This is a genomic window from Bradyrhizobium genosp. P, from assembly GCF_049949265.1.
Taxonomy (GTDB): domain Bacteria; phylum Pseudomonadota; class Alphaproteobacteria; order Rhizobiales; family Xanthobacteraceae; genus Bradyrhizobium.
On the sequence record NZ_CP188195.1, the window covers coordinates 4,810,870 to 4,921,883 of the forward strand.

Below are 111,014 nucleotides of genomic sequence, written 5' to 3' on the forward strand. Positions count from 1 at the left end.
AGAGCAGAACGAAGCGAACTATCTTGCAGCCGGTAGGCGCCTCGAGCGTCTGAGCGACAAGGACCTGTCGAGGAAGTGGATCGCCGTGCTGCGGCGCCTGTACGGCGAGGATCGCCGTCTTCGCAACGAGATAGACGATCTCAGCGCCGAGCTTGGGCTCCGGAAGCTCCGTATCGATCTACCCGAGGACGTGCGCGCGCTGCTGGCCGGCCGCGCGGGGAAGGTCGGCTGATGTCGCGCGATCTGATGGACGGCAAGGCAGCGGCCCGCCGACTGCACATCACCGAGGATCAACTGAGCGCATTGGTCCAAGACGGCGAGATCAGCTACATCAACGTCGGGCGTGGCAAGAAGCGCCCGCGCCGGCGGTACGCTGAAGAGGATATCGCCGAGTTTGAAGAACGGCGAAGGCAACGGGAGGCATCACCATGTCGGTCTACAAAGACAAGCGATCGCCGTTCTACCTCTTCGACTTCCAGCTCAGTGGTCGTCGGTTTCACGGCTCGACGAAATGCACGAACCGGAAAGACGCCGAGCGTTTCGAATCGGTAGAGCGCGACAAGGCCAAGGCGCTGGTTAAGGCGATGAAGCGCAGCAAGACGTCGCTTCTCCTCGACGATGTCGCGGGTCGCCTCTGGAATGACAGCGCCCAGCATGACGCCGAAGCGAAGGCGACAGAGACCAACCTGGCCCGCCTGATTGATTATTTCGGAGAGCAGAAGCCGCTCACCGAGATCGACCATAGCGAGGCCAAGAGGCTGGTTGCGTGGCGCCGCGGCCATCGCGTCTCCCGGCGCGGCAAGCGCACCCGAGAGCAGGAGGAGGCGCTGCCGCTGGTCTCCAACGCGACCGTGAACCGATCGACGACCAAGGTGCTGCAGCGGATATTCACATTCGCGAAGGCGGAGGGCGCGGCGTTCGAGAACGAACCGAAATGGGATGATTTGCTGCTGCCCGAACCTGAGGAGCGCGTCCGCGAGCTGCAGGACGACGAGGCTGTCGCGATCGACGCCGCGATGCGCGCCGACTACGAGCCGTTTTTCGCCTTCGTCAGGGCCTCCGGCATGCGGCTGCAGGAATGCGTCACGCTGCGCTGGTCGGAGGTGAACTTCGGCACCAGGCAGATCGTGCGGCTCGGCAAGGGCGGCCAGCGCGTCGTGTTCCCGATCACAGACAGCGTCCGCGAGATCCTGTTCGAGCTGCAGGGCCATCACGCCGAGTTCGTGTTCACGTACACCGCTCAATTCACCAGTAAGAAGCACGGCAGGGTGCGCGGCGGTCGATACCCGCTCACCCACAGCGGAACCAAGGCGGCCTGGCAGCGGATACGCGCCAATGCCGGCGTGACCGACTTCAGATTCCATGACTTCCGCCACGACTTCGGGACCAAGCTGCTGCGCGACAGCGGCAACCTGAAACTGGTACAGAAGGCGATGAATCACCGCAGCATCGAATCGACCATGCGATATGCGCACGTCCTCGACGAGGATGTGGCCGCCGCCGTCGAGCGCGTCGCGAAATCCCGGAGAAACTCCCGGGGGCCGGTGCGGAAGGTGAGCTAAGCCGTTGAGACTGCGCACGATATCAGAGCCGGCGTCAGGGCTTCCAGATGTCGTTCGCGGCGACGCTCGGGCTGGTCGCGCTGATCCAGATCGGGATGCCGAAGCTGATGGCGTCGCCGGATCATTCGGCGACCGCGCGCATCGCCATGTGGGGCGGTCGCGAGATCACGATGCTGGTCATGGCCTCGCTGGTGGCGGGGCTCGCGACCACGCCCTATTCCGCCTTCCATTTCCATCGCGTCACGCCTTACGGGCTGCTCGCCAATCTGGCGGCGATGCCGGTGGTGTCGGCGGTCGTGATGCCGGCGGGCTTGCTTGGGCTCCTGGCCATGCCGTTCGGCTTTGACGGCGTGTTCTGGTGGCTCATGGGCCTCGGCATCGACTGGATGATCGTGGTGACGCAGTGGGTCGCCGCGCTGCCGGGTGCGGTCGGCCGCATGGCGGCGTTCGGCACCGGGCCCATGATCCTGGCGAGCGTGGGGCTCGTCCTGCTCGGGCTGCTGCGTACCCCGCTGCGCTGGTCGGGCGCGGCCCTGCTTCTGGTCGCGACAATCTGGGCGGTAAGGGTGCCGCAGCCAGATGTCCTCATCTCCGCTGACGGCCGCAACGTCGCGGTGCGAGGCGGCGACGGGCGGCTGCATCTGATGCGGAGCGCCAAGGACGCCTTCCTCGTCAAGGAATGGCTCGCTGCGGATGCCGATGCGCGCACCGCCGCCGATCTCTCGCTGGCAGACGGCGTCTCCTGCGACGACAGCGGCTGTGTGACCGCGACGGGCGCCGGTGGCGGCTTCGTCGCGCTGGCGACGCGGCCCGAGGCGCTGGTGGATGATTGCGAGCGCGCCATGCTGATCGTGACCGCTCGGTCGACGCCACAGGACTGCGCGGCGTCCGTGATCGATTCCGAGCGGCTGCGGCGCCACGGTGCGCTGATGCTGCGCCGTGTCAGTGACGGCTTTGCCATCGACGCGGTCAAGCCTGGTGGCATCGACCGGCCGTGGTCGCCGGCGGTTTCCGGCGATACCGAGAGCGAAACGATGTTGCGGCTGCCCGGCGCGACGCGGCCTGCGGTCGATGCGACCCCGGCGGAGGCGGATGTTCAGGGCGACGATTAGGGGTGGTCGGGCGAGGGCGTCGCCGGAATTTCGAAGGCGCCGAGATGGTACTCGTCGGAGTCGGGGCCGGCGTCGGGCAACTTGACCAGGGTGAAGGCGGCTTCGGGAAATTGCTGCCAGACCTTGAGGTCGTCGGCGGTGACCGTGAGCCAGCCGAACCGGAACATGTACCGGCCCGGCTCCGTGACGCGTCCAGCCTTTTGCCAAGTGACCTTGTCGACCACCGCGCGTGTCCTTCTCAGCGCGAGATGATGCGCCAAGGCGCTGTTGGACGCAAATCCCCAATTGCGCCCCGGAACCCTAAGTCCGGGGTCGCTCGAAATTGCTTTGGTCACCCGCCGCGAGGCGGTTCATCCTGCGGCGCTGATGGTCTCAACCCAAAAATAGCGACGCAAATGCAGAGGGCCGCCGCTCCAAGACCTTGGGCTTCTGTTCGACGGTCGGCTGAACCGCCGGCAGCTGCAGCACGGTCACGCGCTGCCCTTCGCAGAGCTGCGTCACCAATATGCGATTGCCGTCGGGGAATTCGACCGCGTCATGATGGCGATCGGGAACGTCGGGCTCGACCTCGTTGAACACGCCGACGCGGTAGCCGATCGTCTTGGTCCAGATCCAGCGGCTATCGTAGCGGACGTTTTCAGCGAAGGCGAGCTCGGTGCCCGGACGCATGCAGACCGCGACGGCCGGATCATGCTCCGAGGCAAAGCCGCGGGTCGACGTGCCGCGGAAGGTCGTGGTGATCAGCGTCTCTCCGACAACGGCGGGACGCGATGCCACAGCGTGCAGACTATAGTCACACATCGGATGGCTCCTCATTTCGAGATAGCGACCCGTGCCTCCCCTTGAGGCGCAGGCCTCTACCAGAGTGGACGATAGCGAAACAGTCTTTTCCCGTTTCTGGGCGATTGTACGACTGGCCGCCCAGGAGCTCCGATCACAAACGCGCTACAGCGCGCGGGAGGTATCGGAGCGCGTCCAGAGAAGCAACGCGCTGCGCTATCCGCCAAGCAACTTGCCGATGTGTCGCTCGTTCCTCGACGCCGTCAGTATTTGCGATAGAGCCCGATCAGCTTGCCCTGGATCCGCACCCGGTTCGGCGGCAGGATGCGCACTTCATAGGCAGTGTTGGCCGGCTCGAGCGCGATCGAGGCGCCACGCCGGCGGAAGCGCTTGAGGGTGGCTTCCTCTTCGTCGATCAGCGCCACCACGATGTCGCCGGTGTCGGCGGTGTCGTTGCGCTGGATCAGCGCCATGTCGCCGTCGAGGATGCCGGCATCGACCATGGAGTCGCCGCGCACTTCCAGCGCGTAGTGTTCCCCGGAGCCGAGCATGTCGGGCGGCACACTGATGGTGTGGCTGCGGGTTTGCAGCGCCTCGATCGGCGTACCGGCCGCAATCCGGCCCATCACGGGGACGGCGACCGGGCGGTTGCCGTCATCCTCGGCGCCAATCGGTGCGCTCGAGCGCTTGCCGAGCGTGCCTTCGATGACGCTGGGCGTGAAGCCGCGCCGGCCATTGCCGCCGCCGGAGAGCTCGGGAAGCTTGATCACCTCGATGGCGCGGGCGCGGTTGGGCAGGCGGCGGATGAAGCCGCGCTCCTCGAGGGCGGTGATGAGGCGATGGATACCGGATTTCGAGCGCAGATCGAGCGCGTCCTTCATCTCGTCAAACGAGGGCGGCACGCCGGCCTCTTTCAGACGTTCGTTGATGAAACGCAGAAGTTCGTACTGTTTGCGCGTGAGCATCTCGAGCATTCCCCCGGTTGATAGCGTCGTTCGATTCCGAGACATCAGAAGAAAGCCAGGTCTCGGAAGCGCTAAACTCCGAGATGGACTCCCATTCATAGACACCAGTACTCGAAACAAATCATGAACGGACACTATATGTTCGATATGTGTTCCGCAACCACTTAATTTCAGGTGAACGTAGAGCTGAGCGTGGAGCTGAACGTAACAGCCGTTCCCGATGCGCGGTTCGCGCGCAGCGTCACTCCGGCATCGTCAGGATCTCGCACGGCGCGCCTGTAACGGCGGCCGGCGCGAACGGCGGACGGATCAGAAGTGCCCGTGCCGCAGCGAGATTTCCCAACAGCGAACTGTCCTGCTGCAGGACCGGCGTCGCGATCAGCGTGCCGTCGTCGCGCTCCTCGAGCCGCGCGCGCAGATAGTCCTCGCGCTGGTCGTTGGCGGCAAGATCGCGGCCGAGCACGGCGCTCTCGCGGACATGATGAATCACCTTGCGTCCGTTCAAAGCCCGAATCAGCGGCACCAGAAACAGGAAGGCGCAGACATAAGACGACACCGGATTGCCGGGCAGGCCCATCACCCGCATCGAACCCAACCGCCCGTGCATCATCGGCTTGCCGGGCCGCATCGCGATCCGCCAGAACGCCATGTCGACGCCCTCGGCCTCCAGCGACTGCTTGACGAGATCGTGGTCGCCGACCGAGGCGCCGCCGGTGGTGATGAGTATGTCGGCGTCCGCCTCGCGCGCCCGGCGGATTCCTGAGGTGGTCGACGCCACGGTGTCGGCGGCGATGCCGAGATCGACGGTCTCGGCGCCTTCGGCGCGCGCCAGCGCCCGCAGCGCATAACCGTTGGAATAGACGATCTGACCCGGGCCGGGGCGGGAACCCGGCATGACAAGCTCATCGCCGGTCGCCAGCACCGCGACCTTCGGACGGCGGCGGACGGCCAGTTCCGGATAGTTCATCGCGGCGGCGAGCGACAGCGCGCGGTCGGACAGAACGCTGCCGCCTGCCAGCATTACGTCGCCTTCGTGGAAATCCACCCCGGCGACGCGGATATGCCGACCTTTGGCGGCGGCCTCCGTCAGGGTGATGTGGTCGCCGTCAGCCTTGGTATCCTCCTGGATGATGATCGCGTCAGCGCCATCGGGGATCACGCCGCCGGTAAAAATCCGCACCGCTTCGCCGGCGCCGACTGTTCGCTCGAACGGCCGGCCGGCCGCGACCTCGCCGATCACCTTCAGCCGGGCCGAGAGATCAGCTGCGTCGGCTGCGCGCACCGCGTAACCGTCCATCGCCGACATCGGCTGCGGCGGCTGGGTGCGCCGCGCCGCGACGTCGCGTGCCAGCGTGCGGTGATAGGCGGTATCGAGCGCCACCATCTCCTCGGGCAGCGGCTCTGCGCTGGCGAGAATGGCGGAGAGGGCATCGGCAACCGGCATCAGTGCCACGGGCAGGACCTCCTAAATCCAAAGTGCCTAAATCCCAAATGCCTAAATCCCAAGTGCGGCGAGCGCCCTTGCCACGTCATCCGTCGATGTCACGTGGACGGCGTGAAGGCCGCGCGCCCGCGCACCTTCGATATTGGCGGCGGAGTCGTCGAAGAAAAGGATCCGCGACGCCGGCACGCCGATCGCTTTTACCACATGATCATAGGCTTCCGCGTCGGGTTTTCTGAAGCCGATGGTCGAGGACAGGAACACGGCGCGGAAATGGCCGAGCAGGTCGGCGTAAGCGACCGAGAAATGCGCGACATGGGCCGGGTTGGTATTAGAGAAAGCATAAAGCGGCATCCGCAGCGCCGCGCGCGCCAGCAGCGGCGCGATGCCCGGCATCTCGCCGGTGAAGATTGCGTTCCAGCCGTCGAGGAACTGCGCGTCGGTAAGGCTGATGCCGAGCGATTGGCGCAGGTTCGCAAAAAACGCCGCGTCGTCGATCCGGCCGATCTCATGATGCTTGAAACTGTCGTCGACGACGAAACGCGTCGTGAGGTCGGCCGGCGCGCAGCCAGCGTGTTGCGCCCAGTTCGCCATCACCCTGTCGAAGCTGATGTCGAGCACGACGCGGCCGATATCGAACAGCAGCACGTCGACGGAATTGGGGGAGAGGGAGGAGGTCATTGCGCGAACGGTTTACGAAAATTGCGGGCAGCCGGCAATGGATTCGATTTCACGATGTCGGTGTGATGTCGTTGACAATCTGGCCCAACGCCCCTGGTCCCGTCGTCCTGAGGAGCGGCGTAAGCCGCGTCTCGAAGGATCGACGGCCACCATTCCGGCCGTGCATCCTTCGAGGCTCGCTCCGCTCGTACCTCCAGCGACAAAGGCGGAGCCTTTGCGCGGGGATGACGGTGTTGGTCTGATTCAATTGCCAACAGCAAAAAAGGACGTGAGCCCGCATTCTCGCGACACGATTTGCCCGAGGTCTGCCCTTCGTTCCGCCCTCTCATTTAGTAGAGGGCGCAGGGAAAGCCGGGTGCCGATTGCACCCATGGGCCCGGTGCAACAAAAAGCACCGGGGTAGGACCACAGGTGTAACCGGAACAACCCGGCTTTCCCTGCGCGATGGGTTACGGCTTATACGTGCTCTCCCCGGTGAGACTGGGCTTGCTTGTCACCGCCGTCAGCAAGAGACGTCAGTCCCTCGCTGATGAGACACCTGCCACTAGGGCGTCAGGCCTGCACGACTTCGCCGTCCGCCATCTGCCACAACCGTCCATCGTGACATCGGCGTCCACCGCATCTCACCGCGCGTTCGTGACGATCGCGAGCGTCCCTCAATCGGGTGAGACGGACAAACCTATAGCATTGAATTGCTCTTCCGAAAACCAGAATATTTTCGTTGGGTAGGCTTGACAGATTTTGAGTGATTTGCCCGTCGGGTTAACTTGTCACACCCGGACGAGCGCAGGGAACCAAACCTGCGCTTTTTGACCCGGACGGACCGTGGCGTCCTCCGGAGCCCAAAGCGTTACGCTTGAGCCAGGGGACTGTTTCAAACACGATCAAAGACGTAGACAACCAAATGACAATTGCTCGAAACTGGAGCTCGAGGTGACGCCCGTGGTTTTCTGGTTAGCGAATGCGGTTGGGCTGGCGATCGCTTATCTCCTGGGTTCTATGCCCACGGGCTATCTGGCGGGGAGGCTGCTCAAGGGCATTGATATCCGCGCGCATGGCTCCAAATCCACGGGAGCAACGAATGTGTTGCGGACCCTGGGGAAATGGCCTGCGTTGGTGGTGCTCCTAGTCGATGTGTTGAAGGGGGCGGCGGCGATTGTCTTGGCCCGCTGGATTTATCCCTGGGTCTATACATGGCCGTCCGTTACGCCTCCGACTGCGCTTGATCTGCAAACCTGGGTGCCATGGGCGGTTTGCCTGGTCGGAGTTGCCGTGTTGTTGGGGCACAGCCGCTCGATCTGGCTGAATTTTACGGGCGGCAAATCCGCGGCGACGGGATTGGGCGTGTTGCTGGCGATGTCCTGGCCGGTGGGTCTGGGTGCCGCTGCGGTTTTCTGCGTTGTGCTGGCTATTTTCCGGATGGTCTCGCTTGGTTCGATCATCGCGGCGCTGACTGCGATCGCGCTCGTCTGCGTCCTGGAGCAACCGTTGCCCTATCAGTTGCTGGTGATTGCTGGTGGAATCTACGTGATCGTGCGCCACCGAGCCAACATTCAGCGGCTTCTGGCTGGGACGGAGCCACGCCTGGGGCAAAGCAACGCATAGGACGAATGAATTGGCCGGCGCGTGGCCGCAGGAGGCTCGTGCAGGCAAGGGGGCAAACCGGCGCTTTTGACCCCGTTGCGGATGCAGCCAGAAGCTCGATAAGCTTGGTTCGAGGAAGATTTTGTCGGCGCGCTTGAACATGAGACGGCATCACTTGGCTATTCGACCCGCTACCGAGGCGGACGCCGCGTCCATCGCTGAAATCCATGCCGCAAGTTGGCGCGACGCTTATGCAGACATTCTGGCACCGGAATTCCTGAACGGCCAGATCGAAATGGATCGGCTCGCTGTCTGGTTGGAGCGGCTCCGCGACAGTCCTCCAACCCAGCTGGTCAACGTCGCCTGCGATCCGACTGGCCACGCAGAGGCGTTTGTCTGCGGCTATTGCGATTTCGATCCTGTCTGGGGAAGTCTTGTGGACAATCTCCACGTTCGTCCTCAGGTTCGCGGTCTGGGGATAGGTGAAAAGCTTTTTCGAGGCGCCGCCGGCGAACTTTCGGCAAAAGCTTCCAGCTCCGGGCTGCATTTGTGGGTGTTCGAAGCAAATGTGGCGGGCCTTCGCTTCTACGAACGGCTAGGGGGCCGCGTGGTCGAAAGGGCTAGTTCCGAGATTCCGGCGGCTGGCGGAAAGACTGTCTTGCGGGTGCACTGGCCCAGCGTCGCGCAGAATGGCTGAATGCGATGTTTATCGGGCGATAAGCATCGAAAGACGTGATGCGAGCAGTTTTCCGATGAGTTTCATCGGGTACGTTCGATAGCTGGGTGCATCATTCGGAAGTTCTGTGTTGACGGGCCGGAATTTTGTCTGGGTCCGCATCTCGATGGGCGGGAGGTCGCCTTCAAAACGGGCGCGATACGTCGAGACCCAATGGCCGCGACTGAACTTCAGGAACATGCCCGAGTTGCAGCACGACGCGACGAACCGCTGGGTAGGCGAGCTGTCCTTGATTTTGTAGCCCACCAGCAGGTCCGCACCCGAGACGCAACCAAACCGGTCGTCACGGTAGCTCAGATAAGGTGTCCCGCCGTCAGCGTCGAGGACACGCGCTGCATTTGGCAGCCGCTCGATCTGCTGACCACCTTCCTGACAGTCGTCGCAGTAGCACACCACGCTCAGGATTGGCACGCCAACGGCCTGGCACCGAACGCGACCGCAAGCGCATGACGAGATTCTGATCGTCTGGTGTACTTTGGCCATCTGGTTCTCTGCCGCGCGGACCTTGTTGTCCCAGCCTGTTAAATCAACTGGACGTTGACGCCTAGCGTTGACGCCTGGGCGTTTTACCGCCATATACACGGCATGAACAAGCTTCGATCATTCGCATCGACCACCACGGCGACCGCTTACGGCGGATCGCCTCCTGGTTGCGCGCGCTAGAGACAAGCGTACTTCACCCAGAAAGGCCCGGCCGGCGACGGACGGGGCCTTTCTTGTTTCTGATGGTCCGCGTCCGCGCTTATTCCCCTCACAAGGAACATAGTCATGGACGATCTCGACCACAGAAATCTCGGCGTGCAACTCAAGCTCTGGCACCTTCAGGAGGATGCGCCGGGCATGGTGTTCTGGCATCCGCGCGGCTACGCGATCTACCGGGTGCTGGAGGATTATGTCCGGCGCAAGATGCGGCGAGCCGGCTATGCCGAGGTCCGGACGCCGCAATTGCTGCCGCAGGCGCTCTGGGAGCGCAGCGGCCACTGGGACAAGTTCGGCGAGCACATGTTCCGGGTCGACGACGACGAACAAGCGATGGCGCTGAAGCCGATGTCGTGCCCATGCCACGTGCAGATATTCAACAAGGGGCTGCGCTCGTGGCGGGAGCTTCCGATTCGCTATGCCGAGTTCGGCGCCTGCCATCGCAACGAGCCTTCCGGCTCGCTTCACGGCATCATGCGGACGCGCGCCTTCGAGCAGGACGACGCCCACGTGTTCTGCCGCGAGCAGGACGTGGAGGGCGAAGTCGCGCGCTTCATCGCCCTGCTGGGCGAGGTCTACCGGGACCTCGGTTTTCCCGACTACGAGGTACCGCTGGCCACGCGGCCGGCGGTGCGCGCCGGCGACGACGCGACCTGGGACTGGTCGGAGGCGAAGCTCGGCGATGCCGCGCGGCAATGCGGCCTCGTGCCTCGCATCAATCCCGGCGAGGGCGCGTTCTACGGCCTGAAGCTGGAATTCGCGCTGCGCGACCGGTTGGGACGATCCTGGCAGTGCGGCACGGTGCAGCTCGACGGCGTGCTGCCGCAGCGGCTCGAGGCGTCCTACATCGCGCCGGATGGCAGCCGCGCGAGGCCGCTGATGATTCACCACGCTATCTTCGGATCGCTCGGCCCCATGATCGCGATCCTGCTCGAGCGCCATAACGGCGTGCTTCCGTTCTGGCTGTCGCCGCACCAGGTTGCGGTCGCGCCGATCTCGAAAGAGCAGGCCGGATACGGCGCGGACGTGCTGGCGGCGTTCGAGGAGGGCGGCATCAGGGCCGTTGCCTATGACGGCGCCGATACGCTCTCGCGGCGCATCGTGGCGGCGCATGACATGGCGGTGCCGGTGATGGCTGTCGTAGGCCCGCGCGAAATGAGGGACGGCCGGGTGAGTTTGCGCGAGCGCGACGGCTCACAGATCGACGTGCCGCTTGCTGAGGCGGTGTTGCGCTTGCAGGCGAGGGCTCGGCCGGGGGCGCTTGCTGCTGACGTGCCGTAAAACGCGCTTCAGGCAAAGGTATCAACTGGCCGACTCCGAGTGGAACTCGTCGGCCGCCGATCGTCCCAGGATGTTGCGTCAGGGGGGCTCAAGCGAGTAACTTCGCGCGGTCGCTCTTTGGCGCGCTCTTGGGCCATGCACTCTTGGAGGCGGCGGATGATACACCCGAGGCGGGTGGCTGTGGCGGCCCTGTGCCGGGAACTCGCTGTGCCGGCTTTGGCCGCGCTGCTGGCGATGTCGGGTTCATTCGCGACCCACAGTCCCGTTGGCGCGGCGCCGACCACCGGCAATCTCACGCCGTATCTGGCGGCTAACGCCAAGCCTGCTGACGACAAGCCTGCTGACGCCAAGCCTGCTGACGACAAGCTTGCCGACGACAAGTCTGCCGACGATGTGAAGCCGATCCCGGTGGCTACTCCCGATGCCATCACAGCCAGCGGCCCCGTTGCCGCAGTCGCGCCACCGGCCGCTACCCCGGCGCCGACGACGACCGAGGCAGAACCGGTCAAAACCGCTGCTTTGACCGACCCGGCGGAGGCCGTGGTGCCGGAAACGCCGGCCAATCCGCGGGCCACGAGCAGCGATGAGAGCGAGCCGCCCCGCGATGTCAATCTGGCGCCGGACTCAACCGAAATCGTCGATGAGTGTTTTGTCCTCGATATCTGTGTCGACCGTTATTTGTGGACGCTTTACCAGCGCGCGCCCAAGGAAGACTCCGTCAGAGAAGACGTTCAGCGAGCTGTCACCGTCAGGAAAAAAGGCAAGTCGGTGACGGTCATGAGGACCGTTGGCATATCCGTCGACGAAGATTTTGCCTGGAAGGATGTCAAGGCCGCAGAGCACGCCGGCTTGCCCATGAGTGACTACGTCATTGGAGGCATGGATCGGGCGTTCAAGCTGAGGCTGTTTTACATGCTGCATGCCGCCGAGGCAGCAGGCCTGTCGCCCGGGATCACGAGCGCCTTCCGTGATGACTATCGTCAGTCAATTGCAAGCGGCCTGAAGGCAGCCAATGACAGATCCTTCCACGGCGGTAGTTTTCGCGGCGGGTATGGTCATGGACTGGCGGCTGACATCGTCAGCGTCAACGGCGCGACAAGGGCCGAGCGGTTGGCTTCCACGCAGGTGCTCTGGAAGTGGGTGGATGCGCGCGGCAAGGACTATGGAATCGGACGGCCCTATCTCGGCAGGGATCCACCGCATATGGGCCCAATCGATGGGGAGGAGTACGCCAAGCACCGTCTCGGGGTGAAGCCCAACGAGGTTGCGGCGACCGCAAGGTCCAAAGAAGAAACCGGTTCGGCTGGGAAGCGCAAGACAGCGAAGCACACGGCAGCGAAGCACACGAGAACCGCTGCATCATCGTGAATCGGTCTTCCGTCGACGACGACGCGGCTTCGCGTTCCGGCGCGCAGATACTCAGGCAGGCACCACACTCAGCCGGTCAACTCTGGAGAGCAGCAGCTTCAGGATCGGCGAATTGTTCGCCTTGTGGTAGGCGAGGACCAGGTCGAGTGTGGGCGCTTCTCCCTGCACCGGGCGGGTGGTGATCGTTTCAGGCAGATAGCGTCTCGTGTAGGCCGGCAGCAGCATGACGCCGCGCGTCGACGTGATCATCGAGATGGCGTGGACGACATTGTGCACTTCATGCTCCGGCTTGATGTCGATTCCGGTCCGGTTGAAATACTCCAGCACGACGCGGCGGACCGCGGGCGCGGATTTGGATGGCAGATAGAACGTCTCATTGACGATTTCTTGCGGCGCGATAGAGGTTTGCGCGGCAAGGCGATGATCGTTCGGAAACACAAACACCAGTGGGTCGGTCCGCACACGCTTTGACGCCAGGTCCGCCAGGTTCTCTTCCGGCCGCATGAAGGCCGCGTCGAGCTTGCGCCGCATCAGGGCCTTGGCGAGCACAGGCGAATAATCGCTCGACAGGCGGATGTCGATGCCGGGAAACGCCTCGCGCAGCACGCGGTTCACCTCGGGCAGCAGGTCGATTTCGGCGCCGGACAGGAATCCGAGAGCGAATACCGGCCGCGGCGGCTGTGCTGCGCGCAGCGCTGCTTCCTTCGCGGCCTCCGCCTGCAGCAGCGCCATTCGGGCATGATCCAGGAAAGCCTTGCCGGCAGCCGTCAGCTCAATGCCGTGCGCGCTGCGGCTGATCAGTTGGACGCCGACCTCCTGCTCGAGGTCGCGGATTTGCCGGCTGAGCGAGGGCTGGGACGTATGCAGCTTTTGCTCGGCAGCGACCGTTAAACTGCCTGCATCGGCGACGGCAACGAAGTAGCGGAGATGCCGAAGCTCCATCACAATCCCCCATGTCCCGCAGGCATGTCCCGCAGGCATGTCCCGCAGGCATGTCTCGCAGGCATGGGCCCAGCTTACAAAGTCTTTTCCAGGCCCACCAGCGCTCTCTATAGACAAGGGCGCCGACGCGAGGGTGCTGCCTGACAGGCAGAGCGAGCTCGAATTGATCCGCAAGGCTGCAAACGCCGTGCACGCGGCCTGAGGCCGCGCGTGTTGCCCCCCTGAAGGAGCCTGCACATGCGCAAAGGTGCCAGAGTATCGCTGCTGTTCGTTCTGCTGATCACGGGATTAGGCGGAGCGGCGGCGCAGTCCCCGAGCAATCAACCAAGGACAAGTGGCATGGAAACCGACCTTCCGAAAATCAAGCAAGCGCTGCTCGGAGACTGGGAGAGCATCGCGCCCGAGATCAGGCCGAGCAAGAACCCGGACGGCTCGCTCAAGCCGTTCTACCTCAAGCGCGCCTTCAAATATCTGCCGGGCGATCGCTTTGAGCTCGATGTCGTCAACTTCGCCGACCCTTACGGGGCCGTGCCGCTCGCGCGGATCAAGATCGGCGGCCACATGCTGTGGCAGGGGGCCCATCCGATCGCTGCGGGTGCGCAGAAGGTCGACTTCGTTGCCGACGAGTCCTACGAGGTGACGCCGATGGTGCAGGGATTTGCCGACATCCTCAACAAGGTCGCTTCGGCCGGATACGCGCCATGGGCGGTCAACGCCCCGCAGAGCATCTTCGGAAAGTCCTTCCTGCCGTTCGGTCTCAAGGAGGGGACGAACTTCATGGAGTACGATTTGGTCTATCTCCGGGGCGATCTGCTGTTCTGGGGCGCGCGTAATATCGACGGCCGCGGTTTTGACACCGAGCAGAACCGCCCGACCAACCTGCAGATCCCGCTGGTCCGGAAGTAATCCGGGATTCGAACTTTGGGTATGCCTGGCGATCGAATGCGTCGTTCGAGCAAGGGTGCGGCGGATGCAATTGGCGAAGACCGTTATCGACGTCGGACTATCGACGGATAATCTGGAGCCGATGCTGCGGTTCTGGCAGCAGGATGCCGGTCTCCGCTTCGATCACGTGCTGCCGGTTCGCCGCGGGCAGAAACAGCACAGGCACGATGCAAATGGTTCGGTCATCAAGCTCAATCATCACGCGGAGCAGCTCGCCGATGCAGCGCCGAGCGGCTACCGCGAGCTGATGGTGGCGAGGGAGGGCGTCGGACAACCGCGCGCGATGGCCGATCCTGATGGCAATCGTATCAGCCTGGTGCCCCCGGGGCATGACGGCATCATCCAGATCGCGGTCGTCATGGCGGTGCGGTCGCTGAGCGAACACCGCAGATTCTATGGCGAACTCCTCGGCTTCCCCGAACAGCCCTGGTCGGGCGGTGCGGCCTTTCGCCTTGGAGATAGTCTCGTTTTGCTCTCGGAGGACCGCACGGCGACCGTCGATCCCGTTCGTCAGGCCCGCGGCTGGCGCTACATCACCCTGCAGGTCGGCGATATCGATGCCGTGCATGACGAGCTGCGAAGCAAGGGCGTGCGTGAGGGCCTTGCACCGATCACGCTTGGCGACGTTGCCCGGATCTCGATGATCCTCGACCCCGACGGCAACTGGATCGAGCTGTCGCGCCGGGCGTCGATCGTCGGCAGTCTGTCCTGAACCGCGGAGTAGGGCGCAGGATCTTCCAACACCAAGCAAGCCATGACGAGGAAACACAGCCATGATCAAATCCAGCGATGACCGCCAGGTCCAGATCGTGCTGGACGCGTTCGATACGCTCTTCAACAAGCGCGACTACGCGTCCGCCGAACGCTTCTGGTCGCCGCGTTACATCCAGCACAGCGCGCATATCGCGCCCGGCCGTGACGGGCTGTTTGACCTGGTCAAGGGCTTGCCCGCGACGCTGCGCTACGAGAACCAGGTCGCGGCGGTGAGCGGTGATTTCGTCATCCTCCATGGCCGGTTCAGTGGTCACGGCCTGCCGGCGGCGTGGGTCGTCGCCGATATCGTGCGGATGGAAGACGGCGTGCTCGCGGAGCACTGGGACGTCATCCAGGACGAGGCCACGCAGCAGCAATCGCGCAGCGGCCTGCCGATGTTCGGTGACAAATTTCCGGCCTGATCGCGATCACCTCGTCGTCGGTTCGGATGGATGTGTGGACCTTCTGGAAGGAGCAGTAAAATGGCAGCAGCGACCTACAGGGCCTATCAAGCGTTGGGCGGGGGCAGGCTGGAGCTTGTCGATCGTCCGGTCGAGGCGCCGGCGGCGGGAATGGTTCGCGTTGCCGTCGAGGCGTGCGGGGTCTGCCACACCGACGTATTGACGGTGGAGGGTGGCTTTCCCGGCATGACGTATCCGCGAGTGCCCGGCCACGAGGCGGTCGGCCGCGTCGATGCGTTGGGCGCGGGCGTCACGCGATGGAAGCTCGGACAGCGCGTCGGCGTCGGCTTTCTCGCCGGGCGTTGCGGCGAATGTCCCTCTTGCCGGCGCGGCGACTTCGTCAATTGCGCCAATCAGGCGATCACGGGACTTCATCTCGACGGTGGTTATGCCGAGATGATGGTCGCCAGTCAGCACGCGCTCGTCGCGATCCCCGACGCGCTTCAGTCGGCCGACGCCGCCCCGCTGCAATGCGCCGGGGTGACCACCTTCAACGCGCTGCGCAAATCCGTGGCGAAGCCCGGCGACCTGGTTGCCGTGCAGGGCGTCGGCGGACTTGGTCATCTGGCGATCCAGTTCGCCGATCACATGGGCTTCCGCACCGTCGCGATCGCGCGGGGCGCGGACAAGAAGGAACTCGCGCTGTCGCTCGGCGCCGACCACTACATCGACAGCGCTGCGCGAATTGGGCGGCGCAAGCGCGATCGTCGCGACCGCGTCGAACCCGGCGACCTTTGGTGCGCTGCTGGGCGGCCTTGGGCCGAGGGGACAATTGATCATCGTTGGCGCCGGTCCCGAGCCGATGACGATCGGCGTGTCCGATCTGTTGTTCGGGGAGCACTCGATCGCGGGGCAGAACACCGGCACGCCGATCGAGATCGAGGACGCTCTCAACTTCAGCCTGCTGCAGAACATCCGCGCCAGGATCGAGCGGGTGCCCTTCGATAGAACGCCGGATGCCTACGCCAGGATGCTCGCGAACCAGGCGCGCTTCCGCATGGTCATCGAGATGGCTCCGTCGGCCTGATCGGCCGGCGAGGGCGCGATGCCTTACCCGCGCGAACGCGAAAATGAAATCAAACAGAACGAGGCGTGCCAAATGTCGAACGATACACATGAAACTGCACCGACCCAATTCGTTCAGGTGGGAGACATCCGGGTTGCATACCGGCGCTTTGGAAAGCGTGGAGCGCTTCCCCTCCTGTTGCTTAATTACTTCGCGGCAAACATGGACGACTGGGATCCCAGGATCACGAATGGCCTTGCCGCCATGCGCGACGTCATCATCTTTGACTATCCCGGTACCGGCCGTTCGACCGGCACCACGCCTTCGACGGTCGCCACGATGACGAAGGACCTCGTCGGTTTCTGCCGCGCGCTCGACTTGAACAACCTCGACATCCTTGGATTCTCGCTCGGTGGCATGATCGCGCAGCAACTGGCCTTTGAATTTCCAGATATGGTGAGGCGGATCGTTCTACTCGGCACGGGGCCGCGCGGCGGCGAAGGCATGACCTTCACCGAGCTGACGGTTGACGACCTGGACGATCCGGTCGCGTTGCTCATGAACGCGTTCTTCACGCCGAGCGACGCCAGCAAGTCGGCAGGGCACGCCTACCTCGAACGGCTGAAGCTACGCGCGACCGATCGAGACGGGCCGGTGCCCAGGGAAGCGGCTGTCGCCCAACTGCAATCCATCCGCGAATGGGGTGCAATCCCCTCTGAGAATCGCTTCGCCATGCTGGGCCAGATTCGTCAGCCAACCCTGATCGTGCACGGCAACAAGGACGTTGTCGTTATGCCGATCAACGCGTTTCTTCTCGCCCAGCACCTCCCCAATGTGCAACTGATCATGTACCCGGACGCCAGCCATGGGGCGCAGTCGCAACACGCAGATATCTTTCTCGAACACGCGCGACTGTTCCTGAACGCCTGAGCCGCCCCGACGTCTTGACGGTGTAGCGTCGCGGCGGATGCAGACAAACTCCGGTGAACCAATGGCCGATCACATCATCAATACCCAAGGTGCTGCCATCCGCGTCGCCGAGAGCGGGGCAGGAGAGCCCGCACTCGTTTTCCTGCATTATTGGGGCGGCTCATTGCGGACCTGGCGCGGCGTCATCGAGCGGCTCGGCGGCAAGCCGCGCTGCATCGCGCTCGATCAGCGCGGTTGGGGGGCGTCGTTTGCGACGGACGGACGATATGACCTTGCCGCGATGGCTGACGACGTCGAGGCCGTCGCCCGCCAATTGGGTCTCGACCACTATGTGCTGGTCGGCCACTCCATGGGCGGCAAGGTGGCACAAATCGTCGCCGGGCGCTGTCCAAAAGGCCTCGCGGGATTGGTGCTCATCGCGCCCGCGCCGCCGACGCCAATGCCGGTACCGGACGCCGTGCGCGTCGGCATGCTTCAGTCCTACGGTTCTCGCGAGGGCGTGCTGCTGGCGCTGGCCGTGCTCGCCGGCGAGGCACTGCCGGCCCAGTTCCGCGAGCAGGTCATCGAGGACACCCTGCGTGGCGCGCCCGAGGCCAAGCGCGCCTGGACCGAGCGCGGCATGATCGAGGACGTCACGGCGGGGCTCGACGCCATCAAGCTTCCCGTCATCGTGGTGGTCGGCGATCGCGATCAGGTCGAGCATGAGGCTACCCTGAAGGCGATCTTTGCCCGCTGTCTGCCGCAGGCCAGCTTTCGCGTGTTGCAAGGCGTCGGCCATCTGTCTCCGCTGGAAGCCCCGGACGCGCTCGCCGACGTCTGCAAGAGACTGCTTCAGGCACTTTGATCGAGTGATCGTCGACGTGCCGGGCGCGCCTGGCAGGAATCATCGCGGGCGCAGCAGTTGCCCGAGATCACGGATGTTGGGCACGGTATCGAGTGTGTAAACCGTCTCGATTAACCGTTCGGTCGTCTCAAGGCCCAGCACCGGCGAAATCAGATTTCGCGCCTTGTCGGTCACTTCAGCCCGTGTCATCGGATTTGCGACCGTCCCACGAACGTCGGTGACGCGTTCGGAAAGATGCGTGCCGTCGGTCAGGTCGACCTCGACGATGGTGACGCGCGCCGGCAGAAGTTTGGCAAGCTCGTCATCCCTGACAAGGTCCACCTTCGCGCGCTGCTGCAGCACAGCTTCGTCCTTCATCCTCGCTCTGTCGTGTGCCGCCTGGAACGACACGGTCCCGTCGAGCAGCATCACGGCCATCATGTGCTGCAGGCTGATGTCCGGATTGTCTCTGTTGTCCACGACCGCGGCGACCGAAGGCGCGACACGCACCGTCACGCGCTGGACCTGATCGGCGCTGAACGGGTGCTTGCTGCGGATCGCGGCGATCCCGTCGAGCGGCGCCTGGATCGGCGAGCCCACGCACCATTTCTTGATGTCGGTCAGGGCGATTTCGTAGCGTTCGCCGAGCTTGTCGGTGAGCTGCTCGGGCTTTGCCTTCGGCGCGTAGGCCTGGAAGAAATTGTCCGGGCCCGAGAACACGTCGTCGACGCCGGTCCAGCCCGATCGCACCAACAGCGCGGCGGTGACGCCGTTGCGCGCGGGCATGCCGGCGAAGACAAAGCCTTTCTCGATGTGGTCGACATCGCGCCGCCACACGATGTAGCCGGATGCTTGTTGCGCGGCATAGTCGAGCACCCAGCGCATCTGCTGGGCGTCGAGGCCGGCGGTGCAGGCGGCTGCGGCCGACGCGCCGAATGTTCCGGCGAGGCTGTGCGTGTCCATGACATTCTCATAGCTGAACTTGGCTCCGCCCATTGCCAGCACCACGCGCGTTCCGACGTCGTAGCCAAGTGTCACGGCGCGAAGGAAATGCTCCCCGGTGATGCCGAACCGTTCGCCCAGCGCCAGCGCCGCCGGAACCACCGAGCAGCCGGGATGCGAGCGCGACGCGTTGTGCGAATCGTCGGTCTCGTCGGCATGGGCCATCACGCCGTTGGCGAGCGCCGCATCGATCGGCGGCACCGTCAGCGTCGTGGCCGCGATCGTGACGTCGCCCTTGGCGGCAACGTCCCGGATATAGCGCTGCGCCGCGTCGCCCGGCGCCAGCCGCGATCCCGAGATCATCGCAGCCAGCGTATCGAGTACATGGTGCTGGGCTTGCTCGGCGACCTCAGTGGGAAGGCTGCGTTGCCGCGCTGCGCTCATGTAGTCGCTCAGCGCGGCCATCTGCGGCGCGGCGGCTTGGGCAAATGCGCGCGGAGGCGGCACGGCAAAGCCGATTGCGCCCGTCGTCAGCAATCCAAGGACGTCGCGTCGTTTCATTTCATGTCTCGATACCCGGAGTGAAGCACCATAGCGCGTAGGATGGGTGGAGCGTAGCGATACCCATCATTTGCAATCGGCGGCTGTGATGGGTTTCGCGACAGCTCAACCCATCCTACGCGCTTGGCGGCATTAGGTCGGAAGCGCGCTGATCTGCTGCATGAGCCCAAGCAGGTCAGGCTGTCCGCATTCTTCGATGATTTTTCCTTCAGACCATCGGTAGAAATTCACCGCCTGTACGGCGATCGACCGGCCCGTTGGCGGAACGCCAAAAAAATGTGCCGAGGTGTGTACCCCGCATTGTGAAGCGCGCGGCAATCCTGTCACCTTCGGCGATCGTTTCCTCCAGGGTCCACTGAATATCCGGAAAGCCGCCACGCATCATGGCGATGATCGCACGGTAGCCGTCCGGTCCCGGCTACGGATACTTGCCGTCAGCTTGATTGCACCAGAAAGCAGATCGCTGCATCAAGCGGGCGACGTTTGAAACGGCATTTTGCAAGTGGAGCGAAAAACGAAATAGCCTTTTCTATACATCGACTGTTTTTCCCCTAGGCTGAAGGCGTTGTTGATCAGGAGCTGCGCTTATGACGATTCCACTTTCTCTTTCACGACGTTCCGCGCTCGGTGCTTTTGCCGGAGGCCTGATTGCGGGCCGTGCACGCGCCGAAACCGGGCAGGGCGCGAATCTTGATCTTGGCGGCACCACGCTTCGCGTCGCCTATTACAAAGGCGGCTGGCGTCCGTTGCTGCAGGCGGCCTCCGAGGACAAGACGCCCTACAAGATCGAATGGAAGGAGCTCAACAATGGCGTGCTCCACATCGAGGCGCTGAGCGGCGACGCGCTTGATCTCGGATCGGGCAGTGAGATCCCTGCGATGTTTGCCGCGCGGCAGAATGCCAAGGTGCGCTTCATCGCGGTCACGCATGAAGATCTCAACATCCAGGTGACGGTGGCGGCAAAGGATGCGCCGATCCATTCGATCGCTGATCTCAAGGGCAGGCGCGTGGGCTATGTGCGCGCGACGACCGCGCACTATTTCCTCGCCAAGCAGCTCGAGGAGGCGGGCCTGTCATTCGGTGACATCGACGCCATCAACCTGACGCCGTCGGACGGCTATTCGGCGTTCGCCTCCGGCCAGCTCGATGCCTGGGCGATCTACGGTTACAACGGCCAGCTCGCCATCGCCAAGCAGGGCGCGCGCCTGCTCAAGACCGGCGTCGGCTATCTCTCGGGGAATTTTCCGATCTACGCCAATCCGAAGGCCATTGGTGACCCGCTGCGTCATGCGGCGCTGACCGACCTTCTGCTGCGGATCCAGCGCGCCTATGCGTTCGCCAACAAGAATTTCCCGAGCTATGCCACAGCCCAGGTGGCGGAAACCCATCTGCCGCTGCAGGACATCCTCGACCAGTTCGCGCGGCGCAGCACCGATTTCTCGCTCGCCGGTGTGACACCGGACGTGCCGGTGACCCATCAAGCCGTCGCCGATACCTTCCTCAAGCTCGGCGTCCTCGACGCCAGGGCCGAGGTCGGGAAATTCTGGAATACCAGCTTCAACGAAGCCATCGCCAAGGGCGCCGCCAAGCTGGCTACGCTTTAGCAGCGAGCCATTGGAGGATTTCATCTCTCCCGTTTGCAGCAGTTGCGGCGCGGGTTGCTGACGGCGAGGATCACGTCCTCATTGGCGCGCGACGTCGCCGACCGGCCATGACCGTCCGGACGCAACGCGTCCCTGAATGCCGAGGTTTCGGCATTTGCCGTGCGCAATGAGCCGGCGAACAGCAGCGTCGCGCTCAGCGCGGTCGCGAGCAGTTTCTCTTTCACCCGACGTCTCCATCTCTTCAGGCCGAATAGTCCTTGCTGATGGGACGCCGCCGGATGGCCCCGGGGTTCGTGGCCGGCCGGTTACAAATTGGACATTTGACGAGCTGGCCGCCGTTGCCTCAAACCTAATTGCCCGCCTGCACGATGGCCGGCCCCGGCCGGGGCGCGTCGGGGAACGTCTGCTCCCAGCCGCCGCCCAGCGCCTTGAACAGAGACACCAGGTTGAGCGAGACGTTGGTCGTGCTGGTGGCGTATTGCTGCTCGTTCTGCAGCAGGCTGCGCTCGGCATCGAGCACATTGAGGAAGTCGGTGACGCCGTCATTGTAGCGCGAGCGGGCAAGGTCCAGTGCCGCGCGTGTGTGATCGAGCTGCGCGCGCAGCCGTTCCCGGCGGGTCTGCTCGAGCCGGTGTGCCGCGATGGCATTGACCACCTCGTGCCAAGCCTGCAGCACGGTCTTGTGGTAGGTGATCGCCGCTTCGGCCTGCTGGGCTTCGCTGAGATCCAGCATGCTCTTGAGCCGCGCGCCGTCAAAGATCGGCAGGCTGACGCTGGGTCCGGCCTGGTATTGCAGCGACGACGCCTTGAACAGACTGTTGAACTCCAGCGCGTCCAGGCCGACCGTGCCGTTGAGCTGGAATTTTGGATAGAAGGCGGCAATGGCGACGCCGATACTGGCTGTCGCAGCATGAAGCTGATCTTCCGCAGCGCGGATGTCAGGCCGGCGGCGGGCCAATTCCGAGGGAATTCCGAGCGGAATGCGGGGCGGCGAGCGGGGGATCACGCGTCTGGGCGCCAGCTCGGCGTTGAGCGAGGTCGGTGGCAGGTCGAGCAGCAGGGCGATCGCGTTCAGGTACTCGATCTGCTGCTGCTGCAGGCTCGGAATCTGGGCGCGGATGCCCTCGACCTGAGCTGCGGCGTTCTCCGAATCCAGGCCCGAGCGGAGGCCCTTTTGCTGGAGTTGCTGCGCCAATTGCAGCACCTCGCGGTCAACCCGGAGATTGTTCTCGGCGATCCGGATCTGCTCCTGCACACCGCGAAGCTGGATGTAGTCACGCGCGAGCTCGGCCAGAACAGACACCAGCGCGTCGCGCCGGCGATCCTCGGCCTGATCGAGCTGCGCATCGGAGGATTCGATCTGCCGCCGCACGTGACCCCACAGGTCGAGCTCCCACGACATGTCGAGACCGACATTGTACTCGTTGATCGGCTGAAGGTTGAGCCCGCTGGAACTGGGCCCCAGCAACGGCCCGATCAGGCTGACGATGCCGTTCTGGCTGTACAATTCGCGCTGATATTTCGCATCGCCGTTGATGCTCGGGAACGCGGCAGAGGCGGTCGCGTTGCGCTGGTAGCGGCTCTCCGCGATCCTGATCGTGGCGGTACGGACATCGAGATTGGCTTCGGCAACCCGGCTCTCCAGACCGGTCAGAACGGGATCGCCGAACACCTTCCACCAGGTGGGATCGGTCGGCGCCGGCAGATGCGCGTCGGAAAACGCCGATCCGGCGAATGTCGCATGGTCGGGCAGGTGAGAATCCGGCTGCACGAAATCGGGACCGGCCGTGCAGCCGCCGAGCAAAGCGCCCGCGGCGGCGAGACAGAGCACGAGTTTTCGGTTCGGCCGCGACATCAGTGGCCACCTCCGGGTCTCATGCCCCCGGTCTTTGCCGACAGCAGGAAGCAGAACGGAACGATCACGAAAGCGACCACCGCGCAGTAAAAGAACACATCCGAGTAGGCCAGCACTGCAACCTGGGTTCGCATCACCTGATAGACGCGACCGACGGCGATGTCGTGCACGGACGCGCCGGCCCGTCCCAAAGACCTGAGCGTCTGTTCGTACTGCGCCACCAGTGTTTGATAGGGTTGATGGAAGGGCGTGGCCCACTCTGATAGATAGCTTTGATGGACCTGCGAACGTTCGGTGATCTGCGCCGTCGCCAGCGAAATCCCGATCGAGCCGAAGACGTTACGAAACATGGCGAACAGCGCGGAGCCATCGCCGTTGAGCTCCCGCGGCAGGGTAAGATAGGCCACCGTGCTGATCGGGACGAACAGGAACGCCAGCCCGCAGGTCTGGAAGGTACGCATCAGGACGAGCGTCTTGAAGTCGATCGTCGGAACGATCGTGCTCGAATAGAGCAGCGCAAGGCCCATGATCGTGAACCCGATTGCGATCACGTAGCGGGTCTGGACGACCGTCATCAGCCGGCCGACGATCGGGATCAGCAGAACCACCGCAATGCCTCCCGGCGACAGGATCAGGCCGGCCCATGTCGCCGTGTAACTCAGCACCGTCTGGGCAAGCTGCGGAATGATGACCGCGCTGGCGTAGAGGATTCCGCCCATGGCACCGATCATCATGCAGCCGCCGGCGAAGTTCCTGTCCTTGAAGACCGAGAGGTCGACGATCGGCTTCTTCGCGATCAGCAACCAGCCGATCGCGCCGGAAATCCCCAGGAAGGCGAGGAGGGCCATCAGCTGGATGAATCCGGACTGAAACCAGTCGGCGTCCTCGCCGCGGTCCATCATGATCTGCAGCGAGCCGAGGCCGAGGGTGATCAGGGAGAGCCCGATGTAGTCGATGCCGCGGCTCTTGCGGTTCTTCTCCCAGGGCGGATCCTCGACCATGATCGAGACGAGGAACGCTGCGACCATTCCGACGGGTATGTTGAGGAAGAATATCCAACGCCACGACGTCTGATCGGTGATGTAGCCGCCCAGGGTCGGGCCGAGGATCGGCGCGACCACGGTGGCAATCGCGGCCACACCGAAGGCGGCGCTGCGCTTGGCGGGCGGAAACGTATCGAGGATGATCGACTGCTGGTTCGGTTGTAGCCCGCCGCCGAAAAATCCCTGCATCAATCGGAAGATGATGATCTGGGTCAGGCTCTGCGCGATCCCGCAGAGGAACGAGCAGACCGTGAACATCACGATGCAGATGATGAAGTAGCGCTTGCGGCCGAGCAGATCGCCCAGCCAGCCGGAGATCGTCAGCACGATGCCGTTGGCAACCAGATAGGAGGTCAGGGCCCAGGTGGCCTCGTCGTTGCTCGAGGACAGGCTGCCGGCGATATGCGGGAGCGCGACGTTGACGATCGTGGTGTCGAGAATCTCCATGAAGGCGGCACTCGTCACCACGACCGCGATCAGCCACGGATTATAAGCGGGCTTCCAGTCGTCGTGGTGATCGACCGCCTCGCTCATCGAACCGCCACCGTCGGCTCGACCGAGATGCCGAGCGGGAGGGGGATGTTCGGATCGAGGCCCTTGTCGATCACGATCTTGACCGGCACGCGCTGCACGATCTTGATGAAATTGCCGGTGGCATTCTCAGGCGGGAACGCGGTGAACTTGGATCCGGAGCCGAGCTGGATGCTGTCCACGTGTCCCTCGAGCCTGAGGTTCGGATAGGCGTCGACCTTGATTGCGACGTGCTGTCCAGGACGCATGTCGGCGAGCTGGCTTTCCTTGAAATTCGCGGTGATCCAGACCTCGGGGGCGACGATGGAGAACACCTGCTGTCCTGGTGCTACGTAGGTGCCTTTTTCGACGTTGCGCTTCGTGATCCAGCCGTCCTGCGGTGCGACGACTGTCGCCCAGGAGAGATTCAGGTCGGCCTGATCCAGTCTCGCTTGCGCCTGTTCGACCTGGCCCTTGAGCTGGCCGACCTGTGCGTCAGTCTCGCCGATCCGCTGCGTCACCGGGGAATTCTGCGTCACCTGGGCGTCCGCGAGCGCAACCTGGGCCTCAGCCTGCTTCAGGGCGGCGTCTGCGGCGTCGACCTCTTGCTGCGATGTCGCGGGCTTTGGCAGGGCCTTCTGCCGTTCGAAATCGGCCTGTGCCTTTTCGCGCGACGCCTTGGCGTTCGCGAGTTGAGCCTGGGCTTGCTCGAGCTGGGCGGGGAAGTTCTTCTTGGCGATCTCGAGGCCGAACTGCTGGCCGCGATATTGCGCCTGCGCGGTTGCGAGCGCGCCCTCGGCCTGTTCCCGGTCGATCCGGTACTGCCGGGGGTCGATATGGATCAGCGCCTGTCCCTGCTTGACGAACTGGTTGTCGGTGACGTCGAGCGTCACAACGACGCCGGACACTTGTGGGGCAATCGTGATCGCGCGGCCGTCGGTATAGGCGTCGTCGGTGCTTTCGATGTTGCGGTTGGACAGCCAGTAATAGATGCCGCCGATCAGGAGCAGCACAAGAATGACGCCGCCGATGATAAACACGGTCGGGCGCCGCTTGGCCTTCGCCTCGTCGCCGGAATCCTTGCCATTGGATTCGTCCTGGTCCTTGGATTCGTCCTTTGGCGCGGCCTTCGCCGGTTCGGGCTCGGAGCGTGGCTCCTTGGCCGGCTGCTCCTTCGGAAGGGCCTCATCCTGCAACTGGTCTACGGTCATCGAACGCGACTCCCGATAGGCTGGAGGCAACAGATTTGTTCAACCCTCGGCCCAATGGATATGTTAACCGTACTGACTAGTTCGCATATGCACAACACCGGCCAAAAACAAGTCGGAGCCTGTGACATGGCTGCAGCAGTTCCATCTAGAAAAGTTCCACGCGGCGAACGGCGCAAGATGGAGTTAATCGACATCGCCGAGCGGATGTTCCTCGACCGGGGCTTCGCGGAGACCACGATGCAGATGATCGCGGAAGCCGCCGGCGCCTCGAAGGAAACGTTGTATCGGCATTTTTCCAGCAAGGAACTGCTGTTTGCCGGGATCGTCGATCGCAAGGCGCGTGAGCTGTCCGGCCCCGAATCCGCCCTGGCGCGCGGCGGCGCCCCCGAAACGGTGCTGTTCGATCTGGGTATCGGGCTATTGAGTATGGTGTTGCGGTCGCCGTCGTCGTCGCTGTTCAGGATCCTCGTTTCCGAGGCGCCGCGCACGCCGGAACTCGGCGATCTCTTCTATGAGAGAGGCCCTGCCCAGAACGCACGACGGCTCGCGGCCTATCTGGCCGCAGCGACCAGGCGCGGGGAATTGCGGTGCGCAGATCCGCAGCGCGCCGCACGCCTGTTCCTCGGAGCGGTGGTGTCGCACTATCATCTGCACTGCCTCGTCCAACCGAACTGGAAACGACCGGCAGAACGCGAGATCCGGGCCCATGTCCGATCCGCGGTGGCGATGTTTCTGGCGATGTACGGCAAATCGTGATGGCCGCGCCGCCATATCATAAGCCCCTGTCAGCGCGGCGGCGGCGCGTGTAGGTTTGCCTCAACAGAGATCGGCCCGGCCCATGCCGGGATCAGAACCGACTATGATGCGAGGAAGCCATGCTCCTGTTTTCGCCGATGACGATCCGCGGCGTCACGCTGAAGAACCGCATCGTGGTGCCCCCGATGCATCAGTATTCGGCGGTGAAGGGCTTTCCGACCGACTGGCATCTGATGAATGCCGGCAAGTTCGCCGCCGGCGGCGCCGGTCTTGTGATCGTCGAATCGACCAAGGTGGAGCGACGCGGCTGCGGGACGGTCGGCGATCTCGGCATCTGGGACGACGCTTTCGTAGCGCCGCTCGGCCGGCTCGTCAGCTTCATCAAACAGCAGAACGCGGTGGCCGGCATCCAGCTCGGCCATTCCGGCCGCAAGGCGCGCGCGAGCCGCCCGTGGGAGGGCGATCATCCGCTCGAGCGCACGCCCGAGATCGAGGATTGGGAGGCTTGGACGCCGGTAGCGCCAAGCGCGATTGCGCATAGCGAGCGCTGGCCGGTGCCGCGGGCGCTGGAGACGCATGAGGTGAAGGACCTCGTGCAGGCCTGGGGACAGGCGGCGCGGCGCGCCGACGAGGCCGGATTTGATGTGCTCGAATTGCACAGTGCCCACGGCTATCTCATGCACGAATTCCTCTCCGAGCGCGCCAACCAACGCGGCGACGAATATGGCGGCTCCGAATCAAACCGGATGCGCTTCCTCATCGAGGTGACGGAGGCGGTGCGGGCGCATTGGCCCGATCACAAGCCCTTGTTCGTGCGGCTGTCAGTCGAAGACAATGCCGGCTGGGGACCGGAACAGAGTGCGCGGCTGGCCAAGATCCTCAAGGGCAAGGGCGTCGACGTGATCGATTGCTCGTCAGGTGGTATCAGCGAGACGGCGCCGATTCTGGGCAAGGAGATCAAATACAGCTATCAGGTGCCGCTCTCGGAATATGTCAGGCAGCACGCCGATATCATGACCATGGCGGTCGGTCTGATCATCCACGGTGACCAGGCCGAGCAGATCCTGCTTGATAAACAAGCAGATTTGATCGCGGTTGGCCGGGAAATCCTCAATAACCCCAACTGGCCGATGGATGCCGCGCTAAAGCTTGGTGTAGAGGGCGCGTTCCGGAGCGTTCCGCCACAGTTTGGCTATTGGTTGGGCACACGGGCCAAGCGCGGGTTCGGGACCCGGCCGTCGACCTGGCAGAACGGGCTCGAGGAGCCCGAAAAGGAATTTAGATCATGATGTGACTGGACGAATCGCGTCCTGATCCCATCTCCTTGTTCGAGCTATGTTTCCGGAAGGGCGGGGCCCTGGTCCGGATCGTGCTTGGGGTAACTGTCCGTAATGGTCCGGTCAGGTAGTGGCCTTGATCCGACCAAAAAGCCGTTGTGTTGTGCCCCGTTGGGGTGAGGCGGTCGAATGTTGCGAAACATTGCCGGCCATAGCGAAAAAAAGGGATCGCGGATGATGCGCAAGAACGTTGGCTTTTTCCTCGGTACGGCAGCGGGTGTGTGTCTCACCCTCCTGGTGACCGCGCCTCAGGGGGGAATGCATCTTGTCGAGATCGCCAAGGCGGCGGCGCGCTCCGATAACACCTATTCGCAACTCAACCTGTTCGGCGAAGTGTTCGAGCGGGTCCGGACCGACTATGTCGAGAAGCCCGATGACTCCAAGCTGGTCGAGGGCGCGATCAACGGCATGATCTCCTCGCTCGATCCGCATTCTCGTTACATGAACGAGAAGGGTTGGGCTGACATGCAGGAGACCACGCATGGCGAGTTCGGCGGCCTCGGCATCGAGGTCACGATGGAGGACGGCTTCATCAAGGTCGTGGCGCCGATCGACGACACGCCGGCCTCGCGCGCCGGCATCATGTCCGGCGACGTGATCACGAACATCGACGACGAATCGATCCAGGGCATGACGCTGGACCAGGCCGTCAACAAGATGAAGGGCACGCCCAACAGTGCGATCCGGTTGAAGATCGTCCGCAAGGATGCCGACAAGCCGCTCGAGCTCACGCTCAACCGCGAGATCATCCGCGTCCGCCCGGTCAAGTTCCACGCTGAAGGCGGCGACATCGGCTATATCCGCATCACCTCCTTCAACGAGCAGACCACCGAGGGCCTGCAGAAGGCGATCGCCGAGATCCAGAAGGAGATCCCGCAGGGCAAGCTCGCAGGCTACGTGGTCGACCTCCGCAACAATCCGGGCGGACTGCTCGATCAGGCGGTCTCGGTGACCTCGACGCTGATGCAGCGCGGCGAGGTCGTCTCGACCCGCGGCCGCAATCCCGAGGAGACCCAGCGCTTCACCGCGCATGGCGGCGACATGACCAAGGGCAAGCCGCTCGTGGTGCTGATCAACGGCGGCTCGGCATCGGCCTCCGAGATCGTGGCCGGTGCGTTGCACGACCACAAGCGCGCTACCCTGATCGGCACCCGTTCGTTCGGCAAGGGATCCGTCCAGACCATCATTCCGCTCGGCACCGGCAATGGCGCGCTGGCGCTGACCACGGCGCGCTATTTCACGCCGTCGGGCCATTCGATCCAGGCCCTCGGCATCAAGCCCGACATCGAGGTGCTGCAAGACGTGCCTGACGAGTTCAAGACCCGCTCGGAGATCAAGGGCGAGGCCTCGATGCGCGGTCATCTCTCGGCCGAAGGTGCCGAGCAGACCGGCTCGCAGTCCTACGTTCCGCCGGACGAGAAGAACGACAAGGCGCTGACCGCGGCCTTCAATCAGCTCCGCGGCATCACGGTCAACGCCGACGCCAAGAACGCAGATGCCAAGAATGCCGACGCGAAGAACGCGGATGGCAAGGCGGCGGCGAAGCGGCCGGTGCCGAACTAGATTGGCGAACTAGATTGGAATGAAGTTTGGTAAAGCCGGTCCGTTCCGCGGACCGGCTTTATCTTTTCAGGCCGAGCGTGCGATCGGCTTGCGCTTGCGGGTGCGGGGGGGACCTGCCGCGAGTGGTCCCCGGCGGTGCGCGATCAGCAGCTGCCTGATATCGGCGGCCGGCTTCGGCGGACTGAACAGATAGCCCTGCATTTCCGAGCAGCCGAGCTCGCGCAGCAATTGCTGCTGCTGCGCGGTCTCCACGCCTTCCGCCGTCGTCGTCATGCGGCGCTCGGCGGCGATGTTGACGACCGCCTCCACGATGCCGGCCGATCCTTGCGGGTCGGCGATGTCGGTGACGAAGCAGCGGTCGATCTTGATCTTGTCGAACGGGAAGCGCTTCAGATAGCTCAGCGATGAATAGCCGGTGCCGAAATCGTCGAGCGCGATCCGCACGCCGATGGCGCGGAGCTGGTGCAGCACGGCCAGCGCCGCCTCGTCGTCGCGGATCAGTACCGCTTCCGTGATCTCGAGCTCGAGCCGGCCCGCGGGCAGTCCGGACGCGGCCAGCGCCGCGATCACCTTGAGCGCCAGCGTGCCGCTCCTGAACTGCACCGGCGAGACGTTGACCGCCAGCCTGATGTGATCGGGCCAGGTCACGGCTTCCTTGCAGGCCGTCGCCAGCACCCATTCGCCGAGCTGGTTGATCAGCCCGCTTTCCTCGGCGATCGGTATGAAATCGGCTGGCGAGATCATGCCGCGCTCGGGATGGCGCCAGCGCACCAGCGCCTCGCAGCCATTGATCTCGTTCGTCTGCAGGTCGAGGCAGGGCTGGTAGTACACTTCCAGCCCGGTGCCCGCTGCGATCGTCTGCCGCAGATCCATCTCGAGCCCGCGGCGCGCGCGGGCCTCGGCGTCCATCGCCGGGTCGAAGAAGCGCGAGGTGCGGCGGCCGGCCGACTTTGCCGCGTACATCGCCAGGTCGGCGTTCTTGAGGATCTGGTCGAGATCGGTGCCGTCCCTCGGCGCGAGCGCAATCCCGATGCTGGCGTCGGTCGTGACCTGGTGGCCGAGGCATTGATAGGGCGGCCGGATCGCCTCGTAGATGCGCCCGACGAGGTCGGTGACCTCCTCGGTGCCCTTCACGCCGGTCTGGACGATCGCAAACTCGTCGCCGCCGAGGCGGGCCACGAAATCCTCGTTCCGGATCACGCCGCTCAGGCTCCTGGCGACGGATTTCAGCAGCTCGTCGCCGACCATGTGGCCGAGCGAGTCGTTGACGCCCTTGAACTCGTCGATGTCGATGTAGAGCACCGCGAGCTGGCTGTCCGGCTCGACCTGCAGCAGCTCGCGCCTGATCTCCTCACGGAACAGCGTGCGGTTCGGCAGGTCGGTCAGCGCGTCGTAATGGGCGAGGTGGGTGATGCGCTCTTCGGCGCGGCGGCGCTCGGTGATGTCCTCATGGGTCGCGACCCAGCCGCCATCGGCGAGCGGCTCGTTGACGACCTGGATCGAGCGTCCGTCCGGTGTTGCGATCACCATCATGTTGCGCACGCCGACGTCGCGCAGCACGAGGTTGACGTAGCGCTCGACGTCGCCATTGAACGAGCCGGTCTGCCGGCGATGTGCGATCACGTCGTTGAAGCTGCAACCCGGCTTGATGACGTCGGCCGACAGCCCGTACATCTCGATATAACGCTTGTTGCAGATCACCAGCCGCCGCGACGCGTCGAACAGCAGGAGGCCCTGCGTCATGTTGTTGACCGCCGTATCGAGCCTGAGTTTCTCCAGCGTCAAACGCTGCTGCTGCGCCCAGTACTGCTGCAGCAGCTGGCGCACCACCAGGGTCAGCAGGCCGGCGATCGCAAGCACCGACAGGCCGGTCACCACGATGAGGATGCTGATCTGCTCGCGCCAGTTGGCGAGCGCCGCCGCCGTGGTCGATGTCGCCACGACGACGAGCGGGAACTTGGTGAGCGCGCGGGCCGATACCAGGCGATCCTCGCCGTCGATCGGGCTGGTCAGCCGCGCCGTGCTCTGGGGCAGCTCGAAAATCTGCTGCTGATTGGTTGGGCCGGTGCGGAAATTCTTTCCGATCAGGTCCTCGACATGGGGGTAGCGCGCCAGCAGCGTGCCGTCGCGATGATGCATCGAGATCGCGGCGCCTTCGCCGAGCGCCACCGTGGAGAAGAACTTCTCGAAGGTGGTGGGCTCGATGCCGCGACCGATCACGCCGAGGAACTCGCCATTCGGACCGGTGACCTTGCGGGCGATGACCGTGGTCCAGGCTCCGGTGACGCGGCTGAACACCGGCGCGACCAGCATGTCGGGCGAATAGGGGCTCGATTTGAAGATCTGGAAGTAGCTGCGATCGGCGATATTGGCGTGCGGCAGCGGCCACGCGCTCGAGCTGTTGATCAGCGTGCCATCCGCGTCGAACACGTTCAGGCCGCCGACATAGGACAGCGCGTCCATCTTGGACTTGAGCATGGCGTGGATGTCGGTGCCCGACATTAGCCGCTTGTAGTTCTCCGGCGTCGTGGCCCCCCGGTCGCGGGCGAATGCGATCAGGTCCTTCTGGACGACCTCGAGCTCCTCGAGCTGCTGGTCGAAATGCCGCGCGAGCAGCAGCACGGTGTTTTCCAGCTCGCGCTCGCTGTTGTGCAGGGCGCGCTCGCGGAAATTGCTGGCCATCAGGGTCGCGCCGATCGCGATCGCCGCCATCAACAGCGCGCCGCCGACGACAAGCCAGCGGATCGGGCCGCTGCGCAAGACCGACCTGATGTTGAACAAGGTGCTGCCGCTTGAATTCATCTGATACGACCGTTCCCAGGCATCTCATCCGGAAGTAGGTCTCTTGTACCTCCGGCCCGCGAAAGTCGTACCGAAACGAAATGGAGCCCCAGTTAGCAAGGCTGGTTAATGAAAGGTTATTGCAGGCGGCGAAAGTCCGCCGTCGAGCGCGAACGTCTTCCTCCGCTGTCGAACGACAGCGAAGATCACGGCAACGGCACTCGCAAAACCGATTCCGGCTCCGCCGGCTGTTTTAAGTTCGCACAGAATGTTCCTGACGGGGAACTGCAAGATTTGCCGCGTTGAAGTCTTCATGCGGCAAGGTTTACCCCGTCGCTGATCGGTGCAATCGATGGTTTACGATCTAAGCCTATGACCCCACTCAATGTCACCGACGGCACGCAAATTGCGAGTCGTCGCGCAGAGTTCATTCAGTCGCGTGGGTAAAACATGAAAAGATTGCTGCAGGACTTTTGCGCCGACGAAACCGCAGCCACCGCAATCGAATACGGGTTGATTGCAACCGGCATTGCCATCGCCATCATCACGGCGGTGAAGGGCGTGGGCACCAAGCTCTCGACCACCTTCAGTTCGATCAGCACCTCGCTGAAGTAACCGGGCTCGCCGGCGCAGGCGATCATTCGCCCGCGCGATAGTGCCCGGACTTGCCACCGATCTTCTCGATCAGATGGATGCCCTCAATGCGCACGCCGCGCTCGACGGCCTTGATCATGTCATAGATCGTCAGGCACGCGACGGTAACGGCGGTCAGCGCCTCCATCTCGACCCCGGTCGGCCCCGTCACCTTCACGGTGGCGCGGACGATGCAGCCCGGCAGCTTCGCGTCGGTCTCGATGTCGATTCCGACCTTGGTCAGCGCCAGCGGATGGCACAGCGGGATCAGCTCGGAGGTCCGCTTCGCCGCCATGATGCCGGCGATCCGCGCGGTCGCCAGCACGTCGCCCTTCTTGGCCTGACCTGACGTCACGAGCGCAAGCGTCGCCTTGCTCATCACGACGCGGCCTTCGGCGACCGCTGTCCGTTCGGTCGCTGATTTGGCCGAGACGTCGACCATCCGCGCCTCGCCCCTGGCATCGATATGGGTGAGGGCGGGGCTTGCCCCTGATGATTTGGCTTTGGACGACTTGGTCTTGGACGGTTTGCGCGCCATCGCGTCAGCGCGTGCCGGTCACGCGCGGCGTATCCGGCCGCGTCAGCAGCGTGCGCGTGGCGGCAGTGACGTCCTGCTGTCGCATCAGGCTTTCGCCGACCAGGAAGGTCGACATCCCGACGCGTTCGAGGCGGGCCAGGTCGTCCGCCGTGAAGATGCCGCTCTCGCCGACCATCAGGCGGTCGCGCGGGATCAGCGGCGCCAGCGCCTCGCTGGTGGCGAGCGTGGTTTCGAAGGTGCGGAGGTTGCGGTTGTTGACGCCGATCATCGGCGAGCGGAGTTTCAGGGCACGTTCCAGCTCGGTGCGGTCGTGGATCTCGATCAGCACGTCCATGTCATGTGCGATCGCGGCGTCCTCGATATCGACGGCCGCCGCATCGTCGAGCGCGGCCATGATGATAAGGATGCAGTCGGCGCCATGGGCGCGAGCCTCCACGACCTGGTAGGTGTCGAACAGGAAATCCTTGCGCAGCACCGGCAGATTGGTCGCCGCGCGCGCCGCGACCATGAAGTCAAGATGGCCCTGGAACGACGGCGCATCCGTCAGCACCGAGAGGCACGCCGCGCCGCCGGCCTGATAGGCCTTCGCAAGAGCTGGTGGATCGAAGTCGGCCCGGATCAGCCCCTTCGAGGGCGAGGCCTTCTTCACCTCGGCGATCAGCGCATAGTCGCCGCCCGCGTGCTTGTCTCTGATAGCGCGGACGAACCCGCGCGGGGCTGAAGCCGACTTCGCCTGCGCCTCGACCTCGGCGAGGGGGCGCGCGCGCTTGGCGGCGGCGATTTCCTCGCGCTTGTAGGTCTCGATCTTGTTCAGAATGTCGGACATCTGATCATGCCTAGCTATTGGAAACCGCGACAAGATGCTTGAGCCGCGCCGCCGCCGCGCCGCTGTCGAGCGACTGGGTGCCGATCGCGACGCCTTCCTTGAGGTCCTTGGCGCGGCCGGCCACGATCAGCGCGGCGGCGGCGTTCAACAGCGCGACGTCGCGATAGGCGCTCGGCTTGCCGTTGAGCACGCTTGCGAGCGCGATCGCATTGGCGTCGGCATCACCGCCCTTCAGGGCCTCGCCGCCGACGCGGCCGAGGCCGGCTTCATCTGGCGTCACCTCGAAGGTCCTGATCTCGCCGTTCTCGAGGCTTGCGACGAAGGTCGGGCCGGTGAGGGTGATCTCGTCGAGGCCATCAGAGCCGTGCACCACCCAGACCTTGTCGGCGCCGAGGTTCTTCAGGACCTGCGCGAGCGGCTGCACCCATTGCCGCGAGAACACGCCGACCATCTGCCGCTTGACGCCGGCCGGGTTCGACAGCGGACCGAGCAAATTGAAGATGGTGCGGGTGGCGAGTTCGACCCGGGTCGGGCCGACATTCTTCATCGCGGGATGGTGCGCGGGCGCGAACATGAAGCCGATGCCGGTCTCCGACACGCAACGTCCGACGCGCTCGGGCGTGAGGTCAAGCTTGACGCCGAGCGAGGCCAGCACGTCGGCTGAACCCGAACGCGACGACAGCGCGCGGTTGCCGTGCTTTGCGACGGGGACGCCGGCGCCGGCCACGATGAACGCGGCGCAGGTCGATACGTTGACCGAACCGGAGCCGTCGCCGCCGGTGCCGACGATATCGATGGCCTCCGCCGGCGCCTCGACCCGCAGCATCTTGCCGCGCATCGCCGCAACCGCGCCGGTGATCTCCTCGACGGTTTCGCCGCGCACGCGCAGCGCCATCAACAGCCCGCCCATCTGTGAGGGTGTGGCTTCGCCCGACATCATGCTGTCGAAGGCGGAGGCCGCCTCGTCACGTGTCAGCGTGGCGCCGGTTGCGACTTTTCCGATGATCGATTTCAGGTCGTCCATTCGCTGGCTCAGGTCTCTTGCTGGAGCATGATCTCCGCGCAAACGCGTTCCGCGTCTGTCGCGAGGAGAACCGGTGCCCCCGTTGCCGGATCATGCTCAATTATTCGCGCCTGTCACCTGTGCGAAGGCGGCCTCGTTGACGGTCACGCCGATATTGGACTCGATCTTCGCCACATATTGCGCGACCTGCTCGTCGCTCAACGAGCGCCGCACGGCTTCCTGAAGCTTCTTGACCGCATCGGAGGTAAAGTCGACCGGGGGCACCGTGACGTCGGTGACGCGGAACACGATCCATTCGCTGCCACCAGCGGCCGGCGTCTGGCCGTCGCTGTCCTTGGCGGTGCGGAACGCCGCGGTGACCACCGCTGCCGGCACACCGGGCAACGACGCGTCGCGCTGGAAGTTGGCGGCTGTCTCGACGTTGGCCCCAACAGCGGTCGCCTCGTCGGCAAGTTTGCCGCCGCTGTCGAGCTTCTGGACGATCTCGGTCGCCTTGGCGCGTAGCTTGGTGGAGATCTGGTCCTCGCGCCATTTCGCCTCGACCTGGGGACGGACCTCGTCGAGGCTGCGCTCGCGCGACGGCGTGATGGCGAGTACGTCGTACCAGACATAGCCGCCGTTGAACTGGATCGGGTCATTGTCGACGCCGACGTCGCTGTTGAAGGCCTGCGACACCACGTCGAGCTTGGGCGGGATGTTCGGCGCGAGCTCGCCGTTCGGCAGCCGGCCCGACCGATCGACGGCGTCGACCGTGACCGGCGTAAGGCCGAGCTTCTGGCCAGCCTCGACCACGCTGGCGCCCCCGCCGCGCTCGTCTTCCATCTTGTCGCGCAGCTCGCCGACCTTGGTGCGGGCGCGCTCGCTGGCGATCTGGTTCTTCACCTGGGTCGCGAAGCTTTCGTAGCTCGGCGTCACGCCGGGCTCGATCTTGCCGACCTTGACCAGCGCCACGCCGAAGCGTCCCTGCACCGGCTGGCTGACCTCGCCGGACGGCAGCGAGAACGCAGCATCGCCGACCGCCGGATCGAGGATCGCCGACTTTGTCACCAGGCCGAGATTGACGTCGGACAAATTGAGCTTGCGCTCCGTGGCGATGTCGTCGAACGAGGTCCCCGAGGTGATGCGGGTGCGCGCGGCTTGCGCCTCGTCGACGTTCGGGAACACGATCTGCGAGACCTCGCGCTTCTCCGGTGTGCTGAGCTGGTCGCGGTGCTGCTCGAAGACCTTCTTGGCGTCGTCGTCGGAGACGGTTTCCCATTTGCCGATTGCTTCGGGCGTGATCGCGACGAAGGCGATCTTGCGGTATTCGGGCGCGCGGAACTGAGCCTTGTGGTCCTCGAAATAGGCGGCGAGCACCTCGGGCGACGGCGCCTCGATGGTGCCCGCCTGGGTGGCATCGAGCTTGATGTAGTCGATCGAGCGCTGCTCGTTCTGGAAGCGCGTCAGCGCCTCGATCATCGATTTCGGCGGCTCGACCCCGGCCGAAATGGAGCTGGCGATCTGGCGCCGCAGGCCGACGCGGCGCTGCTCGGCAATGTAGCGCCCTTCGGTGTAGCCGAAGTTGCGGATCACCGACTGGAAGCGTTGCGGCTCGAACTGGCCGTTGAGGCCCTTGAAGTTCGGATCGTTATAGATCGTGTGCAGCACCTCTTCGTCGGACTGGTTGAGGCCCATGCGACGGGCTTCCTCGTCCATCGCGGCTTCGGCCAGCGTCTGCTGCAGCACCTGCCGGTCAAGCCCGAAGGCGCGCGCCTGGTCGGGGCTCAAGGGGCGGCCGAACTGGCGGCTGAGCTGCTGCAGGCGGTCGGTGTAGATCTGGCGGAACTGCTCGGCCGAAATCTCGGTGCCGCCGACCTTGGCGAGCGTCGACTGGCCAAAGCCCCTGAAGATATCGGCAATGCCCCAAACACCAAAACTGACGATCAAAACGCCCATCACCACGGCCATAATCGTCTTGCCGAGCCAGTTTGATGAGGCTTTCCGCATTCCTCGAAGCATGGGTCCAACTTATTTTACAGGAGGGAAACCGGGTCGTGCCCAAGATGGGAACTCAAGTCCCGCAGCAGGGCGTCACCGAATTGAAAATGCTTATAAAGTGGCGGAAGCGGCCCCGCAACTCGCCCGTGCAGACGGATGGGAGCGGTTAACCGCGCCAAAAGCGGCGATACGCTCTGGGCAAGAAGGACTGAGAAGCCACCGAGTGAGACAGCTGTTCGGTGAACATCGCGTGGCGCGATAAACCCACTCTCTGGAAGTCCAGGCCCGCCTCTGCTAGCGCATAAGAGCGCGCTTGACTGATGGGAACCCTGACATGACCGACGCCATCCGGCCACTGATCGCCGGCAATTGGAAGATGAATGGCCTGAAATCCTCTTTTGTTGAGTTCGAGGCGATGTTGGCGGGGGCCGCCGCCGTGGCCGGAAAGGCCGATCTGCTGGTCTGCCCACCGGCGACCCTGGTTGCGACTTTTGCCGACAAGGCGCGCGGCGGCAAGGTCGCGGTCGGGGCCCAGGATTGCCATCCCAAGGCATCGGGCGCCCACACCGGCGACCTCTCGGCGGAAATGTTTGCGGATCTGGGCGCCGTTGCCATCATTGTCGGCCATTCCGAGCGCCGCGCCGACCATGGCGAGACCGACGCGCTGGTCCGCCAGAAGGCGGAGGCGGTCTGGCGGGCGGGGCTGACCGCGATCGTCTGCATCGGCGAGACGCGCGAGCAGCGCGATGCCGGCAAGACCCTCCACATCTGCGGCACCCAGCTCAATGGCTCGCTGCCTGAGGGCGCGACCGCTGCCAATCTGGTGGTGGCCTATGAGCCGGTCTGGGCGATCGGCACCGGCCTTACTCCGACGCTGAAGGATGTCGAGGATGTTCATCGGTTTATCCGAGGTCAGCTCACCGATCGCTTCAAAGGCGAGGGCGACAAGATCCGGATCCTTTATGGCGGCTCGGTCAAGCCGTCGAATGCAGCCGAACTGATGGCGGTCGCCAATGTGAACGGTGCGCTCGTCGGGGGGGCCAGCCTGAAGGCCGTCGATTTTCTGGCGATCGCGGCGGGCTGTTAGCCGATCCGCTTCCAATAGATCATCGTGCCGGTGAGGCCGCCATGCGGCTTCAGCGCGTAATCCGGGATGATCCCTGAGAGCTGGAAACCCAGCCTTTCATAGAGTTTGGCGGCGCCGTCCTCGACGGCGGTGTCGAGCACCAGCAACGTGCGCCCGTGTTCGATCGCAAGCTGTTCGGCGGCCTGCATCAACGCAGTCGCCACGCCGCGATGGCGATGGGCCACACGCGTCATCATCTTGGCGATCTCAGCGCGATGCGGCTGGTTCGGCGGCAGGTTCAACAGCAACGTCACGGTGCCGATCAGATCATCGCCGTCGAGCGCGCCGAGCACCAATCGCTCGCCGCGAGCGGCCGCGCCGAGCGAATCCTTCCAGAACGTGCGGGCGTCATCCAGCGGCAGCGGATGCATGAAGCTCACGGAGCCGCCGCTGGCGACGGTCTCGACCAGCATTTCGCCGAGCGCCTTGCGAATCGGCGGCAGGTCTTGCAGCGGTTTGACGACGAAGGACGGCATCCATCAGCTCCGGGCCAGCGCGACGACATAAATGCAGGCGGTATTGGTCTCGTTGGCAAAGGTGGTCTCCACCGGAGGGCCGAAGCCGAGGCAATCGCCGGCCGCAAGCGCATGACGGCTGCCGCCTTCGGTGATGACGAGGCTGCCGCTCAATACCCAGACCAGCTGGCGGATATGGGCGTAGGACGAGGCGGGGAGGGTCACCCGCTGTTTCGGCGGCAGCTCGACCCGAACCAGTTCGACCGGGTGGTCGGGGCGGCTGAATACTTGTTTGCGCAAATAGCCCGTCTGGGGATCGCGCCAGACCGGCTGCTCGGCGGCGCGCGACAGCCGCTCACCCTGGCCCTCGGCGCGCAACATCAGGCCGGCGAGCGTGAGGTCGAAGGCACCGGCGAGCCGCACCAGCACGACGGCGGTGGGGCTGACCTCGGTGCGCTCGATCTTGCTGATCGTGGCCTTGGAGACGCCGGAACGTTCGGCAAGGTCCGCCAGCGACCAGCCCCTTCCGTCGCGTTCCAGCCTGATGCGCCGCGCCAGGCGTTGGCTCAAATCATCCACTAAAGTATCCATTTGTCTATTATAATAGAAATTGGAGGCCGCGATCAAGATCACGATCGGCACATGGTGGGCTCTCCGGCCGCCTCGCTTGCCATCCACGACACTGCAACTATCTCGGGGGTGACAATGCCCGGTCCAATCGTGTAACAGGGCGCGACTTCACGAAAACCCGCAAAGCCGATAGCGCCGTTTGTCTGGCCGCTTGGCAGCTTGTGACGGAAGGCTTGCGATGCAGACTGTCGTTATCGTTATTCACCTCATGATCGTCACCGTTCTGATCGGTTCCGTGCTGCTGCAGAAGTCCGAAGGCGGTGGCCTCGGCATGGGTGGCGGCGCCGGCTTCATGTCGAGCCGCGGTACCGCGAATCTGTTGACGCGGACGACCGCAGTGCTGGCAGCGGGCTTCTTCCTGACCAGCCTGTTCCTGAACTGGTACGCGGGCTACGACCGCAAGCCGAGTTCGATCATTGGCATCGGCGCGCCGTCGCAATCACAGCCGGCTAGCCCGGCCGCGCCGATGAGTGCGCCGACCTCGGGTGGCATCCTCGATTCGCTGAAGAAGGCCGACGAGCAGCAGCCTCCGCAGGCCCCGGGCGGCCCGCAGGCGCCACGGTCGCAATAAAGCAGGGTGGCCATGCAGGACGCAGCTCTGGCATCCTGCATTAGAAGTCCCCATTAGTGCTCTGAAATCGCTTTCAATTTAACGCCACCCACAGCCCGGCAAATTGTTTGCCGGGAGATGCCGATTCGTTTTGCGAATCGCGGCAGTCGGATTAAAGGTTGAGTCCCATGGCGCGGTATATCTTCATCACCGGCGGCGTGGTTTCTTCGCTCGGAAAGGGTCTGGCATCGGCGGCACTTGGCGCGCTGCTGCAGGCTCGCGGGTACAAGGTCCGCCTCCGCAAGCTCGACCCTTATCTCAACCTCGATCCCGGAACGATGTCGCCGTATCAGCACGGCGAAGTGTTCGTGACCGATGACGGTGCCGAGACCGATCTCGATCTCGGCCATTATGAGCGGTTCACCGGGCGGCCGGCCACCAAGGCCGACAACATCACGACCGGGCGCATCTACCAGGACATCATCACCAAGGAACGCCGCGGCGACTATCTCGGCGCCACCATCCAGGTGGTCCCGCACGTCACCAACGCGATCAAGGAATTCGTGCTTGATGGCAACGACGAGTACGATTTCGTGCTCGTCGAGATCGGCGGCACTGTCGGCGACATCGAGGGCTTGCCGTTCTTCGAGGCGATTCGCCAGCTCCAGACCGAATTGCCGCGCGATCACGCGGTCTACATTCACCTGACGCTGCTGCCGTACATTCCAAGTGCCGGTGAGCTCAAGACAAAGCCGACGCAGCACTCGGTGAAGGAGCTGCGCTCGATCGGCATCCAGCCGGACATCCTGCTCTGCCGCACCGACCGCGAGATTCCAAAGGAGGAGCGGCGCAAGCTCGGCCTGTTCTGCAACGTGCGCGAAAGCGCTGTGATCGAGGCGCGCGACGTCGACAACATCTATGCGGTCCCCGAGGCCTATCATGCCGCCGGCCTCGACGACGAAGTGCTGGCCGCGTTCGGCATTGCGCCCAAGATTCCGCCGGCGCTCTCGAGCTGGAACGTCATCAACGAGCGCGTCCGCAACCCGGAAGGCGCGGTGACGATCGCGATCGTCGGCAAGTACACCGGCATGAAGGACGCCTACAAGTCGCTGATCGAGGCGCTCTCGCATGGCGGCATTGCCAACAAGGTGAAGGTCAATCTCGACTGGATCGAGAGCGAGGTGTTCGAGAATGAGGACCCGGCGCCGTTCCTGGAGCACGTCAACGGGATCCTGGTGCCCGGCGGCTTCGGCCAGCGCGGCGCCGAGGGCAAGATCCGCGCGGCGCAATTCGCCCGCGAGCGCGACGTGCCGTATTTCGGCATCTGCTTCGGCATGCAGATGGCTGTCATCGAGGCGGCGCGCAATCTGGTCGGCATCGAGGATGCAAACTCCACCGAGTTCGGCCCGACCAAGGAGCCGCTGGTTGGCCTGATGACGGAATGGCTGCGCGGCAACGAGCTGGAACAGCGCACGCAGAGCGGCAATCTCGGCGGCACGATGCGGCTCGGCGCGTATCCCGCAGCCTTGAATCGCGGCAGCCGTGTCTCGCAGGTCTATGGCGGCGCGACCGAGATCTCCGAGCGGCACCGCCATCGCTATGAGGTCAACACCGCCTACAAGGACCGGCTCGAGCAGCACGGTCTGCGCTTCTCGGGACTGTCACCGGACGGCGTGCTGCCCGAGATCGTCGAATATGAGGACCATCCCTGGTTCATCGGCGTGCAATTCCATCCCGAACTGAAATCGCGCCCCTTTGAGCCGCATCCTCTGTTCGCGTCGTTTATCGAGGCCGCGGCGAAGCAGAGCCGGCTGGTGTAGCGGCTCTGGTCTGCGCCTTGACCTGCGCGAGGTGACGGATGCGAAAGACGCCGAACCGATAGTTCGGAATATCAACATCGACTTTCAACTCGGTGAAGGCTGCGTGGTCGCGCAGCGCATCGACGATGTTGTTGATGGCGATCACGGTCATTCCTGCCGCCCCTGAAGCCGCCAGCTTGCGCACGAATTGGCGGGCGAGGTCGGGGAAGAAGGGATTGTTCAGAAACAGATAGCTGACGTCCTGATAGTTCGCCGCGAGCGCTTCGCCGTGGATCACATCGACATCGGTGAGGCCGAGCTGGCGTTGCGTTCGCAGCATCGCGGCGCAACGTTGCGGGACAATCTCGATCGCCCGAACGCGGCAATTCGTCACGCAGGCGAGGTAGAACACCATGTGGCCGTAGCCCGCGTTCGCTGACCGATGACGTCGCGCACTGGGGCGGCTGCACGGCCGGCGAGACGACGTTGGGCCTCGAGGCCGACGGCACCATCAAGGGCTGTCCTTCGCTGCCGAATTCGCATTTCGCGGGCGGCGAAGCGCGGACCAGCACGATCGAGGAGGCACTGCAGGCGCTGGCCTCGCGAACCGTCCGGCGTGATGGCAATCGCGGGCGGAGCTTTTGCGGTTCCTGTTACTACTGGAACGTGTGCCGGGGTGGCTGCACCTGGGTTTCACACGTCCTGGAAGGACGCCGGGGTGACAATCCCTATTGCTATTATCGCGCGACCACGCTTGCGGGGCGCGGGTTGCGTGAGCGGATCGTGAAGGTCGCAGACGCGCCGGACGAACCGTTCGCGGTCGGTTGCTTCGAGGTCAGGCTGGAGCATGAGGACGGTTCGCGCGCGCCGCGCTCGCTCGGCCTGGACGACAAGCCGCGCAAGCGCGGGCGGCTCGTCCTGTGCCAGTCCTGCTACGAGTACATGTCTTCCAGCGAGCGCGACTGCCCGCATTGCGGCACGGCGAACCGGCCGAAATTCATGGCGGACGCGAAACTCGAACTCGACGTCCAGATCGCGCGCGACGAGATCGAGCGCCATGGCCGCAGGGTTCTCGAACTTGCCGCCTCGGCAGGTCAGGACGCGACCGCGGGCGAATGAGGCCGCCGGCTCCGAACGGTCCATTCCAGGACAAGTATCATTGCTGCAGCATTGCGGGATTCTGTCCCGGCGGGGCGGGCAGGGGTGCCATGTTGCCGCTCCCTCAAGACAGTGTGCAACCCGCTCGCTATAACCACTCGCGCAACACTCAAGGGAGGACCGCCAATGATTTACGAGAGCCGCGTCTATCGCTGCCTGCCGGGCCGGCTGCCGGCACTGCTGAAGCGTTTCGAGACCATCACGCTGAAGCTGTGGGAGAAGCACGGCATCAAGCAGGCCGGCTTCTTCACGACGCTGGTCGGCGAATCCAACCAGGAGCTGACCTATCTCCTGGCCTGGGAATCGCTTGCCGAGCGGGACAAGAAATGGGCTGCGTTCCAGTCCGACCCGGAATGGATCACCGCGCGCGCCAAGACCGAGGAGGACGGCCAGATCGTTCTCAACATCGTCAACCAGTTGTTGGTGCCGACTTCGTTCTCGTCGGTTAAGTGACTCGACGTGAGAGCGCGATGACAAGGCGCGATGACGATTCAATCCGATCGCATCGCGCCCTAATTCGCGCAGCCTGAGGTCTGATCGCCTTCGCGGACCATCGGCTTGCCGTTGACGAAGACGCCGTGGCTGCCCGTGACCGCCTTGCCGCCGCAATGCGTGCGGTCCCCGGTGACGACCGCCGGCTTGCCGTTGATCAGGACGTTGGGTACGCCTTCGACAAGCGGACCGCCATTGCTGGTCGTGTCGCCGCTGCGCGCGGCCGGCTTGCCGTTGACGATAACGCCGGAGGCGCCGCTGGTGACGACGCCAGGCTGGTTGCCGTTCTGAGCGTGCACCAGACCGGAAATCGTGAAAAAGGCGGCGATAGCTCCGATCACAAGCCGTGTGCGCATTGATCCCTCATGCCATCAGTCCCGGGGCAGGGTATAAGGGTGGTTATGGCGGGAATGTGATGCCATAGAGAACCCCGGCGCCAGCGCACCCCGTTGTTCGCGGGATGGCTTGATCCACCCCCAACGAGATTGCATGGTCGCCGGCAAAAGGATGCAGCATTTTGACTAGTCACGTTTCCGCTCACGCCGCCGCGCCTGTCGTTGCCGCCGGATCGGTTAAATTCGGCAATGCGTTGCCGCTACAGATCATCGCAGGTCCCTGCCAGCTGGAGAGCCGCACGCATGCGCTCGAAGTCGCCGCCGCGCTGAAGGAGATCGCGGTCAGGCTCGGGGTAGGGCTGGTCTACAAGACCTCGTTCGACAAGGCCAACCGCACCAGCGTATCAGCCGCGCGTGGCATCGGCCTGGCGGAGGCGTTGCCGATTTTTGCCGAGATTCGCACCTCGCTGGGCCTGCCCGTGCTGACCGACGTGCACGAACCCGGCCAATGCGCCGAGGTGGCGCAGGCAGTCGACGTGCTGCAGATCCCGGCATTTCTTTGCCGGCAGACCGATCTGCTGCTGGCGGCGGCGGCGACCGGCAAGGTCGTCAACGTCAAGAAGGGCCAGTTCCTGGCGCCGTGGGACATGGCGAACGTGGTCGCCAAGATCACCGGCGCCGGCAATGCCAATGTGCTCGTCACCGAGCGCGGCGCATCGTTCGGCTACAACACGCTGGTCTCGGACATGCGCGCGCTGCCGATCCTGGCGCGCACCACCGGCGCGCCTGTCATCTTCGACGCCACCCATTCGGTGCAGCAGCCGGGCGGGAAGGGGACGTCGTCAGGCGGCGAGCGCGAATTCGTGCCGGTGCTGGCGCGTGCGGCAGTCGCCGTGGGCGTGGCAGGCGTGTTCATCGAAACCCATCCCGATCCCGATCATGCGCCGTCGGACGGTCCGAACATGGTGCCGCTGCGCGACTTCGAATCCCTGGTCAGGCGGCTGATGGCCTTCGACGCGCTCGCCAAGACCGCGACCTGACGAGGCGGACGCGACGTGCCCGCAACGAGCGGCATGCCGCCGGTCCTCAACATCATCACGCTGGCGACGTTCGCCGCGAGCCTGTCGGTGCGCGCGCTCGATCCCGTGCTGCCGCATGTCGCCGAGGATTTCGACGTCAATATCGCGACCGCAGCGAGCTTTGCCGCGGTGTTCGCTTTCACCTTCGCGATCATCCAGCCGGCGGTCGGCGCCGCCGCCGACCTGTTCGGCAAGGCGCGACTGATGACCATCTGCCTCGTGCTGCTCGGCGTCGCCAACATCCTCGGCGCACTCTCGACCTCGTTCCCGATGCTGTTCGTGACCCGCATTCTCGCCGGCATCGGCTCCGGCGGCGTGTTTCCGGTGGCGCTGTCGCTGACCAGCGATCTCGTCGGCGCCGACAAGCGCCAGCTCGCGATCGGGCGGACGCTTGCAGGCTCGATGACGGGCAACCTGCTCGGCGCGACAGCCTCCGGGCTGATCGGCGATCTCCTCGGCTGGCGCGGTGTGCTGGCGGTACTCGGCGGCCTCGTGATCATCGTCGCGATTGCGGTGGCGGCGGGCTTTCGCGGCGCGGCGCTGTCGCATCCGCCGCGGACGAGCCTGACCGCGCTACGCCATGGCTACCGCACCATTTTCACCAATCCGAACGCGCGAATCTGCTACTCGGCGGTCTTCGTCGAAGGCTGCTGCGTGCTCGGGCTGTTTCCCTTCATCGCCTCGTTCCTGTTTCAACTGGGCGAGACCTCGCTGTCGATCGCAGGCATCGTGATCGCCGGCTTTGCGATCGGCGGGCTGTTCTACACGCTGACGGTATCGCGCATGCTGCCATGGCTCGGCGTCAGGGGCATGATGATCGCGGGCGCGACGCTGGTTGGCATGCAGCTCGGCGTGATCGCCTTTGGCCTCGGCTGGAAGGCGCAGATGCTGAGCCTGTTGGTGATGGGCTGGGGCTTCTACATGATCCACGGCTGCTTGCAGGTGTTCGCCAGCGAACTGTCGGTCGAGGCGCGCGCCACCGCGCTGTCGCTGCACTCGTTCTTCTTCTTCATGGGCCAAACGCTGGGCCCGATCGCCTATGGCTTCGGCCTGCAACAGGCCGGCAAGACGGCGACGCTGGCGACTGCCGCTGGTGTTATCATCGTGCTTGGCTTCGTCTGCGCGCGGTTCTTGCGCCAGACCCGACCGGCGGATGCGCGCGCGGACCTTTGAGGGGGAGCGGGGCTGCGAGCGGATCGATCCGCTCGCAACCCCGTTGTCGGATATTCAACCGTCAGGCCAGATGGAAGCCGTGCATGTCGATCCCGGCATGAACAGCAAATGCGTCGTGCTGCCCATCATAGGCGCCATGCGCGGCCTGGGAGGCCTCGGACGCGAGCTGCGCAAGTGCGTCCGCGGCGGGTGAGGGACCTCCAATGGGCGTATGCGGGATGCCGCTCGTTGCGTTGCCGGCCGCCGTCCCGCCACTGGGGAATACGAAACCATCGCCGGTGGAGCTCGCCACTTTTGCGGTTGCCGGCGAGGCATCTGGCGTGAAGCTGACGCCGTGCGGCGAACTGAAGTTGAACCCCGGCGCGTTGTCGGCGGACAGCAAGGGCGTGAAGGCCCCGGTGTGCGGATCGACCTGGCCGAACGCCTTCAGGCTTCCGACGGAGGCGTAGAAGTCGTTGGGGTTCAGGTCTGACGCGTGGAACGAAAAGACCTTATTGGTCGCCGTATCCGTCAGCGTGAACGTGCCTGATGTGGCGCCGGTCTCGATGACGTCGTCGAGTCCCGCCGGGGTACCGCCACCGACGCCGGCGATCTGCGTGAACGAGACGGACTGGTGCGCGGTGCCGGGACTCTTGATGTCGATGATGGTGCCGTCGTCGCCGCTCGACAGCAACAGGTCGCCGTTTGGCGCGAGCTTCAACGAGTTCGGGATCATTCTGGGGCATGACTTCGATCTTGCCGGTCACGGTGTCCAGGCCCATTGCGCCAAAGGCAAGGATCGGCTTGGTCTCAAGCGTGCCGGTCGGATGATCGCCGTTGAGCAGCTCGACAACGGTCGCATCGCCCTTGTTGACCGGATTGGTGTAGCTCAGGAACACGTCGTTGCCCTTGAACGCCACGTCGTCGTAGCCGCGGCTGGCGGACGAATCCGCGTAGTCGAGCGGCGCCGAGACCGCGTGCGTCTCCGGGTTGATCAGCGTCAGGCTGGGGTTGCCGTCCTGGTTCTGCAGCGCCCAGATATCGCCTGTCACAGGGTTGTATTTCAGGCCATCGACCGATCCTGTGAGCGAGTAGCTGAACTCGATATCGCCGTGCTTGTCATACTGCACGATGGTGCTCGAGCCGCCGGCGCCGGTCGAATCGGCGCCATTGCCGTACTCGACGAAGGTCGAGCCGTGTGCGGTGGCGACGGAATCCGGCTGGGTCGAACCGTCGATGGGAGCCTGGAAAGTCTTGACGGTGTCGATATGCGGAAACGGCGCCGCGTTCTTGTCGGGAACGAACGTCACCCCATGCGGTGAGCCGAAGCTGAATCCCGGCGCGTTGTCCTGAGAGACCAGCGCGGTGAAGGCACCGGTGTTCTCGTCGACCTGACCGAAGGCACCGAGCGCCGCGACCGAGGCATAGTAGGCGTTCGGATCGAGATCGCTGACATGCACCGACAGGACGTGGCCATCCTTCGCGTCCGAAATATAGAAGGTGCCAGACGTCGCGTTCGGCTTGATGACGTCATCGAGCCCGGCATTCCCCACCGAGCCCGCAGGAATACCCTGGATCGGGGTGAATGCAATCGCCTGTTTGGACGTGCCGGGATTCTGGATGTCGATGATCGTGCCGTCGGCTGCGCTGGAGAAGATCAAGTCGCCATTGGCGGCGAGCTTCAGCGAATCCGGATCGGTCTGCGGCACCACCTCCATCTTGCCGGTCACCGTGTCATATCCCATCGCACCGTCGAGCAGCACCGGAGCGGTGGTGAGGAGGTCGCCGGGCTTCGGGCTCGTGCCGTTCAGCAGTTTGACGATGGTCGGATCGCCATTGCCGGTCGGGTTAGTGTAGCTCAGGAACACCTCATTGCCCTTGAACACGACGTCGTCATAGCCGCGCGAGGTGGACGGATTGGCATAGTCGAAATGGGCCGTCACGCTCTGGGTGTTGGGGTCGATCAACGACAGCGAGGAGCGGCCGTCCTGGTTTTGCAGCGCCCAGACCATTCCGGTTTCGGGGTTGTATTTCAGTCCGTCGACCGATCCCGCGATCGAATAGGCGTGCACGAAATGGCCGGCGCTGTCGTACTGGATGATCGTGCTGTTGCCCGGCACCGCGCCGGTCGAATCGACGCCGTTGCCGTATTCAACAAACACGTACTTGCCGGCGAGCGCGATCGAGTCGAGCCCGGTCACGCCGTTCGGGGCGCTGGCGAACGTATGGATCGAATCGACATGCGCCACCTCAGGCGCATTCTTGTCGGGAATGAAGAGCAGGCCGTGCGCGGCAGCAAAATTCGGTCCGGTGACGAGCGGCGTGAAGGCGCCGGTGGTCGGATCGACCTGACCAAAGCCGCCCAGGCTCGCGACCGACGCGTAATAGTCGTTGATGTTGAGGCCGCTGGCGTGGAACGAGTAGACGTTTCCCGATTTCGTATCGGTCATGTAGAACGTGCCCGCCGTCGCGCTGGGCTTGATCACGTCATCGAGGCCGGCATTGCCGACGGAGCCCGCGGGGATTCCGGCAATCGGCGTGAACGAAATCGCCTGGCTGGCTGTTCCGGGGTTTTGGATATCGATGATCGAGCCGTCGGCTGCACTGGAGAAGATCAGATCACCATTGGCGGCGAGCTTCAGCGAATCCGGGTCGGTCTGCGGAACGACCTCGGTCTTGCCGGTGACCGTGTCGAGGCCGGTGGCACCGTCGGTCAGGATCGTCGTCGTCAGCAGTGTCCCGCTCGGATGGTCGCCGTTGAGCAATTCCACCAGCGTCGGATCGCCGGTGCCGTTCGGATTGGTGTAGCTCAGAAACACCTTGTCGCCCTTGAACACGACATCGTCGTAGCCGCTCGTCGCCGATGGATTGGCGAAGCTCAGGGGACCGGTCACCTTGTGCGTGACGGGATCGATCAGCGTCAGCGTGGAGTTTCCGTCCTGGTTCTGCAGCGCCCAGATCTGTCCGGTGTATGGATTGTATTTCAGTCCATCGACTGAACCGGCGATCGTGTATTTCTGCTCGACATCGCCATTCTTGTCATATTGCACGATCGTGCTAGAGCCGCCGGCGCCGGTTGAATCGGCGTTGTTGCCATATTCGACGAAGACGGTTCCGTTCGCCGCCGTGATGGAATCCGGGGCCGTGGCGCCAAGCGGCGCGCCTGACGCGAAGGTTTTCATCCCGCTGATCGTAACCATGTGATCCTCCCTAGTGTGACGTTAGAAACGGGAAGAAACACATGGTAGGCGACGCCTATGTGACGATCGGCCGCCCAAATTTTTCCGCAGATCGAGGAACTTTCTTCGCGCTGCGAATCGAGTCGATCGCTCAATTGCTTCCGCTGCTTCCGCGCGTGTTCCGAGCGCATCACGAAAGCGTTGGCGCGCAAATCAGCAAGGCGAGCCGTGACGCTTCATGGCTGCACGTTGCCGGATGTGATTGTTTTGTTGTCGTGTTGTGACGATCGGCGAGGGGCCAACGATGCCGGTCGCAGTGCGTCGGGAATCATCAGCGAGCTCTGCTGCGATTGCGCCGTCCGCGTTCGGGGCCGGACAATGTCGCGCGCAGCTGGCTAGCCGCGCCCGCGATAGGGCGCGACGCCTTGGTCGGGCACCCAGATGCCCTTCGGCAGCCGGCCGGTCTGGAAGAACACATCGATCGGGATGCCGCCGCGCGGATACCAGTAGCCACCGATGCGCAGCCATTTCGGCTTGATCTCGTTGGCGATGCGTTTGCCGATCATCACGGTGCAGTCCTCGTGGAAGGCGCCATGGTTGCGAAAACTCGCGGCGTAGAGTTTCAGCGACTTGGATTCGAGCAACCAGCGGCCCGGCACAAAGTCGATCATCAGATGAGCGAAATCCGGCTGCCCCGTCACCGGGCAGATCGAGGTGAATTCCGGAATCGTGAAACGTACCAGATAATCGGTCCCGGCCTGCGGATTGGGCACGCGGTCGAGCGTTGCCTTCTCGGGGCTTTGCGGCCATTCGACCGCACGGCCGAGCTGCAGAGGGCGTTTCATCGTTTCAGCGATCTCTCAGAGTGCGACGCGTTCCGCCTTCGGCGGTGACCGCAAATTATGACATTCGTAGCTGTTGTTCGCAAACCGGGTGCGAACAACAACTTCGGCTCTTACGCGATCGAGCTGCGGGAAACTAGTGAAAGAAGTTGTGGCCGGCGAGATCAGTCAAATGGGCATCCGTTTGAACAGTGTCATTGCCGTTGGTGCCGGTGGCGCAGACCGTATACTCGTTGGCGCCTGCAAGCTTCCAGGCCACGTCATATCCGGTTGAAGTTGCCTCTGCGTCGATCGGCGACCAGCCGGCAAACTCGCCGACGGTAATGGCCGATCCCTGGTATTTCAGCGTCGGCCCGGTGCCGCCGGCGACGGGATCGAGGTCATAGACGTTTCCGGCCTGGACGAGGCTGGTCGATCCGAACGCTTCGATGACGATGGGTGCTGAAACGCGGACAAAACCATGCTGCTGGTAGCCGGCATCGTCGTAGTACCCAAAGATGTCGCCGGACGGGTCGATGCCCAGGATGTTGGTTTCGGTCGCGCCGGGAACGTCGACCGTGGTGGTGGTTGTCGGACTGGCGCGATTGGCATCGCGAGCTGGCGGTCCGTCGGCCGGTGTCGAAATAATGGGCTCGGTATTTATCGGCACGGCCGTTACCCGGCCTTTTCCGTTTCGATGCATTGCGGTAGAAGCACCGCCATCCGATCCCCTCCCTGTCAAAAGAGGTTCTCATGACTGCCATCATCGACATCATCGGCCGCGAAATCCTGGACAGCCGCGGCAATCCCACGGTCGAGGTCGATGTCGTGCTGGAGGATGGGTCGATGGGCCGGGCGGCGGTGCCGTCGGGCGCCTCCACCGGCGCGCATGAGGCGGTCGAACTGCGCGATGGCGACAAGTCGCGTTATCTCGGCAAGGGCGTGCAAAAGGCGGTTGCGGCCGTCAACGACGAGATCTTCGAGGCCCTCAACGATTACTCCGTCGAGGACCAGGTCGCGATCGACCAGATCATGATCGATCTCGACGGCACGCCGAACAAGAGCCGGCTCGGGGCCAACGCCATCCTCGGCGTGTCGCTGGCCTGCGCCAAGGCGGCCGCCGAATTGTTTGACATGCCGCTGTATCGTTACGTCGGCGGCACCTCGGCGCGGACGCTGCCGGTGCCGATGATGAACATCATCAACGGCGGCGTGCATGCCGACAACCCGATCGACTTCCAGGAGTTCATGATCCTCCCCGTTGGCGCCAACAGCTTCGCCGAGGCGTTGCGCTGCGGTTCGGAGATCTTCCACACGCTGCGCGGCGAATTGAAGAAGGCCGGCCACAACACCAATGTCGGAGACGAGGGCGGTTTCGCGCCGAACCTGCCGTCAGCCGATGCCGCGCTCGAGTTCGTCATGAACGCGATCGGCAAGGCCGGCTACAAGGCGGGGGGCGACGTCATGCTCGGCCTCGACTGCGCCTCCACCGAATTCTTCAAGGAAGGTTCTTACGTCTATGGCGGCGAGAACAAGACCCGTTCGCGTTCGGAGCAGGTCAAGTATCTCGCCGATCTCGTTTCCCGCTATCCGATCGTCAGCATCGAGGACGGCATGTCGGAGGATGACATGGAGGGCTGGAAAGAGCTGACCGACGCCATCGGCACCAAGTGCCAGCTCGTCGGCGACGATCTGTTCGTCACCAACGTGACCCGCCTTGCCGACGGCATCAAGAACGGCCGTGCCAATTCCATCCTGATCAAGGTCAACCAGATTGGCACGCTGACCGAGACGCTCGCAGCCGTCGAGCTCGCCCATAAATACGGCTACACCTCGGTGATGTCGCACCGCTCCGGCGAGACCGAGGATTCGACCATCGCCGATCTCGCCGTCGCCACCAATTGTGGACAGATCAAGACCGGCTCGCTGGCGCGCTCCGACCGCACCGCCAAGTACAACCAGCTGTTGCGCATCGAGCAGCAGCTCGGCAAACAGGCGATATATGCCGGCAGGTCGGCCTTGAAGGCGCTGGCCTGAGGCATCAGTCGGGACTCGCGGCGCGAACCCCGCCGCGAGGGGCCATCGATAGCCATCCCTGAAACTGCGAGTAGGGCAGTTCCGAGTAACTACTGCCTCACTTCCGGTTGCCACCGGCTGTTGCTTCGGCCACAGTCGATGCATGTTTTCAAATACCGCCGTGGTCGAGGCGAGAGAACGGAAATTCTCTCTCGACACTCCGTTTTCACTTGATCGGGTTGATGCCGCCCTCATCGGGGCTTTGGCTATCGTCGCCGTCTACTTCTTTTCCTATCCGGTCTGGCGATCACAATTCCTGATCGAAATCTGGTTCACCGAGGGTTGGAACGCTTACTTCCAGGACGCTGCCGCAGCCTGGCAAAGGATCTATCCTTCCTCCAGTTCGCTCATCGTCAACAATTACCCGCCGCTCTCGTTCTATGGCGTAGGCCTCGTAGGCAACTTTCTAGGTGACAATCTCTTCGTCGGGCGAGGGCTGTCGCTGGTTTCCTTGATCGCCGTCAGCATCGAAATTTTCGTCTGCGTTCGGGCGCTGGCGGGAGGTGTCTTCGGCCCTGCGATCGGAGCGCTGTGGTACGTCGCGATCATGTCCCACAACTCCACAGCCTATGTTGGGGCGAACGATCCGCAAATCGCCGGCGAGGCGATCATGGGCTTCGGCCTCGCATGGCTGCTAACCTCGGAGCGATCGGGCACGCGATCGGCACTCGGCCCGCTTCTCATGATGGTCATCGGCGGCTTCTGGAAGCACAGCATGGTCGCTATCCCGCTGACCGCGGTGATCTGGCTTCTGGCACGCCGCGGCGCCGGCGCGATCCCTGCGGTTGTCGCCAGCGCGATCGCCACAGCCGCTGGGCTCGTTCTCTGTGGTGTCATCTTCGGACCGGACTTTTTCCATAATCTGTTCACGGCGCGCGACTATGATATCGCTCACCTGATAGGCAATCTCGGCCATCTGCAATGGCCCGCACTGGCCGCGCTGATCTGGCTTTCCTGGGTCGTCACCGGCAGGACGGACGGCGCCAGATTCACGATGCTTCACGTTCCAATCGCCTTGGCGGCCTGCATCCTGCAATGGTTCGGCGACAAGATTTTTGTAAACGCCGAGTTCGATCTGATCATCGCGCTGGGGATCGCCATCGGCGTAACCTGCAGTTCGCTCGACCGCAGTCTGCTTTCCAAATACCTGTCCGTATCGACGATCAAGATCGCGGTCGTCTCGGCGCTTGTCATTCGCCTTCTCGCGTCGGATCGTCAGGAACCGCTGCTCGTCCTTTTCGATCCGCACTTCGCCGAACAATTTGCGAATGGCGAGCGAACCATCAGGCGCGAGGCCGCGCAGGTCGCCGCGATCGAGGGCAATGTCTATTGTCTGGTCAAGACGGTCTGCCGGTTGGCCGGCAAGCCATTTACAGTCGACGACTTCAAGGTCGAGGAGATGGTGGCGACAAAGCGCATCACTCAGGACGATCTCGACGAGCTTCTCGCTAGCCACAAAATCACGACGTTCAAGAGCGATCCGGCCGCCATGGGGACAATCGACACATCGCTATCCCGCGCTATCCGGAGTGGCCTGACACCGTAAACGCGAGGCGTTGGGCGGAAATGCCGGCGCGAACGCAGTGTTCCCTGACCTTCCTTTCGAAATCGCCGGTCGCTGGACATCGCTGCCGACCCGGCCCATATCGGCATGGACCTGGAGCGGCCGGGGCGATCCGCAAGGAGCGCCCCAAGCTCCCGGCAGCAAAGGGAATTTCAGGGAGGACGTGGGATGAGCGACGGCAAAAACGGGCTGCAACTGCGATCGCTGCTCAAGAAAAGCGGCGAACTCGAACTATCGCTGGTGAACGTCCCGACCCCCGAGCCGGGCCCCGACGAGGTTGTGGTCCGGGTCGAGGCGACCCCGATCAATCCGTCCGACCTCGGCTTGCTGATCGGCCCGGCCGACATGTCGAGCGCCAAAGTCTCGGGCACCAGGGAGTTGCCGGTCATCACCGCCCGGGTTCCGGAGGCAGCGATGGGCGGCATGGCGGCGCGGCTCGATGAATCGATGCCGGTTGGCAATGAGGGGGCCGGCGTCGTGATAAGGGCAGGCTCGTCGGACGCCGCCAAGGCGCTGTTGGGTCGCATGGTCGCGATGATCGGGGGCGCGATGTACGCGCAATACCGCACGCTGCGGGTCAACGAGTGCCTGCCATTGCCTGAAGGCACCACGGCAGCAGAGGGGGCGTCCTGCTTCGTCAACCCTCTGACCGCGCTCGGCATGACCGAGACGATGCGGCGCGAAGGCCACAAGGCACTGGTGCACACGGCCGCGGCGTCCAATCTTGGCCAGATGCTCAACAGGATCTGCCTCAAGGATGGCATCGGTCTCGTCAATATCGTGCGCAGCAAGGAGCAGGCCGGCATCCTGCACGAGATCGGCGCCAAGTATGTCGTCGATTCCACCGCGCCCGGCTTCATGGATGATCTCACCACCGCGCTGGTCGAGACAGGTGCCACCATCGCCTTCGATGCGATCGGCGGCGGCAAGCTCGCGGGCCAGATCCTGGGGGCGATGGAGACCGCGATCAACAAGTCAGCCAAGGCGTACAGCCGCTATGGCTCGAACGTGCAGAAGCGGGTCTACATCTACGGCAGCCTCGACCCCCGTCCGATCGAGCTGGCGCGCGGCTTCGGCATGGCCTGGGACGTCGGCGGCTGGCTGCTGTTTCCGTTCCTGATGAAGATCGGTCCGGAGGCGGGCAACAAGCTGCGCCAGCGCGTGGTGGCGGAGCTGAAGACCACCTTCGCCAGCCACTACACCAGGGTGGTGTCGCTGCAGGAGGCCTTGCAGCTCGACAACATCGCGGTCTACGGCAAGCGCGCCACCGGCGAGAAATTCCTGATCAATCCGAACAAGGCGATGTGAGGTAAATCTGACGCTCAGTGGATCAGGCCGCCCGGAGGCCCGATCCAACAGCGGTCAAGGCAATATCCGCAAACGCTGCATTTCCGGATTTGGATGATTCATGCACTTGCATCCTCCATGCTGCGTCGGTAGGTGAAGACCACCGGTCCAGCTTCATGCCCAAATCCCGAGGAAAAATTGCTATGGCCTATAACATCGTCACTGTCGTCGGCAGCATCCGCAAGGAGAGCTTCTCGCTCAAGATCGCCAATGCGTTCGCCAAGCTCGCGCCGGCGTCATTGAAGCTCGACGTCACGACGCTTCAGGGCATTTCCTTCTTCAACCAGGATCTCGAAGCGGCGCCGCCGGCGGACTGGCTGGCCTTTCGCGAGAAGCTGCAGAAGTCGAACGGCGTGCTGTTCGTGACGCCCGAATATAACCGCTCGGTCCCGGGCGTGCTGAAGAACGCCATCGACGTCGCCTCGCGTCCCTATGGCAAGAGTTCGTTTATCGGCAAGCCGGTCGGCATCGTCGGCAACTCGCCCGGACCGCTTGGCGGCGTCAGCGCGGTCAAGCACCTGCAAAACATCCTGCCGGGCATCTCCGGCCCGATCCTCGGCCAGCCGGAAATCTATCTCACCGGCTGCGGCGACGGCTTCGACGACAAGGGCGAACTGATCAAGGACTCGCTCAAGGGCGTGATGCAGCAATACATCGACGCATTCGCGGCCTTCATCGAAAAGCAGAACCGCTAACAGCATGATCCGGAAAAGTGCGCAGCGGTTTTCCGAACAAGATTATGCTTAAATAATGGTGTTTTAGCATTCCATTAACTCCATGGCCGCATGCTCGCGGCCATGGTTTCCCGCACCCGTCTCAAATCGATCCTGACCGGGCTCGCCCTCTATACGATGGCGGCAATGATGGTCGGCTATTTCGGCGTCAACGCCTATACCGGCAAATACGGCCTCAATGCGCGACAGGAGCTCGATCAGGAGATCATCGCGCTGACCTCGGAATTGGCGCGGCTGAAGCAGGAGCGGGCCGAGGGCGAACAGCGGGTGTCGCTGCTGCGGTCGGATCGGGTCGACCCCGATATGCTGGATGAGCGCGTGCGCTTCCAGCTCGACTACGTCAATCCGCGGGATCTGGTTCGGATCAACAAGCCGAACTGACGCGTTCTCAAATTTCAAAATTTGTCACGTGCCATCACAAAAGTGTCGCGCCGCGTTGCAGTGCGGCATAGCAATACTCCTTCGAGCGAACGCAATCCTTCCAAGGTGATTTGAGTTGGGTTAGAGAGGGTTCTTCGACTTCTCTCACCCGGAATTGCCATGGCTGCACCCAAGAAAACTGCCGCAAAAGAATCAGGGCCGGAGCAGGATGGGTCTCCACCCGAATTCACGAGGGAACAGGAGTTCAAGGCGCTGCGCGACATGCTTCTGATCCGGCGCTTCGAGGAGAAGGCCGGCCAGCTCTACGGCATGGGTGCGATCGGCGGCTTCTGCCATCTCTATATCGGGCAGGAGGCGGTCGTCGTCGGCATGCAGATGGCCTTGAAGCCGGGCGACGAGGTCATAACCGGATACCGGGATCACGGCCACATGCTGGCCTGTGAAATGGAAGCCAAGGGCGTGATGGCCGAGCTCACCGGACGCCGCAGCGGCTATTCCAGGGGCAAGGGCGGCTCCATGCATATGTTCAGCAAGGAGAAGAACTTCTTCGGCGGTCACGGCATCGTCGGCGCCCAGGTGTCGCTCGGCACGGGCCTCGCATTTGCCAACCGCTATCGCGGTAACGACGCCGTCAGCGTGACCTATTTCGGCGACGGTGCGGCCAACCAGGGCCAGGTTTACGAGAGCTTCAACATGGCCGAGCTGTGGAAGCTGCCGGTGATCTACGTCATCGAGAACAACCGTTACGCGATGGGCACCTCGGTGTCGCGCGCGTCAGCGCAGCAGGATTTCTCCAAACGCGGTGCCTCCTTCAACATCCCCGGCAAGCAGGTCGACGGCATGGACGTCCGCGCCGTGAAGGCCGCCGGCGATGAGGCTGCGGCCTGGTGCCGCGCCGGCAAGGGGCCGATGATCCTGGAGATGCAGACCTACCGTTACCGCGGCCACTCGATGTCCGACCCGGCGAAGTATCGCACCCGTGAGGAGGTCGAGAAGGTCCGGCACGATCAGGACCCGATCGAGCAGGTCCGCAACCGTCTGCTGGCCGAGAAGGTGACCGAGCAGGAGCTGAAGGCGATCGACGCCGAGGTGCGCGAGATCGTCAACGCCGCGGCCGACTACGCCCAGCACGATCCGGAGCCCGATCCGTCCGAGCTCTACACCGACATCTACCGCTGACCTCACCCCGCGCAGACGAACTTTCAAGACCGATTTTCGGGAGCCGATATGCCCATTCAAGTGCTGATGCCTGCGCTGTCGCCCACCATGGAGAAGGGCAACCTCGCCAAGTGGTTGAAAAAGGAAGGCGAGACCATCAAATCCGGCGACGTGATCGCCGAGATCGAGACCGACAAGGCGACGATGGAGGTCGAGGCGACCGATGAGGGCACGCTCGGCAAGATCCTGATCCCGGAAGGCACCGCCGATGTCGCGGTGAATACGCCGATCGCCACCATCCTGGCCGATGGCGAGAGCGCCGCCGATCTCGCCAAGGCGCCCGCCGCGCCGGCGAAAGCCGAAGCCGCTCCTGCCGAGGCCAAGGAGGAAACAAAGGGAGAGGCAAAGGCCGAAGCGCCGCAGCCGAAGTCCGACGCGAAGGCTCCGGCTGCGCCTGCTGCCGTCGCCCCGCCGGATCCCGAAATCCCTGCGGGCACCGAGATGGTGACCCAGACCATCCGCGAAGCCTTGCGCGACGCGATGGCCGAGGAGATGCGGCGCGATCCCGATGTCTTCATCATGGGCGAGGAGGTCGCGGAATATCAGGGCGCCTACAAGATCACGCAGGGCCTGTTGCAGGAATTCGGCGAGCGGCGGGTGATCGACACGCCGATCACCGAGCACGGCTTTACCGGTATCGGCGTCGGCGCGGCGATGGCGGGCCTGAAGCCGATCGTCGAGTTCATGACCTTCAACTTCGCCATGCAGGCGATCGACCAGATCATCAATTCCGCAGCCAAGACGCTGTACATGTCCGGTGGCCAGATGGGCTGCTCGATCGTGTTCCGCGGCCCCAACGGCGCCGCCGCGCGCGTCGGCGCCCAGCACAGTCAGGACTATGCAGCCTGGTATTCCCAAGTGCCGGGGCTGAAGGTGGTCGCGCCATATTCGGCCGCCGATTACAAGGGGCTGCTGAAAGCCGCGATCCGCGATCCCAATCCGGTGATCTTCCTCGAGAACGAGGTGCTGTACGGCCACACCGGCGAGGTGCCGAAGCTTGCGGATTTCCTGGTGCCGATCGGCAAGGCGCGGGTGGCGCGGTCAGGCAAGGACGTCACCATCGTCTCCTGGGCGATGGGCATGTCCTATGCGCTGAAGGCCGCCGATGAGCTCGCCAAGGAGGGCATCGAGGCCGAGGTCATCGATCTGCGCACCATCCGTCCGATGGATACCGAGACCATCATCGCGTCGGTCAAGAAGACCGGCCGCGCGGTGACGGTGGAAGAGGGCTGGCAGCAGAGCGGCGTCGGCGCCGAGGTCGCTTCGCGGATCATGGAGCACGCCTTCGACTATCTGGATGCTCCGGTCACGCGGGTGTCGGGCAAGGACGTGCCGATGCCGTATGCCGCCAATCTCGAAAAGCTCGCTCTGCCTTCCGTCGCCGAGGTGGTCGCTGCCGCCAAGGCCGTGTCCTATCGGTAACGCCATGGCCGGTCCCAAGGAGCAGCCGCTGCCGCCTGATGTGATGGACCGCGATGATGCGATCGAGGTGCTGCGCGCCTTCGTCGTTGACGGCGGCCTGTCGATCGCGTTCCAGCGCGCTTTCGAGGAGCCGGATATGTGGGGGCTGATGCTCGTCGACATCGCCCGCCACGCCGCGCGCGCCTATTCGCGCGAAAGCGAATACACCGAGGATGAGGCGCTCGCGCGCATCGTCGAGATGTTCGAAGCCGAAATCGCCCGGCCGACCGACACGGGCAAAACCATGCCGCGGTCGCAACAAGGTCACTGACATGCCGATCAACATTCTCATGCCTGCGTTGTCGCCCACGATGGAGAAGGGCAACCTCGCCAAGTGGCTCAAGAAAGAGGGCGACAAGGTCAAGTCCGGCGACGTGATCGCCGAGATCGAGACCGACAAGGCGACGATGGAAGTCGAAGCCGTCGATGAAGGCACGATCGCGAAGATCCTGGTGCCCGAGGGCACCCAGGACGTGCCGGTCAACGACGTGATCGCCGTGATGGCCGGCGACGGCGAGGACGTGAAGGCGGCGAGCGCCGGAGCGGGGGCCTCGCCTGCGCCGAAGCTAGCCGAGGCACCGAAGCCTGCCGCTGCCGCGCCCGCAGCGGCGCCGGCGGCTGCACCTGCGCCGAAGCCCGCAGCAGCGCCGACGCCTCAGCCGGCCGCTGCGCCGGCCGCACAGGCCAATGGTCACGCCCGCATCTTCTCGTCACCGCTGGCGCGGCGTCTCGCCAGGGAAGCCAGCATCGATCTCGCGCGCATCACCGGCAGCGGTCCGCATGGCCGCGTCGTCGCGCGCGACGTCGAGGACGCCAAGTCCGGCAAGGGCCTGAAGGCACCGGCGGCAGCACCCGCCGCGGGGCCGAGCATCGCGCCGTCGATGTCCGACAAGCAGATCCTCGCGCTGTTCGAACCGGGCTCCTACGAAGTGGTGCCGCATGACGGCATGCGCCGCACCATCGCCCAGCGCCTGACGTCGTCGGTGCAGACCATCCCGCACTTCTACCTCACTATCGACTGCGACATCGGCAAGCTGCTCGCGGCGCGCGAGGAGATCAATGCGTCGGCGCCAAAGGACAAGGAGAAGAAGCCGCTCTACAAGATCTCGGTCAACGACTTCGTCATCAAGGCGATGGCGGTCGCGCTGCAGCGGATCCCGAACTGCAACGTGAGCTGGACTGAGGGCGGCATGCTCAAGCACAAGCATTCCGACGTCGGCGTCGCGGTGGCGATGCCGGGCGGCCTGATCACGCCGATCATCCGCAAGGCCGAGACCAAGACGCTTTCCACCATCTCCAACGAGATGAAGGATTTTGCGGCGCGCGCCCGTGCCCGCAAGCTGAAGCCGGAGGAATACCTGGGCGGCACCACCGCGGTGTCCAACCTCGGCATGTACGGCATCAACCACTTCACCGCCGTGATCAACCCGCCGCACGCCTCGATCCTCGCGGTCGGCACCTCGGAAGAGCGTCCCGTGGTGCGCGGCGGCAAGATCGAGATCGCGCACATGATGAGCGTCACCTTGTCGTGCGATCACCGCGCCATTGACGGCGCGCTCGGTGCCGAGCTGATCGGGGCGTTCAAGCAGCTGATCGAGAATCCTGTGATGATGATGGTCTGACGAGCAGCCGCCATGTACGTGATGTCAGGTCCGTACGTCTTGCTCGCCATTATCGCGATTGCTTCGATTGTTGCTGTTCACCGTGACCTCGTATCCACGACCCAGTTCAGGATCATGATCATCGGCGCGGGCGTGCTCGCGCTGGTGTGGACCGCAGTGCTGGGCGGAAATTGGTTGGAGCTTAGATAATGGCCGACACATCCTTTGACGTCATCATCATCGGCTCCGGCCCCGGCGGCTACGTCACCGCGATCCGCGCGGCGCAGCTCGGGTTCAAGACCGCGATCGTCGAGAAATCCTATCTCGGCGGCATCTGCCTGAACTGGGGCTGCATCCCGACCAAGGCGCTGCTGCGCTCGGCGGAAATCTACCACTACATGCAACACGCCAAGGATTACGGGTTGTCGGCGGACAACGTCGCCTTCGATGCTAAGGCGGTGGTGCAGCGCTCGCGCGGAGTGTCGAAGCGCCTCAATGACGGCGTCGGCTTCCTGATGAAGAAGAACAAGGTGACGGTGATCTGGGGCGACGCCACGATCGACGCGCCCGGCAAGGTCACGGTGAAGAAGTCCGCGGTCGAAGCACCAAAGGGCGCAAGCGGCGAGGGCACCTACGAGGCAAAACACATCATTGTCGCGACGGGCGCGCGGCCGCGCGCGCTGCCCGGGCTGGAGCCCGACAAGAAGCTGGTCTGGACCTATTTCGAGGCGATGGTGCCGGAGCGGATGCCGAAGTCGCTGCTGGTGGTCGGCTCGGGCGCGATCGGCATCGAGTTCGCGTCGTTCTTCCACACCATGGGATCGGACGTCACCGTGGTCGAAGTGCTGGCGCAGATCCTGCCGGTCGAGGACGCGGAGATCGCCGGCCTTGCGCGAAAACGCTTCGAGAAGCAGGGCATCAAGATCCGGACGTCGACCAAGGTGACGAAGCTCGAGAAGAAGTCCGACTGCGTGGTCGCGACCATCGACGACGGCAAGGGCAAGCCGGAGACGGTCGAGTTCGAGCGCGTGATCTCCGCGGTCGGCGTGGTCGGCAACATCGAGAATCTCGGACTTGAGAAGCTCGGTGTGAAGACCGACCGCGGCTGCATCGTGATCGACGGCCACGGCAAGACCAACATTCCTGGCATCTATGCGATCGGCGACGTTGCCGGACCGCCGATGCTGGCGCACAAGGCCGAGCACGAGGGCGTGATCTGCATCGAGGCGATCAAGGGCCTGCATCCGCACGCGATGGACAAGCTGCTGATTCCAGGCTGCACCTACTGCAATCCGCAGGTCGCCTCCGTCGGCCTCACCGAAACCAAAGCCAAAGAGGGTGGCCGCGAGATCCGCGTCGGCCGCTTCCCGTTCGTCGGCAATGGCAAGGCGATCGCGCTCGGCGAGGACCAGGGCCTCGTCAAGGTGGTGTTCGACAAGAAGACCGGGCAGCTGCTGGGCGCGCACATGATCGGCGCCGAGGTCACCGAACTGATCCAGGGCTATGTCGTCGCGATGAACCTGGAGACCACGGAGGAGGAATTGATGCACACCGTGTTCCCGCATCCCACGCTGTCGGAGATGATGAAGGAAGCGGTGCTGGATGCGTACGGGCGGGTGCTGAATATCTGACGCTCGGAAGCGTCGCAGCAGTAGCTCCGTCATCCTGAGGCGCTCACGTAGCGAGCCTCGAAGGATGCACGGCCGAGATCAAGCAGTGGGGCTCGTCGCCCTTCGAGGGCCGCTGAAGAAGCGGTCACCTCCAGCGACAAAGGCGAAGCCTTTGCGCGGGGGTGACGGGTCTCACAGCGTACAGTTCACAACGAACAAGAAAGACCAGAGCTCGTGAAAGACAACGACAATCTCACCATCGAACGCCAGACCTTCGTCACCCATCTCGAATGCGCGATGGAGGGGGATCATTATCCTGCCGACGAGGTGCACAACCTGTCCAAGGCCGGCAAGCCGCTGCTGGTGCGCTACGATCTCACCGGTGTGAAGCAGGCGCTGACCAAGGACGCGCTGGCTCGGCGGCCCGCTGACATGTGGCGCTATCGCGAGCTGCTGCCGGTGCGCAAATGCCAGGACATCGTCAGCCTCGGCGAGGTCACCACGCCGCTGGTCCGGTTGCCGAAGCTTTCGCGCAAACTCGGCGGCGGCGAGATTATCGTGAAAGATGAGGGGCGGCTGCCGACCGCCTCGTTCAAGGCGCGCGGCCTCGTGATGGCGGTGTCGATGGGCAAGGCGCTCGGCATCAAGCACATGGCGATGCCGACCAACGGCAATGCCGGCGCCGCGCTCGCGGCTTATGCCACTTCATGCGGCATCAAGACCACGATCTTCTGCCCGGCCGATACGCCCGAGGTCAATGTCAGCGAGATCGAGCTGCAGGGCGCGACGGTCTATCGCGTCAACGGCTATATCGACGATTGCGGCAAGATCGTCGGCGAGGGCAAGGCAAAAGTCGGCTGGTTCGATACCTCGACGTTGAAGGAGCCGTACCGGATCGAGGGCAAGAAGACGATGGGCCTCGAACTCGCCGAGCAGCTCGGCTGGGAGGTGCCCGACGTGATCTTCTATCCAACCGGCGGCGGCACCGGCCTGATCGGCATGTGGAAGGCGTTCGACGAGCTCGAGAAGATCGGCTTCATCGGCTCAAAGCGACCGCGCATGGTCGCTGTGCAGGCCTCCGGCTGCGCGCCGATGGTGCGGGCCTATGAGGCCGGCACCGAGCATGCGACGCGCTGGGAAGACGCTCACACCATTGCGTCGGGCATCCGCGTGCCGCAGGCGATCGGTGATTTCCTGATCCTGCGTGCGGTGCGCGAGAGCAAGGGATTTGCCATCGCGGTCGACGACGACAAGATTTCGGCGGCGCTCAACGAGGTCGCGCGCGAGGAGGGGCTGCTGCTGTGTCCCGAGGGCGCGGCGACCTATGCCGCCTACAAGGAGAGCCTGGCCGATGGCCGCGTGACGAAGAACGAGCGCGTGATGCTGTTCAACTGCGCGAGTGGGCTGAAATACCCGCTGCCGCCGGTCACGCGCACGCTCGATCGTCACAAGCCGATCGACTATTCGCAGTTCTGACGCATCATCCGAAGGGCCATCTTGTTGCAAGGTGGCCCTTCAAAAATAATAGCACAAGAAAATTGAGGGAGGGCGTGATGCGGAAGCTCGTTCTGGCCGTGTTGGCGGTGTTGGCGTTCACGGCTGCGAGCTCAGCAGAGACCTATCCGGCGCATCCCATCACCATTATCGTGCCGTTCGCCGCCGGCGGCCCGTCGGATGCGGTGGCACGGATCCTCGGCGAGCGGATGAAGCAGTCGCTCGGCGAGGTGCTGCTGATCGAGAACGTCACGGGGGCTGCCGGCTCGATCGGTGTCGGCCGCGCCGTGCGCGCGAAACCGGACGGCTACACCATCTCGTTCGGCCATCTCGGCACCCACGTCGCGAACGGCGCGATCTACAAGCTCGGCTACAATCTGGTCGACGATCTCGAGCCGGTGGTGCTGCTGCCGAGCAATCCGATGATCATCGTCAGCAAGAATGCCGTGCCGGCGAAATCGCTGAAGGAACTCCTGGCGTGGCTGAAATCGCGCCCCGAGCCCCCGACCGCGGGCACCGCCGGCGCAGGCTCCGGCAGCCACATCGCCGGGCTGTATTTTGAGAATGTCTCGGGCATCAAGCTGCAATACGTGCCGTATCGCGGCACCGGGCCGGCGCTGAACGATCTCGTCGCCGGCCAGATCGACATCATCATCGACCAGACCTCGAACTCGATCAATCAGGTCCGTGGCGGCAATATCCGCGCCTATGCCGTGACAGATTCCAAGCGGGTCGAGACAGCCCCTGAGATCCCGACCGTCGACGAGGCCGGCCTGCCCGGCTTTCACATGACGCTGTGGTCGGGCCTCTGGGTACCCAAGGGCACGCCGAAGCAGATCGTGGCAAAGCTCAACGCCGCGGCGGTCGAGGCGATGAACGATCCGGCCGTGATCAAGCAGCTCGAAAATCTGGGCTTGCAGATGCCGCCCAAGGACCAGCTCACGCCGGAAGCGCTCGGCGCCTGGCAAAAGGCGGAAATTGCAAAGTGGTGGCCGATGATCAAGGCCGCGAATGTGAAGGTGGATTGAGCCTTCTACGTCGTCCCGGCGAAAGCGGGGACGACGCCTTATTGCGGCGGCCTTACTGCCCCGGCGCCGCGTTCGTTTCATGCGTGACGACGCGCTGATCGTTCTTCGCCACCAATGCGGTGTCGCTGCCCTCGAACCGCGCGCGGTAGACCGCGAAATTCTCCATCACGCGCTGGACGTAGTTGCGCGTCTCCGACAGCGGAATCCGTTCCACCCAGTCGACCGGATCGACCTTGGGATCGCGCGGGTCGCCATAGGCCTTGATCCAGTCGCGGACGCGGCCGCGGCCGGCGTTGTAGCCGGCGAAGGTCATGATGGAGCAGCCATGATATTCCGACAGCAGCGCGCTGATCTCGGCCGCGCCCATCTGGGTGTTGTAGACGGGATCGGAGACCATCTTGTCCCAGTCGTAGCTGACGCCGAAGCGCTTTGCGGTATCGCGGCCGGCTTCCGGCGTCACCTGCATCAGGCCGACGGCATTGGCGGATGATTTGTCGCGCTGATCGAATGCGCTTTCGGTGCGTGCGATCGAATACGTCATGCTGCGCCCGATATCGGGTGCGATCGGGCTGTGCTTCGGGATGCCGATGATCGGGAAGGCGTAGTGGTCGAAGGCAAAGCCGCGCGCCAGCGCGGCCTTGCCGATCTGCAGCATGGTGCGGGCGTCGTTGCGGCGGCCGGTGAGTTCGCCGAGCGCTTCCAGCATGCCGACATCGGAGCTTTCCTCGGCGAGGTCGGAGGCGAAATAGAGCGCGACGTCGGGTTCGCCGATCTCATAGAGCATGTCGGCGGCGCGCACGCGCTCGTCGGTGGCCGCGCTGCCGGCGATCGCGGCCGGCGACGGCGGATGCAGGTCGATGCCGTCACGCCCGAGTTTTGCGAGCGCGAGCTGACCGTAATAGGCGGTCGGATAGCGCGCGGCGGCCTCGTAGTCGGCCCGCATCGCCACGGGGTTGCCGAGCGCCTCGGCAGCCCGGCCACGCCAATAGGCGGCGCGCGACAGCACGGTCGGATTGGTCTGGCCTTCGTCGATCCGCGCGAAATGCGCCGCGGCGGTCTTGGCATCGTTGAGATAGCGCAGCGCGATCCATCCGTTCATGAAGTGCAGGTCGGAGCGATAATAGGGATTGTCGGGCAGTGCGGCCGGGCTGACCACGTCATAGGCGGCCTGGTAATTGCCCTGGTCGAGCAGCTTGCGGGAGAGCAGGCGCCGTTCGCGCCACCATTGGTCGGTGTCCTGCTGCGCCATGGTCTCCGGCGCGGCCGCGATCGTCACGCGGGCCGCGTCATCTATCCTGTTCTGCGCCGTCAGCCACTGGATGCGGCACAGCGTGTAGCCGAGGTCGCGGCGCGCGTCAGCCGGGACGTCGTCGAGCGCGCCCTCGGCCTTGCTGGATTGCCCGCGGACGGCGCCGCAGGCCTTCACGATCGCCAGTTCGTCGCTGCCGAGCAGCTTGGCGGCGCGCCTGGCGCCCGCGAGGTCCTTGGCGCCGATCCGCCGGTCCATGCGCGCGCGATGATCGTCGCGGGTCAGCAGGTCCTTGAACGCGTCATAGGCGTCGCTCTCGGTGCGATCGGACAGTTCCTCCGATCGCCAGGCCTCGCGGACCAGCCGGGTGGCGCCGTCGCGGTCGCCTTCGGCAAGCCATACGCGGGCGAGCGCGAATTTGCCCTTGGCACTGATCGGTTGATCGAGGGTGAAGCCGTGTACCGTGGCGGCGTCGCTGCGCTCCTGCCACAGCCGCGCCTCGGCCCGCCGGCGCAGCATCGTGACGCTCGGCCAGTCCGGATTGGCCGCAATGAACGCGGCGTAGCGGCTGAAATTCGCCTGCGACTCGGAGTGACGCAGCAGGTACCATTCGACGAGCTTGCGGCCGACCGGATCGGTGATCCCGGCCTGAATCTCGGTCGCTTCACTGGTCTTGCCCTTGCGCACGGCGAGGAACGCGTCCCTGATCGTGGCGAGATCGCCTGTGAGTTGCGGGCCTGCGGCTTTTTCGGGAGCAGATGCCTTGTCGGATTCGGTGGATTTGGACGGCGCGGATTTGGCTTTTGCGGAGTTGTGTTCGTCGCCGCCGTGTTTGCCATGCCGACGCTTGCCGGATGCGGCATCGTGCGTCGCCTTCTGGCGAGCTGCCTTGACGCCAGTTGCCTTGGCGCCGGTTACCTTCTTGTCGGTCGCGTGCGCGGCCTTGGCTTGATGATGTGCCTTCGCCGTCGCCTGGACCGGAAGGAGCGCAAGCGCGGCTACCGTGGCGAAGCACGCCAGCGGACGTAAGCAATGGTTCATTCCCTGGTCCCCCCTGCGAAACCATCAGGCACAAACAAATCGCAACATACGCGGCACAACGGGCCGCAAATTATCACACCCTTGATTCGCAACCGTTAAGGCGGCGCAACTTGACAGGGAAAAGACGGCGAAATGTGGAACAGAGGGTGTGGAACTCGTGGGAACTCGAAGTTCCCCGACGGGGCCGGCTGACCGTATGACCTCATCCGGGGGTGTTCCGAGCCCATTTCTTATGGTGAGGTGGCCGTAATGAGGGAGCCCCAGCTGAAAACCATCCTGGATGGCGGCCGCTATTTCGAGGCGCCGCGCTGGCACAATGGGCGGCTCTGGTTCGTCGACTGCATGGCGCGGACGCTGCTCAGCATCGACCTCTCGGGTGAGGTGCGGGAGCATGCCGCGATCCCCGACGACACGCCATGCGGCCTCGGCGTGCTGCCTGACGGCGACATCGTGGTGCTGACCATGTTCAGGAAGCGGCTGCTGCGATTTGCCGCCGAAAAACTCTCGCTCTACGCCGACCTCTCACGGCTAGCCACCGGCACCATCGACGACATGATCATCGACGGGCAGGGGCGTACCTATGTCGGCGATCTCGGTTTCGACCTGCCGCCGCCCGAGGGCCGCGGCGCGGTCGGCCGGATCATCCTGGTGATGCCGGATGGTGGCGCCCGCGTCGTTGCCGAAGGTCTGCGCTTTCCCAACGGCATTGCCGTCTCGTCCGATCACAGCCGGCTGGTCGTCGCTGAAATGGATGGCGCGTGCCTCGCCGACTACGACATTGCGGCCGATGGCGGCCTGCGCTTCCGCGGACGGCTGGGCCGCATGAACGACCCCGACGGTATCTGCCTCGATCGTGACGGCGCCGTGTGGGTCGCATCCTTCACCGAGGACGCCTTCATCCGGATCGGCCGCGATGGCGCGGAGCGTGAGCGGATCGCCGTGCCCGGCCGCCGCGCACTGGCCTGTGCGCTCGGCGGCGCGGACAAGCAAACGCTGTTCTGCCTCAGCGCTGAGACCTCGTATGCGGAACTGCGGAAAGGCAAGTCGGTCTCGCGGATCGACGTGGTCGAGGTCGCGGCGCCGGGAGATGGGTATCCGTGAGTGCGCAATCGGTGTCCCGTCGGCGGGTGGGAGACGCGCTCCTCGTCGGGCTCGACAGACGATCAGACACAGCGCTGCCGCCGATGAACTCCGGTCATTCAATCCCGATCAGGAGAAAGCTCATTGAGTGCACTGTCGCCGCAATTTTTACTTTCTTACAAGTGTAGGCCAATCTGGGATAGCAACCCAACCCTCGCGCCGTAAAGTCTCGACGTACCTATGATCAAGAACGGCGGCCACCTCAAAATCATCCTCGTCTTGAAACAGCAGAACCTTGTCTCCAACCTTTAGGTTTAGGTCGCCGATCTTTTCCTCGAAGTCCGCATTGCCATACTTCAGATTCCAACAATAGCCATCCTTGGATGTCGCGTTGACGTCTCTCGCTGGTGACGGCGACAAAAGAGCCCAGTCTCACCGGGGAGAGCACGTATAAGCCGTAACCCATCGCGCAGGGAAAGCCGGGTTGTTTCCGGTTACACCTGTGGTCCTACCCCGGTGCTTTTTGTTGCACCGGGCCCATGGGTGCAATCGGCACCCGGCTTTCCCTGTGCCCTCTGTCCAATCGGAGGGTACCATCGACTTACAACTCGGACGAGTTTCGTTGCGGGACTACAATTTGCTGTCCTCGTTCTGTCAGGGTTCCGTCAGGTTCCCATAAGGTCCGGTAATAGATGGTTGCGCCGCAGCCACGGTTGTTGCGTTCAAGCAACATCTTCTGAACATTTAACCTTATACGCAGCCGGTTCGTACCCGCGCCGCTTTTTAGCCACACCCCTCCGTGAAACCATGTTCAAAGCTGAATGAGCCAGCGCTCATCACGTCGGGAGACCTTTGAGGCTTCCCGGCGTTGAGTGAGAGACAGCTGGGGCAGGGTTGCGATGGACGCCAAGACGAACATCAAGACGAACATCAAGGGCAGACTGCCGAGCCGTCACGTGACGGAGGGCCCCGAACGCGCCCCGCATCGCTCCTATCTCTATGCCATGGGGCTGACGACAGCCCAGATTCATCAACCCTTTGTCGGCGTTGCTTCATGCTGGAATGAAGCCGCGCCCTGCAACATCTCGCTGATGCGCCAGGCGCAGGCGGTGAAGAAGGGCGTCGCCTCGGCCGGCGGCACCCCGCGCGAATTCTGCACCATCACCGTCACCGACGGCATCGCCATGGGCCATGACGGCATGCGCTCGTCGCTGCCGTCGCGCGAATGCATCGCCAATTCGGTCGAACTGACCGTTCGCGGCCACTCCTATGACGCGCTGGTGGGATTGGCCGGCTGCGATAAATCGCTGCCCGGCATGATGATGGCCATGGTCCGGCTCAACGTGCCTTCGGTCTTCATCTATGGCGGCTCGATCCTGCCCGGCAACTTCCGCGGGCAACCGGTCACCGTCCAGGACATGTTCGAGGCAGTCGGCAAGCACTCGGTCGGCGCCATGTCGGACGAGGACCTCGACGAGATCGAGCGGGTGGCGTGCCCCTCGGCCGGCGCCTGCGGCGCGCAGTTCACTGCCAACACCATGGCGACCGTCTCCGAGGCGATTGGCCTCGCGCTGCCGTATTCTGCCGGGGCACCGGCGCCCTACGAGATCCGCGACGCCTTCTGCTCCGCCGCCGGCGAGAAGGTGATGGAGCTGATCGCCAAAAACATCCGGCCGCGCGACATCGTGACGTTGAAATCTCTGGAGAATGCGGCCGCGGTGGTTGCAGCCTCAGGTGGTTCGACCAATGCTGCACTGCACCTTCCGGCCATTGCGCACGAGTGCGGAATTAAATTCAATTTGTTCGATGTTGCGGAAATCTTCAAAAAAACTCCTTACGTCGCGGATTTGAAGCCGGGCGGCCGTTATGTCGCCAAAGACATGTTCGAGGTTGGCGGCATTCCGCTGTTGATGAAGACGCTGCTCGACAATGGCCACCTGCACGGGGATTGCTTAACCGTCACGGGCCGAACGATCGCTGAAAACCTCAAAGGCGTGAAATGGAATCCGCACCAGGACGTGGTGCGGCCTGCCGACAGGCCGATCACCATTACAGGTGGAGTTGTCGGGCTGAAGGGTAATCTCGCTCCGGAGGGTGCGATCGTGAAGGTCGCGGGTATGTCCAATCTGAAGTTCACCGGCCCGGCCCGGTGCTTCGACCGCGAGGAAGACGCCTTCGAGGCCGTCCAGAAGCGCACCTACAAGGAAGGCGAGGTCATCGTCATCCGCTACGAGGGTCCCAAGGGCGGCCCGGGCATGCGGGAAATGCTGTCGACCACGGCGGCGCTGACCGGGCAGGGCATGGGCGGCAAGATCGCCTTGATCACGGATGGCCGGTTCTCCGGCGCTACCCGCGGCTTCTGCATCGGCCATGTCGGGCCGGAGGCGGCCGTGGGCGGGCCGATCGCCCTGTTGCAGGATGGCGACATCATCGAGATCGACGCCGACACCGGTGTTCTTAACGTAAAATTGAGCGACGCCGAGCTCGCAAATCGTAAGACCAAATGGGCCCCTCGCGCGACCAACCATACATCTGGTGCGCTGTGGAAATACGCCGAGCAAGTGGGGCCGGCGGTCGATGGTGCAGTGACCCACCCGGGTGGCGCGTACGAGAAACAGTGTTATGCGGACGTATAAGCGTACGATATTGGCGTTTGCGTTAGCGGCCATTCCGGTCGCGGGACCCGGATTCGGTTTCGACGGAGCCCCGGTCAATCCCCAGGACACAGCGCTTCCCGTGGTTGCACCGCTGCCCGGTGCCGCAGCCCTGAAGCGGGCCGCAACCCCTGTCACGCCGACGGATTTGTCGAATTCCAGCGTCATGTCGCTGGCCGAGAGCGGCCACCCCGTCGCGCAGTGGAAGCTCGGCAAGATGTACGCCGAGGGCGATGGCGTCGCCCAGGACGACATGCGTGCGTTCGAGTATTTCAGCCGGATTGCCAACGCGCATGCCGAGGACTCGCCGTCGGCGCCGCAGGCCTCGATCGTGGCCAATGCCTTCGTGGCGCTCGGCCGCTACTATCTGAACGGCATCCCCAATTCCAAGATCAAGCCGGACACCGAGCGCGCCAGGGAGATGTTCTCCTACGCTGCCTCCTATTTCGGCAACGCCGACGCCCAGTACGATCTGGCCCGGCTATACCTGAAGACGCCGGACGCTTCGCGGGACGATTTCCGCTACGGCGCGCGTTGGCTTGGCCTCGCCGCGCAGAAGGGCCAGCACCAGGCGCAGGCACTGCTCGGCCAGATGCTGTTCAACGGCGACCGCCTGCCGCCGCAGCGGGCGCGCGGCCTGATGTGGCTGGCCCTGGCGCGCGACAGCGCCTCGGCCGACGAGGCCTGGATCAAGGACAGCTATAACCGGGCGATGGCCAAGGCCTCCGAGGACGACCGCGCGATGGCGTTGCAGATGCTCGAGCACTGGGTGCAGGGCCGTCGCGATTAATCCGCCGGCGCGACGACCACCGTGCCGTCAATCCTGCTCATAGCCATAGACCTCCAGCAGCATGAAGATCGCAGCGCGCAGCCCGCTTGAGGACCTCATGAGCACCGCTTTGTTCGATCTGTCCGGCCGCACCGCGCTCGTGACCGGCTCCTCCCGCGGCCTCGGCCGCGCCATCGCCGAAGGCATGGCGAAGGCCGGCGCGCGACTGATCATCAATGGGGTCGACCCTGCCCGGGTGGAGAGTGCCGTCGCCGAGTTCCGCGCCGCGGGGCACAAGGCTGAAGGCGCAGCCTTCGACGTCACCGACGAACCGGCCATCATCGGCGCCTTCGAGCGCTTCGACCGCGATGGCATCGATGTCGACATCCTCGTCAACAACGCCGGCATCCAGCGCCGCAAGCCGCTGGTCGAATTCACGACCGATGAGTGGCGCAAGGTGATCGAGACCAATCTCACCAGCGCGTTCGTCATCGGACGCGAGGCGGCGAAGCGAATGATCCCGCGCAAGCGCGGCAAGATCATCAATATCGGCTCGCTCGGCAGCGAATTGGCGCGGCCAACCATTGCGCCCTACACGGCGGCGAAGGGCGGCATTCGCAACCTGACGCGCGCGATGGCGGTCGAGTGGGCGGTGAGCGGCATTCAGGCCAATGCGATCGGACCGGGCTACATGCTGACCGACATGAACGAGGCGCTGATGTCCAACCCCGAGTTCAACAACTGGCTGATGTCACGGATCCCGTCGAAGCGCTGGGGCAAGCCGGATGAGTTGGTCGGCGCCGCGATCTTCCTCGCGTCCGAAGCCTCCAACTACGTGAACGGACAGATCATCTATGTCGACGGCGGCATGCTGGCGGCGATGTGATCGCGGCGATCCGGCCGGACTTCAATCGAGTGAATAGCCCATGCGCGCCGTCGTCATCCACGCTTCCCACGATCTGCGGATCGACAGTTTTGAGAACCCCGAGCCGGCGCCGCATCAGGTGCGCGTCAGGATCGCAGCCGGCGGCATCTGCGGCTCCGACCTGCATTACTACCATCACGGCGGCTTCGGCACGGTGCGGATCCGAGAGCCGATGGCGCTGGGGCACGAGATTTCCGGAACGATCGCCGATGTCGGCACCGGTGCGTCCCACCTCCGCGCCGGCATGCGGGTCGCGGTCAATCCGAGCTTGCCGTGTGGGCAGTGTTCGTATTGCCGGGAAGGCATGCGCAACCAGTGCACGGACATGCGCTTCCTCGGCAGTGCGATGCGCTTTCCTCACGTGCAGGGTGGCTTCCGCGAATTTGTGACCGTCGATACGTCACAGGCGATTCCGATCGCGGACCGCCTGTCGTTGGCGGAGGCTGCGATGGCCGAGCCGTTTGCCGTCTGTCTTCATGCCGGCCGCCAGGCCGGCAGCCTGCTCGGCAAGCGCGTGCTGGTGACGGGCTGCGGGCCGATCGGGGCGCTGATGGTGGTGGTCGCGCGCTATGGCGGCGCGTCGGAGATCGTCGCGACCGACATCGCTGAGGCGCCGCTTGCGATTGCCCGGAAGCTCGGGGCGACGTTGGCGATCAACAGCGCCACGGACGCTGCCGCGCTCGAACCGTACAAAGCCGGCAAGGGACAGCTCGACGTGCTGTTCGAAGCCTCCGGCAATCAGGCGGCGCTGCGGTCGGCGCTCGACGTGCTGCGGCCTGGTGCGGTGATCGTCCAGGTCGGGCTCGGCGGAGAGGTGACGCTGCCGATCAACACCATCGTCGCCAAGGAGCTGCAGCTCCGCGGCACGTTCCGGTTCGATGCGGAATTCGAGCTGGCGCTGCGGCTGATGGGCGAGGGGTTGGTCGATCTGAAGCCGCTCGTCTCGGCGTCGGTCCCATTCGAATCGGCGGTCGATGCGTTCGAACTCGCCAGCGACCGCTCACGCTCCATGAAGGTGCAGTTGACGTTCTAACCGGCGTCACGCCGTTTCGAAATCGAGATCGGCCCAGACCGGAACGTGGTCGGACGGCTTCTCCCAGGCGCGGACATAGCTGTCGATGCCGACATCGATCAGCCGGTCGCTGGCCTGCGGGGACATCAGCAGGTGATCGATCCGGATGCCCCAGTTCTTCTGCCAGGCGCCGGCCTGATAGTCCCAGAACGTGTACTGGCCGGGCTCGTCGTTGACCGCACGCAGCGCGTCGGTCAGGCCGAGGCCGAGCAGCGACTGGAAGGCTTCCCGGGTGGCGGGGCGGAACAGGGCATCGTCCGTCCATGCGGCCGGATTGTAGACGTCCCGAGCCGCTGGAATAACGTTGAAGTCGCCAGCCAGGATCAGCGGCTCCTCGGTCTTAAGCCGCTCCTTCGAGTACTCAAGAAGCCGCGACATCCATTTGAGTTTGTATGGATATTTGTCGGTATTCGCCGGGTTACCATTGGGCAGATAAAGGCAGGCGACCCTGACCACGCCCTGTTTCAGCGTGACGACACCCTCCAGGAATCGGGCGTGGGCGTCCTCGTCATCGCCGGCCAGACCGGACTTGGTCTCGTCGAACGGCAGCTTCGACAGCAGCGCGACGCCGTTGAAGGTCTTCTGGCCGTGGGTGACGACGTTGTAGCCGAGGGCCTCGATTTCGAGGCGGGGAAACGCCTCGTCGACGCATTTGATCTCCTGCAGGCAGACGATGTCCGGGGAGCATTCTTTCAGCCAGCTCACGAGATGTTCGATCCGCTGGCGGATCGAATTGACGTTCCATGTCGCTACCCGAACTGCCATCGGAAGTCCTCTATTTGTGTGGGTTTTCTGCATTGGCTGTCAGCCCGTAGCCACTGCGATACCCCCAACGTGGAGGGGTTCACAACACGTCATTGCGGGTCGCGCCCGTTCATCGACAAGCGTCTCGCTTAGACCAAGCGTTTCCGCATTTCGATGTGCGGGATGCCGGCCTCCTCAAATTCCTCGCCGACCCGCTCGAACCCAACACGCGCGTAGAACGGCTCAGCGTGCGTCTGCGCGTTGAGGATCAGTTCCCGGTACCCGAGTTCGGCCGCCTTGGCCATCAGGGCGTCCAGCACACGAGCCCCCAAGCCCGTGCCGCGCGCGGCCTTGAGCACCGCCATTCGGCCGATATGGCCGTCGGGCAACAACCGGCCCGTGGCCACGGGCCCGCCGTCGCTGGTGAACGCCAGCGCGTGCCAGCTCGACGCGTCCATGTCGTCCCACTCCAGTTCCACCGGCACGCTCTGCTCTTCGACGAAGACGCTGTAGCGAATGGCGCGGGAGCGCTCGCGCGCTTCTTCCCAGCTGCAGACAAGAACGGAGGCAGACATGTGTCTCGGCCGTAAAGCTTCCTCGAAGCTCGAACGGAACGCTGAAAGGAGAAGGCCTAGATCGAGAAGCTGGTGCCGCAGCCGCAGGATGCGGTGGCGTTCGGATTGACGACGCGGAACGAGGCGCCGATCAAATCGTCGACGAAGTCGACTTCCGAGCCCGCCAGGAACGGCACCGAGGCAGGGTCGATCAGCACCACGGCCGTGTCGCGCTCGATCACGAGGTCGTCATCGGCCTGGGTGCGTTCGACATCGAACTTGTACTGGAAGCCGGAGCAGCCACCGCCCTCGACAGAAATGCGCAGCTTGGCGCCGTCGCCTTCCTTGCTGAGGATTTGCCCGATGCGGCGGGCAGCCCGTTCGCTGACGGTGATGGCAGCAGTCATGGTCAGTCTCCGGTGGAGGCGCGTCATACCCAATTCATTTGGTAGGCCGCGTCAGACATAGTTAAGTGCGTCAGGCCATAGAATCAAATGGATAAGGACTAAAATACCGTGTCGGTCGGAATGGCTGCCCCCCGCGCGCCCTATGCCTGCGACCCCGATCGCAGCCGGGGCCGGCTGTTCGCAGAGCCGCCGAGCCGGACCCGCAGCCCGTTCCGGCGCGACTGCGACCGCGTGATCCATTCCACCGCGTTCCGCCGCCTCAAGCACAAGACCCAGGTCTTCATCTTCCACGAGGGCGACCACTACCGCACCCGGTTGACCCATTCGCTGGAGGTGGCGCAGATCGCCCGCGCGCTGGCCCGGCAGCTCGGGCTCGACGAGGACCTGACCGAAACGCTCGCTTTGGCACACGATCTCGGCCATCCGCCGTTCGGCCACGCCGGGGAGCGGGCGCTCGATCAATGCCTGAAAGACCATGGCGGCTTCGACCACAATGCGCAGACGTTGCGGGTCGTGACCTCGCTGGAGCATCGCTATCCCGAGTTCGGCGGGCTGAACCTGACCTGGGAATCGCTCGAGGGCATCGTCAAGCACAATGGTCCCCTGACCGCGCGCAGCGGTGAGCCGGTCGGGCGTTATCTTGAAACCGGCATTCCGGTCGGGATCGCCGACTACGACAAGACTTACGACCTGGAGCTCTGGAGCTACGCCTCGCTCGAGGCGCAGGTCGCGGCGTTCGCCGACGACATCGCCTATGACGCCCACGACATCGACGACGGCCTGCGCGCCGGCCTGTTCGCCGTCGACGACCTCAAGGAAATGCCGCTGACATCAGAGATCATCGGCGAGATCGACCGGCATTATCCCGGGCTCGATGAGGTAAGGCGGGGCGCCGAACTCGTGCGCGAGCTGATTTCGCACTTCATCGGTGCGGTGCTCGCGGAGGCGAGCACGCGCCTCGCTGCCGCCGAGCCCCAGTCCGCCCACGACGTGCGCCATCACCACGCGCCGCTGATCGCGTTTCCGTCGGACGTGGCGGAGGAGGAGGCGGCGATCAAGGCGTTCCTGTACCGGCGGATGTATCGTCATCACCGGGTGATGCAGGTCATGGGGGAGGCGGAACAGGTGGTGCGCGACCTGTTCGAGCGTTACCGGCAATCGCTGGCCGACCTTCCGGGGGAATGGATCGAGGGCACCGCGCAGGAGACCGAGGGCGCGCGGAGCAGGCGGATCGGCAATTTCATCGCCGGAATGACCGACCGTTTCGCCCTGATCGAGCACCAGAGGCTTTTTGACTCGACCCCGGATTTGCGTTAGGCGGCGACCATGGCCGATACCACTGCTTCACCACATCTTTTCGCCGACGTGCTGGCGCGCGTGCACGCCATTTGTGCCGCTGTCGCAGCCGAGGACAACTGGCCTGCCGGTATCGATCTGGCGCGTGTCGTGGTCGAGCCGCCGCGCGATGCCAGCCATGGCGACATGGCGACCAACGCCGCGATGGTGCTCGCCAAGGACGCCAAGGCCAAGCCGCGCGAGCTCGCCGACAAGATCGCGGAGCGGCTGCGCGCCGATGCGCTGGTTGCGTCAGTGGATGTCGCCGGACCCGGGTTCATCAACCTGACGCTGAAGCCGCAGGTCTGGGCCGACGCGTTGCGCGCCGTGCTCGCCGCCGGTGCGGCCTACGGGCAAAGCGGCATCGGCGGGGACGAGAAGGTCAATGTCGAATACGTCTCGGCCAATCCGACCGGACCAATGCATGTCGGGCATTGCCGCGGTGCAGTGTTCGGCGATGCGCTGTGCAGCCTGCTGCAATTCGCGGGCTTCCACGTCTGCCGTGAATATTACATCAACGACGCCGGCGCCCAGGTCGACGTGCTCGCGCGCTCGGCCTTCCTGCGCTACCGCGAGGCGCTCGGTGAGGACATCGGCGCGATCCCGGAAGGGCTCTATCCGGGCGACTATCTGAAGCCGGTTGGAGAAGCGCTGGCGAAAGAATACGGCGACAAGCTGCTGACGTTGTCGGAAGCCGCGTGGCTGCCGATCGTGCGCGACAAGGCAATCGCGGACATGATGGAGATGATCAAGGGCGATCTCGCCGCGCTCAACATCCATCACGATGTGTTCTTCTCCGAGCGGTCGCTGATCACGTCAGGCAACAACAAGGTTGCCGAGACCATCGATTTCCTGCGCGCCAAGGGCGACATCTACGAGGGGCGCCTGCCGCCGCCGAAGGGCAAGCCGGTCGAGGATTACGAGGACCGCGAGCAGTGGCTGTTCCGCGCCACGGCTTACGGCGACGACGTCGATCGTCCGCTGATCAAGTCGGACGGCTCCTATACCTATTTCGCCTCCGACATCGCCAATCACAGGAACAAGTTTGAGCGTGGCTTCACCAATCTGATCGACGTGTTCGGCGCCGATCACGGCGGCTACGTCAAGCGGATGCAGGCGGCGGTGAAGGCCGTGACCGCGGGCAAGGCGACGCTCGACGTCAAGATCGTGCAGCTCGTAAAACTGTTGCGCGACGGCGAGCCGGTGAAGATGTCAAAACGCTCCGGCGAATTCGTCACCCTGCGCGAGGTGGTCGACGAGGTCGGTTCCGACGCGGTCAGGTTCATGATGCTGTTCCGCAAGAACGACGCGGTGCTCGATTTCGACCTCGCCAAGGTGATCGAGCAGTCCAAGGACAACGCCGTCTTCTACGTTCAGTACGGTCATGCCCGCGGCCATTCGATCTTCCGCAATGCGCGCGAGGAGGCGGTTCCGGATCTGCCGGAGGCCGATGATGCCCGGCTGGCCTACCTGCGGAATGCCGCCGTGGACCGGCTGACCGACCCGGCCGAGCTACAGCTGTTAAAGCAGTTGGCGCTCTATCCGCGGCTGGTCGAGGCGGCGGCGGTGGCACATGAGCCCCACCGAATCGCTTTTTATCTGTATGATTTGGCCAGTGAATTTCACGCGCTTTGGACCAAGGGGCGCGATTCGCCCTATTTACGCTTCATTATCAATAATGATGCAGAGATCACGAGGGCGCGACTGGCAATGGTTCAGGGCGTCGTCTCGGTTCTGGCATCGGGCTTAGGTGTACTAGGCGTCCAGGCTCCAACCGAGATGCGGTAGGCAGGGGCATTTGGCTCTCACGAGTGGGGATTCGTGGGGGCATCTGGCAGGGGCCAATTCGTTTGTACCGGCTGTACCGGCGATTTGGCGCTGTCCCTAAGGGGATGCATCATTACGATGGCTGATCGATATCAGGACCGACCTTTTCCCTCCGCAGATGACTACGATCGTGGTTATCCGGATGCGGCTTCCAGGGCCGAGACCGATCCGCTGGCCGAATTGGCCCGGCTGATCGGTCAGACCGACGCGTTCGGCACGGCTAACAAGCCGCCGCCGCACCCGCTGCAGTCGCGCGCCAATGTTCGGGCGCAGCCTCAGTCGCCGGTGGACGACGAAGATGCGCCGCCCGCGGGGCCGCCGCCCTGGATGCAGCGCGCGCGTCGGGAAGCTGCTCCGCCGCCGCAAATGGACTATGAAGAGCCCCAGCCGGAGCCGGATTTCCAGCCGAGCGCTGTGCATCCGCTGCACCGCTACGCGCCCCCGCAGGCTGCGCCTGCGCCCGAGCCTGTCCAGAGTTACGAGCCGGTCCAGACCTATCAGCCGGTTGAGACCTATCAGCAGGAGCCGCAGTACCAGACTGCCGACCACGACGCCGACCCGTCGCGCTACGACGATGCGTTGTACGGCCAGTTGGAAGCCAGCGAGCAGGACCTCCAGCGCGACCCGGCCTATCCCGACGATCCCTATGCCTATCAGGGCTATGAGGACGAGCCCGAACCGCGCCGGCGCTCGAACGGCTTGATGACGGTTGCCGCGGTGCTGGCACTTGCGGTGGTCGGGACCGGTGGTGCGTTCGCGTACCGCACCTATGTCGGCTCGCCCCGCAGCGGCGATCCGCCGATCATCAAGGCCGACAACACCCCGACCAAGGTGATCCCGGCTCAGGCCGACGCACCGGCCAAGACGCCGGACCGGATGGCCGCGGGCGATGGCACCGAGAAGATCGTGTCGCGCGAGGAGGCCCCTGTCGACGTCAATGCCAAGGCTGCTGGACCGCGCGTGGTGTTCCCGCCGCTGAACGCAAACGCGAACCCGCCGCCGGTCGCGAGCGTCGCGCCGGCCGCGCCGCCTCCGCTGGTAAATGCCAACGGGACGCTGGCGAACAGTGAGCCGCGCAAGATCCGGACCCTGTCCGTCAAGGGCGATACGCCCGATGGTTCGCCCGCGGCGGCCGCGGCACCTGCACCGGGCAGGCCGGGGACAAAGCCTCCGGTCTCGCGCGGCAACCCGTCATCGGCCAATGCGAGCGCCAACGCTCCGTTGTCACTTGCTCCTGGCGGCCAGCCTGATCAAGCTCCGGCCGCGCCGCCGACCCGGATCGCGTCGACGTCGACCGCTTCGGTCAGCAGCGGCGGCGGTGGATACCTGGTTCAGGTGTCCTCGCAGAAGAACGAGGCTGACGCCCAGGCGTCGTACCGGGCGCTGCAGGGCAAGTTCCCGGGCGTGCTCGGGTCGCGCTCTCCGGTGATCAAGCGGGCCGATCTCGGAGAGAAGGGCGTTTATTACCGCGCCATGGTCGGGCCGTTCGGCTCGCCGGATGAGGCGTCGCAGTTCTGCGGCAGCCTGAAATCTGCCGGCGGACAGTGCGTCGTCCAAAGGAATTAACGGCGGTTTCCTTGACCCGTGAGCGCCATGCGGCCTAATCGGCCGTATGGCGAACCGCGCATTCATAACGGGCATATCGGGACTGGTTCTCAACGACGCCGAGCGCGAATTCCTGCGCGCCGAGCGCCCATGGGGTTTTATCCTGTTCAAGCGCAACATCGAGACGCCGGAACAAGTCTCTGCTCTCGTTGGGGAACTCAGAAGCACGACCGGCGATGCCGATGCGCCGGTCCTGATCGACCAGGAAGGCGGCCGGGTGCAGCGGCTGGGGCCGCCGCACTGGCCGGCCTATCCGCCCGGCGCGAGCTTCAGTGCGCTCTACGACATCGACCCGAGCCTAGGTAAGACCGCGGCCCGGCTGAGTTCCCGCCTGATCGCGGCCGACCTGATCGATCTCGGAATTACCGTCGATTGTCTGCCTCTGGCGGATGTTCCCGTCGCCGGGGCCGATGCGGTGATTGGCAACCGGGCTTATGGAACCGAGCCGGGCAAAGTCGCTGCCATCAGCCGGGCGGTCACCGAGGGGCTCGATCAGGGCGGTGTGCTGCCCGTCCTCAAGCATATCCCCGGTCATGGAAGGGCCACGGCGGACAGCCATTTTCGGCTTCCGACGGTCGATACCGCCAGATCCGAGCTGGAATTGACCGATTTTGCCGCGTTCCAGCCGCTAGCGGACCTGCCGATGGCGATGACCGCACATGTTGTGTTTAGCGCGCTGGACCCCGCCCATCCGGCGACGACTTCTGCGACAATCATCGAGCAGGTGATTCGCGGCGTGATTGGCTTCCAAGGTTTGTTGATGAGTGATGACGTGTCGATGAATGCGCTGGCCGGATCGGTCGCCGAGCGGACCCGGGCCATCATTGCCGCCGGTTGCGACATGGTCCTGCACTGTAACGGCAATATCGACGAAATGCGCGAGGTCGCGCGCGAGACGCCGGAATTGACCGGCATGGCGCTTGAGCGTGCCAACCAGGCGCTGGCCGCGCGGAAGCCGCCGCAGCCGCTCGACCGGCAGGCGGCACGGGCGGAACTGGACGCGTTGATGGATCGGGTAAGGACGGCATGACCGCTGAAATTCTATCGTTCGAGACCGGGCGGCCGGCCGACCTTGCGGAGGGCGAGCCGTCGCTCGTGGTCGACGTCGAGGGCTATGAGGGGCCGCTCGACCTGCTGTTGACGCTGGCGCGGCAGCAGAAGGTCGACCTGTCGAAGATATCGATCCTCGCGCTCGCCGATCAGTACCTCTCGTTCATCGAGGCTGCTCGCAAGATCCGCCTCGAACTGGCTGCCGACTATCTCGTGATGGCGGCGTGGCTTGCGTACCTGAAGTCGCGGCTGCTGTTGCCGGAACCGCCGAGCGCGGAGGGGCCGAGCGCCGAGGAGATGGCAACTGCGCTTGCCAACCGGCTGCGCCGGCTGGAGGCGATCCGCGAGGCGGCGAACCGGCTGATGAACCGGCAGCAGTTCCAGCGCGATATTTTTCCGCGCGGCAATCCCGAATCGATTGCGGAAATCCGCCATCCCAAATTCACCGCAACGCTGTACGACCTGCTGTCGGCCTATGCGACCCAGCGGCAGTCGCGCGTGCTCACCACGGTGCATCTGGCCAGGCGGACCGTGTGGTCGCTCGCCGAAGCGCGCGCCTCGCTGGAGCGGTTGGTCGGCATCGCCGAGGACTGGAGCTGCCTCGACGAGTACCTGATGAATTACGTCGCCGATCCCACGCAGAAAGCGACGGTCTTCGCATCGAGCTTCGCTGCGGCGCTTGAGATGGTTCGCGAAGGCGAGATGGAGATCAATCAGAAGCAGGCGTTCGCGCCGATCTATTTCCGAAAGCGTCCAGCGCAAGCCGCGATGGCTGCTCCGGACCTTTCGGTTGAGTAAGTGCAAGAAGGAGAGCAAGCCATGGCAAGCCTGGCGGAAAAGCGCGTAGAAGAGACCGAGGAGGTTCCTCCGGCGGATCCGATGGCGCGTCCCGAAGAATTGCGGCTGCTGGAAGCCTTGCTGTTCGCTTCGGCCGAGCCGATCGAGCAGGCGGCGCTGGCCAAGCGGATGCCCGAAGGCGTCGACATCAAGCTGGCGCTGGCGCAGTTGCAGGCGGAATACGCGCCGCGCGGCGTCAATCTGGTTCGCGTCGCCAACAAGTGGACGTTTCGCACCGCCGGCGATCTGTCATGGCTGATGACGCGGGAGAGCACCGAGACCCGCAAGCTGTCACGCGCCGCGATCGAGGTGCTCGCGATCATCGCCTATCACCAGCCGGTGACGCGCGCCGAGATCGAGGAGATCCGCGGCGTCGTCACATCGAAGGGAACCATCGACGTGCTGCTGGAGACCGGCTGGATCCGCCCCCGCGGCCGCCGCAAGACTCCGGGCCGTCCGCTGACGTTCGGGACTACGGACGGGTTCCTGTCGCAGTTCAGCCTGGAGGCGCTCGGCGACTTGCCAGGACTCGAAGAGCTGAAGGGCACCGGTCTGCTCGACTCGCGCTTGCCCACGGGCTTCAGCGTTCCGTCGCCGTCAGATGACGCGGCGCTGCGCGAGGACGAGGAACCGCTCGAGCCCGGCGACACGCTGGAACTGCTGCTCGCGCCTGCGGCCGAGCCGGAAGCCGCCGAGCCTGAGGCCTCCGCGCCGGAAGGCTCTGAGCCTGAAGCCAGCAGCAGCGACGAGGGCGGTGAGGTCGGGTCTGAAGAGAAGGGCGAATAGCCCGAAATATTCCCGGTTAAGGCTAGCAATATTACGTAGCCGCGACAGCGATTTGCCGCGGCTGAGGTCCTTGTTTTTGACACCCCGCGGGCCTACCTTCCGGCTAAGTTCAGGTCGGTTCGCCGGCCATTTCTGGAGGTTTGCAGGATGGGTTCGCTTAGCATTTGGCACTGGATCGTCGTGATCGCAGTGGTCCTGCTGCTGTTCGGGCGCGGCAAGATTTCGGACCTCATGGGTGACGTGGCCCAGGGCATCAAGGCTTTCAAGAAGGGCATGCAGGACGACGACAAGGTCGCCGACAAGCCCGAGCCCGCCAAGGCCATCGATCACAATGCGGCGCCGTCGGCCGTGCGTCAGGATGTCGGTAGCAAGGCCGTCTAAGGCCGTTGCGCTGACGCTCATTTCGACGTTTTTGTTCGCGCGGAACGGTGACGCCGTCGCTTGAAAGCGCTATGGACGCCGGTTGGGAAAAAGCACCGGCAGCCCCAAATCCTGTTAGGAGGAATGGGGTCGTTACGGCGCGCTTAGGCGGAAGATTTCATGTTCGATATCGGGTGGAGTGAACTGGTCGTCATCGCGGTCGTCGCGCTGATCGCCATCGGCCCGAAAGAACTGCCGGGCGTGCTGCGCATGGTCGGGCAATGGATGGGCAAGGCCCGCAAGATGGCCGCCGAATTCCAGGGCCAGTTCCAGGAAGCCATGCGCGAGGCCGAAATGGCCGACCTCAAGAAGAGCTTTGACGAGGTCAGGGAAGCCGCAACCGGCATCACCAGCGGGAATATCATGACCTCGCTACAAAAGGACGTCAGCGACTCCCTGCAGATCGACAAGCCCGTCGATGCGCAAGTAGCCTCCGCGATCAATGCGCCAGTAACATCGGCAGGCGATGCGCCGGTGACGTCAAGCGACGCACCGGTGACGCCGACGACACCGGCCGCGCCGACGCCGGAAACCTTCGTCGAGGCCGAGAGCCACGCTGCGACCAGCGAACCGCTTGCGATCACCCATGAGGTGCAGCCGGCGGCGCAGGATGTGACGCCGGAGCAGCCCCATCCTGTTGAACCTGAAGTGCTCAAGGACGCGAGAGCGTCATGAGCGCCGAAGACATCGAGGCCAGCAAGGCCCCCTTGATGGATCATTTGATCGAGCTGCGCTCGCGGCTGATCAAGGCGCTGCTCGGCTTCGGCATAGCCTTCATCTTCTGCTTCTTCTTTGCGACGCAGATCTACAACATCCTGGTGTGGCCGTTCGTCTGGGTGGCGGGGCCGGAGAATTCGAAGTTCATCTACACGGCGCTGCTGGAATATTTCATCACCAAATTGAAGCTGTCGCTGTTCGGCGCCGGATTCATTTCGTTTCCCATCGTGGCAACCCAGATCTACAAATTCGTGGCGCCTGGCCTCTACAAGCACGAGCGCGGCGCGTTCCTGCCGTATCTGATTGCGACCCCGTTCTTCTTCGTGCTCGGCTCGATGCTGGTCTATTTCGTGGTGTTGCCGATGCTGGTGCGGTTCTCGCTCGGCATGCAGCAGACCGCCGGTCCGGAAACCGCGCAAATCCAGTTGCTGCCCAAGGTCGGCGAATATCTGTCGCTGACGATGTCGCTGATCTTCGCCTTTGGCATCGCGTTCCAGCTTCCGGTGATCCTGACGCTGCTCGGGCGGATCGGTATCGTCACTTCGAAGATGCTGAAAGAGAAGCGGCGGTATTTCATCGTGGTCGCCTTCATCATCGCGGCCGTGCTGACCCCGCCCGACGTGCTGAGCCAGGCCTCGCTCGCGATCCCGCTGCTCGCGCTCTACGAGGGCTCGATCATCTCCGTCCGCATGGTGGAGAAGAAGGCCGCCGCCGCGGCTGCCGCGTCGGGCGCCCCGCCTGCGGCGGATCCGGCCGAGTAGCGATTATCCGTCATGCCCGGGCTTGTCCCGGGCATCCGCGTCTTTTACAGACCATGGAAGCAAGACGTGGATGGCCGGGATAAACCCGGCCATGACGGGAAAATGATCCATGCACGACATCAAAGCGATCCGCGACAACCCAGACGCCTTCGACGCCGGCCTGAAGCGCCGCGGACTCGGGGCCTTGTCGCCGTCGCTGCTCGCGATCGACGAGCGGCGCCGTGCTGCGATCCTGGCGTCCGAGCAGGCGCAGGCGCGCCGCAACGCGGCGTCGAAGGAGATCGGCGACGCCAAGAAGGCTAAAGACGAGGCGCGCGCGGCGAAGCTGATGGCTGAAGTCGCCGAGCTGAAGACCACGATGCCGGAGCTCGAGTCGGCGGCGAAGACCGCGGACGAGGAACTCGCGAAGGAATTGTCCGCGATTCCAAATCTACCGCTCGACGAAGTGCCTGATGGTACCGACGAGCATGGCAACGTCCAGCACCACGTCTTCGGCAAGGCGCGCGAGTACGGCTTCGCCACCAAGCCGCATGACGATCTCGGAGGCGCGCTCGGCGATATGGATTTCGAGGTGGCGGCGAAATTGTCCGGCGCGCGCTTCGTCGTACTCAAGCGAGGCCTGGCGCGGCTGGAGCGTGCGATTGGACAATTCATGCTCGATCTGCATACGAATGAGCACGCCTACACCGAGATCAATCCGCCGCTCCTGGTGCGCGATGCCGTGATGTTCGGCACCGGGCAATTACCGAAATTCGAGGACGACCAGTTCTGGGCAGTCAGTGGCGAGTTGTTCGCGAAGCCAAACGCCGACCTGCGCAGTGCGCGCCTTGGTCTCATTCCGACCGCCGAAGTATCGCTGACCAATCTCGTCCGCGAGTCGATCGTCGACGACAAGGAGCTGCCGATGCGGCTCACGGCGCTGACGCCGTGCTTCCGCGCCGAGGCCGGTGCCGCCGGCCGCGACACCCGCGGCATGATCCGCCAGCACCAGTTCACCAAGGTCGAGCTGGTCTCGATCACGACACCAGAGACCAGCAAGGACGAGCATGAGCGCATGCTGGCCTGCGCCGAGGAAGTGCTGCGCCGTCTCGACCTGCACTACCGCGTGATGACGCTGTGTGCCGGCGACATGGGATTTTCGGCGCAGAAGACCTACGACATCGAGGTGTGGATGCCGGGGCAGGGCGACGGCGGCGCCTATCGCGAGATCTCGAGCTGCTCGGTGTGCGGCGATTTCCAGGCGCGCCGCATGGATGCGCGCTATCGCGGACCCGACGGCAAGCCGCGTTTCGTGCACACGCTGAACGGCTCCGGCACGGCGGTCGGGCGCGCTTTGATCGCTGTCATGGAGACCTATCAGCAGCAGGATGGTTCGATCGCGGTGCCCGATGTGCTGCAGCCCTATATGGGCGGGCTCAAGGTCATCGAGCGCGGCATGTAAGACGAGGGCCAGTGCGATGCCATTCCACCGTGACATCCACTGGCTTGGCCGCCAATGGGCCGTCACGGGGCACGGGCTGCAACTGATCAATCAGAAGCAGATGGGCTACTACGACATTGAGGTTTCCAGGTTGTGGGAAGCCGGCCTGGTCCAGTCGATGCAGGGCAAGGCGTGGATCGACCGGCCGGACTTCGACAAGGCGCTCGAAGTGGCGCGGGCGAGGTTTTCCGATGTTGCGCCCGACGGAGAAGCATTGCCTTTTGCGCCCGTTGCACCTCCGCCGCTCCCAGCCGCCTCGCTCGCGAAAAGAGCTACCGTCGAGCTGCCGCCATCAGTACCCGCGCTCGAGGACCTGCTGGCGAAGCTTAAGTCGAGATCGGCTCCGATCGCGCCGACGGCGAAGCCAACGGAAGACGTCCGCACTGAGCTGCCCAAATCCGAACCTCCTAACATCGAACCTCCCAAACCCGAGCCGCCGAAAGCCGAACTTCCCAAGCCCGCGCCGGCCGAACCTGAGCCCGCCAAGCCAACACCATCAGACCCGGCCCCGTTACCCCCAGCCGTCCTTGCGGCACGGCCTGCCGATCCGGCGTCCGCAGAGCGACCAAAGCCAACCTGGCCGGTATTCGACTGCAAGATTGCCGGCCGCGCCATGTTCGTCCGCCCCTGGCGCGCGAAATTGACGCGCTGGCACAGGAATCTGCCGGGTTTGCCTCCGCGCCCCTAGCCGGTTAAGACGGCGTGAGGGTCAAGAAAACCGCGTCGAATCAGAACAAAAGGCACGTTGACGGATGCGAATTCTCTGCACCAATGATGACGGCATCAACGCACCTGGCCTCAAGGTCATCGAGGAGATTGCGCGGGCCTTGTCGGATGACGTCTGGATCGTCGCGCCTGAACTCGACCAATCCGGCGTCTCGCATTCGCTGTCGCTGAACGATCCGCTGCGCCTGCGCGAAGTCGGTCCGCAGCATTTCGCGGTGCGCGGCACGCCGACCGACTGCGTGATCATGGGCGCGCGCCACATCCTCGGCGAGAAGCTGCCCGATCTCGTGCTGAGCGGCGTCAACAAGGGCCGCAACGTCGCGGAAGACGTCGTCTATTCAGGTACCATCGCCGGCGCGCTGGAAGGCACGATCCTCGGCTTTCCATCGTTCGCGCTCTCCCAGGAATTCAGCCTGGGGACGCGCGACAAGCCGCTGTGGGAGACCGCGCTGAAATTCGGCCCCGACATCCTGCGCAAGGCGCTCGATGCCGGCATCCCGAAGAACACGGTCGTCAACGTCAACTTCCCGTCCTGCATGCCCGACGAGGTCAAGGGCATCCGGGTCACGCGGCAGGGCAAGCGCAATCTCGGCTTTCTCAAGATCGACCGCCGGCACGACGGTCGCGGCAATCCGTATTTCTGGATCGGCTTCGAACGCGCCGCGATGCTGGATACGCCAGCGGAGGGCACCGATCTCGCCGCGCTCGCCGCCCGCTACGTCTCGGTGACGCCGCTGCGGCTCGACCGCACCGACGAGGTGTTCGCGGAGACGCTGGCGACAACGCTGAAGTGACCTTGTAGCCCGGATCTCGCTCCGCTCCATCCGGGCGGGTTGCGAAATGACCTAAACCGGTGCGCCCTTCATGACGCTGGCAATCACTTGTGCCAGCGTTTCCAGTTGGAACGGCTTCTGCAGCGCCGGGCGGTCGCGATATTCCGGCGGCAGGCCGGAGGAGCCGTAGCCGGTCGCGAAAATGAAGGGGCGGTTGCGTGCGTTGATCAGCTCGGCGACCGGAGTGATCACCTTGCCGTTGACATTGACGTCGAGGATCGCGAGGTCGAAATCGGTGGACTGTGCGAGCTTGACCGCTTCGCCGATTTCTCCGGCTTCGGCGGCGACGCTGTGGCCGAGTTCTTCCAGCATGTCGGCGACCATCATCCGGATCATGACCTCGTCTTCCACGAGGAAAACTGAACAGCCCGCCGGCCGTATCGCTGTCATGATAGAATCCTTGCCCTTCCCGGAACCAAGCTTGCAAATAACATCAAAAGGCGCAACGCAAACGTTGGGGAATTGCCGCATTTCCAAGCGCGCGGCTGCGAATCGTTCTATCGCCTCATTGGCCTCTTTTGAGCACGATTACGGTCGAGGGCCGGTAGCGGTTTCGATGCCAGCGGGAGCCCCCGCGGCTTTGCGTCATGCTTGGGCTTTGATCGCGCCGCCCCTGCCGGTCATATGGGGGGCAGTCGCCAAGGCGGCAACAAGAAACACGGGCTTCGGTTCCGAGTCGGGAACAGAAATGACGGGAAATTTTTCCTTAACGCGACATTTCGAAATCGCGTGGCATGAAGCTGTCTGAGAAACCTGCATTTACTGCCTCGAGATGCTGATGAGCACGGCTGTGAACCCGGATCCGCCCGAGAAAATGATGTTTCAGCTCACCCTGCGGCGGCGGGGGATCAGCGACCAGGCCGTGTTGCGGACCATGGAAGAGGTGCCGCGCGAGGTCTTCGTCGAGGCGCACGACCGCGCCTTTGCCTATCGGGACAGTGCGCTGGCGATCGCTTGCGGGCAGACCATCAGCCAGCCCTTCGTCGTCGCCTACATGACCGAGCAGTTGCAGCTCCAAAAGGGCCACCGGGTGCTCGAGATCGGTACCGGCTCCGGCTATCAGGCCGCCATCCTGTCCCGGCTGTGCAAGCAGGTGCTGACCGTCGAGCGTTACCGGACGCTCGCCGACAGCGCCCGCAAGCGGCTCGAAAATCTCGGCTATTTCAACGTCGAGGTGCTGCTCGGGGACGGCTACGACGTGCCGGCCGGTGCCGGCGATTTCGATCGCATCATCGTCACCGCGGCGATGGAGCAGATCCCGGACAAGCTCACGCGGCGGCTCGATCCCGGCGGAGTCCTGATTGCGCCGGTCGGGCCGCATCAGGGCATCCAGACGCTCGTCCGCGTGGTCAGGACGGAGAGCGGATTCGACCGCAAGGGTCTGGTCGATGTGCGCTTCGTGCCGGCACTGCCGGGGATCGCGCGCGAGCTTTAGAGCGTTTTCGAGCGAAGTGGACGCCGGTTCGCGTGAAGAAAACGCGTCAAAACAATAAACCTAGAGCTTCGATTCTGATTCAATCAGAACCGAAGCTCTGGGATCGCGGATTGCCGCTTGCCGCCAACGCCTTATTCGCAGGGGTTAAGCGCTTATTTACTCGACACGTGTTTACTCAAAACGGTCTTTTGTTGCGTACGAGTGAGTAACCATGTCAGGTATTGTCGAGTTGCTTCGCTCGCGTCGCGTGCCGCAAGTGGCGGTGCTGGCGCTGATGTCTTTTGCCTTTGCCGGCTGCAGCGCCGACATGTCGTCGCGCTTCTCCCAAAACTCCTACTCGCAGAATCCTTTCGCGCTTGATCCGCAGCCGACCGGTGCGGTGCAGCAGCCGCAGGAACGTCGTGAGCTACCGCAATATGCGCGGCCGCAGCAGCAATATTCGCAGTATCCGCAGTATCAATCGCAGCCGTTGCCGCCGCCGGTGTCGGCGCCGCAATCCTATCCGGTCGCCGGTAGCGGCATGTCCGGAGGAGGGCGCGGGCTTGCATCCTACGCTCCGCCGCCGGCGCGTCCGCAGCTCGAATCCACCGGCACCGTTCCGCATTCGGTCGCCGCTGCCCGCAGCGGTACCACCATCATCGTGGGCACCAGCGATACGCTGGAGATAATTTCCAGGCGCTACAACGTGTCGACCGCCGAGATCCTGCACGCCAACGGCTACAAGGGGCCGCGCGCGCTCTCGCCGGGTCAGCAGCTGATCATTCCGCATCCGATGGCAACGGCGGCTGCCGTACCCGCTGCGGCTCCGCCGGTCGCCAGGCCGGTTGCCGTGGCGGCCGTCACGCCTCCCGGCGTCCACTACGTCAACCGAGGTGACACGCTGCACAGCATCGCGCATCAGCACCATATCTCGGCGGCCGAACTGGCGCATGCCAACAACCTCGATCTGTCGGCCCGGCTCAGCCCCGGCATGAAGCTCAGGGTGCCCGGTGCAAAGACCGCGGCAGCTGCACCTGCGGCGCCCGTCGCGCAAGCTGTTGCTATGGTGCCCGCGCCGGTCGCGGCTGCGTCGAAAGTGGTTGCCAGCGCGCAACCGCAGCAGAGCGCGCGTCTGGTCCAGCCGACCGCGAGTGTCGAACAGCCGGTCGCCGCCGCAGAGACGCCGGCGCCCAAGGCAGCGGAAACGACAAGCGGGCTGCCGACCTTCCGCTGGCCGGTGCGCGGCAAGGTCATCACCGCCTACGGTTCCAAGACCAACGGCAAGGTCAATGACGGCATCAATGTCGCGGTGCCCGAGGGCACGCCGGTCAAAGCTGCCGAAGACGGCGTTGTCGCCTATTCGGGCAACGAGCTGAAAGGTTACGGCAACCTCGTTCTGGTTCGCCATCCCAATGGCTATGTCACGGCCTATGCGCATGCGAGCGAGCTGTTGGTGAAGCGTGGCGACACCATCAAGCGTGGCCAGGTGATCGCCAAGTCGGGTCAGTCCGGCGAGGTCAGTTCGCCACAGCTCCACTTCGAGATCCGCAAGGGCTCGTCGCCGCAGGATCCGTTGCAGTTCCTCAACGGCGCGTGAGCCGAGCGGAATCGACACCATTGCTGAAGACTGTCATCGCCCGGCTTGTTGTCTTGTCCGGGCGATCCAGTATTCCAGAGACCTTCGTTTGAGCCGAGACGCCGCGGCGTACTGGATCCTCTGCTTTCGCGGAGGATGACAATTGTGGGCTCGGAAGCGCGTCGGGCTACTTCCCGTCCAGCCGCACGCCGAGCCGCCCCGCCAGCTCCTGCGTGAATTGCCAGGCGACCCGGCCGGAGCGCGAGCCGCGGGTGGTCGACCATTCCAGCGCCTCGCGCTCGAGCGCATCCTCGGCAAGCGTAATGCCGAAATGGTCGCAATAGCCCTTCACCATCGCGAGGTACTCGTCCTGGCTGCAGCGATGGAAGCCGAGCCAAAGGCCGAAGCGGTCCGACAGCGAGACCTTCTCCTCGACTGCTTCGCCTGGATTGATCGCGGTCGAACGTTCGTTCTCGATCATCTCGCGCGCCAGCAGGTGCCGCCGATTCGACGTCGCGTAGAGGATAACGTTGTCGGGACGGCCCTCGATGCCACCCTCCAGCACCGCCTTCAGCGATTTGTAGGAGGCATCGTTGCCGTCGAAGGAGAGGTCGTCGCAGAACACGATGAAGCGGAATGAGGAGCTGCGCAAAAGCTCCATCAAGCCGGGCAGGCTCTCGATGTCCTCGCGGTGGATCTCGATCAGCTTCAGCCGGTCGGCGGGTTTTCGGTTGGCGTTGAGGCTGGCATGCGCGGCCTTCACCAGCGACGACTTGCCCATGCCGCGCGCGCCCCACAATAGCGCGTTGTTGGCGGGAAGGCCGTTGGCGAAGCGCTCGGTATTCTCCATCAGGATGTCGCGCATCCGGTCGACGCCCTTGAGCAGGCCGATCTCGACGCGGCTGACGCGCGGCACGGGGGCGAGACGCCCATCCGGATGCCAGACAAAGGCGTCGGCTGCGCCGAACAATTCGGCGGAATTCGGGATCGGGGAGGCGGCTGCGAGGTGGCCGGCAATGGTTTCGAGTGCGGCGGCAATCCGCTCGGCGGTCGCGCCGTCGAGCGCCTTTGCCGGGCGTTTTGTCGCGGCGTTGGTTGGCCTCTTGGCGGCGGCCTTGAAGGTAGCCTTGGAGGTAGCCTTGGAGGTAGTTTTGCTGGTTGTTTTCTCGACTGTTTTCTTGGCTTTTTTCGGCATTTTTCCAGTTCCTGACGGCGCAGGCTTATCGGGCTGGCGCTCCTCTCGCAAGCGCCCTAAATGAGGGGCTGTTAACGTTGCAATTGGGACCGCGGCCGCTATAGTCCGCGCGAATTTGCCCGGACCGCCATACCGCCTGAGGGGCCACCCAGGCACTGCCGGTTCTTCCCCGTCTTACTCGAGGATTGTCCGAATGCTGATTACTCCTGCGTTTGCCCAGGCTGCTGGAGGCGGCAGCGACACCAACAGCATGTTGATGTCGTTGCTGCCGTTCGCGCTGATCTTCGTCATCATGTACTTCCTGATTCTGCGGCCGCAGCAGAAGAAGGTGAAGGACCACTCCGAGCTCGTAAAAAACATCCGCCGCGGTGACACGGTGGTCACCACGGGCGGTCTCGTCGGCAAGGTTACCAAGGTGGTCGACGACGACCAGATCGAGTTCGAGATCTCGGACGGCGTCCGCGTGCGGCAGATGCGGCAGATGATTTCGGGCGTGCGCGCCAAGGGCGAGCCGGCGAAGGGCGATGCCAAGGACGAGGCGTCGGCGAGCTGATCGCCACGCCGCCCTTATTGGAATCTGACGGGTAACTCGATGTTGTATTTCACACGGTGGAAGGCGCTGGCGATCGTTCTGACGGCGCTGGTGGTCTGCCTGTGCGCCGTTCCGAACTTCTTCCCGGAAGCGCAGGTCAAGACCTGGCCCGCCTGGGCGCAGCGGCGCCTCGTACTTGGCCTCGACCTGCAGGGCGGCTCGTATCTGCTGCTCGAGGTCGACTCCAACTATGTCAAGAAGGAGAAGCTCGACCAGGTCCGCGACGATGTACGGCGGGTGCTGCGCGAAGCCAAGATCGGCTACACCGGCCTCAACGTGCGCAATGACGCGGTTGAGGTGCGGATCTCCAGGGACACCGAACAGGCGAACGCGCTTGCGAAGCTTCGCGAACTGTCGCAGCCGCTCGGCGGGCTGCTTGGCTCGAGCGGCCAGCGCAGCCTCGAGGTCTCCGACGCCGGCGGCGGCGTTATCCGCCTCGCCGTGCCGCAGGCCGCGATCACCGAGCGTATCCGCCAGACCATCGAGCAATCGATCCAGATCGTGGAGAAGCGCGTCAACCAGCTTGGCACCGTCGAGCCGGTGATCCAGCGTCAGGGCACTGATCGCATTCTGGTGCAGGTGCCGGGACTGCAGGATCCGACGCGCCTGAAGGAGTTGCTCGGCAAGACCGCAAAGATGGAATTCCGGATGGTCGACACATCGGTGCCGCCGGATCAGGTCCTGCAAGGCCCGGTACCGCCGGATTCCGAGCGGTTGATGAGCGCGTCGTCGCCGAAGATTCCCTACATCGTCAAGAAGCAGGTCCTGGTCTCCGGCGGAGAGCTGTCCAACGCGCAACCCGGATTCGACCAACGCACGGGTGAGGCGATCGTCAGCTTCCAGTTCAACTCGTCGGGGGCGCGCAAGTTCGCCCAGGCGACATCGGAGAATGTCGGCCAGCCGTTTGCGATCGTGCTCGACAATGAGGTGATTTCCGCGCCGGTGATCCGCGAACCGATCACGGCCGGCTCGGGCCAGATCTCCGGCAGCTTTAATGTGCAGTCGGCCAACGACCTGGCGATCCTGATGCGCGCCGGCGCGCTGCCGGCGCCGCTGACAGTCATCGAGGAGCGGACGGTTGGTCCGGGCCTGGGGCAAGACTCGATCGAGAAGGGCGAGCTTGCGGCCTATGTCGGCTCGATCCTGGTCATCGTGTTCATGCTCCTGACCTATCGCCTGTTCGGCGTGTTCGCCAACATCGCGGTTGCCATCAACGTCGCCATGATCTTCGGCCTGCTGTCGTTGCTCAACGCGACGCTGACGCTGCCCGGTATCGCCGGCATCGTGCTCACCGTCGGCATCGCGGTCGACTCCAACGTGCTGATCTATGAGCGCATCCGCGAGGAATTGCGCGGCGGGCGCAACGCGATCTCGGCGATCGACGCCGGCTTCAAGCGGGCGCTGGCGACCATCCTCGACTCCAACATCACCACCTTCATCGCTGCCGCAGTGCTGTTCTATATCGGCACCGGACCGGTGCGCGGCTTCGCCGTGACGCTCGGCATCGGCATCATCACCACGGTGTTCACCGCCTTCACCTTGACACGCCTGATCGTCGCCGGGTGGGTGCGCTGGAAGCGGCCGCAAACCGTGCCGATCTGAGAGGCCCATTGTGACTCATCTCGTTCTCATCGGCCTTGGCATCCTGATTGCCGTGCTGACCGTGGTCGCCGTATTCGGCCTGCTGCCGTCGCTGCGCATCGTGCCCGACGTTACGCATTTCGACTTCACGCGCTTTCGCCGGATCAGCTTCCCGATCTCGGCGCTGCTCTCGATCGCCGCGATCACGCTGTTCTTCACCCACGGCCTGAATTTCGGCATCGACTTCAAGGGCGGTACGCTCATGGAAGTACGGGCCAAGTCCGGCGATGCCGACATCGCCGCAATGCGCGGGACCTTGAGTAGTCTCGGCCTCGGCGAGGTCCAGTTGCAGCAGTTCGGCGGTCCGTCCGAAGTTCTGATCCGCGTTGCCGAACAGCCCGGCGGCGACGCCGCGCAGCAGGAGGCGGTGCAGAAGGTCCGCGGCGCACTCGGCGATTCCGTCGACTACCGCCGCGTCGAAGTGGTAGGTCCGCGCGTCTCCGGCGAGCTGCTTGCCTACGGCATGCTTGGGCTGATGCTCGCGATCGTTAGCATCCTGATCTACCTCTGGTTCCGCTTCGAATGGCAGTTCGCGCTCGGCGCCATGATCGCCAACGTCCACGACATCGTGCTGACCATCGGCTTCATGTCGATTTCGCAGGTCGATTTCGACCTCACCAGCATCGCGGCCTTGCTGACGATTCTCGGCTATTCGCTCAACGACACCGTCGTCATCTATGACCGTATTCGAGAAATGTTGCGGCGCTACAAGAAGATGCCGATGCCGGAGCTCCTGAACGAATCGATCAATTCGACACTGTCGCGCTCGATCATCACCCACGTCACCGTGACCCTCGCGCTACTCGCGCTGTTGCTGTTCGGTGGCAACGCGATCCACAGCTTTACCGCGGTGATGATGTTCGGCGTGGTGCTGGTCGGCACCTACACCTCGATCTTCATCGCTGCGCCGATCCTGATCTATCTCGGCGTCGGCTCAGTCCGGGGCGATGCTCCGGAGGAGCCGGAGAAGAAGCGGAACGCGGCAGCCAAGAAGAAGTAGTCGACATGCCCAATCCCTCGGACGCTCCACATCTTCCGAGGTCGGCGCCGATCGAAGCCTACGGCAAGGGAGGCTTCGCGTTTGCCGATATGTCGCATCGCGGCTCGCTGCTGTGCCTGCCGGACGCGATCTGGGCCTGGCCGGTGACGAATCCGCAGGAGATCGACCGATACTCACTGGAACGCGTGTTCGCGGCTGCCAATGCGATCGATACGCTGATCGTCGGCACCGGCACCGAGGTCTGGGTGCCACCGAAAGCACTGCGCGAGGCTTTGCGGGCGGTGAGGGTGGTGCTGGATCCCATGCAGACCGGTCCTGCGATCCGGACCTATAACGTCATGCTGGGCGAGCGGCGGCGCGTGGCGGCCGCGTTGATCGCGGTGCCATGAGCACCATCGAGGCGTCGAAGGACAGCGCGGCCTTCTGTGCCGATCTGGTGCGGACCCATGATTTCGTGCGCTATGCGTCGACCCTGTTTATGCCCGGCCCGGAACGCCGCGCGCTGCTGTCGATCTATGCCTTCAACGTCGAGATATCGCGGGTCCATGAGCAGGTGAGCCAGCCACTGCCCGGCGAGTTGCGGCTGCAATGGTGGACCGACATGCTGGCCGGGGCCGGCCACGGCGGCGTCGAAGGCAATCCGGTCGCGGCCGAACTGTTGCAGTCGATCCGCAAGCACCGCCTGCCGGTGGAGGCGCTGTCGCGCGTGATCGAGGAACACCAGTTCGATCTCTACAATGATCCGATGCCGTCGATGGCCGCGCTCGAGGGCTACCTCACCGACACGGATGCGGCGCTGTTCTCGCTTGCCGCGCGGGTGGTGGTGCGGCCGTCGGAGGAGATCGAGCATCTGGCGCGACATGCCGGCCTCGCGCAGGGGATGATGCGGGTGATCGCGACCCTGGGACGGGATGCCTCGCGGCAACAGCTCTTTCTGCCGCTACAACTCCTCCAGCAGCACGGCAGCAGCACCGAAGAGGTGTTTGCCGGCAAGCAGACGCCCAATATCCGCGCCGCCGTCGATCAACTGATGGGTGAGGCGAAGGAGCATCTCCAGACAGCCGTCACGCTGCTTGCGGACGTCCCGCCCGAGGTGAGACCGATCTTTCTGCCGCTCGCCCATGTCAGGCGCGAACTGAACCTGATGGCGCGAGCCGACCTCGATCCGTTCCTTCCGAAACCGGCCTCGCGTCTACGCATCTTGTGGACGTTGTGGCGCGCCTCGCGGGCGAAGCAGTTCGGCGGCTAATCTAGCCCTGCCGCTTCGGAATGTGCTTGGTGAAGATCCGGATCGTCGCACCCTTGACCACCGGGCCGCTGTCAAAGAGGTCGGATGCGATCGCCTCGATGACGTCGCGCAACGCGACGAACTGCCCCTGGCGTGCAATGCTCGGTGTTCCCCGCGTGCCGGCCAATTCGTCCATCGCGGCATCGCTGATCTGGCATTCGACCGTCTGATCGCCGTACAGCATGGTGAACCCGAACGCCATCCGTTCGGAATCGTATCCCCCGATACGGCCACGAGTCAGTGGCATCAAACGAGTCCCTTGAGCGCGCTCCCCATCACGAGATTGAAGCCTCGAGGCACGTTTGTCGAGTGCCGTGACGTCTTCGTTCTAGCGTGACACGTGGTCCATCTCGGCCACTTCGAAATTGAAGCGATCGCGCAGATTCTTGCGCTGTTCCAGAATGTCCTTGAGGAATTCGCGGTCCGCATCGCTGCGCATCATCGGCTCGATCAGGTCGATCTGATTCATGGCGACGAGCTGCAGGATTTCGGTGCGTGGCTTGCCGGCCGCATCGCGCGGCAAGGCGTGCACCACCTGGATGTGTTCGGGCGGCTTGACGCCTTTGGCTACGGAAAGCTCGTTGCGCAGCGTCTTCTCCAGTTCGGCCTGGTCGGCCTCGACAAAGGCGTAAAGCCCGACACCGACACGACGGTCCGCAAAGGCGACGATCGCGGTGTCGCGCACATCAGGGTTCCTGCGGATCAGATCGATCAGCACCGGGGCGTCGTTGACCAGCCGTCGGCCGCCGCCTTCCCGGTCGGTGAAATTGAAGATGCCCCGCGTGATCGCCTGGTAGACCTTCTTGCCGGTCTTGAGCCAGATGCTGGCGACCGCCGACTTCTTGGCGAGGACCTTGCGCTCTTTCGGCGTCAGCGCGTCGGGCGCATAGCTGCGCTTGTGTTTCAGCAGATGGCGCAGATCCTCATAGGCCGCGATGCGGAACAGTCGGCTTCGGCGCTTGAAGCAGGCGGCGAGTTGGAAGTCGGTCAGATAGGCCCGGCCGTCGCGGCCGACCAGCCAGTTCTGTTCCTTGGCCAGATCGTTGTGGCAGATGCCGGCGCGATGCAGCTTGCGCAGCGCTGTCTTGGCCGAGCGAAAATAGGCGACGTCGCCATGCGGCCTGGCCAGATGCAGCGCGGCGCCGTCGATGAAGCCGCGCACCAGCGCTCGCCTGCCGGCCCATAATAGCTTCGGGCCGACGTCGAGATCGCGCGCCAGCGTCAGCGCGTGGCGCTCGCGCGAGAACAGGTGCAGCGCCAGAGCGAACGACCAGAACGGCACTTGATCAAGCCGGCGCAGGACGCCGTCGACCACGCCATCATCGCCGCGGAAGCGGCCGCGTTCGACGGTCGAGAACACGTCGCGCTTGAGCAGGACGCCCTGGCTCCATCGCGCCGAGAGCGTGGCAGCGTCGTCTTTCGGCAGGCTCATGGGACTCAGGCCGCCGCTGCAACGCGCAGGTGATCTGCGATCCAGTGGTCGAGATCGGCGAGCGCCCGCGCGCTGATCGCCTGCCTCCTGGCAATGGTCTTCTCGTTGCCGCGCAGCCGCGAGCCGTCCGGTTTCTTGGTCGGCGGATTGGCGAGCGGCGGGAACAGGCCGAAATTGATGTTCATCGGCTGAAACGAGCGCGGGCCGGCCTCGATCGTCTCGATGTGACCGCCGGTGATGTGGCCGAGCAGGGCGCCCAGCGCGGTCGTGGCCGGCGGCAGCGTCAGGGACAAATCGCGCGCATCCGCGGCGGCGCAGAGCCCCGCGAGCAGCCCGATGCTGGCCGATTCGACATAGCCCTCGCAGCCGGTCATCTGCCCGGCGAAGCGCAGCCGCGGTTGCGCGCGCAGGCGCAATTGGGTGTCGAGCAGCTTCGGTGAATTCAGGAAGGTGTTGCGATGCAGGCCGCCGAGGCGCGCGAATTCCGCCTTCTCGAGGCCCGGGATGGTACGGAACACGCGCTGCTGGGCGCCATGCTTCAGCTTTGTCTGGAAGCCGACGATGTTGTAGAGCGTGCCGAGCTTGTTGTCCTGGCGGAGCTGAACGATCGCATAAGGCTTCACGGTCGGATTGTGCGGGTTGGTCAGCCCGACCGGCTTCATCGGTCCGTGCCGCAGCGTCTCCGGGCCGCGCTCGGCCATCACCTCGACCGGCAGGCAGCCGTCGAAATAGGGCGTGTTGGTCTCCCACTCCTTGAAGTCGACCTTTTCGCCGTCGAGCAGCGCGGCGACGAAGCCGTCATACTGCTCCTTGGTCATCGGACAATTGATGTAGTCGGCGCCTGTGCCGCCGGGGCCGACCTTATCGTAGCGCGACTGAAACCAGGCCACCGACATGTCGATGGAATCCCGATGCACGATCGGCGCGATCGCGTCGAAGAACGCCAGCGCGTTCTCATCGGTCAGTTGCCGGATCGCATCCGCCAGCGGCGCCGAGGTGAGGGGGCCGGTCGCGACGATCACGTTCGGCCAATCGGCCGGCGGCAGGCCGGCGATTTCCTCGCGGCTGATCTCGATCAGCGGATGGTCGTTCAGCGTCTTGGTGACGGCGGCGGAGAAGCCGTCGCGGTCGACCGCCAGCGCGCCGCCGGCAGGCACCTGGTTGGCATCGGCCGAGCGCATGATCAGCGAGCCCAGGCGCCGCATTTCGGCGTGCAGCAGACCAACAGCGTTGTTAGCGGCGTCGTCAGAGCGAAACGAGTTCGAGCAGACCAGCTCGGCGCAGGCCTCGGTGCGGTGCGCTTCCGTCATCCGAACCGGGCGCATCTCGTGCAGGACGACGCGGATGCCGGAATTGGCGAGTTGCCAGGCGGCTTCCGAGCCGGCGAGACCCGCGCCCACGATGTGCACGGGTTGGGAGGAGGAAATATGAGGTGTCATCGCGCAGCGTTAGCGCGTTTTGATGCCGTATGCATCTGAAACTGAGCCGGAAACGATAACGCCCGCTGTGAGGAGCGGGCGTTATCCGTCGATCAGATGGCCGACGAGCGATCAGCCGTTGTAGGTGCCGGCTGCAACGCGCGGAATGTCCGAGCGATCGAGGCCAATATCGGCCAGTTCGCGATCGCTGAGCTGGGACAATTCGCTGACGTTGCGCTGATAGTCCCGGAAGGCCTGGATCATGCGGATGAGCGAGAGCAGCATTGGTAGTCTCCTAGCAGTTCCGATTCAGCTCTTCCAAGAGCCTCATCGTTGAAGTGAATATAGATGATATACCGCAGTGCAGTAGTTCCGATGTTGCGGTGCAGCTAATCTCAAAACGCATGACTGAGTAAGTTTTGATTAACCTTTTGGCGCGCACCTCGGACGGCGCGCGGCGTGGGTCTAACCGTTGCCGGAATGCGGCAACAAAGTCCGCATAATCATCAGCTTAATGCAAAAATGGCCTGACGCTCTTCTGGCTCCGAAATGGTAATTGGAAACCGGGAGATCAAGGGCCGAATGTTACGCTGCGCTGCACCAGCTACGACCGGCCTCCATGCGCAATTCACATGCAAACCTTATTCTAACAATGAAATTATATTCAATACATGGCGGCTGATTCGATTCCAACGAGCCCACATGCTGGAGCTGGGCGAAGGGCGCGATCCTGATCAAGCCATTGACAGACGCAGCGTCGCCTCTCGGCTGCCGGGGCGGTCGAGCGTCACCCGCGTGATCGTGGAGAGCGATGCGTCATATGGTCGAGCCGGCATCTCCCGGCGTGTTGCCTTGTCGAGATGACCTATCGCCCAGGGTGCATTGTTTGATGCTGCAACTACGAACCAATCTCCGCTGAACCGAAGTGCATTGCAGCATGTACATCGATGCGATCGGATTCCTTACCAACGCGTAATGAAAAAGCGACGTAACGCATGCGCGAATTGCGCGCAGCGCTCATCACATTCGCATCGCGCGAATTTCATTCCGAACGCCGAGAGGAACAGCGAATAATTGCGTCGCAGATTCCGCAATCACGCGGGTTTCTGTTCAAGAATAAAAGATGGAAAATTCCATGATCAAAACATTGATCGGCGCAGCTGCAATGGCTGCCGTTGCTTACTCCGCCGTTCCCGTACAGGCAGCCCATATGGGCGTCGGCTGCAGCGGCCCCAACCTCGGCAAGACCGAGGCCGCAGTGGAAGCTATGCCTGACACTGAAGTCAAATTTGCGGCGGAGAAGGAAATCTCTCTTGCTCAGGACGCGATGCTGAACGGCAAGTGGGGCGCCTGTGGTGCACACCTCAGCAAAGCTGCGCAGGAAAGCGTGGCCAAGTAAGCCATTGTTCATGGCGATAGGGGCCGGTCGCCTGGGGCGATCGGCCCTTTGTTTTGCTTATGGCGCGTGGGCGAGCTGCGTGGCGAAATAGCCGATGGTTTTCGCGTAGACCTCGCTCTTGTTCCACTGCTGGATCACCGCAAAGTTCTCGCTGCCGGGCCCCCAATCCTTGCCTGGCTTCCAGCCATAGCTTTTCAAGAAATTTGCGGTCGAGGCCAGTACGTCGGGCACGTTGTGCAGCAGATCGCGTTTGCCATTGCCGTCGAAGTCGACTGCGAACTTGATGTAGGACGACGGCATGAACTGGGTCTGGCCGATCTCGCCGGCCCAGGCACCACGCATCTCCTGCGGCGCGAGATCGCCGCGCTCGATGATGCGCAGCGCATCCATCATCTCGGCCTTGAACATGTCGGAGCGGCGGCAGTCATAGGCCAGCGTTGCCAGCGACCGCATGGTCGGAAACTTGCCGGTGTTGACGCCGAAATCGGTCTCCAGCCCCCAGATCGCAACGAGGATTTCTCCCGGTACGCCGTAGGCTTCCTCGATCCGCGACAGCACCGAGCCGTATTGCTTCATCATGTTCGAGCCGCGAGTCATGCGCGGCGGCACCATGCGGCCCGAGAACTGCTCGAAGGTCTGGCTGAAGACCTGCTGCGAGTGGTCGCGCGCAAGGATAGCCTTGTCCTGGGTGACGCCATTGAGGCCGGCCTGGATCGCGTTTTGCGAAATGCCCTTGGCGGCGGCCTCCTTCTTGAAATCATCGAGCCAGGCCTCGAATGTCCCCGTGCCGCAAGGGGCGGCCAGCGCCGGCGCCGTCGATGCCAGCAGCCACGCGCCGAGGATGAGGGTGCGATAGGTAAAGCGAGAAGTCATATGGCCGTTCACTCCGGAGCCCGCGATGTCATCGACATTGGTCGCGGAACCCGGCCGGTATGTTCGTGGCAACAGCGGCCAAAACAAGGCTGGTGTCCGTGACGTCGATCGCTGAAGCATAGCAAATGCCGCGCGATTCACATCGGCTTTGCGCATCGACTTTGACTGGCGGACCGGACCACCGGAACGGCAAACCGCCGGCCGAGGATCGGCCGGCGGTGCTCTTGGATTTGAACTTGCTCAATCGCGACCGATATTCACTCGCGATCGCTACGCCGCCACGGGAACAGGTTGGCCGGGAAATCGGCGGCAGGCTTGCGGACGCGCGGTTGTGGAATGAACGGCTGCGCATTGGGGTCCTTGACGATGACCTCGCGATAGAGATGCCAGGTGGCGTGGCCCAGTAAGGGGATCACGACCGCAAGCCCGAGGAAGAACGGAATCGTTCCCAGCAAGAGCAGCCCCGCCACGATGAGGCCCCATGCCGCCATCGGCACCGGATTCTGTGCAACCACGCGCATCGACGTCACCATCGCCTCTCCGGCACCGGCCTGGCGGTCGAGCATCATCGGGAAGGCGACCACGCTGATGCAAAGCGCCACGAGCGCGAACAGGAAGCCGACGCCGCAGCCAACCAGGATCAGCCACACGCCTTGCTGGGTGCTCAGGATGCGCTCTGCGAAATCGGGAATGTTGGCGGCGGTCTCGTAGCCGAACACCGCGGTGTAGATCGCTTGAGCCGTGGCGATCCAGGTCACGAACAGCGCGAACAAGAGAGTGCCGACCCCGAGCATCGCGCCGAAGGACGGCGAGCGGAACACCTCCATGGCATCCCATGCGGAAGCTTCCTCGCCGTTCTCGCGGCGACGGCTCAACTCGTAGAGGCCGAGTGCGGCAAACGGGCCGAGCAGGGCAAAGCCCGCGGCCAACGGAAACAGCAGGGGCAGCACGGAATAGCCGTGCACCGTGCGTGCGAGCACGAGGCCGAGCACGGGATAAATCACGCACAGGATGATGGCGTGGCTTGGCACCGCCTTGAAGTCTTCCCAGCCGAGACGCAGCGCTTGGTGCAAGTCGGACAGGCCGATGGTGCGGATAATGGGCGCAGACGCGGCGCCGCCTCCGCTCTGAGTCCTCGATGTGACATTGCCTTGATATGGAGTGGCCATGGTCGTTGTCTCCCTCTGGACGGCCGCATTTTTTTGCGCCCGGCGTTCGGGCACAAACGTGCCGTTTCTTGAAGCGATCACGATCAGGCCAGACGCGAAAGACAGAGCAGGGAACCGGCCGTGTCGCGAACTGAACGGCCAAGGTACTCTCAAACCGCACCGAAAGCACTCACGCTTAGGTGAATGTCGCATTGGCAAGGTATGGAGGGAGCTATACACTTGAACCGCGACCGCGGTCAGGCGTCCCAGCGCCGTCTGGCCTTCACATCTTCTCAAGTCCTGTGGGAGCGAACGATGAGTATTTTCGGAAAAATCATGAGCGCGATCTTCGGCGGCAGCGCCAGCGCTACGTCTGCAGGCGGAGCGGCCACGAGCACAGCTGCCGCCGGCGGATCGTCCTCCGCCAGCGCATCGTCGTCTCCCGCCGCCGCGCCGGCTGCGGCGCCCGGACAGACCGTTGACGTTGCTCCCATCCTCGACGCGGCCGTCGCCGCCAAGAAGGAGAAGTTGGAGTGGCGGACCTCGATCGTCGACCTGATGAAGGCGCTCGACATCGATTCCAGCCTCTCCGCGCGCAAGGAGCTCGCCCATGAGCTCGGCTACACCGGCGACACCAGTGATTCCGCCAGCATGAACATCTGGCTGCACAAGCAGGTGATGGCCAAGCTCGCCGCCAATGGTGGCAAGCTGCCGGCTGATATCAAGCACTGATAAAACATCCGTCGAAATGATGAGGGTCCGCGTCGGCGCGGGCCCTTTTTTATGCGCCGGTGCCCCTCTATAGAGCGGCAAATAATGAGGAGAACGCCCATGACCGATCTCGATCGTCGGACGATACTGGCGACCGGCGCCCTGACATTCGCCGGCGCGGTCGCGCATTCCGCGCCGGCAGAGGCGCAGCCCGCGCCGAAGGCGATGTTTCCGGTGCCGGCGACGACGATCCCGATCGTCGGCGAGACCGAGGTGTTCCAGGTCCGCCGTATCTACTGCATCGGCCGCAACTACGCAGCGCATGCGATCGAACGCGGCTCCGATCCGACCCGAGAGCCGCCGTTCTTCTTCCAGAAACCGACCGACGCCATCCAGAATGTCGCCGTCGGCACGGTCGCCGATCATCCGTATCCGTCGCTGACCAAGAACTATCACCACGAGGTCGAGCTGGTGGCAGCGCTGAAGTCCGGCGGCACCAACATCCCGCCCGAGACGGCGCTCGATCACGTCTACGGCTACACGCTCGGTCTCGACATGACGCGGCGCGATTTGCAGAACGGCATGGCCGCCGAGAAGAAGCCGTGGGAGATCGGCAAGAGTTTTGACCACGCCGCGGTACTTGGGCCGATCCATCCGGCAAGCAAGACCGGTCACTTCACCAAGGGCGCGATCTCGCTCACGGTCAACGGCACGGTGCGGCAGAGCTCGGACCTGAAGAGCATGATTTGGAGCGTTGCTGAGCAGATTGCCAAACTGTCCGAGGCGTTCGAGCTCAAGGCCGGCGACATCATCTATTCCGGTACGCCGGAAAATGTCGGACCGGTCGTCAAGGGCGACGTACTGCTCTGCAAGCTCGACGGCCTGCCCGACATGTCGATCCGGATCGTCTGACGGGCAGGGCGATAGAGCGTTTTCGAGCGAAGTGGATACCGGTTCGCGTGAAGAAAACGCGTCAAAACAAGAGTCTACCCCGCCAGATCCGCGTATTCCGGATGCTTGTCCAGGTAGTCCACCACGAATCCGCAGCCGGCGATCACCCTGTGGCCGTCGGCGCGGATCAGCTCCAGCGCTCCCTTGACCAGCTCCGATGCGACGCCACGGCCGCGCAGGGCCGGCGGTGTTTCGGTATGGGTGATGATGACAGCCGACGGTGTCAGCCGGTAATTCGCAAAGGCCATGCCGCCCTCGGTGTCGAGTTCGAAGCGGTGTTGAGCCTTGTTGTCGCGGACGGCAGCCATCGCAATATCCCGGTTGATTCAGTTTCCCCGATGTAAGCGCGTGAACCGGCCGGTGCAAAGCCGCGACCAACCCGCAAATCAGCATCCACCTTACGCCTGCGCCTACAGCAATCGCGGTCGCGTCTACGCCTTCAAGCGAGATCTGGATCATGCGATGGCCGATTACGACGAGGCCATTCGCGTCGATCCGACCTACGCGCTCGCGTACAATAATCGCGGCGACGCTTGGCTCAACAAGGGCGATCTCGACCATGCGCTGGCCGACTTCGATCTCGCGATCAAGTACGATCCGAAGCTTGCGACCGCCTACGGCAATCGCGGCTTCGTCTATTTTCGCAAGCGCGACACGGACCATGCGATCGCCGACTACACGACGGAAATTGAGCTCCAGCCCAATGCGCTCGCTTATATCAACCGCGGCAACGTCTACCGTGATATCAAGCAGCTTGACCGCGCCGCTGCCGACTATGGCGAGGCGGCGAGGATCGCGCCGACGGACCCGCGTGGCTGGCGCAACCGCGGCCTGATCCGCCTCTATCAGGACGATGCCAAGGGCGGCGTCGCCGATTACGACAAAGCGCTGCAATACGACCCGAGCGACGCCTATTCCTGGAGCAACCGCGGCCTGGCCAAGATGCAGCTCGGCGACAAGCAGGGCGCAGCGGCTGATTTCCGCAAGGCGCTCGAGCTGCACCCCGATTTGCAGACCGCGCAAGAGGCGCTGGCGCGCATCGGGGCGTCGCGCTAGCAAAAAGGTCTCCAGACGATCCCGTTTTTCGCGAACTCCGTGAGCATGCCGCGGATCGACCAAGGTTCGCCGTCGCTGGCGCCCTTGATGTCGTCGTTCATCTGTATCAGGTGCGGTGCTTCTAGACGGGAATGCGTGCCTGCCCCATGGTGAACCCAGCGGCAACATCGCCTGGAGGAAAGCATGTCCAATGAAAAAGGCCCCAACATCAAGAAAAAGCAGAAATGCAAGAATTGCGAGGGCAAGGGCCTTTTGAAGAAGGGTGACAAGGTGGTGAAGTGCCAGCGTTGCAAGGGGACGGGCGTGCGCTAACGGCACCGTCCTGATGCCGGGCCTCTCGATCGCGACCGCGCCGCCGCCGTCACTGCATCGCACACACAGGGCCTTGCAGCCCGATACGGTTCGACTAACCTTGATCCCGGACATACGCCCCCGCTGCGGCCGGACGGTCGTCTGATACGGAGTGTGGCTGCCGGCGGCCGACGTATGCCTCTGCTTGGGAGGAGGACCAGCATGTCGGACAATCGTTTCTTCAACACGCACCGCCCCTGGGAGGATTGGTTCGGCATGCTGCTCGGCCTGCTGATCATGGTCTCGCCCTGGTTTCCGATCCAGGTGAGCGACGTCGTCGATCTCGAACGCAGCCACCTGATCCTCAACAGCTTCGTGGTCGGCATGCTAGTGTTGGGCCTCGCCCAGCTCGAATATGTCGCGCTGCACCGCTGGCAGGAGGTGGCGAGCATCCTGCTTGGGCTCTGGCTGATCGCATCGCCCTTCGTCCTCGGCTATTCCGCTGACCAAATGCTGCAGCTCTGGCACATCGCGCTCGGCGCGCTCGTTGTCGTCGTCGGTGCGTTGCAGCTCTGGCAGGACTGGAACCTGAGCGAGCAGGAGCTCGCCAAGCATTCGCAGTAGCTTTGCTCCGTGCAGGGGCGGTTTACCGCGGCCGGCATCAGGCAGGCCTTGCGGGAGCCTGCGGCTTGGCGATAAACCGGGTCGCACGATCCCCTTTGCGGCGCTTGAAGACGCCCGGTTCTGACCAAGGAAACATGTGATGACCGTCCTGACCATGCCCAGTGTGTTGCGCGTATCGGCGGGACGGCGATGAGCGAGGGGGCCACCACTGCGCCGCGCGGCGGGATCGCGCGGATGTCGCGCCGGGTGATGAACCTCGCTTATATCTTGACCCAGAACGCCCGCCGTCACGGCGATCGTCCCGGCTTCATCTGGGCCGAGAAGGTCTGGTCCTGGCGTCATATCGACCAGAACGTTTCGGCGCTGGCGGCGGCGCTGGCCGCGCGCGGCATCGTCAAGGGCGACCGCATCCTGGTCCATTCCAAGAACTGCGATGAGATGTTCTGGTCGATGTTCGCGGCCTTCCGGCTTGGGGCGGTCTGGGTGCCGACCAATTTCCGTCTGATGCCGGACGAGGTCGCCTATCTCGCGGCGGCCTCCGGTGCCAAGGCGTTTCTCTGCCATGGCGACTTCCCTGACCATGCCAAGGCCGCGGCCAATCCCGCACTCGAATTCACCTGGCGGATCGGCGAGGAGGGCACCTTCGGCGAGGCGACAGTTGGCGACGTCATCGCCAAACATTCCGGCGCCGGTGTCCCAAACACGGCCGTCGACTACGACGATCCCTGCTGGTTCTTCTTCACCTCCGGCACCACCGGCCGCTCCAAGGCCGCGGTGCTGACCCACGGTCAGATGGCCTTCGTGATCACCAACCATCTCGCCGATCTGATTCCCGGCACCACCGAGCAGGACGCCTCGCTGGTGGTGGCGCCGCTGTCGCACGGTGCCGGCGTCCACCAGCTGGTGCAGACCGCGCGCGGCGTGCCGACGATCCTGCTGCCGTCGGAGAAGTTCGACATCGCGGAGGCATTCCGGCTGATCGCGAGATACCGCGTCAGCAACATGTTCACGGTGCCGACCATCCTGAAGATGATGGTCGAGCATCCCGCGGCCGACAAGCACGACCATTCCTCGCTGCGCTACATCATCTATGCCGGCGCGCCGATGTATCGCGAGGACCAGAAGGCGGCGTTGAAGAAACTCGGCGGCGTGCTGGTGCAGTATTTCGGGCTCGGCGAGGTCACTGGCAACATCACCGTGCTGCCGCCCGGCCTGCACGATCCCGAGGATGGCCCGCATGCGCGGATCGGCACCTGCGGCTTCGAGCGCACCGGCATGCAGGTCTCGATCCAGGGCGACGACGGGCGCGAGCTGAAACCGCTCGAGACCGGCGAGATCTGTGTGATCGGTCCCGGCGTGTTCGCCGGCTATTACGACAACCCGGAGGCCAACGCGAAGGCGTTTCGCGACGGCTGGTTCCGCACCGGCGATCTCGGCCATCTCGACGAGGAGGGCTTTGTCTACATCACCGGCCGCGCCTCCGACATGTACATTTCGGGCGGCTCCAACATCTATCCGCGCGAGATCGAGGAGAAGATTCTCACCCATCCCGCGGTCGGCGAGGTCGCAGTTCTCGGCGTGCCCGATCCGTTCTGGGGCGAGGTCGGCATCGCCGTCTGCGTCGCCTGCGAAGGCACGGAGCCGGTCCGCGAGGCCGAGCTTGCTGCGTATCTCGCGGCCAAGGTCCCGCGCTACAAGATGCCGAAGCGCTTCTTTTTCTGGGAGGCGCTGCCGAAGTCCGGCTACGGCAAGGTGCCGAAGCGACTGGTCCGCGACGAGCTTGAGGCGCGCGGGCTGCTCGAGGTGACAGCCAAATCGACCAACACGCCGACGGACGGCTAGCGCGATGCGCAGCATCGCCCAACCCGGCGCACCCATCAGCGAGCGTATCCAGTCGGTCGCGGCGCGCGGCCGTGCCTTTTCATTCGTGCTGGAGGCCGGCATTCCCTTGCTCGATTCTGTGCGCCGCGGTTTTGCGGCGGAAGGATTTTCGGGGGGCGTGCTGAGCGCGAAGGGTGGCGCGCTCGGGCCGTTCGCCTATGTCATGCCGGCGCTGTCGAAGGACGGTGTCAACGCGGCGTTCTACAGCGACGTCTTTCGCCCTGACGGTGTGACGCGGCTCAAGCTCGCGGCGCTGACTTTTGGCGCGCGCGATGGCGCGGCGTTCTTTCATTGCCATGGCCTGTGGACCGAGGCCGGCGGCCGCGTCAATGGCGGCCACATGCTGCCGGAGGAAACTTTCGTCGCTGAGCCATTCGAGGTTGATGCCTTCGGGATCGATGGCGCGACGTTCCTGGCCGAGCCCGACAGCGAGACCGGGTTCAAGCTGTTTGGCCCCGTCAACAGTGCGCCCACCAGCGCGAAGACGACGAGTCGCGCCTTTGCGTTGCGGCTGCGGCCGAACCAGGATTTCGCCGGCGCGCTGGAGGGGTTCTGCCGCCAGCACGGTATCCTGCGCGCCCGCCTGCATGGCGGCGTCGGCTCGACCATCGGCGCCAGCTTCACCGACGGACGCAGCGTGGTGCCGTTCGCGACCGAGCTTGCGGTCACGGCGGGCCAGGTTGCGCCCGATGCCAATCGTCGTGTGCGCGCCAGCCTCGACATCGCGCTCGTCGATTATCTCGGCGGCATCGCGGAGGGCCGGCTAGTACGTGGCGACAATCCGGTACTGATGACGATGGAGCTGGCGCTGGAGGTGATCGAGGAGGCGGAGCGGGTGTAGGGCAGGGCTATCGCATATGGCCCCCCACGGGTTCTGCAACTGACATGCCCACGACGTCGCGGGGGCGCACTGCCAAAATACCGAAAACAACCCCATGCAAAGTAGCCGGCTGCCGGCGTTCGACACGACAATTTGACACGTCGGGCAAATCAGCGGCATTATTCCATTATTCCGAAATCGCGCAGACGCCGGGTCAGGCCTGCCGACGCAGCGTAGGCGCGCGGCGCGTCACCGCCGTTTCCGTACATGAACGTTGATATCGAGGTCGATGTCGCTGACGCAGCTCTGCTCGCTGCGGTGCGAACCGCCCTCGTGCCAGCGGCCCTTGCGCAGGCCGATCTCGCTGACATGGGCAAGCCGCAGGCAACGCCATTGCGGCAGTCTGCCCGAACTCTCGCCGGCGAACTGCCAGGCCAGCACGACCTCTTCGCCGCTCTTGTTGCGGCCGATGATGTGCGGGCAGAGCTCGCGCGGCCGGCCGTCATAGAAGCAGGCGACCTGCTGCTCGGCGAGGATGGCCTTGCGGAACAGGGCGTAGGCGGTGCTGGGCATGGGACGCTCTGCCATCTAGGATTGCAGCCGGCTCCGGTATAACGATGGACGCTACCAGTTGTTTCTCCCGGATCCGTCCTGATGGCCAGACGAAATCGCCCGATCAATATGCCCGCGCCGTATCTCCGGCGTGTCTGGCTCGATCCCGCGCGCATCGCCAACCGCAACGCCTATCCGTTCGTACTACCGCTGCTGCGCGACGAGTTCGAGCTGAGCTTCGACAAGGCGATCACCATCATCGTAGGCGAGAACGGCACCGGCAAGTCGACGCTGCTGGAGGGCATCGCTGTCATGGCCGGCTATGACGATGCCGGCGGCGGCAAGGGTTACCGGCCGGTCGACCATTCCAAAGCGCTGGAGGAAATGGGCGGGTCTCTTGCCACAGCGCTGCGTGCAAGCTGGCTGCCCAGGATCACCAACGGCTGGTTCTTCCGCGCCGAGAGCTTCTTTTCAGTGGCACGATATCTCGACGAGGCCGCACTTGATGATCCGCTTCACGGGGCGCCGCCGGACTTCCTGTCCCATTCCCACGGCGAGGGCTTCCTGCGCTTCTTCAACGAACGCTGCCAGCGTCAGGGCATTTTTATCTTCGACGAGCCGGAATCCGCGCTGTCGCCGTCGCGCCAGATCGAGTTCCTCAAGCTGCTGCACCGGATGGACGGGATCGGCCACTGTCAGGTCATCATGGCCACGCATGCGCCAATGCTGATGGCCTATCCGAACGCGACCTTGCTGCGGCTGAACAAATATGGCCTCAAGCTGGTTAATCTGATGGATACCGATCACTACAAGGTCATGCGCGAGTTCTGTGACGACCCGCGGGGATTTGTCGAGGCGGCGATCGAGGAGTGAGGAGGCCAGTCACCGAGTGTAGCCCGGATGAGCCGACGGGTCGCGCGAAATGCGCGCCCCGTTGGCTCATCCGGGCGACTATTTCGTTCCCGCGAACGCCTCCAGCTTCAGGAAGAAGTCCTTCAGGATCGCGTTGCGGTTGATGAACGCGACGTAGCGCATCGCGTGCCGCCGGCGATCGATGCTCCACGTCATCTGATCGGTCAGGATTGGTGCCGGCACGATCACGCTCGGCGCCCAATCCGGATTGAGCAGCCAGCCGACCGCTGCCATGTCCCAGATCTCCTTGGCCCAGCCGATATGATCGGCTGAAAGCTCCTTGAAGCGCATCGCCAGGAACGCGCCGACGCTGCCGTGCGGTTCGACATAGCGCTCGATCTCCGGCACCGTCGAGTGAAGACGCGAGGTGACGCCGAGGCACGGCACCAGCACGAGCGGCACGCCGCTGTCGAACAGCACCTGCGCGCCGCCGACATCCTGCCTGAGGTTGAACTCGTTGGTATGCGGCCATTCCAGCGCATGACCGCCCAGCCACACCACGACGACGCGATCGATGATGTCAGGCGCCTTGAGCAGCGCCGAGGCGACGTTGCTGATGGCCGCGATGGCGACGATGTAAAGCGGATTGTCAGGCGACCCAGTGCGGGCGCGGGCGATGATGTCGTCGACCGCCGGCGCCTCCCGGGCCTGCTTCTCCGGCCCGACATAATCGGTGACGCCCCGGTGAACCAGACCACCAGCCGGCATGTTCAGGCGCTCCAGCAGTCGCAGGATCTCCTGATAGCTCAGCTCCATGCCATGGCCCGGACCATCCGAGCGCTCGTTGAAGAAGGGCGCGGCGTAGATCGCCTCGACGTCGAAGCGATCTGGCGACAGCAGCATCTGGA

At 63.9% G+C, this 111,014-nt stretch carries 110 protein-coding genes and 4 pseudogenes (2 of these 114 only partly in view); 73 read left to right on the top strand and 41 right to left on the bottom strand.

Annotated elements, in window-relative coordinates; translation table 11 throughout:
• From ACP2YO_RS23275 to ACP2YO_RS23285, 3 genes and pseudogenes are all read left to right on the top strand, one after another.
• On the top strand, window positions 1-232 hold the 3' portion of the coding sequence (locus ACP2YO_RS23275) for a hypothetical protein (RefSeq protein ID WP_426442896.1). It extends 116 nt beyond the left edge of the window; 232 of the gene's 348 nt are visible here — the last part of the coding sequence; the start codon falls outside the window, past its left edge; its stop codon occupies window positions 230-232.
• Between the two features lie 196 nt (window positions 233-428).
• The gene (locus tag ACP2YO_RS23280) at window positions 429-1,562 is read left to right on the top strand and encodes a tyrosine-type recombinase/integrase (RefSeq protein WP_426442897.1); all 1,134 of its coding nucleotides are present in this window, start codon (window positions 429-431) and stop codon (window positions 1,560-1,562) included.
• A 41-nt stretch (window positions 1,563-1,603) separates the two neighbouring features.
• Window positions 1,604-2,674: pseudogene (locus ACP2YO_RS23285) on the top strand (ComEC/Rec2 family competence protein); the annotation flags it as partial.
• Here ACP2YO_RS23285 and ACP2YO_RS23290 read toward each other — a convergent pair.
• From ACP2YO_RS23290 to ACP2YO_RS23310, 5 genes are all read right to left on the bottom strand, one after another.
• Complete coding sequence (locus ACP2YO_RS23290) at window positions 2,671-2,898, bottom strand: hypothetical protein (protein ID WP_426442898.1); 228 nt, start codon at window positions 2,896-2,898, stop codon at window positions 2,671-2,673. The pseudogene ACP2YO_RS23285 and the gene ACP2YO_RS23290 overlap by 4 nt on opposite strands.
• Window positions 2,899-3,046: 148 nt before the next feature.
• On the bottom strand, window positions 3,047-3,475 hold the full coding sequence (locus tag ACP2YO_RS23295; protein WP_426442899.1) for a hypothetical protein: 429 nt from the start codon (window positions 3,473-3,475) through the stop codon (window positions 3,047-3,049).
• A 242-nt stretch (window positions 3,476-3,717) separates the two neighbouring features.
• The gene (gene lexA, locus ACP2YO_RS23300; RefSeq protein WP_426442900.1) at window positions 3,718-4,419 is read right to left on the bottom strand and encodes a transcriptional repressor LexA; all 702 of its coding nucleotides are present in this window, start codon (window positions 4,417-4,419) and stop codon (window positions 3,718-3,720) included.
• A 241-nt stretch (window positions 4,420-4,660) separates the two neighbouring features.
• On the bottom strand, window positions 4,661-5,872 hold the full coding sequence (gene glp, locus ACP2YO_RS23305) for a gephyrin-like molybdotransferase Glp (RefSeq protein ID WP_426442901.1): 1,212 nt from the start codon (window positions 5,870-5,872) through the stop codon (window positions 4,661-4,663).
• 42 nt (window positions 5,873-5,914) lie between these two features.
• A complete protein-coding gene (locus tag ACP2YO_RS23310) occupies window positions 5,915-6,541 on the bottom strand; it encodes an HAD family hydrolase (protein ID WP_426442902.1) in 627 nt (208 codons plus the stop codon).
• A 942-nt stretch (window positions 6,542-7,483) separates the two neighbouring features.
• Here ACP2YO_RS23310 and plsY point away from each other — a divergent pair.
• Both plsY and ACP2YO_RS23320 read left to right on the top strand, forming a co-directional pair.
• Window positions 7,484-8,146, top strand: coding sequence for a glycerol-3-phosphate 1-O-acyltransferase PlsY (gene plsY / locus ACP2YO_RS23315; protein ID WP_426443294.1), 663 nt, complete (start codon window positions 7,484-7,486; stop codon window positions 8,144-8,146).
• 154 nt (window positions 8,147-8,300) lie between these two features.
• Window positions 8,301-8,822, top strand: a complete 522-nt coding sequence (locus ACP2YO_RS23320) for an N-acetyltransferase family protein (protein WP_426442903.1) — start codon at window positions 8,301-8,303, stop codon at window positions 8,820-8,822.
• A 9-nt stretch (window positions 8,823-8,831) separates the two neighbouring features.
• Here ACP2YO_RS23320 and ACP2YO_RS23325 read toward each other — a convergent pair whose 3' ends face one another.
• On the bottom strand, window positions 8,832-9,272 hold the full coding sequence (locus tag ACP2YO_RS23325; protein WP_426442904.1) for a hypothetical protein: 441 nt from the start codon (window positions 9,270-9,272) through the stop codon (window positions 8,832-8,834).
• 357 nt (window positions 9,273-9,629) lie between these two features.
• On the opposite strand from ACP2YO_RS23325, the gene thrS reads away from it, so the two are divergent.
• Entirely contained in the window at window positions 9,630-10,841 is a 1,212-nt protein-coding gene (gene thrS / locus ACP2YO_RS23330; protein WP_426442905.1) for a threonine--tRNA ligase, read from the top strand.
• A 207-nt stretch (window positions 10,842-11,048) separates the two neighbouring features.
• Complete coding sequence (locus ACP2YO_RS23335) at window positions 11,049-12,209, top strand: hypothetical protein (protein ID WP_426442906.1); 1,161 nt, start codon at window positions 11,049-11,051, stop codon at window positions 12,207-12,209.
• Between the two features lie 51 nt (window positions 12,210-12,260).
• On the opposite strand, the gene ACP2YO_RS23340 is transcribed toward ACP2YO_RS23335, so the two are convergent.
• Window positions 12,261-13,151: a LysR family transcriptional regulator gene (locus ACP2YO_RS23340; protein WP_426442907.1), complete on the bottom strand. Its 891-nt coding sequence runs from the start codon at window positions 13,149-13,151 to the stop codon at window positions 12,261-12,263.
• 339 nt (window positions 13,152-13,490) lie between these two features.
• Here ACP2YO_RS23340 and ACP2YO_RS23345 point away from each other — a divergent pair, with 339 nt between their 5' ends.
• The 7 genes and pseudogenes from ACP2YO_RS23345 (at window position 13,491) to ACP2YO_RS23375 (ending at window position 18,090) form a co-directional block, all read left to right on the top strand.
• Window positions 13,491-14,057: a hypothetical protein gene (locus ACP2YO_RS23345; RefSeq protein ID WP_426442908.1), complete on the top strand. Its 567-nt coding sequence runs from the start codon at window positions 13,491-13,493 to the stop codon at window positions 14,055-14,057.
• A 64-nt stretch (window positions 14,058-14,121) separates the two neighbouring features.
• Entirely contained in the window at window positions 14,122-14,808 is a 687-nt protein-coding gene (locus tag ACP2YO_RS23350) for a VOC family protein (RefSeq protein ID WP_426442909.1), read from the top strand.
• 61 nt (window positions 14,809-14,869) lie between these two features.
• The gene (locus ACP2YO_RS23355; protein WP_426442910.1) at window positions 14,870-15,271 is read left to right on the top strand and encodes a nuclear transport factor 2 family protein; all 402 of its coding nucleotides are present in this window, start codon (window positions 14,870-14,872) and stop codon (window positions 15,269-15,271) included.
• Window positions 15,272-15,421: 150 nt separating this feature from the next.
• Window positions 15,422-15,928 (top strand): annotated as a pseudogene (locus ACP2YO_RS23360) (alcohol dehydrogenase catalytic domain-containing protein); the annotation flags it as partial.
• A gap of 67 nt (window positions 15,929-15,995) precedes the next feature.
• Window positions 15,996-16,337, top strand: a complete 342-nt coding sequence (locus tag ACP2YO_RS23365) for a hypothetical protein (RefSeq protein ID WP_426443565.1) — start codon at window positions 15,996-15,998, stop codon at window positions 16,335-16,337.
• An 18-nt stretch (window positions 16,338-16,355) separates the two neighbouring features.
• Window positions 16,356-17,246, top strand: a complete 891-nt coding sequence (locus ACP2YO_RS23370) for an alpha/beta fold hydrolase (RefSeq protein ID WP_426442911.1) — start codon at window positions 16,356-16,358, stop codon at window positions 17,244-17,246.
• 61 nt (window positions 17,247-17,307) lie between these two features.
• Window positions 17,308-18,090, top strand: a complete 783-nt coding sequence (locus ACP2YO_RS23375; RefSeq protein WP_426442912.1) for an alpha/beta fold hydrolase — start codon at window positions 17,308-17,310, stop codon at window positions 18,088-18,090.
• Window positions 18,091-18,129: 39 nt separating this feature from the next.
• On the opposite strand, the gene ACP2YO_RS23380 is transcribed toward ACP2YO_RS23375, so the two are convergent.
• Entirely contained in the window at window positions 18,130-19,572 is a 1,443-nt protein-coding gene (locus ACP2YO_RS23380) for an MmgE/PrpD family protein (protein ID WP_426442913.1), read from the bottom strand.
• A gap of 132 nt (window positions 19,573-19,704) precedes the next feature.
• Window positions 19,705-19,957, bottom strand: a pseudogene (locus tag ACP2YO_RS23385) (ester cyclase).
• 202 nt (window positions 19,958-20,159) lie between these two features.
• On the opposite strand from ACP2YO_RS23385, the gene ACP2YO_RS23390 reads away from it, so the two are divergent.
• Window positions 20,160-21,176, top strand: a complete 1,017-nt coding sequence (locus ACP2YO_RS23390) for an ABC transporter substrate-binding protein (protein WP_426442914.1) — start codon at window positions 20,160-20,162, stop codon at window positions 21,174-21,176.
• Between the two features lie 20 nt (window positions 21,177-21,196).
• Here ACP2YO_RS23390 and ACP2YO_RS23395 read toward each other — a convergent pair whose 3' ends face one another.
• The 4 genes from ACP2YO_RS23395 to ACP2YO_RS23410 all read right to left on the bottom strand — a co-directional run bounded on the left by ACP2YO_RS23395 (window position 21,197) and on the right by ACP2YO_RS23410 (window position 25,795).
• Entirely contained in the window at window positions 21,197-21,400 is a 204-nt protein-coding gene (locus ACP2YO_RS23395) for a hypothetical protein (protein WP_426442915.1), read from the bottom strand.
• A gap of 125 nt (window positions 21,401-21,525) precedes the next feature.
• On the bottom strand, window positions 21,526-23,031 hold the full coding sequence (locus ACP2YO_RS23400; protein WP_426442916.1) for an efflux transporter outer membrane subunit: 1,506 nt from the start codon (window positions 23,029-23,031) through the stop codon (window positions 21,526-21,528).
• Window positions 23,031-24,608, bottom strand: a complete 1,578-nt coding sequence (locus ACP2YO_RS23405) for a DHA2 family efflux MFS transporter permease subunit (RefSeq protein ID WP_426442917.1) — start codon at window positions 24,606-24,608, stop codon at window positions 23,031-23,033. Before ACP2YO_RS23405 ends, ACP2YO_RS23400 begins: the two co-directional genes overlap by 1 nt.
• Complete coding sequence (locus ACP2YO_RS23410) at window positions 24,605-25,795, bottom strand: efflux RND transporter periplasmic adaptor subunit (protein ID WP_426442918.1); 1,191 nt, start codon at window positions 25,793-25,795, stop codon at window positions 24,605-24,607. Before ACP2YO_RS23410 ends, ACP2YO_RS23405 begins: the two co-directional genes overlap by 4 nt.
• 126 nt (window positions 25,796-25,921) lie before the next feature.
• On the opposite strand from ACP2YO_RS23410, the gene ACP2YO_RS23415 reads away from it, so the two are divergent.
• From ACP2YO_RS23415 to ACP2YO_RS23425, 3 genes are all read left to right on the top strand, one after another.
• Window positions 25,922-26,551 (top strand): TetR/AcrR family transcriptional regulator, encoded by a 630-nt coding sequence (locus ACP2YO_RS23415; protein WP_426442919.1) that lies wholly within the window; start codon window positions 25,922-25,924, stop codon window positions 26,549-26,551.
• A gap of 119 nt (window positions 26,552-26,670) precedes the next feature.
• Complete coding sequence (locus ACP2YO_RS23420; RefSeq protein ID WP_426442920.1) at window positions 26,671-27,840, top strand: NADH:flavin oxidoreductase/NADH oxidase; 1,170 nt, start codon at window positions 26,671-26,673, stop codon at window positions 27,838-27,840.
• A 225-nt stretch (window positions 27,841-28,065) separates the two neighbouring features.
• Window positions 28,066-29,451: a S41 family peptidase gene (locus ACP2YO_RS23425; protein WP_426442921.1), complete on the top strand. Its 1,386-nt coding sequence runs from the start codon at window positions 28,066-28,068 to the stop codon at window positions 29,449-29,451.
• A 66-nt stretch (window positions 29,452-29,517) separates the two neighbouring features.
• Here ACP2YO_RS23425 and ACP2YO_RS23430 read toward each other — a convergent pair whose 3' ends face one another.
• From ACP2YO_RS23430 to ACP2YO_RS23455, 6 genes are all read right to left on the bottom strand, one after another.
• Complete coding sequence (locus ACP2YO_RS23430) at window positions 29,518-32,253, bottom strand: bifunctional diguanylate cyclase/phosphodiesterase (RefSeq protein WP_426442922.1); 2,736 nt, start codon at window positions 32,251-32,253, stop codon at window positions 29,518-29,520.
• Window positions 32,254-32,663: 410 nt separating this feature from the next.
• Window positions 32,664-32,873: a hypothetical protein gene (locus ACP2YO_RS23435; protein WP_426442923.1), complete on the bottom strand. Its 210-nt coding sequence runs from the start codon at window positions 32,871-32,873 to the stop codon at window positions 32,664-32,666.
• Entirely contained in the window at window positions 32,870-33,403 is a 534-nt protein-coding gene (gene moaC / locus ACP2YO_RS23440) for a cyclic pyranopterin monophosphate synthase MoaC (RefSeq protein WP_426442924.1), read from the bottom strand. Before moaC ends, ACP2YO_RS23435 begins: the two co-directional genes overlap by 4 nt.
• Window positions 33,404-33,407: 4 nt before the next feature.
• On the bottom strand, window positions 33,408-34,229 hold the full coding sequence (gene trpC, locus ACP2YO_RS23445) for an indole-3-glycerol phosphate synthase TrpC (protein WP_426442925.1): 822 nt from the start codon (window positions 34,227-34,229) through the stop codon (window positions 33,408-33,410).
• A 10-nt stretch (window positions 34,230-34,239) separates the two neighbouring features.
• Window positions 34,240-35,253: an anthranilate phosphoribosyltransferase gene (gene trpD / locus ACP2YO_RS23450; RefSeq protein ID WP_426442926.1), complete on the bottom strand. Its 1,014-nt coding sequence runs from the start codon at window positions 35,251-35,253 to the stop codon at window positions 34,240-34,242.
• A 96-nt stretch (window positions 35,254-35,349) separates the two neighbouring features.
• Window positions 35,350-37,251, bottom strand: coding sequence for a SurA N-terminal domain-containing protein (locus ACP2YO_RS23455; protein WP_426442927.1), 1,902 nt, complete (start codon window positions 37,249-37,251; stop codon window positions 35,350-35,352).
• A 313-nt stretch (window positions 37,252-37,564) separates the two neighbouring features.
• Here ACP2YO_RS23455 and tpiA point away from each other — a divergent pair, with 313 nt between their 5' ends.
• Entirely contained in the window at window positions 37,565-38,317 is a 753-nt protein-coding gene (tpiA, locus tag ACP2YO_RS23460) for a triose-phosphate isomerase (protein ID WP_426442928.1), read from the top strand.
• On the opposite strand, the gene ACP2YO_RS23465 is transcribed toward tpiA, so the two are convergent.
• Together ACP2YO_RS23465 and ACP2YO_RS23470 are read right to left on the bottom strand one after the other, a co-directional pair.
• On the bottom strand, window positions 38,314-38,832 hold the full coding sequence (locus tag ACP2YO_RS23465) for a GNAT family N-acetyltransferase (RefSeq protein ID WP_426442929.1): 519 nt from the start codon (window positions 38,830-38,832) through the stop codon (window positions 38,314-38,316). The genes tpiA and ACP2YO_RS23465 overlap by 4 nt on opposite strands.
• 3 nt (window positions 38,833-38,835) lie before the next feature.
• Complete coding sequence (locus ACP2YO_RS23470) at window positions 38,836-39,402, bottom strand: helix-turn-helix domain-containing protein (RefSeq protein ID WP_426443295.1); 567 nt, start codon at window positions 39,400-39,402, stop codon at window positions 38,836-38,838.
• Window positions 39,403-39,619: 217 nt separating this feature from the next.
• Between ACP2YO_RS23470 and secG the strand changes: the two genes are divergently transcribed.
• Both secG and ACP2YO_RS23480 read left to right on the top strand, forming a co-directional pair.
• Window positions 39,620-40,012, top strand: coding sequence for a preprotein translocase subunit SecG (secG, locus tag ACP2YO_RS23475; protein WP_426442930.1), 393 nt, complete (start codon window positions 39,620-39,622; stop codon window positions 40,010-40,012).
• 167 nt (window positions 40,013-40,179) lie between these two features.
• Window positions 40,180-41,811 carry a CTP synthase gene (locus ACP2YO_RS23480; RefSeq protein ID WP_426442931.1) on the top strand — a complete coding sequence of 544 codons (1,632 nt, stop codon included), beginning with the start codon at window positions 40,180-40,182 and terminating at the stop codon, window positions 41,809-41,811.
• Here the strand turns inward: ACP2YO_RS23480 and ACP2YO_RS23485 are convergent.
• Window positions 41,774-42,205, bottom strand: a complete 432-nt coding sequence (locus ACP2YO_RS23485; protein WP_426442932.1) for a hypothetical protein — start codon at window positions 42,203-42,205, stop codon at window positions 41,774-41,776. The genes ACP2YO_RS23480 and ACP2YO_RS23485 overlap by 38 nt on opposite strands.
• 20 nt (window positions 42,206-42,225) lie before the next feature.
• On the opposite strand from ACP2YO_RS23485, the gene ACP2YO_RS23490 reads away from it, so the two are divergent.
• A complete protein-coding gene (locus ACP2YO_RS23490; RefSeq protein ID WP_426443296.1) occupies window positions 42,226-42,909 on the top strand; it encodes an SPASM domain-containing protein in 684 nt (227 codons plus the stop codon).
• Between the two features lie 165 nt (window positions 42,910-43,074).
• Window positions 43,075-43,401, top strand: coding sequence for an NIPSNAP family protein (locus ACP2YO_RS23495; RefSeq protein WP_426442933.1), 327 nt, complete (start codon window positions 43,075-43,077; stop codon window positions 43,399-43,401).
• Between the two features lie 59 nt (window positions 43,402-43,460).
• On the opposite strand, the gene ACP2YO_RS23500 is transcribed toward ACP2YO_RS23495, so the two are convergent.
• The gene (locus ACP2YO_RS23500; protein WP_426442934.1) at window positions 43,461-43,796 is read right to left on the bottom strand and encodes a PAAR domain-containing protein; all 336 of its coding nucleotides are present in this window, start codon (window positions 43,794-43,796) and stop codon (window positions 43,461-43,463) included.
• 161 nt (window positions 43,797-43,957) lie between these two features.
• Between ACP2YO_RS23500 and kdsA the strand changes: the two genes are divergently transcribed.
• Both kdsA and ACP2YO_RS23510 read left to right on the top strand, forming a co-directional pair.
• Window positions 43,958-44,815, top strand: coding sequence for a 3-deoxy-8-phosphooctulonate synthase (kdsA, locus tag ACP2YO_RS23505; protein ID WP_426442935.1), 858 nt, complete (start codon window positions 43,958-43,960; stop codon window positions 44,813-44,815).
• Window positions 44,816-44,848: 33 nt separating this feature from the next.
• A complete protein-coding gene (locus ACP2YO_RS23510; protein ID WP_426443297.1) occupies window positions 44,849-46,027 on the top strand; it encodes an MFS transporter in 1,179 nt (392 codons plus the stop codon).
• Between the two features lie 491 nt (window positions 46,028-46,518).
• On the opposite strand, the gene ACP2YO_RS23515 is transcribed toward ACP2YO_RS23510, so the two are convergent.
• Window positions 46,519-49,206 carry a hypothetical protein gene (locus tag ACP2YO_RS23515; protein WP_426442936.1) on the bottom strand — a complete coding sequence of 896 codons (2,688 nt, stop codon included), beginning with the start codon at window positions 49,204-49,206 and terminating at the stop codon, window positions 46,519-46,521.
• Between the two features lie 41 nt (window positions 49,207-49,247).
• Between ACP2YO_RS23515 and ACP2YO_RS23520 the strand changes: the two genes are divergently transcribed.
• Window positions 49,248-49,469 carry a hypothetical protein gene (locus tag ACP2YO_RS23520; RefSeq protein ID WP_426442937.1) on the top strand — a complete coding sequence of 74 codons (222 nt, stop codon included), beginning with the start codon at window positions 49,248-49,250 and terminating at the stop codon, window positions 49,467-49,469.
• Between the two features lie 111 nt (window positions 49,470-49,580).
• Here the strand turns inward: ACP2YO_RS23520 and queF are convergent, their stop codons facing one another.
• Window positions 49,581-50,030, bottom strand: a complete 450-nt coding sequence (gene queF / locus ACP2YO_RS23525) for a preQ(1) synthase (protein WP_426442938.1) — start codon at window positions 50,028-50,030, stop codon at window positions 49,581-49,583.
• Window positions 50,031-50,163: 133 nt separating this feature from the next.
• Window positions 50,164-50,676: a hypothetical protein gene (locus ACP2YO_RS23530; RefSeq protein ID WP_426442939.1), complete on the bottom strand. Its 513-nt coding sequence runs from the start codon at window positions 50,674-50,676 to the stop codon at window positions 50,164-50,166.
• Window positions 50,677-50,759: 83 nt separating this feature from the next.
• Here ACP2YO_RS23530 and eno point away from each other — a divergent pair, with 83 nt between their 5' ends.
• The 13 genes from eno to ACP2YO_RS23595 all read left to right on the top strand — a co-directional run bounded on the left by eno (window position 50,760) and on the right by ACP2YO_RS23595 (window position 64,520).
• The gene (eno, locus tag ACP2YO_RS23535) at window positions 50,760-52,043 is read left to right on the top strand and encodes a phosphopyruvate hydratase (protein ID WP_426442940.1); all 1,284 of its coding nucleotides are present in this window, start codon (window positions 50,760-50,762) and stop codon (window positions 52,041-52,043) included.
• A 142-nt stretch (window positions 52,044-52,185) separates the two neighbouring features.
• Window positions 52,186-53,628 carry a hypothetical protein gene (locus tag ACP2YO_RS23540; protein ID WP_426442941.1) on the top strand — a complete coding sequence of 481 codons (1,443 nt, stop codon included), beginning with the start codon at window positions 52,186-52,188 and terminating at the stop codon, window positions 53,626-53,628.
• Between the two features lie 186 nt (window positions 53,629-53,814).
• Window positions 53,815-54,954 (top strand): zinc-binding dehydrogenase, encoded by a 1,140-nt coding sequence (locus ACP2YO_RS23545; RefSeq protein WP_426442942.1) that lies wholly within the window; start codon window positions 53,815-53,817, stop codon window positions 54,952-54,954.
• Window positions 54,955-55,136: 182 nt separating this feature from the next.
• Window positions 55,137-55,688, top strand: coding sequence for an NADPH-dependent FMN reductase (locus ACP2YO_RS23550; RefSeq protein WP_426442943.1), 552 nt, complete (start codon window positions 55,137-55,139; stop codon window positions 55,686-55,688).
• A gap of 102 nt (window positions 55,689-55,790) precedes the next feature.
• Window positions 55,791-56,108, top strand: a complete 318-nt coding sequence (locus ACP2YO_RS23555) for an FtsB family cell division protein (protein ID WP_426442944.1) — start codon at window positions 55,791-55,793, stop codon at window positions 56,106-56,108.
• A 159-nt stretch (window positions 56,109-56,267) separates the two neighbouring features.
• Window positions 56,268-57,287, top strand: coding sequence for a pyruvate dehydrogenase (acetyl-transferring) E1 component subunit alpha (gene pdhA, locus ACP2YO_RS23560; protein WP_426442945.1), 1,020 nt, complete (start codon window positions 56,268-56,270; stop codon window positions 57,285-57,287).
• A gap of 48 nt (window positions 57,288-57,335) precedes the next feature.
• On the top strand, window positions 57,336-58,748 hold the full coding sequence (locus ACP2YO_RS23565) for a pyruvate dehydrogenase complex E1 component subunit beta (RefSeq protein WP_426442946.1): 1,413 nt from the start codon (window positions 57,336-57,338) through the stop codon (window positions 58,746-58,748).
• Between the two features lie 4 nt (window positions 58,749-58,752).
• Window positions 58,753-59,058, top strand: coding sequence for a DUF5076 domain-containing protein (locus tag ACP2YO_RS23570; RefSeq protein WP_426442947.1), 306 nt, complete (start codon window positions 58,753-58,755; stop codon window positions 59,056-59,058).
• 1 nt (window position 59,059) lies between these two features.
• The gene (locus tag ACP2YO_RS23575) at window positions 59,060-60,409 is read left to right on the top strand and encodes a pyruvate dehydrogenase complex dihydrolipoamide acetyltransferase (protein WP_426442948.1); all 1,350 of its coding nucleotides are present in this window, start codon (window positions 59,060-59,062) and stop codon (window positions 60,407-60,409) included.
• Between the two features lie 12 nt (window positions 60,410-60,421).
• Window positions 60,422-60,598: a hypothetical protein gene (locus ACP2YO_RS23580; protein WP_426442949.1), complete on the top strand. Its 177-nt coding sequence runs from the start codon at window positions 60,422-60,424 to the stop codon at window positions 60,596-60,598.
• The gene (gene lpdA, locus ACP2YO_RS23585) at window positions 60,598-62,019 is read left to right on the top strand and encodes a dihydrolipoyl dehydrogenase (RefSeq protein WP_426442950.1); all 1,422 of its coding nucleotides are present in this window, start codon (window positions 60,598-60,600) and stop codon (window positions 62,017-62,019) included. The genes ACP2YO_RS23580 and lpdA overlap by 1 nt, the downstream gene beginning before the upstream one ends.
• Window positions 62,020-62,232: 213 nt before the next feature.
• Window positions 62,233-63,474 carry a threonine synthase gene (locus ACP2YO_RS23590; RefSeq protein ID WP_426442951.1) on the top strand — a complete coding sequence of 414 codons (1,242 nt, stop codon included), beginning with the start codon at window positions 62,233-62,235 and terminating at the stop codon, window positions 63,472-63,474.
• 77 nt (window positions 63,475-63,551) lie between these two features.
• A complete protein-coding gene (locus ACP2YO_RS23595; protein WP_426442952.1) occupies window positions 63,552-64,520 on the top strand; it encodes a tripartite tricarboxylate transporter substrate binding protein BugD in 969 nt (322 codons plus the stop codon).
• Window positions 64,521-64,572: 52 nt separating this feature from the next.
• Here ACP2YO_RS23595 and ACP2YO_RS23600 read toward each other — a convergent pair whose 3' ends face one another.
• The gene (locus ACP2YO_RS23600) at window positions 64,573-66,810 is read right to left on the bottom strand and encodes a transglycosylase SLT domain-containing protein (RefSeq protein ID WP_426442953.1); all 2,238 of its coding nucleotides are present in this window, start codon (window positions 66,808-66,810) and stop codon (window positions 64,573-64,575) included.
• Window positions 66,811-67,059: 249 nt separating this feature from the next.
• Between ACP2YO_RS23600 and ACP2YO_RS23605 the strand changes: the two genes are divergently transcribed.
• The 5 genes from ACP2YO_RS23605 to ACP2YO_RS23625 all read left to right on the top strand — a co-directional run bounded on the left by ACP2YO_RS23605 (window position 67,060) and on the right by ACP2YO_RS23625 (window position 73,271).
• Window positions 67,060-67,911, top strand: coding sequence for an SMP-30/gluconolactonase/LRE family protein (locus ACP2YO_RS23605; protein WP_426442954.1), 852 nt, complete (start codon window positions 67,060-67,062; stop codon window positions 67,909-67,911).
• An 878-nt stretch (window positions 67,912-68,789) separates the two neighbouring features.
• Window positions 68,790-70,526, top strand: coding sequence for a dihydroxy-acid dehydratase (gene ilvD / locus ACP2YO_RS23610; protein ID WP_426442955.1), 1,737 nt, complete (start codon window positions 68,790-68,792; stop codon window positions 70,524-70,526).
• Complete coding sequence (locus ACP2YO_RS23615) at window positions 70,513-71,334, top strand: tetratricopeptide repeat protein (protein ID WP_426442956.1); 822 nt, start codon at window positions 70,513-70,515, stop codon at window positions 71,332-71,334. Before ilvD ends, ACP2YO_RS23615 begins: the two co-directional genes overlap by 14 nt.
• A 97-nt stretch (window positions 71,335-71,431) precedes the next feature.
• Window positions 71,432-72,199 carry an SDR family oxidoreductase gene (locus ACP2YO_RS23620; RefSeq protein ID WP_426442957.1) on the top strand — a complete coding sequence of 256 codons (768 nt, stop codon included), beginning with the start codon at window positions 71,432-71,434 and terminating at the stop codon, window positions 72,197-72,199.
• Window positions 72,200-72,239: 40 nt separating this feature from the next.
• Entirely contained in the window at window positions 72,240-73,271 is a 1,032-nt protein-coding gene (locus tag ACP2YO_RS23625) for an L-idonate 5-dehydrogenase (RefSeq protein WP_426442958.1), read from the top strand.
• 6 nt (window positions 73,272-73,277) lie between these two features.
• On the opposite strand, the gene xth is transcribed toward ACP2YO_RS23625, so the two are convergent.
• The 3 genes from xth to erpA form a co-directional block, all read right to left on the bottom strand.
• Window positions 73,278-74,075 (bottom strand): exodeoxyribonuclease III, encoded by a 798-nt coding sequence (xth, locus tag ACP2YO_RS23630; RefSeq protein ID WP_426442959.1) that lies wholly within the window; start codon window positions 74,073-74,075, stop codon window positions 73,278-73,280.
• Between the two features lie 128 nt (window positions 74,076-74,203).
• Window positions 74,204-74,629, bottom strand: coding sequence for a GNAT family N-acetyltransferase (locus ACP2YO_RS23635; protein WP_426442960.1), 426 nt, complete (start codon window positions 74,627-74,629; stop codon window positions 74,204-74,206).
• Between the two features lie 56 nt (window positions 74,630-74,685).
• A complete protein-coding gene (erpA, locus tag ACP2YO_RS23640; RefSeq protein WP_426442961.1) occupies window positions 74,686-75,015 on the bottom strand; it encodes an iron-sulfur cluster insertion protein ErpA in 330 nt (109 codons plus the stop codon).
• A gap of 108 nt (window positions 75,016-75,123) precedes the next feature.
• Here erpA and ACP2YO_RS23645 point away from each other — a divergent pair, with 108 nt between their 5' ends.
• The 12 genes from ACP2YO_RS23645 (at window position 75,124) to surE (ending at window position 87,353) form a co-directional block, all read left to right on the top strand.
• A complete protein-coding gene (locus tag ACP2YO_RS23645) occupies window positions 75,124-76,332 on the top strand; it encodes a deoxyguanosinetriphosphate triphosphohydrolase (protein ID WP_426442962.1) in 1,209 nt (402 codons plus the stop codon).
• A 9-nt stretch (window positions 76,333-76,341) separates the two neighbouring features.
• Entirely contained in the window at window positions 76,342-78,138 is a 1,797-nt protein-coding gene (argS, locus tag ACP2YO_RS23650; RefSeq protein ID WP_426442963.1) for an arginine--tRNA ligase, read from the top strand.
• A gap of 117 nt (window positions 78,139-78,255) precedes the next feature.
• Complete coding sequence (locus ACP2YO_RS23655; protein WP_426442964.1) at window positions 78,256-79,743, top strand: SPOR domain-containing protein; 1,488 nt, start codon at window positions 78,256-78,258, stop codon at window positions 79,741-79,743.
• Between the two features lie 46 nt (window positions 79,744-79,789).
• Window positions 79,790-80,812, top strand: a complete 1,023-nt coding sequence (gene nagZ / locus ACP2YO_RS23660; RefSeq protein ID WP_426442965.1) for a beta-N-acetylhexosaminidase — start codon at window positions 79,790-79,792, stop codon at window positions 80,810-80,812.
• On the top strand, window positions 80,809-81,630 hold the full coding sequence (locus ACP2YO_RS23665; protein WP_426442966.1) for a segregation and condensation protein A: 822 nt from the start codon (window positions 80,809-80,811) through the stop codon (window positions 81,628-81,630). The genes nagZ and ACP2YO_RS23665 overlap by 4 nt, the downstream gene beginning before the upstream one ends.
• 21 nt (window positions 81,631-81,651) lie before the next feature.
• Window positions 81,652-82,455, top strand: coding sequence for an SMC-Scp complex subunit ScpB (gene scpB / locus ACP2YO_RS23670; protein WP_426442967.1), 804 nt, complete (start codon window positions 81,652-81,654; stop codon window positions 82,453-82,455).
• Window positions 82,456-82,602: 147 nt separating this feature from the next.
• The gene (locus tag ACP2YO_RS23675) at window positions 82,603-82,836 is read left to right on the top strand and encodes a twin-arginine translocase TatA/TatE family subunit (protein ID WP_426442968.1); all 234 of its coding nucleotides are present in this window, start codon (window positions 82,603-82,605) and stop codon (window positions 82,834-82,836) included.
• Window positions 82,837-82,995: 159 nt separating this feature from the next.
• Complete coding sequence (tatB, locus tag ACP2YO_RS23680; protein WP_426442969.1) at window positions 82,996-83,550, top strand: Sec-independent protein translocase protein TatB; 555 nt, start codon at window positions 82,996-82,998, stop codon at window positions 83,548-83,550.
• A complete protein-coding gene (gene tatC, locus ACP2YO_RS23685; RefSeq protein ID WP_426442970.1) occupies window positions 83,547-84,353 on the top strand; it encodes a twin-arginine translocase subunit TatC in 807 nt (268 codons plus the stop codon). Before tatB ends, tatC begins: the two co-directional genes overlap by 4 nt.
• Window positions 84,354-84,462: 109 nt before the next feature.
• Window positions 84,463-85,794, top strand: coding sequence for a serine--tRNA ligase (serS, locus tag ACP2YO_RS23690; protein WP_426442971.1), 1,332 nt, complete (start codon window positions 84,463-84,465; stop codon window positions 85,792-85,794).
• 16 nt (window positions 85,795-85,810) lie between these two features.
• Entirely contained in the window at window positions 85,811-86,521 is a 711-nt protein-coding gene (locus tag ACP2YO_RS23695; protein WP_426442972.1) for a hypothetical protein, read from the top strand.
• 64 nt (window positions 86,522-86,585) lie between these two features.
• A complete protein-coding gene (surE, locus tag ACP2YO_RS23700) occupies window positions 86,586-87,353 on the top strand; it encodes a 5'/3'-nucleotidase SurE (protein WP_426442973.1) in 768 nt (255 codons plus the stop codon).
• A 51-nt stretch (window positions 87,354-87,404) separates the two neighbouring features.
• On the opposite strand, the gene ACP2YO_RS23705 is transcribed toward surE, so the two are convergent.
• Window positions 87,405-87,782: a response regulator gene (locus ACP2YO_RS23705; protein ID WP_426442974.1), complete on the bottom strand. Its 378-nt coding sequence runs from the start codon at window positions 87,780-87,782 to the stop codon at window positions 87,405-87,407.
• Window positions 87,783-88,170: 388 nt separating this feature from the next.
• Here ACP2YO_RS23705 and ACP2YO_RS23710 point away from each other — a divergent pair, with 388 nt between their 5' ends.
• Together ACP2YO_RS23710 and ACP2YO_RS23715 are read left to right on the top strand one after the other, a co-directional pair.
• The gene (locus tag ACP2YO_RS23710; RefSeq protein WP_426442975.1) at window positions 88,171-88,827 is read left to right on the top strand and encodes a protein-L-isoaspartate(D-aspartate) O-methyltransferase; all 657 of its coding nucleotides are present in this window, start codon (window positions 88,171-88,173) and stop codon (window positions 88,825-88,827) included.
• Window positions 88,828-89,038: 211 nt separating this feature from the next.
• Window positions 89,039-90,403, top strand: a complete 1,365-nt coding sequence (locus ACP2YO_RS23715; protein WP_426442976.1) for a peptidoglycan DD-metalloendopeptidase family protein — start codon at window positions 89,039-89,041, stop codon at window positions 90,401-90,403.
• Window positions 90,404-90,569: 166 nt separating this feature from the next.
• Here the strand turns inward: ACP2YO_RS23715 and ACP2YO_RS23720 are convergent, their stop codons facing one another.
• Entirely contained in the window at window positions 90,570-91,577 is a 1,008-nt protein-coding gene (locus ACP2YO_RS23720) for an ATP-binding protein (RefSeq protein ID WP_426442977.1), read from the bottom strand.
• 193 nt (window positions 91,578-91,770) lie between these two features.
• On the opposite strand from ACP2YO_RS23720, the gene yajC reads away from it, so the two are divergent.
• Genes yajC through ACP2YO_RS23745 form a run of 5 tightly spaced genes read left to right on the top strand, consistent with a single transcriptional unit; the run spans window position 91,771 to window position 96,059 of the window.
• Window positions 91,771-92,130 carry a preprotein translocase subunit YajC gene (gene yajC, locus ACP2YO_RS23725; RefSeq protein ID WP_426442978.1) on the top strand — a complete coding sequence of 120 codons (360 nt, stop codon included), beginning with the start codon at window positions 91,771-91,773 and terminating at the stop codon, window positions 92,128-92,130.
• Window positions 92,131-92,169: 39 nt separating this feature from the next.
• Window positions 92,170-93,771, top strand: coding sequence for a protein translocase subunit SecD (gene secD, locus ACP2YO_RS23730; RefSeq protein WP_426442979.1), 1,602 nt, complete (start codon window positions 92,170-92,172; stop codon window positions 93,769-93,771).
• 10 nt (window positions 93,772-93,781) lie between these two features.
• A complete protein-coding gene (gene secF / locus ACP2YO_RS23735) occupies window positions 93,782-94,810 on the top strand; it encodes a protein translocase subunit SecF (RefSeq protein ID WP_426442980.1) in 1,029 nt (342 codons plus the stop codon).
• A gap of 5 nt (window positions 94,811-94,815) precedes the next feature.
• Window positions 94,816-95,199, top strand: coding sequence for an Mth938-like domain-containing protein (locus tag ACP2YO_RS23740; RefSeq protein WP_426442981.1), 384 nt, complete (start codon window positions 94,816-94,818; stop codon window positions 95,197-95,199).
• Complete coding sequence (locus tag ACP2YO_RS23745; protein WP_426442982.1) at window positions 95,196-96,059, top strand: phytoene/squalene synthase family protein; 864 nt, start codon at window positions 95,196-95,198, stop codon at window positions 96,057-96,059. Before ACP2YO_RS23740 ends, ACP2YO_RS23745 begins: the two co-directional genes overlap by 4 nt.
• Window position 96,060: 1 nt before the next feature.
• Here ACP2YO_RS23745 and ACP2YO_RS23750 read toward each other — a convergent pair whose 3' ends face one another.
• The 4 genes from ACP2YO_RS23750 to ACP2YO_RS23765 form a co-directional block, all read right to left on the bottom strand.
• Window positions 96,061-96,345: a DUF1488 family protein gene (locus ACP2YO_RS23750; RefSeq protein WP_426442983.1), complete on the bottom strand. Its 285-nt coding sequence runs from the start codon at window positions 96,343-96,345 to the stop codon at window positions 96,061-96,063.
• Window positions 96,346-96,426: 81 nt separating this feature from the next.
• On the bottom strand, window positions 96,427-97,530 hold the full coding sequence (locus ACP2YO_RS23755) for a serine/threonine protein kinase (RefSeq protein WP_426442984.1): 1,104 nt from the start codon (window positions 97,528-97,530) through the stop codon (window positions 96,427-96,429).
• A 5-nt stretch (window positions 97,531-97,535) separates the two neighbouring features.
• Complete coding sequence (gene trmFO, locus ACP2YO_RS23760; protein WP_426442985.1) at window positions 97,536-98,969, bottom strand: methylenetetrahydrofolate--tRNA-(uracil(54)-C(5))-methyltransferase (FADH(2)-oxidizing) TrmFO; 1,434 nt, start codon at window positions 98,967-98,969, stop codon at window positions 97,536-97,538.
• Between the two features lie 111 nt (window positions 98,970-99,080).
• A complete protein-coding gene (locus ACP2YO_RS23765) occupies window positions 99,081-99,233 on the bottom strand; it encodes a DUF1127 domain-containing protein (RefSeq protein WP_016846063.1) in 153 nt (50 codons plus the stop codon).
• 850 nt (window positions 99,234-100,083) lie between these two features.
• Here ACP2YO_RS23765 and ACP2YO_RS23770 point away from each other — a divergent pair.
• Window positions 100,084-100,347 (top strand): hypothetical protein, encoded by a 264-nt coding sequence (locus ACP2YO_RS23770; RefSeq protein WP_426442986.1) that lies wholly within the window; start codon window positions 100,084-100,086, stop codon window positions 100,345-100,347.
• 57 nt (window positions 100,348-100,404) lie between these two features.
• On the opposite strand, the gene ACP2YO_RS23775 is transcribed toward ACP2YO_RS23770, so the two are convergent.
• Together ACP2YO_RS23775 and ACP2YO_RS23780 are read right to left on the bottom strand one after the other, a co-directional pair.
• Window positions 100,405-101,220, bottom strand: a complete 816-nt coding sequence (locus ACP2YO_RS23775; RefSeq protein WP_426442987.1) for a lytic murein transglycosylase — start codon at window positions 101,218-101,220, stop codon at window positions 100,405-100,407.
• A 257-nt stretch (window positions 101,221-101,477) separates the two neighbouring features.
• Complete coding sequence (locus tag ACP2YO_RS23780) at window positions 101,478-102,389, bottom strand: DUF2189 domain-containing protein (protein WP_426442988.1); 912 nt, start codon at window positions 102,387-102,389, stop codon at window positions 101,478-101,480.
• 294 nt (window positions 102,390-102,683) lie between these two features.
• Here ACP2YO_RS23780 and ACP2YO_RS23785 point away from each other — a divergent pair, with 294 nt between their 5' ends.
• Together ACP2YO_RS23785 and ACP2YO_RS23790 are read left to right on the top strand one after the other, a co-directional pair.
• Window positions 102,684-103,100 carry a DUF3597 domain-containing protein gene (locus tag ACP2YO_RS23785; RefSeq protein WP_426442989.1) on the top strand — a complete coding sequence of 139 codons (417 nt, stop codon included), beginning with the start codon at window positions 102,684-102,686 and terminating at the stop codon, window positions 103,098-103,100.
• Between the two features lie 99 nt (window positions 103,101-103,199).
• Window positions 103,200-103,991, top strand: a complete 792-nt coding sequence (locus tag ACP2YO_RS23790; protein ID WP_426442990.1) for a fumarylacetoacetate hydrolase family protein — start codon at window positions 103,200-103,202, stop codon at window positions 103,989-103,991.
• 74 nt (window positions 103,992-104,065) lie between these two features.
• Here the strand turns inward: ACP2YO_RS23790 and ACP2YO_RS23795 are convergent, their stop codons facing one another.
• Window positions 104,066-104,338, bottom strand: a complete 273-nt coding sequence (locus tag ACP2YO_RS23795) for a GNAT family N-acetyltransferase (protein ID WP_426442991.1) — start codon at window positions 104,336-104,338, stop codon at window positions 104,066-104,068.
• 52 nt (window positions 104,339-104,390) lie between these two features.
• Between ACP2YO_RS23795 and ACP2YO_RS23800 the strand changes: the two are divergent.
• From ACP2YO_RS23800 to ACP2YO_RS23825, 6 genes and pseudogenes are all read left to right on the top strand, one after another.
• Window positions 104,391-104,489 (top strand): annotated as a pseudogene (locus tag ACP2YO_RS23800) (hypothetical protein); the annotation flags it as partial.
• A 3-nt stretch (window positions 104,490-104,492) separates the two neighbouring features.
• Entirely contained in the window at window positions 104,493-105,086 is a 594-nt protein-coding gene (locus ACP2YO_RS23805; RefSeq protein WP_426443298.1) for a tetratricopeptide repeat protein, read from the top strand.
• Window positions 105,087-105,269: 183 nt separating this feature from the next.
• Window positions 105,270-105,398 carry a hypothetical protein gene (locus ACP2YO_RS23810; RefSeq protein ID WP_426442992.1) on the top strand — a complete coding sequence of 43 codons (129 nt, stop codon included), beginning with the start codon at window positions 105,270-105,272 and terminating at the stop codon, window positions 105,396-105,398.
• 201 nt (window positions 105,399-105,599) lie between these two features.
• A complete protein-coding gene (locus ACP2YO_RS23815; protein WP_426442993.1) occupies window positions 105,600-106,001 on the top strand; it encodes an SPW repeat protein in 402 nt (133 codons plus the stop codon).
• Between the two features lie 189 nt (window positions 106,002-106,190).
• Window positions 106,191-107,843 carry an acyl-CoA synthetase gene (locus tag ACP2YO_RS23820; protein WP_426442994.1) on the top strand — a complete coding sequence of 551 codons (1,653 nt, stop codon included), beginning with the start codon at window positions 106,191-106,193 and terminating at the stop codon, window positions 107,841-107,843.
• A 4-nt stretch (window positions 107,844-107,847) separates the two neighbouring features.
• Window positions 107,848-108,723 carry a PCC domain-containing protein gene (locus ACP2YO_RS23825; RefSeq protein WP_426442995.1) on the top strand — a complete coding sequence of 292 codons (876 nt, stop codon included), beginning with the start codon at window positions 107,848-107,850 and terminating at the stop codon, window positions 108,721-108,723.
• Window positions 108,724-108,951: 228 nt separating this feature from the next.
• Here ACP2YO_RS23825 and ACP2YO_RS23830 read toward each other — a convergent pair whose 3' ends face one another.
• Complete coding sequence (locus ACP2YO_RS23830; RefSeq protein WP_426442996.1) at window positions 108,952-109,275, bottom strand: hypothetical protein; 324 nt, start codon at window positions 109,273-109,275, stop codon at window positions 108,952-108,954.
• A gap of 81 nt (window positions 109,276-109,356) precedes the next feature.
• Between ACP2YO_RS23830 and ACP2YO_RS23835 the strand changes: the two genes are divergently transcribed.
• Window positions 109,357-110,127 (top strand): AAA family ATPase, encoded by a 771-nt coding sequence (locus ACP2YO_RS23835; RefSeq protein WP_426442997.1) that lies wholly within the window; start codon window positions 109,357-109,359, stop codon window positions 110,125-110,127.
• A gap of 78 nt (window positions 110,128-110,205) precedes the next feature.
• Here the strand turns inward: ACP2YO_RS23835 and ACP2YO_RS23840 are convergent, their stop codons facing one another.
• Window positions 110,206-111,014: the 3' portion of a nucleoside hydrolase gene (locus ACP2YO_RS23840; protein ID WP_426442998.1), read on the bottom strand. Its footprint extends 112 nt past the window's final position; only the last 809 of its 921 coding nucleotides appear in the window; its start codon lies off the right edge, out of view; its stop codon occupies window positions 110,206-110,208.

What these genes read in the sequence shown, in the direction of transcription:
- ACP2YO_RS23280 (WP_426442897.1), top strand. Translation starts at nt 429, where the DNA reads ATGTCGGTCTACAAAGACAAGCGATCGCCGTTCTACCTCTTCGACTTC.
- ACP2YO_RS23295 (WP_426442899.1), bottom strand. Translation starts at nt 3,475, where the DNA reads ATGTGTGACTATAGTCTGCACGCTGTGGCATCGCGTCCCGCCGTTGTC.
- lexA (WP_426442900.1), bottom strand. Translation starts at nt 4,419, where the DNA reads ATGCTCACGCGCAAACAGTACGAACTTCTGCGTTTCATCAACGAACGT.
- ACP2YO_RS23310 (WP_426442902.1), bottom strand. Translation starts at nt 6,541, where the DNA reads ATGACCTCCTCCCTCTCCCCCAATTCCGTCGACGTGCTGCTGTTCGAT.
- thrS (WP_426442905.1), top strand. Translation starts at nt 9,630, where the DNA reads ATGGACGATCTCGACCACAGAAATCTCGGCGTGCAACTCAAGCTCTGG.
- ACP2YO_RS23340 (WP_426442907.1), bottom strand. Translation starts at nt 13,151, where the DNA reads ATGGAGCTTCGGCATCTCCGCTACTTCGTTGCCGTCGCCGATGCAGGC.
- ACP2YO_RS23345 (WP_426442908.1), top strand. Translation starts at nt 13,491, where the DNA reads ATGGAAACCGACCTTCCGAAAATCAAGCAAGCGCTGCTCGGAGACTGG.
- ACP2YO_RS23350 (WP_426442909.1), top strand. Translation starts at nt 14,122, where the DNA reads ATGCAATTGGCGAAGACCGTTATCGACGTCGGACTATCGACGGATAAT.
- ACP2YO_RS23355 (WP_426442910.1), top strand. Translation starts at nt 14,870, where the DNA reads ATGATCAAATCCAGCGATGACCGCCAGGTCCAGATCGTGCTGGACGCG.
- ACP2YO_RS23370 (WP_426442911.1), top strand. Translation starts at nt 16,356, where the DNA reads ATGCCTTACCCGCGCGAACGCGAAAATGAAATCAAACAGAACGAGGCG.
- ACP2YO_RS23375 (WP_426442912.1), top strand. Translation starts at nt 17,308, where the DNA reads ATGGCCGATCACATCATCAATACCCAAGGTGCTGCCATCCGCGTCGCC.
- ACP2YO_RS23380 (WP_426442913.1), bottom strand. Translation starts at nt 19,572, where the DNA reads ATGAAACGACGCGACGTCCTTGGATTGCTGACGACGGGCGCAATCGGC.
- ACP2YO_RS23390 (WP_426442914.1), top strand. Translation starts at nt 20,160, where the DNA reads ATGACGATTCCACTTTCTCTTTCACGACGTTCCGCGCTCGGTGCTTTT.
- ACP2YO_RS23400 (WP_426442916.1), bottom strand. Translation starts at nt 23,031, where the DNA reads ATGTCGCGGCCGAACCGAAAACTCGTGCTCTGTCTCGCCGCCGCGGGC.
- ACP2YO_RS23405 (WP_426442917.1), bottom strand. Translation starts at nt 24,608, where the DNA reads ATGAGCGAGGCGGTCGATCACCACGACGACTGGAAGCCCGCTTATAAT.
- ACP2YO_RS23410 (WP_426442918.1), bottom strand. Translation starts at nt 25,795, where the DNA reads ATGACCGTAGACCAGTTGCAGGATGAGGCCCTTCCGAAGGAGCAGCCG.
- ACP2YO_RS23415 (WP_426442919.1), top strand. Translation starts at nt 25,922, where the DNA reads ATGGCTGCAGCAGTTCCATCTAGAAAAGTTCCACGCGGCGAACGGCGC.
- ACP2YO_RS23420 (WP_426442920.1), top strand. Translation starts at nt 26,671, where the DNA reads ATGCTCCTGTTTTCGCCGATGACGATCCGCGGCGTCACGCTGAAGAAC.
- ACP2YO_RS23425 (WP_426442921.1), top strand. Translation starts at nt 28,066, where the DNA reads ATGCGCAAGAACGTTGGCTTTTTCCTCGGTACGGCAGCGGGTGTGTGT.
- ACP2YO_RS23430 (WP_426442922.1), bottom strand. Translation starts at nt 32,253, where the DNA reads ATGAATTCAAGCGGCAGCACCTTGTTCAACATCAGGTCGGTCTTGCGC.
- ACP2YO_RS23435 (WP_426442923.1), bottom strand. Translation starts at nt 32,873, where the DNA reads ATGATCGCCTGCGCCGGCGAGCCCGGTTACTTCAGCGAGGTGCTGATC.
- moaC (WP_426442924.1), bottom strand. Translation starts at nt 33,403, where the DNA reads ATGGCGCGCAAACCGTCCAAGACCAAGTCGTCCAAAGCCAAATCATCA.
- trpC (WP_426442925.1), bottom strand. Translation starts at nt 34,229, where the DNA reads ATGTCCGACATTCTGAACAAGATCGAGACCTACAAGCGCGAGGAAATC.
- trpD (WP_426442926.1), bottom strand. Translation starts at nt 35,253, where the DNA reads ATGGACGACCTGAAATCGATCATCGGAAAAGTCGCAACCGGCGCCACG.
- ACP2YO_RS23455 (WP_426442927.1), bottom strand. Translation starts at nt 37,251, where the DNA reads ATGCTTCGAGGAATGCGGAAAGCCTCATCAAACTGGCTCGGCAAGACG.
- tpiA (WP_426442928.1), top strand. Translation starts at nt 37,565, where the DNA reads ATGACCGACGCCATCCGGCCACTGATCGCCGGCAATTGGAAGATGAAT.
- ACP2YO_RS23465 (WP_426442929.1), bottom strand. Translation starts at nt 38,832, where the DNA reads ATGCCGTCCTTCGTCGTCAAACCGCTGCAAGACCTGCCGCCGATTCGC.
- ACP2YO_RS23470 (WP_426443295.1), bottom strand. Translation starts at nt 39,402, where the DNA reads ATGGATACTTTAGTGGATGATTTGAGCCAACGCCTGGCGCGGCGCATC.
- secG (WP_426442930.1), top strand. Translation starts at nt 39,620, where the DNA reads ATGCAGACTGTCGTTATCGTTATTCACCTCATGATCGTCACCGTTCTG.
- ACP2YO_RS23480 (WP_426442931.1), top strand. Translation starts at nt 40,180, where the DNA reads ATGGCGCGGTATATCTTCATCACCGGCGGCGTGGTTTCTTCGCTCGGA.
- ACP2YO_RS23485 (WP_426442932.1), bottom strand. Translation starts at nt 42,205, where the DNA reads ATGGTGTTCTACCTCGCCTGCGTGACGAATTGCCGCGTTCGGGCGATC.
- ACP2YO_RS23495 (WP_426442933.1), top strand. Translation starts at nt 43,075, where the DNA reads ATGATTTACGAGAGCCGCGTCTATCGCTGCCTGCCGGGCCGGCTGCCG.
- ACP2YO_RS23500 (WP_426442934.1), bottom strand. Translation starts at nt 43,796, where the DNA reads ATGCGCACACGGCTTGTGATCGGAGCTATCGCCGCCTTTTTCACGATT.
- ACP2YO_RS23510 (WP_426443297.1), top strand. Translation starts at nt 44,849, where the DNA reads ATGCCGCCGGTCCTCAACATCATCACGCTGGCGACGTTCGCCGCGAGC.
- ACP2YO_RS23515 (WP_426442936.1), bottom strand. Translation starts at nt 49,206, where the DNA reads ATGGTTACGATCAGCGGGATGAAAACCTTCGCGTCAGGCGCGCCGCTT.
- ACP2YO_RS23520 (WP_426442937.1), top strand. Translation starts at nt 49,248, where the DNA reads ATGGTAGGCGACGCCTATGTGACGATCGGCCGCCCAAATTTTTCCGCA.
- queF (WP_426442938.1), bottom strand. Translation starts at nt 50,030, where the DNA reads ATGAAACGCCCTCTGCAGCTCGGCCGTGCGGTCGAATGGCCGCAAAGC.
- eno (WP_426442940.1), top strand. Translation starts at nt 50,760, where the DNA reads ATGACTGCCATCATCGACATCATCGGCCGCGAAATCCTGGACAGCCGC.
- ACP2YO_RS23540 (WP_426442941.1), top strand. Translation starts at nt 52,186, where the DNA reads ATGTTTTCAAATACCGCCGTGGTCGAGGCGAGAGAACGGAAATTCTCT.
- ACP2YO_RS23545 (WP_426442942.1), top strand. Translation starts at nt 53,815, where the DNA reads ATGAGCGACGGCAAAAACGGGCTGCAACTGCGATCGCTGCTCAAGAAA.
- ACP2YO_RS23550 (WP_426442943.1), top strand. Translation starts at nt 55,137, where the DNA reads ATGGCCTATAACATCGTCACTGTCGTCGGCAGCATCCGCAAGGAGAGC.
- ACP2YO_RS23555 (WP_426442944.1), top strand. Translation starts at nt 55,791, where the DNA reads ATGGTTTCCCGCACCCGTCTCAAATCGATCCTGACCGGGCTCGCCCTC.
- pdhA (WP_426442945.1), top strand. Translation starts at nt 56,268, where the DNA reads ATGGCTGCACCCAAGAAAACTGCCGCAAAAGAATCAGGGCCGGAGCAG.
- ACP2YO_RS23565 (WP_426442946.1), top strand. Translation starts at nt 57,336, where the DNA reads ATGCCCATTCAAGTGCTGATGCCTGCGCTGTCGCCCACCATGGAGAAG.
- ACP2YO_RS23570 (WP_426442947.1), top strand. Translation starts at nt 58,753, where the DNA reads ATGGCCGGTCCCAAGGAGCAGCCGCTGCCGCCTGATGTGATGGACCGC.
- ACP2YO_RS23575 (WP_426442948.1), top strand. Translation starts at nt 59,060, where the DNA reads ATGCCGATCAACATTCTCATGCCTGCGTTGTCGCCCACGATGGAGAAG.
- ACP2YO_RS23580 (WP_426442949.1), top strand. Translation starts at nt 60,422, where the DNA reads ATGTACGTGATGTCAGGTCCGTACGTCTTGCTCGCCATTATCGCGATT.
- lpdA (WP_426442950.1), top strand. Translation starts at nt 60,598, where the DNA reads ATGGCCGACACATCCTTTGACGTCATCATCATCGGCTCCGGCCCCGGC.
- ACP2YO_RS23595 (WP_426442952.1), top strand. Translation starts at nt 63,552, where the DNA reads ATGCGGAAGCTCGTTCTGGCCGTGTTGGCGGTGTTGGCGTTCACGGCT.
- ACP2YO_RS23600 (WP_426442953.1), bottom strand. Translation starts at nt 66,810, where the DNA reads ATGAACCATTGCTTACGTCCGCTGGCGTGCTTCGCCACGGTAGCCGCG.
- ACP2YO_RS23605 (WP_426442954.1), top strand. Translation starts at nt 67,060, where the DNA reads ATGAGGGAGCCCCAGCTGAAAACCATCCTGGATGGCGGCCGCTATTTC.
- ilvD (WP_426442955.1), top strand. Translation starts at nt 68,790, where the DNA reads ATGGACGCCAAGACGAACATCAAGACGAACATCAAGGGCAGACTGCCG.
- ACP2YO_RS23615 (WP_426442956.1), top strand. Translation starts at nt 70,513, where the DNA reads ATGCGGACGTATAAGCGTACGATATTGGCGTTTGCGTTAGCGGCCATT.
- ACP2YO_RS23620 (WP_426442957.1), top strand. Translation starts at nt 71,432, where the DNA reads ATGAGCACCGCTTTGTTCGATCTGTCCGGCCGCACCGCGCTCGTGACC.
- ACP2YO_RS23625 (WP_426442958.1), top strand. Translation starts at nt 72,240, where the DNA reads ATGCGCGCCGTCGTCATCCACGCTTCCCACGATCTGCGGATCGACAGT.
- xth (WP_426442959.1), bottom strand. Translation starts at nt 74,075, where the DNA reads ATGGCAGTTCGGGTAGCGACATGGAACGTCAATTCGATCCGCCAGCGG.
- ACP2YO_RS23635 (WP_426442960.1), bottom strand. Translation starts at nt 74,629, where the DNA reads ATGTCTGCCTCCGTTCTTGTCTGCAGCTGGGAAGAAGCGCGCGAGCGC.
- erpA (WP_426442961.1), bottom strand. Translation starts at nt 75,015, where the DNA reads ATGACTGCTGCCATCACCGTCAGCGAACGGGCTGCCCGCCGCATCGGG.
- argS (WP_426442963.1), top strand. Translation starts at nt 76,342, where the DNA reads ATGGCCGATACCACTGCTTCACCACATCTTTTCGCCGACGTGCTGGCG.
- ACP2YO_RS23655 (WP_426442964.1), top strand. Translation starts at nt 78,256, where the DNA reads ATGGCTGATCGATATCAGGACCGACCTTTTCCCTCCGCAGATGACTAC.
- nagZ (WP_426442965.1), top strand. Translation starts at nt 79,790, where the DNA reads ATGGCGAACCGCGCATTCATAACGGGCATATCGGGACTGGTTCTCAAC.
- ACP2YO_RS23665 (WP_426442966.1), top strand. Translation starts at nt 80,809, where the DNA reads ATGACCGCTGAAATTCTATCGTTCGAGACCGGGCGGCCGGCCGACCTT.
- scpB (WP_426442967.1), top strand. Translation starts at nt 81,652, where the DNA reads ATGGCAAGCCTGGCGGAAAAGCGCGTAGAAGAGACCGAGGAGGTTCCT.
- ACP2YO_RS23675 (WP_426442968.1), top strand. Translation starts at nt 82,603, where the DNA reads ATGGGTTCGCTTAGCATTTGGCACTGGATCGTCGTGATCGCAGTGGTC.
- tatB (WP_426442969.1), top strand. Translation starts at nt 82,996, where the DNA reads ATGTTCGATATCGGGTGGAGTGAACTGGTCGTCATCGCGGTCGTCGCG.
- tatC (WP_426442970.1), top strand. Translation starts at nt 83,547, where the DNA reads ATGAGCGCCGAAGACATCGAGGCCAGCAAGGCCCCCTTGATGGATCAT.
- serS (WP_426442971.1), top strand. Translation starts at nt 84,463, where the DNA reads ATGCACGACATCAAAGCGATCCGCGACAACCCAGACGCCTTCGACGCC.
- ACP2YO_RS23695 (WP_426442972.1), top strand. Translation starts at nt 85,811, where the DNA reads ATGCCATTCCACCGTGACATCCACTGGCTTGGCCGCCAATGGGCCGTC.
- surE (WP_426442973.1), top strand. Translation starts at nt 86,586, where the DNA reads ATGCGAATTCTCTGCACCAATGATGACGGCATCAACGCACCTGGCCTC.
- ACP2YO_RS23705 (WP_426442974.1), bottom strand. Translation starts at nt 87,782, where the DNA reads ATGACAGCGATACGGCCGGCGGGCTGTTCAGTTTTCCTCGTGGAAGAC.
- ACP2YO_RS23710 (WP_426442975.1), top strand. Translation starts at nt 88,171, where the DNA reads ATGAGCACGGCTGTGAACCCGGATCCGCCCGAGAAAATGATGTTTCAG.
- ACP2YO_RS23715 (WP_426442976.1), top strand. Translation starts at nt 89,039, where the DNA reads ATGTCAGGTATTGTCGAGTTGCTTCGCTCGCGTCGCGTGCCGCAAGTG.
- ACP2YO_RS23720 (WP_426442977.1), bottom strand. Translation starts at nt 91,577, where the DNA reads ATGCCGAAAAAAGCCAAGAAAACAGTCGAGAAAACAACCAGCAAAACT.
- yajC (WP_426442978.1), top strand. Translation starts at nt 91,771, where the DNA reads ATGCTGATTACTCCTGCGTTTGCCCAGGCTGCTGGAGGCGGCAGCGAC.
- secD (WP_426442979.1), top strand. Translation starts at nt 92,170, where the DNA reads ATGTTGTATTTCACACGGTGGAAGGCGCTGGCGATCGTTCTGACGGCG.
- ACP2YO_RS23740 (WP_426442981.1), top strand. Translation starts at nt 94,816, where the DNA reads ATGCCCAATCCCTCGGACGCTCCACATCTTCCGAGGTCGGCGCCGATC.
- ACP2YO_RS23745 (WP_426442982.1), top strand. Translation starts at nt 95,196, where the DNA reads ATGAGCACCATCGAGGCGTCGAAGGACAGCGCGGCCTTCTGTGCCGAT.
- ACP2YO_RS23750 (WP_426442983.1), bottom strand. Translation starts at nt 96,345, where the DNA reads ATGCCACTGACTCGTGGCCGTATCGGGGGATACGATTCCGAACGGATG.
- ACP2YO_RS23755 (WP_426442984.1), bottom strand. Translation starts at nt 97,530, where the DNA reads ATGAGCCTGCCGAAAGACGACGCTGCCACGCTCTCGGCGCGATGGAGC.
- trmFO (WP_426442985.1), bottom strand. Translation starts at nt 98,969, where the DNA reads ATGACACCTCATATTTCCTCCTCCCAACCCGTGCACATCGTGGGCGCG.
- ACP2YO_RS23765 (WP_016846063.1), bottom strand. Translation starts at nt 99,233, where the DNA reads ATGCTGCTCTCGCTCATCCGCATGATCCAGGCCTTCCGGGACTATCAG.
- ACP2YO_RS23770 (WP_426442986.1), top strand. Translation starts at nt 100,084, where the DNA reads ATGATCAAAACATTGATCGGCGCAGCTGCAATGGCTGCCGTTGCTTAC.
- ACP2YO_RS23775 (WP_426442987.1), bottom strand. Translation starts at nt 101,220, where the DNA reads ATGACTTCTCGCTTTACCTATCGCACCCTCATCCTCGGCGCGTGGCTG.
- ACP2YO_RS23780 (WP_426442988.1), bottom strand. Translation starts at nt 102,389, where the DNA reads ATGGCCACTCCATATCAAGGCAATGTCACATCGAGGACTCAGAGCGGA.
- ACP2YO_RS23785 (WP_426442989.1), top strand. Translation starts at nt 102,684, where the DNA reads ATGAGTATTTTCGGAAAAATCATGAGCGCGATCTTCGGCGGCAGCGCC.
- ACP2YO_RS23790 (WP_426442990.1), top strand. Translation starts at nt 103,200, where the DNA reads ATGACCGATCTCGATCGTCGGACGATACTGGCGACCGGCGCCCTGACA.
- ACP2YO_RS23795 (WP_426442991.1), bottom strand. Translation starts at nt 104,338, where the DNA reads ATGGCTGCCGTCCGCGACAACAAGGCTCAACACCGCTTCGAACTCGAC.
- ACP2YO_RS23805 (WP_426443298.1), top strand. Translation starts at nt 104,493, where the DNA reads ATGGCCGATTACGACGAGGCCATTCGCGTCGATCCGACCTACGCGCTC.
- ACP2YO_RS23810 (WP_426442992.1), top strand. Translation starts at nt 105,270, where the DNA reads ATGTCCAATGAAAAAGGCCCCAACATCAAGAAAAAGCAGAAATGCAAG.
- ACP2YO_RS23815 (WP_426442993.1), top strand. Translation starts at nt 105,600, where the DNA reads ATGTCGGACAATCGTTTCTTCAACACGCACCGCCCCTGGGAGGATTGG.
- ACP2YO_RS23820 (WP_426442994.1), top strand. Translation starts at nt 106,191, where the DNA reads ATGAGCGAGGGGGCCACCACTGCGCCGCGCGGCGGGATCGCGCGGATG.
- ACP2YO_RS23825 (WP_426442995.1), top strand. Translation starts at nt 107,848, where the DNA reads ATGCGCAGCATCGCCCAACCCGGCGCACCCATCAGCGAGCGTATCCAG.
- ACP2YO_RS23830 (WP_426442996.1), bottom strand. Translation starts at nt 109,275, where the DNA reads ATGCCCAGCACCGCCTACGCCCTGTTCCGCAAGGCCATCCTCGCCGAG.
- ACP2YO_RS23835 (WP_426442997.1), top strand. Translation starts at nt 109,357, where the DNA reads ATGGCCAGACGAAATCGCCCGATCAATATGCCCGCGCCGTATCTCCGG.